The 112,928-nt window shown below is 69.9% G+C and carries 108 protein-coding genes and 2 tRNA genes (1 of these 110 cut by a window edge); 42 read left to right on the top strand and 68 right to left on the bottom strand.

The features are described from left to right. Positions 1–917 carry the 5' portion of an AMP-binding protein gene (locus tag BM339_RS28795; protein WP_075022867.1) on the bottom strand. The gene continues 604 nt to the left of window position 1, outside the view, so only the first 917 of its 1,521 coding nucleotides appear in the window; the start codon lies at positions 915–917; the stop codon falls past the left edge of the window. 58 nt (positions 918–975) lie between these two features. Between BM339_RS28795 and BM339_RS28790 the strand changes: the two genes are divergently transcribed. Continuing rightward, on the top strand, positions 976–1,560 hold the full coding sequence (locus tag BM339_RS28790; protein ID WP_075022866.1) for a TetR/AcrR family transcriptional regulator: 585 nt from the start codon (positions 976–978) through the stop codon (positions 1,558–1,560). A 20-nt stretch (positions 1,561–1,580) separates the two neighbouring features. Here BM339_RS28790 and BM339_RS28785 read toward each other — a convergent pair whose 3' ends face one another. The 12 genes from BM339_RS28785 to BM339_RS28730 all read right to left on the bottom strand — a co-directional run bounded on the left by BM339_RS28785 (position 1,581) and on the right by BM339_RS28730 (position 12,338). Beyond that, positions 1,581–2,762, bottom strand: coding sequence for a GNAT family N-acetyltransferase (locus tag BM339_RS28785; RefSeq protein ID WP_075022865.1), 1,182 nt, complete (start codon positions 2,760–2,762; stop codon positions 1,581–1,583). Then, entirely contained in the window at positions 2,755–3,684 is a 930-nt protein-coding gene (locus tag BM339_RS28780) for an SDR family NAD(P)-dependent oxidoreductase (protein WP_021591808.1), read from the bottom strand. Before BM339_RS28780 ends, BM339_RS28785 begins: the two co-directional genes overlap by 8 nt. After that, positions 3,681–4,079, bottom strand: coding sequence for a Zn-ribbon domain-containing OB-fold protein (locus BM339_RS28775; protein WP_075022864.1), 399 nt, complete (start codon positions 4,077–4,079; stop codon positions 3,681–3,683). The genes BM339_RS28780 and BM339_RS28775 overlap by 4 nt, the downstream gene beginning before the upstream one ends. Further along, entirely contained in the window at positions 4,072–5,223 is a 1,152-nt protein-coding gene (locus BM339_RS28770; RefSeq protein ID WP_075022863.1) for a thiolase C-terminal domain-containing protein, read from the bottom strand. Before BM339_RS28770 ends, BM339_RS28775 begins: the two co-directional genes overlap by 8 nt. Before the next feature lie 182 nt (positions 5,224–5,405). After that, entirely contained in the window at positions 5,406–6,014 is a 609-nt protein-coding gene (locus BM339_RS28765; RefSeq protein ID WP_161790998.1) for a TetR/AcrR family transcriptional regulator, read from the bottom strand. A gap of 227 nt (positions 6,015–6,241) precedes the next feature. Beyond that, positions 6,242–6,646, bottom strand: coding sequence for a hypothetical protein (locus BM339_RS28760; protein ID WP_075022862.1), 405 nt, complete (start codon positions 6,644–6,646; stop codon positions 6,242–6,244). Between the two features lie 26 nt (positions 6,647–6,672). Next, complete coding sequence (locus tag BM339_RS48950; protein WP_143118636.1) at positions 6,673–7,086, bottom strand: hypothetical protein; 414 nt, start codon at positions 7,084–7,086, stop codon at positions 6,673–6,675. Between the two features lie 23 nt (positions 7,087–7,109). Beyond that, positions 7,110–7,580: a hypothetical protein gene (locus BM339_RS28750; protein ID WP_143118635.1), complete on the bottom strand. Its 471-nt coding sequence runs from the start codon at positions 7,578–7,580 to the stop codon at positions 7,110–7,112. A 257-nt stretch (positions 7,581–7,837) separates the two neighbouring features. Next, positions 7,838–8,572: an aspartate/glutamate racemase family protein gene (locus BM339_RS28745; protein ID WP_075022860.1), complete on the bottom strand. Its 735-nt coding sequence runs from the start codon at positions 8,570–8,572 to the stop codon at positions 7,838–7,840. 38 nt (positions 8,573–8,610) lie between these two features. Beyond that, complete coding sequence (locus BM339_RS28740) at positions 8,611–9,936, bottom strand: MFS transporter (protein WP_075022859.1); 1,326 nt, start codon at positions 9,934–9,936, stop codon at positions 8,611–8,613. Positions 9,937–9,954: 18 nt separating this feature from the next. Further along, complete coding sequence (locus tag BM339_RS28735) at positions 9,955–11,493, bottom strand: acetate--CoA ligase (protein ID WP_021591797.1); 1,539 nt, start codon at positions 11,491–11,493, stop codon at positions 9,955–9,957. Then, positions 11,493–12,338: an enoyl-CoA hydratase/isomerase family protein gene (locus BM339_RS28730; RefSeq protein WP_256255493.1), complete on the bottom strand. Its 846-nt coding sequence runs from the start codon at positions 12,336–12,338 to the stop codon at positions 11,493–11,495. Before BM339_RS28730 ends, BM339_RS28735 begins: the two co-directional genes overlap by 1 nt. 114 nt (positions 12,339–12,452) lie before the next feature. Between BM339_RS28730 and BM339_RS50115 the strand changes: the two genes are divergently transcribed. Continuing rightward, complete coding sequence (locus BM339_RS50115; RefSeq protein ID WP_075022858.1) at positions 12,453–13,379, top strand: LysR family transcriptional regulator; 927 nt, start codon at positions 12,453–12,455, stop codon at positions 13,377–13,379. Between the two features lie 107 nt (positions 13,380–13,486). On the opposite strand, the gene BM339_RS28720 is transcribed toward BM339_RS50115, so the two are convergent. From BM339_RS28720 to BM339_RS28690, 6 genes are all read right to left on the bottom strand, one after another. Continuing rightward, positions 13,487–15,058 (bottom strand): alpha/beta hydrolase, encoded by a 1,572-nt coding sequence (locus BM339_RS28720; RefSeq protein ID WP_256255492.1) that lies wholly within the window; start codon positions 15,056–15,058, stop codon positions 13,487–13,489. 122 nt (positions 15,059–15,180) lie between these two features. Beyond that, a complete protein-coding gene (locus BM339_RS28715; protein ID WP_075022857.1) occupies positions 15,181–15,930 on the bottom strand; it encodes a MerR family transcriptional regulator in 750 nt (249 codons plus the stop codon). A 108-nt stretch (positions 15,931–16,038) separates the two neighbouring features. Then, on the bottom strand, positions 16,039–17,565 hold the full coding sequence (locus BM339_RS47960; protein WP_256255505.1) for an SAM-dependent methyltransferase: 1,527 nt from the start codon (positions 17,563–17,565) through the stop codon (positions 16,039–16,041). A gap of 95 nt (positions 17,566–17,660) precedes the next feature. Further along, positions 17,661–18,074, bottom strand: a complete 414-nt coding sequence (locus tag BM339_RS28700; RefSeq protein WP_143118634.1) for a hypothetical protein — start codon at positions 18,072–18,074, stop codon at positions 17,661–17,663. Positions 18,075–18,227: 153 nt separating this feature from the next. Then, positions 18,228–19,787: a phytoene desaturase family protein gene (locus BM339_RS28695; RefSeq protein ID WP_075022856.1), complete on the bottom strand. Its 1,560-nt coding sequence runs from the start codon at positions 19,785–19,787 to the stop codon at positions 18,228–18,230. 62 nt (positions 19,788–19,849) lie between these two features. Then, positions 19,850–20,473 (bottom strand): TetR/AcrR family transcriptional regulator, encoded by a 624-nt coding sequence (locus BM339_RS28690; protein ID WP_021591789.1) that lies wholly within the window; start codon positions 20,471–20,473, stop codon positions 19,850–19,852. A 63-nt stretch (positions 20,474–20,536) separates the two neighbouring features. On the opposite strand from BM339_RS28690, the gene BM339_RS28685 reads away from it, so the two are divergent. Beyond that, positions 20,537–21,019 (top strand): DUF2834 domain-containing protein, encoded by a 483-nt coding sequence (locus tag BM339_RS28685; protein ID WP_021591788.1) that lies wholly within the window; start codon positions 20,537–20,539, stop codon positions 21,017–21,019. A 15-nt stretch (positions 21,020–21,034) separates the two neighbouring features. Here BM339_RS28685 and BM339_RS28680 read toward each other — a convergent pair whose 3' ends face one another. Beyond that, positions 21,035–21,988 carry a LysR family transcriptional regulator gene (locus tag BM339_RS28680; protein WP_021591787.1) on the bottom strand — a complete coding sequence of 318 codons (954 nt, stop codon included), beginning with the start codon at positions 21,986–21,988 and terminating at the stop codon, positions 21,035–21,037. 79 nt (positions 21,989–22,067) lie between these two features. On the opposite strand from BM339_RS28680, the gene dnaE reads away from it, so the two are divergent. Then, a complete protein-coding gene (gene dnaE / locus BM339_RS28675) occupies positions 22,068–25,643 on the top strand; it encodes a DNA polymerase III subunit alpha (protein WP_075022855.1) in 3,576 nt (1,191 codons plus the stop codon). Here the strand turns inward: dnaE and BM339_RS28670 are convergent. Then, positions 25,640–26,653 carry an NADP-dependent oxidoreductase gene (locus tag BM339_RS28670; protein ID WP_075022854.1) on the bottom strand — a complete coding sequence of 338 codons (1,014 nt, stop codon included), beginning with the start codon at positions 26,651–26,653 and terminating at the stop codon, positions 25,640–25,642. The two genes, dnaE and BM339_RS28670, sit on opposite strands and share 4 nt — an antisense overlap. A gap of 142 nt (positions 26,654–26,795) precedes the next feature. On the opposite strand from BM339_RS28670, the gene BM339_RS28665 reads away from it, so the two are divergent. Then, complete coding sequence (locus tag BM339_RS28665) at positions 26,796–27,506, top strand: IclR family transcriptional regulator (protein WP_075022853.1); 711 nt, start codon at positions 26,796–26,798, stop codon at positions 27,504–27,506. A gap of 13 nt (positions 27,507–27,519) precedes the next feature. On the opposite strand, the gene BM339_RS28660 is transcribed toward BM339_RS28665, so the two are convergent. The 3 genes from BM339_RS28660 to BM339_RS28650 form a co-directional block, all read right to left on the bottom strand. Beyond that, positions 27,520–29,097, bottom strand: coding sequence for a class I adenylate-forming enzyme family protein (locus tag BM339_RS28660; protein ID WP_075022852.1), 1,578 nt, complete (start codon positions 29,095–29,097; stop codon positions 27,520–27,522). A 69-nt stretch (positions 29,098–29,166) separates the two neighbouring features. After that, entirely contained in the window at positions 29,167–29,748 is a 582-nt protein-coding gene (locus tag BM339_RS28655; protein WP_075022851.1) for a nuclear transport factor 2 family protein, read from the bottom strand. Between the two features lies 1 nt (position 29,749). Then, the gene (locus tag BM339_RS28650) at positions 29,750–30,907 is read right to left on the bottom strand and encodes an alpha/beta hydrolase (RefSeq protein ID WP_218163786.1); all 1,158 of its coding nucleotides are present in this window, start codon (positions 30,905–30,907) and stop codon (positions 29,750–29,752) included. A 203-nt stretch (positions 30,908–31,110) separates the two neighbouring features. Here BM339_RS28650 and BM339_RS28645 point away from each other — a divergent pair, with 203 nt between their 5' ends. From BM339_RS28645 to BM339_RS28615, 7 genes are all read left to right on the top strand, one after another. Beyond that, positions 31,111–31,974: an SDR family oxidoreductase gene (locus BM339_RS28645; RefSeq protein ID WP_021591780.1), complete on the top strand. Its 864-nt coding sequence runs from the start codon at positions 31,111–31,113 to the stop codon at positions 31,972–31,974. After that, complete coding sequence (locus tag BM339_RS28640) at positions 31,971–33,179, top strand: homogentisate 1,2-dioxygenase (RefSeq protein WP_021591779.1); 1,209 nt, start codon at positions 31,971–31,973, stop codon at positions 33,177–33,179. Before BM339_RS28645 ends, BM339_RS28640 begins: the two co-directional genes overlap by 4 nt. Positions 33,180–33,261: 82 nt before the next feature. Further along, positions 33,262–34,182: an SDR family NAD(P)-dependent oxidoreductase gene (locus tag BM339_RS28635; RefSeq protein WP_075022850.1), complete on the top strand. Its 921-nt coding sequence runs from the start codon at positions 33,262–33,264 to the stop codon at positions 34,180–34,182. After that, complete coding sequence (locus BM339_RS28630; RefSeq protein WP_075022849.1) at positions 34,179–35,243, top strand: FAS1-like dehydratase domain-containing protein; 1,065 nt, start codon at positions 34,179–34,181, stop codon at positions 35,241–35,243. The genes BM339_RS28635 and BM339_RS28630 overlap by 4 nt, the downstream gene beginning before the upstream one ends. Beyond that, a complete protein-coding gene (locus BM339_RS28625; RefSeq protein WP_218163785.1) occupies positions 35,236–36,372 on the top strand; it encodes a thiolase family protein in 1,137 nt (378 codons plus the stop codon). The genes BM339_RS28630 and BM339_RS28625 overlap by 8 nt, the downstream gene beginning before the upstream one ends. Then, the gene (locus tag BM339_RS28620) at positions 36,369–37,547 is read left to right on the top strand and encodes an acyl-CoA dehydrogenase family protein (RefSeq protein WP_075022847.1); all 1,179 of its coding nucleotides are present in this window, start codon (positions 36,369–36,371) and stop codon (positions 37,545–37,547) included. The genes BM339_RS28625 and BM339_RS28620 overlap by 4 nt, the downstream gene beginning before the upstream one ends. Beyond that, complete coding sequence (locus tag BM339_RS28615) at positions 37,528–38,565, top strand: acyl-CoA dehydrogenase family protein (RefSeq protein WP_177287799.1); 1,038 nt, start codon at positions 37,528–37,530, stop codon at positions 38,563–38,565. Before BM339_RS28620 ends, BM339_RS28615 begins: the two co-directional genes overlap by 20 nt. A gap of 9 nt (positions 38,566–38,574) precedes the next feature. Here BM339_RS28615 and BM339_RS28610 read toward each other — a convergent pair whose 3' ends face one another. Then, positions 38,575–39,123 (bottom strand): nuclear transport factor 2 family protein, encoded by a 549-nt coding sequence (locus BM339_RS28610; RefSeq protein ID WP_075022845.1) that lies wholly within the window; start codon positions 39,121–39,123, stop codon positions 38,575–38,577. A 92-nt stretch (positions 39,124–39,215) separates the two neighbouring features. On the opposite strand from BM339_RS28610, the gene BM339_RS28605 reads away from it, so the two are divergent. After that, positions 39,216–39,653: a nuclear transport factor 2 family protein gene (locus BM339_RS28605; RefSeq protein ID WP_161790996.1), complete on the top strand. Its 438-nt coding sequence runs from the start codon at positions 39,216–39,218 to the stop codon at positions 39,651–39,653. Positions 39,654–39,675: 22 nt separating this feature from the next. On the opposite strand, the gene BM339_RS28600 is transcribed toward BM339_RS28605, so the two are convergent. Beyond that, positions 39,676–40,458, bottom strand: a complete 783-nt coding sequence (locus BM339_RS28600; RefSeq protein ID WP_177287798.1) for an SDR family NAD(P)-dependent oxidoreductase — start codon at positions 40,456–40,458, stop codon at positions 39,676–39,678. A gap of 286 nt (positions 40,459–40,744) precedes the next feature. Between BM339_RS28600 and BM339_RS28595 the strand changes: the two genes are divergently transcribed. From BM339_RS28595 to BM339_RS28570, 6 genes are read left to right on the top strand one after another with little or no spacing between them, the layout of a single operon-like run. Next, the gene (locus tag BM339_RS28595; protein WP_021591770.1) at positions 40,745–41,950 is read left to right on the top strand and encodes a substrate-binding domain-containing protein; all 1,206 of its coding nucleotides are present in this window, start codon (positions 40,745–40,747) and stop codon (positions 41,948–41,950) included. Continuing rightward, positions 41,950–42,735: an ABC transporter ATP-binding protein gene (locus tag BM339_RS28590; RefSeq protein ID WP_021591769.1), complete on the top strand. Its 786-nt coding sequence runs from the start codon at positions 41,950–41,952 to the stop codon at positions 42,733–42,735. The genes BM339_RS28595 and BM339_RS28590 overlap by 1 nt, the downstream gene beginning before the upstream one ends. After that, entirely contained in the window at positions 42,732–43,481 is a 750-nt protein-coding gene (locus BM339_RS28585; protein WP_024934776.1) for an ABC transporter ATP-binding protein, read from the top strand. Before BM339_RS28590 ends, BM339_RS28585 begins: the two co-directional genes overlap by 4 nt. A 13-nt stretch (positions 43,482–43,494) precedes the next feature. After that, a complete protein-coding gene (locus BM339_RS28580) occupies positions 43,495–44,382 on the top strand; it encodes a branched-chain amino acid ABC transporter permease (RefSeq protein ID WP_021591767.1) in 888 nt (295 codons plus the stop codon). Between the two features lie 2 nt (positions 44,383–44,384). Further along, positions 44,385–45,452, top strand: a complete 1,068-nt coding sequence (locus BM339_RS28575; protein ID WP_075022843.1) for a branched-chain amino acid ABC transporter permease — start codon at positions 44,385–44,387, stop codon at positions 45,450–45,452. 32 nt (positions 45,453–45,484) lie between these two features. Further along, the gene (locus BM339_RS28570; protein ID WP_256255490.1) at positions 45,485–46,534 is read left to right on the top strand and encodes an LLM class flavin-dependent oxidoreductase; all 1,050 of its coding nucleotides are present in this window, start codon (positions 45,485–45,487) and stop codon (positions 46,532–46,534) included. A 25-nt stretch (positions 46,535–46,559) separates the two neighbouring features. Here BM339_RS28570 and BM339_RS28565 read toward each other — a convergent pair whose 3' ends face one another. From BM339_RS28565 to BM339_RS28550, 4 genes are all read right to left on the bottom strand, one after another. After that, positions 46,560–46,925, bottom strand: coding sequence for a GntR family transcriptional regulator (locus BM339_RS28565; RefSeq protein WP_021591764.1), 366 nt, complete (start codon positions 46,923–46,925; stop codon positions 46,560–46,562). After that, the gene (locus BM339_RS28560) at positions 46,922–47,470 is read right to left on the bottom strand and encodes a hypothetical protein (RefSeq protein ID WP_075022842.1); all 549 of its coding nucleotides are present in this window, start codon (positions 47,468–47,470) and stop codon (positions 46,922–46,924) included. Before BM339_RS28560 ends, BM339_RS28565 begins: the two co-directional genes overlap by 4 nt. A 300-nt stretch (positions 47,471–47,770) precedes the next feature. Further along, the gene (locus tag BM339_RS28555) at positions 47,771–48,418 is read right to left on the bottom strand and encodes a class I SAM-dependent methyltransferase (RefSeq protein ID WP_075022841.1); all 648 of its coding nucleotides are present in this window, start codon (positions 48,416–48,418) and stop codon (positions 47,771–47,773) included. Positions 48,419–48,485: 67 nt separating this feature from the next. Beyond that, positions 48,486–49,406, bottom strand: coding sequence for a LysR substrate-binding domain-containing protein (locus tag BM339_RS28550; protein WP_075022840.1), 921 nt, complete (start codon positions 49,404–49,406; stop codon positions 48,486–48,488). A 70-nt stretch (positions 49,407–49,476) separates the two neighbouring features. On the opposite strand from BM339_RS28550, the gene BM339_RS28545 reads away from it, so the two are divergent. Next, positions 49,477–50,226, top strand: coding sequence for an SDR family NAD(P)-dependent oxidoreductase (locus BM339_RS28545; RefSeq protein WP_075022839.1), 750 nt, complete (start codon positions 49,477–49,479; stop codon positions 50,224–50,226). Then, entirely contained in the window at positions 50,223–51,659 is a 1,437-nt protein-coding gene (locus BM339_RS28540) for an MFS transporter (protein ID WP_075022838.1), read from the top strand. Before BM339_RS28545 ends, BM339_RS28540 begins: the two co-directional genes overlap by 4 nt. 251 nt (positions 51,660–51,910) lie before the next feature. Here BM339_RS28540 and BM339_RS28535 read toward each other — a convergent pair whose 3' ends face one another. After that, on the bottom strand, positions 51,911–53,026 hold the full coding sequence (locus BM339_RS28535; RefSeq protein WP_083598060.1) for a methyltransferase domain-containing protein: 1,116 nt from the start codon (positions 53,024–53,026) through the stop codon (positions 51,911–51,913). Between the two features lie 253 nt (positions 53,027–53,279). Here BM339_RS28535 and BM339_RS28530 point away from each other — a divergent pair, with 253 nt between their 5' ends. Beyond that, on the top strand, positions 53,280–54,776 hold the full coding sequence (locus BM339_RS28530; protein ID WP_075022836.1) for a peptide deformylase: 1,497 nt from the start codon (positions 53,280–53,282) through the stop codon (positions 54,774–54,776). Positions 54,777–55,064: 288 nt separating this feature from the next. Here BM339_RS28530 and BM339_RS28525 read toward each other — a convergent pair whose 3' ends face one another. Both BM339_RS28525 and BM339_RS28520 read right to left on the bottom strand, forming a co-directional pair. Further along, positions 55,065–55,265 (bottom strand): DUF397 domain-containing protein, encoded by a 201-nt coding sequence (locus BM339_RS28525; RefSeq protein WP_075022835.1) that lies wholly within the window; start codon positions 55,263–55,265, stop codon positions 55,065–55,067. After that, complete coding sequence (locus tag BM339_RS28520; protein ID WP_075022834.1) at positions 55,256–56,065, bottom strand: helix-turn-helix domain-containing protein; 810 nt, start codon at positions 56,063–56,065, stop codon at positions 55,256–55,258. The genes BM339_RS28525 and BM339_RS28520 overlap by 10 nt, the downstream gene beginning before the upstream one ends. 138 nt (positions 56,066–56,203) lie before the next feature. On the opposite strand from BM339_RS28520, the gene BM339_RS28515 reads away from it, so the two are divergent. Next, the gene (locus BM339_RS28515; RefSeq protein ID WP_083598013.1) at positions 56,204–56,602 is read left to right on the top strand and encodes an ATP-binding protein; all 399 of its coding nucleotides are present in this window, start codon (positions 56,204–56,206) and stop codon (positions 56,600–56,602) included. 105 nt (positions 56,603–56,707) lie between these two features. Here BM339_RS28515 and BM339_RS28510 read toward each other — a convergent pair whose 3' ends face one another. The 9 genes from BM339_RS28510 to BM339_RS28470 all read right to left on the bottom strand — a co-directional run bounded on the left by BM339_RS28510 (position 56,708) and on the right by BM339_RS28470 (position 65,941). Next, a complete protein-coding gene (locus BM339_RS28510; protein WP_075022833.1) occupies positions 56,708–57,400 on the bottom strand; it encodes a hypothetical protein in 693 nt (230 codons plus the stop codon). Positions 57,401–57,470: 70 nt separating this feature from the next. Further along, positions 57,471–58,010: a peptidase associated/transthyretin-like domain-containing protein gene (locus tag BM339_RS28505; RefSeq protein ID WP_075022832.1), complete on the bottom strand. Its 540-nt coding sequence runs from the start codon at positions 58,008–58,010 to the stop codon at positions 57,471–57,473. Between the two features lies 1 nt (position 58,011). Beyond that, entirely contained in the window at positions 58,012–58,710 is a 699-nt protein-coding gene (locus BM339_RS28500; protein ID WP_021591753.1) for a dioxygenase family protein, read from the bottom strand. A gap of 39 nt (positions 58,711–58,749) precedes the next feature. Continuing rightward, a complete protein-coding gene (locus BM339_RS28495; RefSeq protein WP_075022831.1) occupies positions 58,750–59,691 on the bottom strand; it encodes an LLM class flavin-dependent oxidoreductase in 942 nt (313 codons plus the stop codon). Continuing rightward, positions 59,688–62,294 carry a CaiB/BaiF CoA transferase family protein gene (locus BM339_RS28490; RefSeq protein ID WP_075022830.1) on the bottom strand — a complete coding sequence of 869 codons (2,607 nt, stop codon included), beginning with the start codon at positions 62,292–62,294 and terminating at the stop codon, positions 59,688–59,690. Before BM339_RS28490 ends, BM339_RS28495 begins: the two co-directional genes overlap by 4 nt. Positions 62,295–62,313: 19 nt before the next feature. Continuing rightward, positions 62,314–63,573 carry a thiolase C-terminal domain-containing protein gene (locus BM339_RS28485; protein WP_075022829.1) on the bottom strand — a complete coding sequence of 420 codons (1,260 nt, stop codon included), beginning with the start codon at positions 63,571–63,573 and terminating at the stop codon, positions 62,314–62,316. Continuing rightward, positions 63,570–64,004: a Zn-ribbon domain-containing OB-fold protein gene (locus tag BM339_RS28480; protein ID WP_021591749.1), complete on the bottom strand. Its 435-nt coding sequence runs from the start codon at positions 64,002–64,004 to the stop codon at positions 63,570–63,572. Before BM339_RS28480 ends, BM339_RS28485 begins: the two co-directional genes overlap by 4 nt. A 44-nt stretch (positions 64,005–64,048) precedes the next feature. After that, positions 64,049–64,492, bottom strand: a complete 444-nt coding sequence (locus BM339_RS28475; RefSeq protein ID WP_075022828.1) for an SRPBCC family protein — start codon at positions 64,490–64,492, stop codon at positions 64,049–64,051. A gap of 57 nt (positions 64,493–64,549) precedes the next feature. Continuing rightward, the gene (locus tag BM339_RS28470; RefSeq protein ID WP_075022827.1) at positions 64,550–65,941 is read right to left on the bottom strand and encodes an MFS transporter; all 1,392 of its coding nucleotides are present in this window, start codon (positions 65,939–65,941) and stop codon (positions 64,550–64,552) included. An 825-nt stretch (positions 65,942–66,766) separates the two neighbouring features. On the opposite strand from BM339_RS28470, the gene BM339_RS28465 reads away from it, so the two are divergent. From BM339_RS28465 to BM339_RS28435, 7 genes are all read left to right on the top strand, one after another. Next, positions 66,767–67,387, top strand: a complete 621-nt coding sequence (locus BM339_RS28465) for a TetR/AcrR family transcriptional regulator (RefSeq protein WP_021591746.1) — start codon at positions 66,767–66,769, stop codon at positions 67,385–67,387. 376 nt (positions 67,388–67,763) lie between these two features. Continuing rightward, complete coding sequence (locus BM339_RS28460; protein WP_024934772.1) at positions 67,764–68,360, top strand: NADPH-dependent FMN reductase; 597 nt, start codon at positions 67,764–67,766, stop codon at positions 68,358–68,360. A gap of 157 nt (positions 68,361–68,517) precedes the next feature. Beyond that, entirely contained in the window at positions 68,518–69,684 is a 1,167-nt protein-coding gene (locus BM339_RS28455) for an LLM class flavin-dependent oxidoreductase (RefSeq protein ID WP_021591744.1), read from the top strand. A 2-nt stretch (positions 69,685–69,686) separates the two neighbouring features. Continuing rightward, positions 69,687–70,577 (top strand): enoyl-CoA hydratase/isomerase family protein, encoded by an 891-nt coding sequence (locus BM339_RS28450; protein ID WP_075022826.1) that lies wholly within the window; start codon positions 69,687–69,689, stop codon positions 70,575–70,577. Positions 70,578–70,587: 10 nt separating this feature from the next. Further along, the gene (locus BM339_RS28445) at positions 70,588–72,681 is read left to right on the top strand and encodes an acetate--CoA ligase family protein (protein ID WP_075022825.1); all 2,094 of its coding nucleotides are present in this window, start codon (positions 70,588–70,590) and stop codon (positions 72,679–72,681) included. A 75-nt stretch (positions 72,682–72,756) separates the two neighbouring features. After that, positions 72,757–73,839 (top strand): LLM class flavin-dependent oxidoreductase, encoded by a 1,083-nt coding sequence (locus BM339_RS28440; protein ID WP_075022824.1) that lies wholly within the window; start codon positions 72,757–72,759, stop codon positions 73,837–73,839. 2 nt (positions 73,840–73,841) lie between these two features. Beyond that, a complete protein-coding gene (locus tag BM339_RS28435) occupies positions 73,842–74,783 on the top strand; it encodes a cyclase family protein (protein WP_075022823.1) in 942 nt (313 codons plus the stop codon). A 42-nt stretch (positions 74,784–74,825) separates the two neighbouring features. Here the strand turns inward: BM339_RS28435 and BM339_RS28430 are convergent, their stop codons facing one another. Continuing rightward, complete coding sequence (locus BM339_RS28430; protein ID WP_075022822.1) at positions 74,826–75,929, bottom strand: mandelate racemase/muconate lactonizing enzyme family protein; 1,104 nt, start codon at positions 75,927–75,929, stop codon at positions 74,826–74,828. Between the two features lie 179 nt (positions 75,930–76,108). On the opposite strand from BM339_RS28430, the gene BM339_RS47955 reads away from it, so the two are divergent. From BM339_RS47955 to BM339_RS28400, 6 genes are read left to right on the top strand one after another with little or no spacing between them, the layout of a single operon-like run. Continuing rightward, on the top strand, positions 76,109–77,101 hold the full coding sequence (locus BM339_RS47955; RefSeq protein WP_024934771.1) for a helix-turn-helix domain-containing protein: 993 nt from the start codon (positions 76,109–76,111) through the stop codon (positions 77,099–77,101). A gap of 48 nt (positions 77,102–77,149) precedes the next feature. After that, positions 77,150–78,571: a dihydrolipoamide acetyltransferase family protein gene (locus tag BM339_RS28420; RefSeq protein ID WP_075022821.1), complete on the top strand. Its 1,422-nt coding sequence runs from the start codon at positions 77,150–77,152 to the stop codon at positions 78,569–78,571. A gap of 45 nt (positions 78,572–78,616) precedes the next feature. Continuing rightward, on the top strand, positions 78,617–79,636 hold the full coding sequence (locus BM339_RS28415) for a thiamine pyrophosphate-dependent dehydrogenase E1 component subunit alpha (RefSeq protein WP_075022820.1): 1,020 nt from the start codon (positions 78,617–78,619) through the stop codon (positions 79,634–79,636). 54 nt (positions 79,637–79,690) lie between these two features. Then, entirely contained in the window at positions 79,691–80,671 is a 981-nt protein-coding gene (locus BM339_RS28410; RefSeq protein WP_075022819.1) for an alpha-ketoacid dehydrogenase subunit beta, read from the top strand. Beyond that, a complete protein-coding gene (locus tag BM339_RS28405; RefSeq protein ID WP_218163784.1) occupies positions 80,668–81,624 on the top strand; it encodes a thiamine pyrophosphate-dependent dehydrogenase E1 component subunit alpha in 957 nt (318 codons plus the stop codon). Before BM339_RS28410 ends, BM339_RS28405 begins: the two co-directional genes overlap by 4 nt. Next, positions 81,621–82,610 carry an alpha-ketoacid dehydrogenase subunit beta gene (locus BM339_RS28400; protein ID WP_075022818.1) on the top strand — a complete coding sequence of 330 codons (990 nt, stop codon included), beginning with the start codon at positions 81,621–81,623 and terminating at the stop codon, positions 82,608–82,610. Before BM339_RS28405 ends, BM339_RS28400 begins: the two co-directional genes overlap by 4 nt. Here the strand turns inward: BM339_RS28400 and BM339_RS28395 are convergent. Continuing rightward, positions 82,576–83,268 carry a S1 family peptidase gene (locus tag BM339_RS28395; RefSeq protein ID WP_083598009.1) on the bottom strand — a complete coding sequence of 231 codons (693 nt, stop codon included), beginning with the start codon at positions 83,266–83,268 and terminating at the stop codon, positions 82,576–82,578. The two genes, BM339_RS28400 and BM339_RS28395, sit on opposite strands and share 35 nt — an antisense overlap. A 488-nt stretch (positions 83,269–83,756) precedes the next feature. On the opposite strand from BM339_RS28395, the gene BM339_RS28390 reads away from it, so the two are divergent. Beyond that, positions 83,757–85,022, top strand: a complete 1,266-nt coding sequence (locus tag BM339_RS28390) for an ankyrin repeat domain-containing protein (protein WP_075022816.1) — start codon at positions 83,757–83,759, stop codon at positions 85,020–85,022. 42 nt (positions 85,023–85,064) lie between these two features. On the opposite strand, the gene BM339_RS48945 is transcribed toward BM339_RS28390, so the two are convergent. From BM339_RS48945 to BM339_RS28360, 4 genes are all read right to left on the bottom strand, one after another. After that, positions 85,065–87,665 carry a hypothetical protein gene (locus BM339_RS48945; RefSeq protein ID WP_143118628.1) on the bottom strand — a complete coding sequence of 867 codons (2,601 nt, stop codon included), beginning with the start codon at positions 87,663–87,665 and terminating at the stop codon, positions 85,065–85,067. 643 nt (positions 87,666–88,308) lie between these two features. Next, positions 88,309–89,388 carry a DUF3500 domain-containing protein gene (locus tag BM339_RS28370; protein WP_177287796.1) on the bottom strand — a complete coding sequence of 360 codons (1,080 nt, stop codon included), beginning with the start codon at positions 89,386–89,388 and terminating at the stop codon, positions 88,309–88,311. A 510-nt stretch (positions 89,389–89,898) separates the two neighbouring features. Then, positions 89,899–90,723 carry an oxidoreductase gene (locus BM339_RS28365; protein ID WP_075022812.1) on the bottom strand — a complete coding sequence of 275 codons (825 nt, stop codon included), beginning with the start codon at positions 90,721–90,723 and terminating at the stop codon, positions 89,899–89,901. Continuing rightward, positions 90,723–91,580, bottom strand: coding sequence for an NAD-dependent epimerase/dehydratase family protein (locus tag BM339_RS28360; protein ID WP_075022811.1), 858 nt, complete (start codon positions 91,578–91,580; stop codon positions 90,723–90,725). The genes BM339_RS28365 and BM339_RS28360 overlap by 1 nt, the downstream gene beginning before the upstream one ends. 93 nt (positions 91,581–91,673) lie before the next feature. Here BM339_RS28360 and BM339_RS28355 point away from each other — a divergent pair, with 93 nt between their 5' ends. Further along, positions 91,674–92,267 (top strand): TetR/AcrR family transcriptional regulator, encoded by a 594-nt coding sequence (locus BM339_RS28355; RefSeq protein WP_024934766.1) that lies wholly within the window; start codon positions 91,674–91,676, stop codon positions 92,265–92,267. 338 nt (positions 92,268–92,605) lie between these two features. Here BM339_RS28355 and BM339_RS28350 read toward each other — a convergent pair. Both BM339_RS28350 and BM339_RS28345 read right to left on the bottom strand, forming a co-directional pair. Then, a tRNA-Ser gene (locus BM339_RS28350) sits at positions 92,606–92,697 on the bottom strand. 136 nt (positions 92,698–92,833) lie between these two features. Next, positions 92,834–93,262 (bottom strand): hypothetical protein, encoded by a 429-nt coding sequence (locus BM339_RS28345; protein WP_021593853.1) that lies wholly within the window; start codon positions 93,260–93,262, stop codon positions 92,834–92,836. Positions 93,263–93,452: 190 nt separating this feature from the next. Between BM339_RS28345 and BM339_RS28340 the strand changes: the two genes are divergently transcribed. Then, a tRNA-Arg gene (locus tag BM339_RS28340) sits at positions 93,453–93,525 on the top strand. Positions 93,526–93,594: 69 nt separating this feature from the next. On the opposite strand, the gene BM339_RS28335 is transcribed toward BM339_RS28340, so the two are convergent. From BM339_RS28335 to BM339_RS28305, 7 genes are read right to left on the bottom strand one after another with little or no spacing between them, the layout of a single operon-like run. Beyond that, a complete protein-coding gene (locus tag BM339_RS28335; RefSeq protein ID WP_075022810.1) occupies positions 93,595–94,857 on the bottom strand; it encodes a tyrosine-type recombinase/integrase in 1,263 nt (420 codons plus the stop codon). Beyond that, positions 94,857–95,366: a helix-turn-helix domain-containing protein gene (locus BM339_RS28330; protein ID WP_075022809.1), complete on the bottom strand. Its 510-nt coding sequence runs from the start codon at positions 95,364–95,366 to the stop codon at positions 94,857–94,859. The genes BM339_RS28335 and BM339_RS28330 overlap by 1 nt, the downstream gene beginning before the upstream one ends. Then, a complete protein-coding gene (locus tag BM339_RS28325; protein ID WP_256255487.1) occupies positions 95,363–95,590 on the bottom strand; it encodes a helix-turn-helix domain-containing protein in 228 nt (75 codons plus the stop codon). Before BM339_RS28325 ends, BM339_RS28330 begins: the two co-directional genes overlap by 4 nt. Beyond that, entirely contained in the window at positions 95,587–95,796 is a 210-nt protein-coding gene (locus tag BM339_RS28320) for a hypothetical protein (RefSeq protein WP_075022808.1), read from the bottom strand. The genes BM339_RS28325 and BM339_RS28320 overlap by 4 nt, the downstream gene beginning before the upstream one ends. Next, positions 95,793–96,416, bottom strand: a complete 624-nt coding sequence (locus BM339_RS48935; RefSeq protein WP_075022807.1) for an HNH endonuclease — start codon at positions 96,414–96,416, stop codon at positions 95,793–95,795. The genes BM339_RS28320 and BM339_RS48935 overlap by 4 nt, the downstream gene beginning before the upstream one ends. Next, entirely contained in the window at positions 96,413–96,775 is a 363-nt protein-coding gene (locus BM339_RS28310; RefSeq protein WP_075022806.1) for a hypothetical protein, read from the bottom strand. Before BM339_RS28310 ends, BM339_RS48935 begins: the two co-directional genes overlap by 4 nt. Next, the gene (locus BM339_RS28305; RefSeq protein ID WP_075022805.1) at positions 96,772–97,251 is read right to left on the bottom strand and encodes a hypothetical protein; all 480 of its coding nucleotides are present in this window, start codon (positions 97,249–97,251) and stop codon (positions 96,772–96,774) included. Before BM339_RS28305 ends, BM339_RS28310 begins: the two co-directional genes overlap by 4 nt. Before the next feature lie 203 nt (positions 97,252–97,454). Between BM339_RS28305 and BM339_RS28300 the strand changes: the two genes are divergently transcribed. Beyond that, complete coding sequence (locus BM339_RS28300) at positions 97,455–98,297, top strand: GntR family transcriptional regulator (RefSeq protein ID WP_075022804.1); 843 nt, start codon at positions 97,455–97,457, stop codon at positions 98,295–98,297. Positions 98,298–99,076: 779 nt separating this feature from the next. Continuing rightward, positions 99,077–100,318 (top strand): IS256 family transposase, encoded by a 1,242-nt coding sequence (locus BM339_RS28295; RefSeq protein ID WP_075022803.1) that lies wholly within the window; start codon positions 99,077–99,079, stop codon positions 100,316–100,318. Between the two features lie 1,577 nt (positions 100,319–101,895). Here the strand turns inward: BM339_RS28295 and BM339_RS28290 are convergent. The 11 genes from BM339_RS28290 to BM339_RS28250 all read right to left on the bottom strand — a co-directional run bounded on the left by BM339_RS28290 (position 101,896) and on the right by BM339_RS28250 (position 111,492). Continuing rightward, complete coding sequence (locus tag BM339_RS28290) at positions 101,896–102,321, bottom strand: HIT family protein (protein WP_075022802.1); 426 nt, start codon at positions 102,319–102,321, stop codon at positions 101,896–101,898. A gap of 213 nt (positions 102,322–102,534) precedes the next feature. Further along, a complete protein-coding gene (locus tag BM339_RS51765) occupies positions 102,535–102,657 on the bottom strand; it encodes a hypothetical protein (RefSeq protein ID WP_256255484.1) in 123 nt (40 codons plus the stop codon). 70 nt (positions 102,658–102,727) lie between these two features. Further along, the gene (locus BM339_RS48930) at positions 102,728–102,991 is read right to left on the bottom strand and encodes a DUF4265 domain-containing protein (RefSeq protein WP_143118627.1); all 264 of its coding nucleotides are present in this window, start codon (positions 102,989–102,991) and stop codon (positions 102,728–102,730) included. A gap of 1,631 nt (positions 102,992–104,622) precedes the next feature. Then, entirely contained in the window at positions 104,623–105,444 is an 822-nt protein-coding gene (locus tag BM339_RS28285) for an alpha/beta fold hydrolase (RefSeq protein ID WP_075022801.1), read from the bottom strand. Between the two features lie 17 nt (positions 105,445–105,461). Then, positions 105,462–106,097, bottom strand: a complete 636-nt coding sequence (locus tag BM339_RS28280; protein ID WP_075022800.1) for an acetate uptake transporter — start codon at positions 106,095–106,097, stop codon at positions 105,462–105,464. Between the two features lie 256 nt (positions 106,098–106,353). Next, a complete protein-coding gene (locus tag BM339_RS28275) occupies positions 106,354–107,205 on the bottom strand; it encodes an SDR family NAD(P)-dependent oxidoreductase (protein WP_177287795.1) in 852 nt (283 codons plus the stop codon). Next, on the bottom strand, positions 107,202–108,170 hold the full coding sequence (locus tag BM339_RS28270; RefSeq protein WP_075022798.1) for an alpha/beta hydrolase: 969 nt from the start codon (positions 108,168–108,170) through the stop codon (positions 107,202–107,204). Before BM339_RS28270 ends, BM339_RS28275 begins: the two co-directional genes overlap by 4 nt. 88 nt (positions 108,171–108,258) lie before the next feature. Further along, on the bottom strand, positions 108,259–109,602 hold the full coding sequence (locus tag BM339_RS28265) for a sensor histidine kinase (RefSeq protein ID WP_021593846.1): 1,344 nt from the start codon (positions 109,600–109,602) through the stop codon (positions 108,259–108,261). Further along, positions 109,599–110,285 carry a response regulator transcription factor gene (locus BM339_RS28260; protein WP_021593845.1) on the bottom strand — a complete coding sequence of 229 codons (687 nt, stop codon included), beginning with the start codon at positions 110,283–110,285 and terminating at the stop codon, positions 109,599–109,601. Before BM339_RS28260 ends, BM339_RS28265 begins: the two co-directional genes overlap by 4 nt. Before the next feature lie 62 nt (positions 110,286–110,347). Next, a complete protein-coding gene (locus tag BM339_RS28255) occupies positions 110,348–110,836 on the bottom strand; it encodes a DUF5666 domain-containing protein (protein WP_143118626.1) in 489 nt (162 codons plus the stop codon). A gap of 65 nt (positions 110,837–110,901) precedes the next feature. Continuing rightward, a complete protein-coding gene (locus BM339_RS28250) occupies positions 110,902–111,492 on the bottom strand; it encodes a TetR/AcrR family transcriptional regulator (protein WP_075022796.1) in 591 nt (196 codons plus the stop codon). Positions 111,493–111,549: 57 nt separating this feature from the next. On the opposite strand from BM339_RS28250, the gene BM339_RS28245 reads away from it, so the two are divergent. Continuing rightward, positions 111,550–112,884 carry a flavin monoamine oxidase family protein gene (locus BM339_RS28245; protein WP_021593842.1) on the top strand — a complete coding sequence of 445 codons (1,335 nt, stop codon included), beginning with the start codon at positions 111,550–111,552 and terminating at the stop codon, positions 112,882–112,884. Positions 112,885–112,928 lie beyond the last annotated feature (44 nt).

Genomic DNA, 112,928 nt, shown 5'->3' with positions numbered 1-112,928 from the left:
TACAGCTCGTTGACCCGGGTCGGTCCGAGCAGGTCGATCCACTGCTTCTTCAGCCACCGGGGGCAGGACGCGGCGCCGTGGAAGAGTGACTCGACGCTGGACCAGTCACGATCGGTGACACCGTCCAACCGCATCATCCGCATCATCATCGTCGGGACGGCGAACATGAAGTTCACGCCGTACCGTTCGACGCAGTCGACCGCCACTTCTGCCGTGAACCTTTCCAGGACCACGAGGTGATGGCCGAAGAACAAGCCCCAGTACCCCCACCCGAACGGCGCGTTGTGGTAGAGCGGGCCGGAGACCAGCTGGGTCTGGTCGTGCCTGAACCCGAGGGCCTGCGCGAGCGGCTCCAGCGCGTGGCCCTCGGCGGTTCCGACCACGGCTCCAGGGTTTCCCCAGGGCAACGGGTCGACGATGAGCTTGGGCACCCCGGTCGAGCCTCCGGAGCACACGGCTTTGCCCGGCTGTGCGTCGGCGAGGCGCCAGCCTGGGTCCTGCATCGTCTCGATCTGCGCGGGGGTGACGCACTGGTGGCCGGGCACAGGATCGAGCGAGATGACCAGGGCAGGACGGGCAAGGGCGAGGATCGGGTCGCGTTCCCGGGCCGGCATGTCCGACCTGAGCGGCACCACGCATGCTCCCAGCTTCCATACGGCCAGGGTGGACAGCAGGTGCTCGACCGAGTTGCGCAGCTTCACCACGACGACGCTGTCGGGGCCGACGCCGCGCGCGGCGAGCCCGGAGGCGAAGGTGTCGCTGCGCGCGTCCAGCTCCGACCATGTGAGACGGGTCGTGGTGGCGTCCGGGTGGGTGACGAAGGTCAGGGCCACTTCGTCGGGACGTGTCGTGCCAAGATGGCGGATGCGTTCGCCGTACCCGACGTAGTGGTCGAACGCGAGTCGCTGCTGGGGCAACGCCTTTCCTCCTCGTAAGTTAGCGAACGCTTGCTGAACTCGCTGATACGATTGCCACGTGCCCCGTCCCACCCGCGTCCAGGAGATAGTCGCCGCGGCCACGAAGCTCTTCAACGAGCGGGGATTCCAGGGGACGTCGGTGCGCGCGATCGCCGAAGGCGCCGGAATGCACTCGGGGGGCCTCTACTCGCATTTCCCCTCCAAAGAGGCTCTGCTGCACCACATCGTCAGCGAGGCGAACCAGCACACCCAGGTCGCCGTGGAAGCGATCCGCGACGGTTCACTCGATCCGGAGGCGAAGTTCCGTGCCGCGCTGCTCGCGCACGTGAGGGCGAACATCGAGGTCGAAGCGGCGGCGATGTCGCGCATTCTGCTGACCGAGTGGCGGCACCTCACCGGCCGGGAGTTCGACGAGGTGCTCGGCCAGCGCCGGGCGTACGAGCAGCTCTGGGACGACATCATCGTGGAGGCGATCGAGGCCGGCGTCTTCCGCAAGGACGTGGACCCGCACATGGTGCGCCTCATCACTCTGTCGGTCGGAAACTGGGCTGGCATGTGGTTCAACCCCAAGGGTGAGCAGACGGTCGATGAGGTCTTCGGAAGGGCGGCCGACGAGATGCTGCGGGGATTCCTCGCGCGCTGAACTTCATTGATCCGGCGGTTTCAGAAGTGCTCGAAGAACCATGGGCTGGTGGCGGCGAACATGGCGTCCATCCGGTCGACCGCCGCGCTGGTATGTGCCTTGAGATGCCCCAGTGCCAGCGCCTCTCGGGCGCTCGACCGTCCGGTGAAGAGGGACGCGAATGCCGTCGCCTCCACTGTCACGTCCGGCTCCGCGTCGGTTTCCTCGACCTGGCAGCGGCCGTCCCGCACCGCGAGCCTCAGCGTGCTCGCCTCGGTGTCCGGTGCGCTCTGGATCCCCAGCACCAGCGTCAGGTCCAGGCCGGCGTTGTAGCCCCGCGAGGTGAGCGCGGCCGGACAGTCCAGGATCTTGGTCATCCAGGGGTGGACCCAGTCCATGAGAACGGGGGCGTCGAAGAAGCCGGCCAGCCCGTCGGACGGGCCGCCGAACCACGAGATCTCCTCCCCGGGCGAGCCGGCCTGCGCCAAGGCGTGCAGCAGCGCGCGGGCCGCCGGGGCGCTCGTCCACACGATCTCGCGGGCTCGGACGCGGTGCCAGAACGCGAACTCGCCGCGCGGCGCGGGGACCTGGTCCCACAGCGCGTACCCGGTCGCGGTGCCGTCGCGTTCGGCGACGACGGCGAACGTCTCGCCTGACCGGACCCGCGGCAGGATGTGACCGTGCCACCAGCTCCGGTCGCGGTCGATCGGCCCGTTGCCGCGCCGGGCGACCGTGTCGTACACCTCGGCGAGCCGGTCGGCGTCGGCCGCCTCGAACCAGCGGACGCCGTCCTTCTCCTGGCCGCGCCGCAGAGCCTGCGGCGACACGTGATGCCGGTACCGGAACCCGGCGATCTCGAACCCGGCCCGGCGGTAGGGCGCCACGCTGGACGGGGTGAGGGTGGCGATGGCCGCCCCCGCCTCGGCGTACCGATCGAGGACGGGGCCGAGCAGGTCCGCCATGACCCCGCCCCCGCGGCGGGTGAGGTCGACCATGACCGACGAGACCGTCACGCACGGAACGGGCCTGCCGCCGAACCACTGCCCGCAACGCCGGGCCAGGAGGGCGGCCACAGGTGCCCCGTCGCGTTCGAGGACGTGGCCGTTCTCCAGCCACGTATCCACGTCCAGCGGCGCGGAGAAGCACTGGTTCCGCAGTCGCGCCACGAACCGCTCGTCGCCGGCGTCGAAGGGCCGGCATATCGGCGTTGTCGGGTCATCCATCGGCGGGCTCCTTCTCGCCGAGCGCGGCCAGGAATTCCGTCACGTCCGGCCACGTGCTGAGTTCCGGACCGACCTGCCGTTCCAGCTCTTCCAGGGTCCAGCGCCCGCTCGTGGTGAACCGGTCGACGATGGGGGGCGGCGCGAAGAGCCGCACCTCGTTGCCGACGGCGTGCAGGACCTGGCCGGTGGCCCGGCAGGTCGGGGACGCCAGCCAGCCCACCACGGGGGAGACGTTCCCCGGGTCCCAGTAGTCGAAGCCGGTTTCGTCCGCCGGTTCGATGAGCTCCCCGGCCGACGCCATGCTGTCCAGGACCGTCTGTGTGCGCGCCGAGGGAACGACCACGTTCGACCGGACGCCCACCGTCTCGCCCTCCAGAGCCAGCACCGAGGAGAGTGCGACGATGCCCAGCTTGGCGGAGGCGTAGTTGCCTTGCCCGAAGTTGGGCATGAGGCCGGCGATGGAACTGGTATGCACGATCGCGCCCTGAACAGGGGATCCGTGCGCCTTCGCCAGCTTCCTCCAGTGAGCCATGGCGTGGATGGACGGGGCCGCGTGACCCTTCAGGTCGACACGGACGACGTCGTCCCACTCGGCCTCGGTCATGCGCGCCAGCGTCCGGTCCCGCAGGATCCCGGCGTTGTTCACCAGGATGTCGAACCGCCCGAACGCTTCGACGCAGGCGTCGATCATCTCGCGGGCGTCCGTCCAGTCCGAGACATCGCCGTGGTCGCTCACCGCGCGGGAGCCGTTCGCGGTGATCTCCTCGGCGACGCCGTCGGCCGGCCGGCGTGACCCGGGGCCTCGGGCGACGTCGTTGACCAGCACGGCCGCGCCGAGGCTCGCCAGATGCAGGGCGTGGCTTCGGCCCAGGCCGCCGCCCGCGCCCGTCACGATCGCGGCCATCCCGGCGAGCGGGCTCACAGCGCCACCTCCCCGACCTCGTCGAAGAACAGGACCGGACGTGTCCCGGCGTCCGGTCGCCTCCAGCGGGCGGCGACGCGGTCCCCGATGGCGGCGGTGTCCGGCATCCGCGCGAGCAGCCGCGGGCCTTCATCGATCTCCACCAGCCCGACCGTGTACGGCGGCGGGATGTCGTCCCGCACCGGAAGGTGGACCGTCACGCACGAGTACACCGTGCCGAGGCCGGATGCCTCGATCCACGTCAGGTCGGTCAAGTCGCAGGCCATGCAGAAGGGCCTTGGATACAGCTGGTGGTGCCCGCACACCGTGCACCGCTGCACCAGCAGCCTCCCCTCGGCCGCCGCGGACCAGAACGTCGTCGTGGGCGGATCGAGGATTTCCGCGCTATCAGTCATTGGTGAGCACCACCGTCGAGCTGTAGGAGCACAGGCCGCCGATCGCGTTGACCAGCGCACATCTGGGCCCCGGATCCACCTGGCGGTCGCCGGCCTCGCCGCGCAGCTGCCGGACGGCCTCGATGACGAGGAAAATGCCGAAAGCGCCGGGGTGCGTGTAGGACAGGCCGCCCCCCGACGTCATGGCCGGCAGTTTCCCGCCGGGTCTGAAATGGCCTTGCGCGAACATCTCGCCGCCCGCCCCCTTCTCACAGAAACCCAGGTCTTCGAGCTGCAGGATCGGGGTGATGGTGAAGGCGTCGTAGGGCTGGAAGATGTCGACGTCCTCCGGACCGATGCCGGCCATGTCGTAGGCACGGCGGCCCGAGCCGGCCGCGGCGGTCGTCGTGATGTCGCGGCGCTGGTGAGGATGCCAGTGGGTGTGGCTTTCCCCCCACCCGCGGATCGCGACCGGCGGGCGTTTCGCGGCCCGGGCCCGGTCGGCCGTCGTCACCACGACGGCGCCGCCGCCGTCGGTGATCGGGCAGCAGTCCAGCTTCTTGAGCGGACCGCAGATCCTGTCCGAGGCGAGGACGTCCTCGATCGTGAGCGGGCCCCGCCGCCATGCCTTGGGGTTCAGGCGCGCCCATTCCCGTCCGGTGACCGCGACCGAGGCGAGCTGCTCCTCGGTCGTCCCGTACTCGTGCATGTGGCGCGCCGTGATGAGGGCGAAATGGCCGATGGGCGTCGGGATTCCGATCGGCAGGTCGAACTGCGCGGCGATCGACTCCGGCGCCGGCGGCGCCACGGGGTACTCCCGGGACCGCTTCCGCAGGGCCCGCTGCCGGGACGCGTACACGAGCAGGGCGACCTCGCACTGACCGGCCGCGATCGCCGCCATGGCATGCCCGATGAAGCCGACCCACGAGCCGCCGCCCAGGTCCGAGGAATCCGCATGGCTGGGCTCGATGCCCAGGTACTCGCCGACCTGGACCGAGCCCTCCTCGCCCATGTAGTTGACGAACAGCCCATCGACGTCGGCGCGCGTCAGCCCCGCCTCGTCGAGCGCCTCCATCGCCGCCAGCGCGGCCATCGACGACTCGGACTGGTCGATGACGTGCCCGAGCGGACTCTCGGCGACACCCGTGATGTAGAACTCCGGCATCTGCTTCCTCTCTACGGCAGGACCGTCGTCGGGGCGTCCCATGACCCGCCGCGCCTCAGTAGCAAAGTGAACGCTCGCTTTGTAAAATGCCACGACACCGCGACGCCTGTCAACGGCACCCCTGGCCTCAAGACGCCCAGGTCGGACGTGTCATAGAGCCGCTACGCCGAGCGCTACGCCCGTCAGCGGGCTGCCGCTCGCCGGGCCATCTGGTGCATGAAGAGTTTGAAGCGACGCAGGGCGTCCGGGTCGTCGGCATGCCGGCGGACGCCGTCCGCGCCGACGAAGCCGCCCCTGACGAATCCACTGATGAGCCAGGCCACATGCCATGTGAACAATTCCGGATCCACGTCACCGTCGACGGCCTGGGCCACCATGTCGTTGATCATCCGGAATGGAGGCAGGCCATACCGCTCCTCCAGATCGGGGAAGTCTGTGGCGTCGGCCATCCACCGGTGCACCCATATCGACGGAAGCTCCTCATGTTCCAGGGCGTAGTCCAGGTTCCGGTCGATCAGCCGGATCAGCCCCTCAGCATCAGGGGTGAAAGCGGCGCGGACGGGGGCCAGGTGTTCCATCCGCTCCTGGGTCAACTGCTCCATGACGGCCAGGTACGCGCCGCGCTTGCCCCCGTAGGCGTCGCGGACCACGGAGGCGTCGATGCCGCACGCATCGGCGATGAGCTGCGTCGTGGTCTCGTCATATCCCACTTCAGAGAAAAGCCGCGCGGCCGTGAGCAGCACATGCCGGGGAATTCGGCCACCGGCTTCCTCCGGCGATTGCTCGCCCACGTCAACCATCCCCCGCTACGGACGAATTCGGTGGTAACCGGGCATCCCCCGCATCTCAGCTGCTCAAACGCTACCCGCCGGTGCTAGCGAGCCCCTGCCTCGCACGGATCAGACGTGCAGGCGTGCCCCGATCCACCGCTCAACGACGGCCAGCACGGTCGTCGCCGGAACTGGACCGGACGTCGCCGTCGATGAAGCACCCGAGGGACGACATGGCCATCTGGCGGTCACGACACCCCGGTGCCGCCGTTGCAGGTCTTCGAGAGGACGACGCCATCGTCGGTGAGGCACACGACGAATTCGACCTTGAGGCCTTCCGGCCACGAGGAGTTGAAGTCGATCGTGGTACCCGCGCCCTTCGTGTTCTTCTTGTTGGGGGTGAGGACCACGCCATCGACTGTGATCTGCAGAAATACCCCGGCGCCATCGGCCGCGTTGTCGGTCAGGAAGAAGTGCTCACCCTTGGCCTGGAATTTCGCGCTCCCGGCGCACTTGGCGTGCGAGCCGGACGCCCTGGTGCAAGCGCCGGCGTTCTGCCCCGCCTGAGCCACACCCGGGAAGAACGACGACATGACGACGGCGGCGGCAGCGGTGGCGGTGAGGATGGTGCGGACGCGACTCAAGATGACCATTACTCCTCTTTCGCGGTGACGGCTCGTCAGCCGCCGGCCTCGATGTACTCGTGGTTGCAGAACTGGTCGGCGCCGGGGTCGTCGTCCAGGCAGATCTCGAACCGGTAGGTCTTGTTCTCGTTGAGGTTGTACGGCTGCCCCTCGGAGGCCCGGTGAGTCGTGCACTTGCCGTCGTTGTTCCGGTCGAAGAGCTTGTAACGCCTGGTGCCATCGGGATTGCGCACATAGCCGACGGCGCGCTTACCGTCCGACTGCACGTCGCACACCGTGATGACGTCCCCGCGAGGGGAGAACCCGAGACCGCCGCCGGACCGGCCATCGGTCGTATAGATGCTGACATTGGCTACAGATGTGGTCGCGGATGCCGTAGCGGCCGACCCGGCGACCAGCAGCGAACAGGCGATGACGACCGTAAGAACCCGCTTCACTGTCTCGACCATCCTTCCGCTGGACGATGATGCGGTCATCCGGTGCTGACCTCGCGCACCCACCCCGATGTGATCCACTTATCGCCATCGAAAAGCTGTGGTATCAGAGTGATATTCTTGTTCTCCGGGATTTTATCGTGAAATCCCGTGCACACTTTCCAGCCAGATCCCGCCCCTTTGTAGTTGTGGCACCAGAACTTTCTGTCCGGCCCGCCACGGAAGTACCCGTAGAGCGCCGGGTGGTAGCCGTCCGCCGAAGTGTCCCGTATCCAGAACTTGTCGCCACCGCGCTCGAAACACGCTTGCATCCTGACCTGGTCACCTGTTTGGGTGGGCAGGTCCGAGGCGTCGACGGCCACGAAGCTGTAGTCGATGCAGGGAACCTTCCCGCCCGGGTTGTGCGCGTTCTCGGTATATATCGTCTCGGCACTGGCCGGTGTGCTGAACACGGTGACCAGTGCAAAAGCGGAAACACCGACGGCCTTGAGCGATGCTGGCAGTTGCACGATTACCTCCAGACTGAAGTAGAGACCGATTCGCGGGCGAACCACCGACGATCCCCCATTAATGCAGCCACGCATGTTTCCTCAGCGTTTCCTGTTGCTCGAGCGCCCCCAGCGTCAGCCTCGAGACCGGTCGCCTGGCCGCCCTGCCTGATGAGGACGCACCCGCAGGTCACCGGGCACTCGCTCCGGGTGCTCTATGTAGTGCCCGGCCCAGCCGAACGCGGGGCCGAGCGGCCGCGGCGGCGGTGGGGGCGGCCTTATGGGTGGAGGCCGAGTTGGAGCCAGCGCAGCAGGGTCGTCACGTCCCATACCGGGAGTCCAGTGGTTGCTCGGATGGCCTCCGCGTAAGGAGGAAGGTTGGTGCATTCCAGGACGATCGCCTTGATGGCGGGGTCTTCGGCGAGGCCGTCGCGGACGGCGGTCAGTACCTCCTGCTCGGCGATGTCGAGGTTGAGCGGGCCGTGGCCGCCGACCATGACGGGATAGAAGTGCTCCGTGTCCTCCAGGCCGATCATCGTGAGCCGCTTGGACACGGTCTCGTCGATGCCGACGGCTTTCAGATGGTCTCCGGACAGCGTCCGGGCGTTCGCGGTGACGACGCCGAGGCGGTCGTCGGGGGCGAGCATCTGCAGCACCAGGGGGATCTGCAGCAAGGCGGAGGTGGCGACCAAGGCCTCTGACCGCGCTGCCATCTGTGCCTGGTGGATGGCGACGAATCCGCAGGAGGTGCCGATGGCCCGTGCGCCTTGTGAGACGAGTTCGTCCCCGGCGGCGAGGAAGGTGTCCAGGAGGCCGGCGGCGTTGTGTTCGACGACGCGCTCGGTATCTGCTCCTCCGGCGGTGGTGTACCCGACGGGGAAGTCGAAGGTGCGGGCGTTGCCGACGTCGCCGACCGCGCGGGGCGCGTCGGTGTCCATCAAGATCACTCCGATGTCGACGCCGTGGCTGCCGCGGTGTCGTGGTACCACCGATGGCCGGGGTTCGAGTGTCATGGTCTGCCCTTCTCTGGACGGATCGGCTGGGGTCCCGGTCAGGATCTGGGGGTCTGCGGCGCCGCCGTCGTGGGCGCGGGGCCGGACAGCGGCCGGACGGAACGAGCGGGCAGCACACGGGACAGCCCGCCCACGGCCGTGACCGTGCTGATCACGGCGACCGTCGCGAGGTAGATCGCAGGGGAGAGCTGTGCGCCGGTGGTGGACACGAGCCAGGTCGCGACGTAGGCGGCGGTGCCGCCGAAGGCGGTGTAGCACAGGTTGAACGACAGGGCGCTCGCGCTGTAGCGGATGCGAGGGGCGAACAGCTCCACGGTGAGCAGGCACGTGGTGCACGAGATGGGGCCCAGGCACAGGCCGATCAGTGCCTGTCCGAGCAGGACGCCCGCGAGATGGTCTCCGCGGACGAGGTCGAAGGCCGGCACCGCGACGACGGCGAGCGCGACGGCGGCGGTCGCGGCGACGGGCACGCGGCCGTGGCGATCGGACAGCCGGCCGCCGATGCCCGCCGATACGGCGAACGCGACGAGGGCGAGGCTGGAGGAGATCAGAGCCGTGGCGTCGGAGCGTCCGAGTTCGGAGGTGATGTAGCTGGTGGTGTAGCCGGCCATCAGGTAGAAGCCGACCGCGTTGGTGATGGCCCATCCGAAGAGCAGCAGCATGCGCAGCTTGGAGGTGCGCAGCGCCTCCAGCAGGGGGGCCTGTTCGATCTCGCCGGCCTCCTCGACGGCGCGGAACTCGGGACTGTCCTCGATTCTCAGCCGCAGATACAGGCCGATCAGGCCGAGCGGTGCGGCGAGCAGGAAGGGGACGCGCCAGCCCCACGCCTCGGGCAGCGCCTGCCCGGCGGCGAAGGCGAACACGGCCGCGGTGATGGTGCCGGCGGCGACCCAGATCGGGATGGTCGCGGCGTAGCGGCCGCGCTGACCGTCGGGGGCGTACTCGATGATGAAGGTGTTGGCGCCGACCTGCTCGCCTCCCGCGGAGAAGCCCTGGGCCAGGCGGCAGACCAGGAGGAGGGCGGGCGCGAGGAGCCCGACGGTCGCGTAGCCGGGCAGCAGGCCGATGCCCAGGGTGGCGACGCTCATCAGCACCACCGCGAGGGTGAGCGCGGTGCGGCGGCCGAGCCGGTCGCCGAGGTGGCCGAACACGACGCCGCCGACGGGGCGGATGGCGAAGCCGACGGCGAAGACCGCGAAGGTGGACAGCAGCCGGGCGGTCGGGTCGTGGCCGGGGAAGAACTGGGTGGCGATGGTGGTCGCGAAGTAGCCGTACAGGGCGAAGTCGTACCACTCGACAAAGTTGCCGATGCCGGCGGCGCGTACCGCCGAGCGACGGGTGGCGGGGGTCACGTACGTGGTCATGACCGGGCCTTTCGTCCGTCAGCGTCCGGCGCGAAGCGCGGCGCGCTGGATCTTGTGGGTGGTGGAGCGCGGCAGCGCGTCGACGTAGTCGACGCGGCGCGGGTAGGCGAAGCGCGAATGCACGGTCCGGACGTGCTCCTGGATGCTCGCCGTGAGCCGCGGCGAGGGACGGTGCCCGTCGGCGAGCACGATGAAGGCGTGCACGATCTGCCCGCGGTCGGGGTCGGGGTCGCCCACGACGGCGGACTCGGCGACGGCGGGGTGGGTGTCGAGGACGGCCTCCAGGTCGTAGGGGCCGATCCGGTAGCCCGACGAGATGATCACGTCGTCGCTGCGGCCGAGGAAGTAGAAGTTGCCCCGGTCGTCCTGGGTGGCGGTATCACCGGTGCGGAACCACTCGCCCTCGAAGACGGCACGGGTGTCCGCCGGACGGTTCCAGTAGCCCAGCGGGTATTGCGGGTTGGTCCGTGCTCGAAGGCATATCTGGCCGGGGGTTCCGGGCGGGACCGGGCGGTCCCGGTCGTCCAGCACCGCGACCTGCCAGCCCGGCAGGGCCCGTCCCATCGAGCCGCTCGGCGCCGTGGTGCCGGGCAGCACGCCGATCATCGGGTAGGACTCGGTGAGCCCGTAGTAGTCGTACAGCGGGACATGGAACTGTTCGGTGAACCAGCGGGCCAGGTCGGCGGGCAGCGGCTCGGACGAGCTGTAGGCCCGGCGCGGGCGCAGCGGGATCTGCTTCCCGGCCTCCGGTAGAACCGCGCGCAGGCGGCGCAGCATCGTGGGGTTGAGCAGCATGTTGCCGACGCCTTCGGCGGCCATGGCCTCGAACAGCGCCACCGGGTCGAAGCGGCCCGGCTGGTGGAAGACGAACGGCACGGCCCCGTGCCGCCAGGGACCCAGCAGCTTCGCCAGGGACCAGGCCCAGTCTCCCGCCCCGTGGAAGAGCTCGCCCGGCCTGAGCTGGTGGCAGACGGTGAACTCGTTGTGGCCCGGCAGCCAGCGGTGCGCGTGGACGACGCCTTTCGGCGGCCCGGACGTGCCGGAGGTGTAGTAGATCACGGCGGGGTCGTCCGCCCGGGTGACCTCCGGCTCGCACTCCTCCGGCACACCGTCGAGCAGCCGCGGCGTCAATGCGATCAGGTGGCCCGTCCCGGACGCCTCGAACGCGGCGAGCCGCTCGGGCGTGGTGAGCGTCAGGGCCGGCGCGCTGTCGTCGAGCCGGAAGGCCAGTGCCTCCTCTCCCCACAGCGTGCCGGCCATCACCACGACCGCGCCGATGCGCAGCGCGCCGAGCACGGCGGCGGCGGTGTCCGGCGACGCCGGCAGGACCAGCGCGACGCGGTCTCCCGGTCGCACGCCGCGGTCGCGGAAGAAGGTGCCGAACCGTGCGGCGCGCGCTCGCATCCAGCGCCACGTGACGCGGCGGGTCGCGCCGGCGTCGTCGCGCCAGATCATCGAAAGCGCTTCGGGCGAGTGCCGCGTGCTGACGTCGAGGGCGATGTTGTACTTCTCCGGCACCTCGTCCCAGTGGGCCGTCCCGGTGGTGGGGTGCGGCATCAGCGTCCCTCCGTGACGTCGGCGGCCGGTGCCGTGGCCCGTGTTTCGAGGAACCGGCTCATTTCCCTCTGCGGTTCGCCGGAGGCGTAGGCGTCGCGGTGGGCGTGGAGCGCGTGGGTGAAGGCGTCCCGGTAGGAGCGCTCCGTCATCGCGCGCAGCCACGCCTTGGTCCGGGCCACGGCACCGGCCGGCTGCCGGGCCAGCCGCTGCGCGCGCAGGATCGCCACGTCCACGACGTCGCCCGTGGTCACGACGTCGTGGACGACGCCGGCGGCGTGCGCCTCGTCCGCGCTCATCAGCCGCCCGGACAGCACCAGTTCCGTCGTGCGGGACAACCCGAGCGCCTGCGCCATCAGGTAGGTGCCGGTGATGCTGGGGATGCCGGAGCTGACCTCGGGCTGGCCCAGCATCGCGGTCGCGTGCGCCACGCGGACGTCCATCAGGAGCGTCACCTGGAAGCCCGACCCCGCGGCGACGCCGTTGATCGCGGCCACGGTCGGTTTGTCCGTCTCGCGGATCACGTCGTAGAACGCCGCGATCCGCCTCAGCCATGCCTCCGCCCGCGCCGGGTCGGCGGCCGCGAAGGTCCGGGTCTCGGCGAGATCCTGTCCCGCGCAGAATCCGCGCCCGGAGCCGGTCAGCACGATGGCGCCGACCGAGTCGTCGTCCCGTGCCCGCACCAGGATCTCGGCGAGATCGTCGCGCATCGCCTCGGTCCAGGCGTTGAGCTTCTCAGGCCGGTTCATCACCACGATCTCGACGTCGTCGTGGCGGTGGCTGTAGGCGAAGCCCGCCTTCGGGCGACCACCGACCGCGTCGGTCCGATCCGGTTCACTTGTCAGCACGTGACCTCCGCCGTGTTCGCCCGATGTTCGGTTCCTGTATGGAATCCCGGCGCGTTATCGCAGGTCCAACACCGTTTTCGCGACGCGGCGATACCAAACTGGTATCGTGAGCGGGTGGAGATCCGGCACTTGCGCTACTTCCTCGCCGTTGCCGACGAGCTTCACTTCGGTCGTGCCGCCCGCGCGCTGCACATGAGCCAGCCACCGCTCTCAGCGCGGATCAAGGACCTCGAACGGGAGATCGGAACCCCGCTGTTCACGCGCTCGCCACGCGGCGTCGCGCTCACCCCGGCCGGCCGGGCCCTGCTGCCCAGCGCCCGCAAGGCCGTGGAGGCGTTCGGCGAGGCCCAGCGCGTCGCCCGCAAGCTCCGAGCCCGCCCCGCCGCCCCGCTCCGAGTCGCGATCACCCCGGACACCACCGCCGCCGCGGTGCGGGGGTTCACCACCGCCGTGCGCCGCGCGAACCTGGCCAGGGTCGAGATCGTCGAGGCCTCCACCGGCGAACAGCTCGACGCGTTGGACCAGGGCAAGCTCGATATCGGACTGCTCCGGCATCCCTTTCCCGAGTCCGGTCTGCACGTCGAGCCGCCGCTGCGGACCCCGGCGGGAGCGTTCATGGGCCGCGACCATCCGCTGGCCCGGCGGGACGCGCTGCGCGCCGCCGATCTCGCCGACTACCCGATCGTCCTCTTCCCCCGCCCGATGGCGCCCGGACTCCACGACGAAACGCTCGCCGCCCTCGCCGCGCACGGCCTGCGTCCAAGCACCGAGATGCCGGTCACGCGCCTGCTCAGCGCGCTGCTCACCACCGAGAACTCCATCGCCATCAGGCAGCCGGGCATGGACCTCTCCGGCGATCTCGTCTGGCTGCCGATCGACGACCTCCAGCTGGCATGGCGAACCTCGGTCGTCTGGCCGCTCCCAGCGACAAGCCTCTCCCTCCCGACCTACGCCGCCGCCCTGTCCGAGGCACTGCTCAGCCACGACCAATGGCGCCCGGAGGCGGGCCCCAGTGATCCAGCCCACCCACTCACGCCTTGATCGCCAAGGCCCCGCGCGCAGTCAGGGTGCCTTCCGTCCGAAGGCACCCTGACGTGAGCATCCACCCGCGGTCATTTGAAGGCGTGCCCGGCGTGCCGGTACCCGGGTCAGAGCTTGCACCGGGCGCCTTCGGCCGGGGATTCGAGGTCGATGAGGTATGCGGCCACGGCCTTGTCGACACAGGCGCTACCGGCCAGGAGGGCGCCGTGCTGCTCGCCCTCGACGGTGAGCAGGCTGCCGCCGAGCGTCTTGGCCAGGTTGATGCCGCCCTTGTGCGGTGTTATGGCGTCGCCCGTGACGGAGAGCGTGAGCGTGTCGGCCAGGCCCTCGATGCCCGTCGCGTACGGATAGCCGAGCGTCGGCTTGATGGGCCAGTGCTCGCAGCCGTCGCGCGCCTCCTTGATCGGGCGGCCGTGGTCGGTGAACGGTGCCGCCTCGAACGCCGCCCGGTTCAGTGCGGTCTCTTGCTTCGGCGTGTGGCGTTCCTCGTCCAGGCAGTTGATCGCCAGGGTCGCCTCAAGCGAGTTGGAGTAGATACCGGCGGGCGTTCGCTCGTGGTAGCCGTCGCGCAGCTTCAGCAGGGTGTCGCCCTTTCCGGCCTTCAGCTCCGCCATGCCCGCGATCGCCGTGGGCCAGACCGTCTTGCTGTACAGCGCGGCCGTTACCCCCTCGACCGCCTGCTCGAACGTCAGCCCGCGTCCGTCGGAGGTCCGCGCGGGCTTGTCGATCAGTGGCCGGACGAGCTTCTGGAACTCCTGGGTGGCGCGCCTGGAGTCGGTGCCGAGCGAGCAGTCCTGCCGGGTGGCGCACGACGCGGCCATGCGCTCGAACGAGGCCTGCAGCCCGGTGAACTGCTGGACGCGCCGCTCGTGGGTGCCCGCCAGCGGGTCGAACGCCCCGTCGAGCACCATCGCGCGGACCTTCTTCGGGAACATCTCCGCATATACGGCACCGAGCCGGGTGCCGTAGCTTGTGCCCGCGAACGAGAGCTTCTCATCACCCAGGGCATGGCGCAGCACGTCCATGTCCCGAGCGACATCGCGGGTGCCCACGTGCGCGAGCACCTGCTTGCCGCCGGAGCGCGCGGCGCACCGCTCGACGAGCCGGCGGGTCTCCTGCCGGGTCCAGTCATCGATCCCGGCGGGGATCGAGGAGAGCTTCGCGCCGCGGTCGCGCTCGGCGTCGGTGTAGCAGTCGAGCACCGGCTTGGAGGCGCCGACGCCGCGCGGGTCGAACCCGACCAGGTCGAAGCGCTCGGTGATCGGCGAGTTCGCCCACGCGGCGGCGGTCAGGGCCGCGTGTCCCGTACCGGGGAAGCCGGGACCGCCCGGGTTCAGCACGAGCGACCCGATCGGCTTCTCGCCGCGCGCGGGCACGCGCAGCAGCGCGATCTCCGCCCGCTCGCCGTTCGGGTTCCGGTAGTCGAGCGGCACCTTGAGTCGCGCGCACTCGGCCGTGACGGCCGGCACGCCCGGCGGCAGTCCCGGATCGCACGGCTCGAACGCCGGCTTCTGCCCGTAGAAGTGCTCCAGGCCGGCGACGGAGCGGGCCGGCTCCGAAGCGTCCCGGCCGGCGCCGGCCAGTCCTGCCTGCCCGCCGACCTGCCCGGCGCAGGCACCGAGCGGCAGCGTCAGCGCCGCGGCCCCCATGGCGACGGCCGAGCTCTTGCGAAAGCGCACGTGCTTTCTCCCATCGTCGGGGTGACGACACCCGCGGACAGCATGGGTTGACAGCCAAAACCATGACGTCGCGTCGGGGTCAACCGAGCCCGCCGTGGCTCGCGGCGACATGGAGTGCCCCGCTACGTTCCCGCTCGCCGTCCGTCGATCACCCGCTCTGCGAACATCTGGTTCGCGCGGTGCTGCTGGTCGTTGAGGATGTGCTCGCCATAGGCGGCGAGCGCCGAGGTGACATCGGCGCCGAACTCGATCTCGGGCCAGTTCTCCAGGAGGGGCCGGTAGTGCGCCGCCATGTCGTCGGCGAGCCGCTCGACGGCCTCGTGCGGGGTGTCCGGACCGAGCTCGGCGAAGCGCCGCACCAGGTCCGCGGTGGCCGGGGTGAAGATGTCGTGCTCGGCCAGGGCACCGGCCAGTGCGGACATGTCGGCCTCGCCGAGCAGGTGGGACAGCAGGACGATCTGCTCGCGCTCGCGGTGCGCCAGCTCGGCGTCGACGTCGGCGATGGCGCTGATGACGGGCCCGAAGGCCGCCAGGTCCGGCGGCAGGTCGGGCATCCCGCCGTGGCCGCGGAGCCCGGCGATCGTCGCCCGCCGGTCGGTGAGCCGCTCGATCTCGGCGGCCGTGCGCCGGTCCAGCTCGCCGAGCAGCGCCCCGGCGGCCCGGGGGTCGTCGAGCACCTCCGGGAGCGATGCGAGCGGGAGGCCGAGCTCGGTCAGGCGGGTGATCCGCAGGAGCCGGACCAGGTGGTGGACGTCGTAGTCGCGATAGCCGTTGGCCGAGCGCTCAGGTTCGTCGAGGATCCCGATCTGGTGGTAGTGCCGCAGGGTGCGGATGGTGACGCCCGCGAGGGCGGCCAGCTCACTGCTGCGCAATGCTCTACTCCTTCGCAAAGAGCGGGAGGGCAGTGTCCCTGCGGGCAGATGAAGGTGACAGATCGAGGACGCGGCGGTCACTTGAAGAGCTGTCGCCATGTGCGGCGATCAATTCTTGCGGGCTATACCACCGTAGAGGAGTTTCTGGCCGATGCTGAGGGCATCGGGGTCGGGGGCCGGCCGGTCGGGGCGCCATAGCGGGATCGGGACGATTCCTGGCTCCAGCAGGTCAAGGCCGTTGAAGTAGGCGTTGATCTCTTCGAGGGTGCGGAACCGGCCGGTGCCCAGCAGCGAGAGGAATTTCTGCTCGGCGTCTACGGCGTCTTGGCTGGAGGCGCAGAAATGGGTGATGAACAGGTAGCTTCCTGCGGGGACGGCTTTCATGAGAATCTCTGTGATGTTCTGGGGGCCTTCATCGTCGTGGAGGTGGTGCAGAATGCCGGTCAGCAGGATCGCGACGGGTTGATCGAAGTCGATGAAGCCGCGGACCTCGGCGTCCATCAAGATGGATTCCGGCTCGCGGATATCGGCTTGCACCACGGTGGTGTAGTCGTTTTCGGCGAGCAGTGCTCGTCCATGGCTGAGGACGATCGGGTCGCAGTCGACGTAAACGACCCTTGAATCTGGCGCCGCGGCCTGGGCGACGTGATGGGTGTTCTGCGCGGTCGGCAGTCCAGAGCCCAGGTCGAGGAACTGCCTGATGCCCTGCCCGACCATGTGCCGGACGCCGCGGCCGAGGATCTGCCGGTTGTAGGTGGCCACGTCGTAGATCTCGGGGATGATCTTGGAGATCTCGGCGACGAAGGCCCGGTCGACTTCGAAGTTGTCCTTGCCGTTGAGCACTACGTCGTAGGTGCGGGCGATGCTGGGCTTGGTGGTGTCGATGTCGTGAGGGAGCGGTATCGCCCCGGGGACGCTGGCCAGGACCGGAGGTGGCGGAGGGTCTTCCTCGCCAAGGAGGCGCGCGAGAACCTGGGGCGCGGTCGGCCGGGCGGCGGGGTCCTTGCACAGGCAGGAGGCGATCAGTTCGCGTAGCGGCCCTTCAAGTCGGCCCAGGTCCGGTGGTTCGTTCAGGATCCGATTGATGACCGCGGGGATGTAGTCGCTGCCGAAGGGCGTTTCGCCGGTGGCGGCGTAGGTGATGGTGCAGGCCCAGCCGAACACGTCGGCAGGTCGGCTCGCTTTGTGGCCGCGGAACTGCTCGGGTGCCATGTAAGCGGGTGTGCCCACCATCTGGCTGGTGGACGAAGGGCCGTTGTCCAGCAGCCGGGCGATTCCAAAGTCGATCACTCGGGGGCCGTCCGGGCCCATGATGACGTTGGTGGGTTTGAAATCGCGATGGACCACCGCTGCCCGGTGAATGGCGACCAGTGCGGTGGCCGTGCCGATCGCGAGCCGTTCCAACTGCCCTCCGGCCATCGGGCCGTGTTCGCTGATCGTCTCTCGCAGGGAAGGGCCGTCGATGTATTCGGTGACGACGTAGGAGACGTCGCCCTCCAGGTCGGTGTCCAGGACCTGCGCGGTGCAGAACCGGTCGACGCTGCGGGCGGCCTGTATCTCCTTGATGAAACGTCGTCGGGCTTGCGGGTTCTCGCTCAGCGACACGTGCGTGTGGGCGTGCAGATGCACGTGCATCTTCACGTGAAGGGCACGCTAGCACCCGTAGCGCGCCTGCCTGACGTACTTAGACAAAGCCCTGATGCGCGTAGAGCGCGGCAAGGGGTCGGCGGTTATCGGGCCAGGAGGGTGGCGATCACGATGACGAGCGCCAGGGCTGTCAGGGGAGCGAGAGTGATGATGGCGAGTTGGAGGAGGCAGCCTCGTTGCTTCACAGTGCCGGGAGCCCCGATGGTGCCTGCGAGGTACAGGGCCGCAGGGCCGCGGTACTCCAGCTCAGATGGCTGCTCAGGGGTGAGGACCGTGGTGGCGACGCCGATCTGGCCGCTTCCCTGTGACACGGCCACGTGCACCGGTTTGTCCGCCGGGATCTCGAACGCCGCCCTGCCCCAACGCTGGTGGTAGTGGGCACCGTCGATACCGACGGTGACGTTCGCCTTGGCGATCACCCCGCGGCGCGTGTGGAGTTGCAGGACCCGCGTCGGGCCGTTGTGATCGCCGGCGTAAGGGACGGGCATCTCGGTCATGCTCGCCATCGCTACCACACGCACCTGCTCCCGAACCACCCCGCGCGCGCTTGCGCGTCAGTGGCTTGGTGGGACCGTCGGCCACCGCACGCCCCTGACACACCAAGATCGCCGTTCGACTGGCTTGGCCCGATTTCACTCCGGCGGCGCCGGTCAGCTATTCGTGAGGGCTGCTCGGGCGGCGTTGTAGCCGGGGATGAAGGTGATCCCCGGGCCGCCGTGGCAGCCTGCGCTGCCCAGGTAGAGGCCGTCGATGCCGAGCGGCTGGTCTGCGTAGCCGTTCGGGCCTGGACGGTTGGGGCCGATCTGCTCGGGGTGGAGCAGGCCGTGGCAGTAGTCGCCGCCCGGCGCCGCGAACATGGTGCCCATGTGGCGTGGCGTGAACGTGGTGTGCTTGGTGATGCGGTCGGCGAAGTCGGGCGCCAGGCGGCTGATCTTGTCGATCACGCGCCGGCCCATCTCGGTCTTCAGCCGGGCGTAGTCGGCGTGGTCGGTCTCGATCGGGAACCACAGGGAGAACGCCGACGCCGCGTGCTTGCCCGGCGGCGCCAGGTCGGGGTCGTGCGCCGAGGGGATCTGGAACGCGATGGCCGGGTCGTCCGGCACGATCCCGCGACGGCAGTCCTCCCACTGCCGCTGGAGTTCCTCCGGCGTGCTGAACAGGCCGATGGCCGCCTGCATCGCAGGGTCGTTGAGCAGCTCGTAGGGTGCCGCGAACTCTGGCGCGCCGTCCAACGCGAAGTGCATCTGGACGTAGCTGCCGCGGTGGTCGACGTGTGAGAACCGCTGGCGTACGTCGGCGGACACGGCGCCGGGCGAGACCAGGCGGGTGATCGTCAAGTCGGGGGCGACGCAGGAGACGACGATCGGGGCGTCGAGCGTGGATCCGTCCTGGGTTCGGACACCCACCACGCGGCCATCGGCGATGCGGATCTCCGTCACCTCGGTACGGAGCCGCAGCTCTCCTCCGGCGGAGGTGAAGAGGTCCTGGAGATGCTCGGTGAGCGCTCCGATGCCGCCCCGCGGCTTCTTCATCAAGACCGCGTTCTGGTCGGGGACGGCCAGACCGAACGCCAGGGCCGCGGCGCTGCCCGGCGTCGCCGGGCCGCGGTACGTGGTGTTGACCGCGAGGAAGGCGAGCATCCCCCGCAGCGCGCCGTGCTTGTCCTTGTCGGGGAGGTAGCGGTCGAGGACGTCGGTGACCGATCCGAACAGAAGGTCGGTGATGCTGGACCGCTCTAGCTCATCGGTCGCGCAGGCGTACATCTCGTCCAGCGTCTTCGGTGGCAGCCCGGCGTCGAAGCGGCCCAGTGCCCGGGCCGGTGCCTGGCTCCAGGCCACCAGCTCGGCCATACCGTTGACGACCTCGGTGCCGTGCACCTCGTTCAGGTGGGTCATCAGCCGCATCGGGTCGGCGTAGTAGACGACCGGGTCGTCACCGACGCCCCGCATCGACACCGACATGACGTCCAGGTCGATGGTGGGCACCGCGTCCAGGTCGAGCGCGCGGCTGACCGTCGCGGACGTCGGGAACTGCAGCGAGCCCGCGATCTCGAACTTGTAGCCGTCGAACAGTTCCACGGTGGAGGCCATTCCGCCGGCGTACCGCTTGGACTCCAGGCAGACGGTGTTCAGGCCTGCCTGCTGCAACAGGGCGGCCGCCGCCAGCCCGTTGTGCCCCGCGCCGATGACGATCGCGTCGCGGTCTCGCATTGCGCCGCCTCCCGGGTTCCGTTGGCTTCCTCTCAGGAGGCTGGCACGCGCCCTATGTTTCGTCAATAGTGACGAAACATGCCGTCGACCATCCCGCCCTCGATCGAGGAGAGCGCGGAGTGGCACAGCTCGGCCAGCTCGGCCAAGGACCGCTCGTCGCGCAGCATCCAGACCTCCATGGCCCCGAAGACCGCGGCGGCGATGCACCGTGCGGTCACCGTGACGGCGAGGCGCTCGCCGAGCGGCGCATCGCCTTCGGTGGCCGTTCCGCGGGACAGCCGCTCGGCGACGGCCTCGGCGAAGTCCGACTCGACCTGGCGGATGTGCCGGACGATCTGCCCAGGGTCGAGGGCCTCGGCCCGCAGCGCGGCGATCTGCGTGACGGCGTCCACGTCGTACGGGAAGGCGAAGATGGCCGCCCGCACCGACTCGATGATGGGCTCGCCGTCCGGACGCGCGGCCAGAGCGCCGCGGAACCAGTGCAGGCCGGCGTCGTAGTCGGCGAAGAGCAGATCGTGCTTGGACGTGAAGTGGCGGTAGAAGGTCCGCAACGACACCCCGGCATCGGCGGCGATCTGCTCGGCCGAGGTGTCCTCGACGCCCTGGGCGAGGAACCGGACCAGAGCGGCGCGCCGGAGCGCCTCTCGGGTGCGTTCGCTGCGCGCCGTCTGCGCCGACCTGGCCATGATTCAGAACCTACCTGTTTCGACAATATTGACAAAACTGCGGGGCGGGGTGACGCTGGCGAAATGGTGTCGCTCATCGTCCACGCCGTCCTGGGCGTCGCGGTCGTCTGGTTCCTCGTCGCCTCCAACCCGCAGATCTTCCGCCGTCCGGCGACAGGTCCCGCGGTCTCGCCACTGGAGTGCGTCTACTACGTCATAGGCATCGCGTCCATCGCGGTGGGCTGGTACTTCAACATCCGGTTCGTGAACGAGTACGCCGACGGCAACGTCAATCCGATCTGGGGCGACGGCAGTTGGGCACAGTACGTCGAGCTGATGTTCACCAACCCCGCCGCGAGCTCCGCCGGCCAGGACTACACGATAGGCAACGTGATCCTGCTGCCGCTCATGACGATCATCGACGGCCGCCGGCGCGGCATCGGCCGCCCGTGGCTGTTCTTCGTCTCCAGCCTGTTCACCAGCTTCGCGTTCGCCTGGGCCTTCTACCTGGCCACCCTCGAACGGCAACGCCGCCTCGCGCGATCACCCGCACCCGCCAACGCATGACCTGACTCGCGGGGCCTAGCGGGGCGCGGTGAAGCGCGGGTGGTCGGTGGCGGGGAGCCATTGGTGGGGCGGGTCGTAAGGCTCGTAGTTGGCTCGGATGTGGCGGGTCAGCTGGTCCAGGGCCGGGTGCCGGTAGGTGCGCGGGTGGAGTAGGGACCAGGGGTAGACCGGGGTGGGGTTGACCAGCGGCATGCGGACCGTGTCCGGGTGCCATTGGATCCGCGACCGTTCTCCGACGATGCTCGCGAGGCCGCCCGAGGCGACGTTTCCCACGAAGTGTTCGTAGCCGAAGTCCGGTCCGGTGGTGTCGATCTGGATGCCGAACGCGGCACCGAGGAAGCGGTGGTATTCGGCCCACTCGCTTCCTTCGGCATTGCCGGGCATCCACACGGTGGCGCCGGAGAGCTGGGCCATTTCCACCTGGCGCAGGCCGGCCAACGGGTGGTCGCGGCCGACCAGGAGGTGCGCCGGTTCCAGGTAGGCCGGCAGGGACACCAGTTCGTCGTCCAGAGCGCCCGTGACCCGGCAGAACGCCGCGTCCACGGTGCCGCGGGCGAGTGCGCCCGGCGCCGACCTGAGCCCGTTGGACGTGATGATCTCGATGTCCACGTCCGGGCAGGCGTCGTAGAACCCGCGGACGAGGTCGATGGCGGCGGTGCGGGTGTCCAGCACGTCGACGCGGAGCGCGCGGCGCCGGTCTCGGAGCACCGCCAGCGCCTGGTCGGCGGTCCCGACCAGGGCGCGCGCGTGCGGGAGGAAGATCCGGCCGTCCTCGGTCAGCTCGGCGCCGGTGCGCCGCCGGGCGAGCAGTCGCACCCCGAGGGCCGCCTCGAGGGTGGCGATCCGCTTGGAGACGGCCTGCTGGCTGATGCCCAGGCTGATCGCGGCCTCGCTGAAGTAGCGGTCCTCGGTGATGGCGACGAACGCCCGGACCGCGGCCAGATCCAGATCCGCCGCACCTGCATGCACAACCGACGATTGTGATGAGGTGGCGTGTCGATTGTTGGACACTGCTGTTCGCTCTCCGGTCGAATGCACGGGCTCGCGGATGAACCTACAACCGGAGGGCGTGGTCGTCGTGGGGTCGTTCGTGCATCTCCACGTGCACACCGAGTACAGCATGCTCGACGGCGCCGCCAAGATCGGCCCGCTGCTGGACGAGGTCGTGCGGCAGAAGATGCCCGCGGTGGCGATGAGCGACCACGGCAACGTGCACGGGGCGTACGAGTTCTTCCACGCGGCGGCCAAGGCCGGGGTGAAGCCGATCATCGGTATCGAGGCGTACGTCGCGCCGGCGTCGCGGTTCCACAGGCAGGCGGTGTACTGGAGCGAGGATCTCGCGCTGCGCCGGTCCGATGACGAGACCGGCGCGGGCGGTGACGTGTCGGGACGCGGCCTCTACACGCACATGACGATGTGGGCCACCGGCGCCGAGGGGCTGCGGAACCTGTTCCGGCTCCAGTCGCGGGCGTGGCTGGAGGGCCACGTCCAGAAGTATCCGCGGATGGACGATGAACTGCTCGCCGAACACGCCGCGGGCATCGTCGCCACGACCGGCTGCCCCTCCGGCGCCGTGCAGACCCGGCTCCGGCTCGGCCAGTACGACCAGGCCGTCGAGGCCGCCGCGCGCTACCGCGACATCTTCGGCAAGGACGACTACTTCCTCGAACTGATGGACCACGGCCTAGCCATCGAACGGCGCGTCCGCGACGACCTGCTGAGACTCGGCAGGTATCTGGACCTGCCGCCCCTCGCCACCAACGACTCGCACTATGTAACCGAGGACCAGGCCGCCGCGCACGACGCCCTGCTGTGCATCGGCACCGGCAAGCAACTCGCCGACCAGAACCGGTTCCGGTTCTCAGGGTCGGGCTACTTCGTCAAGAGCGCCGACGAGATGCGAGCCCTGTGGGATCGGGAGGTGCCCGGGGCGTGTGACACCACGCTGATGATCGCCGAACGCGTCGGCGACTACGGGGAGGTGTTCGCCCCGCGCGACCTCATGCCCAAGTTCCCCGTCCCCGACGGGGAGAGCGAATCGTCGTGGCTGCGCAAGGAGGCCCTGGCCGGAGCCCGGCGCCGCTACGACGGCGACCCGCCGCGGGACGTCCTGGACCGCATCGACTACGAGCTGTCGGTGATCGACGGCATGGGCTTCCCAGGGTACTTCCTCGTGGTCGCCGACATCTGCCGGCATGCCCGCGCGAGCGGGATCGGCCTCGGCCCGGGACGCGGGTCGGCGACCGGGTCGATGGTCGCGTACTGCACGGGGATAACCGAGCTGGACCCGATCGAGCACGGGCTGATCTTCGAGCGGTTCCTCAACCCCGAGCGGGTCACGATGCCCGACGTCGACCTCGACATGGACGACCGCCGCCGCGACGAGATGATCGACTACGTCACCGCGAAGTACGGCGCCGACCGGGTCTGCCAGATCGTCACCTTCGGCACGATCAAGGCCAAGGCTGCGGTGAAGGACGCCGGCCGAGTGCTCGGCTACCCCTACGCGCTCGGCGACCGGATCACCAAGGCGTTCCCGGCCGCGGCCGGCGGCAAGGAGATCCCGCTGGCGGCCGTCCACGACCCAGGCGATCCCCGCCACGGGGAGGCCACCGAGCTGCGGACGATGTACGCCGAGGACCCCGACGTCAAACGGGTCATCGACACCGCCATGGGCGTCGAGGGCCTGACCCGCGGCACCGGCGTCCACGCCGCCGGCGTGATCCTGTCGTCCGAGCCGCTGATCGACGTGCTCCCCCTGGTCAAGCCCAAGCAGGACGGTCCGGTCATCACCGGGTTCCCGTTCACCCAGGCCGAGGAGATGGGCCTGCTGAAGATGGACTTCCTCGGGCTGCGCAACCTCACCGTCATCAACGACGCGATCGCGGGCGTCAAGGCCAACAAGGGCGTCGACATCGACATCCTCAAGGTCCCGCTGGACGACACCAAGACCTATGAACTGCTCGCCCGCGGCGACACCCTCGGCGTCTTCCAGCTCGACGGCAACGGGATGCGGACCCTGCTGCGGCTGATGCGTCCCACCGAGTTCACCGACATCGCGGCGGTGTCCGCTCTGTACCGGCCGGGACCGATGGAGATGAACGCCCACACCAACTACGCGCTCCGCAAGACCGGCAGGCAGAAGGTCGAACCGATCCACCCCGAGCTCAAGGACGCGCTGGAGCCCATCCTGGGCGACACCTACCACCTGGTGGTCTTCCAGGAGCAGGTCATGGCGATCGCCCAGCAGCTCGCCGGATACTCGCTCGGCGGCGCCGACATGCTGCGCCGCGCCATGGGCAAGAAGAAGAAGGACGTCCTGGACGCCGAATGGGGCAGGTTCTCCGCCGGCATGCGGGACAGCGGCTTCTCCGACGAGGCGATCAAAGCCGTCTGGGACGTGCTCGTCCCCTTCTCCGGATACGGCTTCAACAAGTCCCACACCGCCGGTTACGGCCTCGTCTCGTACTGGACGGCCTACCTCAAGGCCAACCACCCCGCCGAATACCTCGCCGCGCTGCTCACCTCGGTCGGCGACGACAAGGACAAGATGGCGGTCTACCTGGCCGACTGCCGCCGCCTGGGCATCAAGGTGCTGCCCCCGGACGTCAACCAGAGCGAGCTGGACTTCACCGCCGTCGGGCACGACATCCGCTTCGGCCTGGGCGCGATCCGCAACGTCGGCGCGGGCGTCGTCGACGCCATCGTCCGCACCCGCCGGCGGGACGGCGCCTACACCGGCTTCAACGACTTCCTGGCCAAGGTCCCGCAGAGCGTCTGCAACAAGCGCGTCATCGAGTCACTGGCCAAGGCCGGCGCGTTCGACGCCCTCGGCCACCGCCGCAAGGGCCTGGTCATGGTCCACGAGCGGGCCGTCGACGCGGTCGTCGACCTCAAGCGCAACGCCGCCCACGGCCAGGACTCCCTCTTCGGCGCGTCCACCGAGGCCGCGGAGATCCTCACGGTCGAGGTCCCCGAGCAGGAGTGGGAGACCGGCACCCTGCTGGCCTTCGAACGCGAGATGCTCGGCCTGTACGTCTCGTCCCATCCCCTGGACGGCGCCGAACCCGTCCTCGAAGCCCACCGCGACACCACGATCGCCGACCTGCTGGCCTCCCCGCGTGCCGACGCACCGGTGCGGGTGGCCGGGATCATCTCCAGCGTGCAGCGCAAGGTCACCAAGCAGGGCAACCCCTGGGCGATCATCACCGTGGAAGACCACGACGCCGCCGTCGAGTGCCTCGTCTTCCCCAAGACCTACACGCTCTACGGGCAGACGCTGGCCGAAGACCGCGTGATCTCCGTCCGAGGGCGCACCAATATCCGCGACGAGACCCTCAGCGTGTACGGCGAGGACATCACCACCCTCGACCTTTCCCGGACGGCCACCGAACCGCCCGTCGTCCTCCACGTCCACGAGGATCGGCTGACCCTTCAGCTCGTCCGAGACCTCAGACAGATCCTCACCGCCCATCCCGGACGGGCTCCCGTTCACCTGCACCTGCACCGCCACGGCCCCAAGAGCGTCCTCTTCGACCTCAGCCCCTACCAGGTGAACCCGGGCCCCGCCTTCCACAGCGAGATCAAGGCCCTGCTCGGCGCCAAGGCCCACCCCCAGGGTTAGGCCGGATCATCGGAGAGGCGGACCAGCATCTTGCCGCGGTGGCCTCCCTTCAACATCAGCTGGAACGCCTCCACGGCGTGACTCAGCCCCTCGATCACCGTGACTCTGCTGAGCAGCCTGCCCTCGTGCATCCATTTCACTGCTTCGGCCACGAACCCTTCGTAGTGCGCCAGGTGTTCGCGCACGGTGAAGCCCTCCATCCGCAGCCGCTTGGTCAGGACGTAGATCAGATTCCCGGGGCCTTTCGCGTCATCGGGGGCGCCGTACGCGCTGCTCGCGCCGCACACGGCGATGCGGCCGTGCGGGCTGATGACGTTCAGGGCCGCCTCAAGGTGATCGCCGCCGACGTTGTCGAAGTAGACGTCGAATCCGCCGGGGGCGACGGCGTCGAGAGCCGAGGACAGGTCCTCGGTGTGGTAGTCGAACGCCGCGTCGTACCCCAGCTCGCCGGTGAGGTAGGCGAGCTTCTCCGCGGACCCCGCGGATCCGGTCACGCGGGCGGCGCCGAGGATGCGCGCGATCTGGCCGGCGGCGGTGCCCACGGCGCCCGCGGCCCCCGAGATGTAGACGGACTCACCGGCGCGCAGCCCGGCGATGTGCCGGAGGCCGACGTAGGCCGTGAGCCCGGTCATGCCGAGCACGTCCAGGTGGGCGGTGAGCGGGATGCCCGGGGACGAGGGCAGCACGCGGAGCTTGTCCGAGGAGATCAGCGCGTGGTCCCGCCACCCGTAGCGGTGGGAGACGACGGTACCGGGGGACAGGGCGGGGTCGGCCGAGGAGACGATGACGCCGATGGCGCTCCCGTCCAGCGCGTCCCCGATCTCCCAGGCCGGGTACGTCGGCAGCTTCGCCATGCGCACGCGCATGTAGGGGTCGACCGACATCAGGACGTTGCGGACCAGCACCTGGCCGGGCGCGGGATCGGGAAGCCGGACCTCGACCTCGCGGAAGTCCTCGGCGACGGGGTCCCCCTGCGGACGCCGGGCCAGGTGGATCTGGACGGCCTTCATCGACCCTGCTCCTATGTCCGTTAATCGGGTTGTAGAATCCGAATAGTAGTGTGCTGTTCCCCGAGGCATCGGCCGGACGCGACGTGGGCCGGGAGCCGGGGCGACCTACGAATGTCGGACACGCACGGGTGAGGACGGCCGGATGCCTGAAGTCTCCAAGACGACGGACGGGGCGCTGAACATCTTGGAGTACCTCGGCGACCGCGGCGGCACGACCATCGCCGAGGTGGCGCGCGACCTCGGCCTCTCGCGGACGGTGGCGTACCGGCTGCTCAGCACCCTGGAGGTGCGCGGCTTCATCCGCCGGACCGCGGGCGTCTACCGCCTCGGGCCCAAGCTCTTCGCGCTGGCGCAGCACGTGGAGTGGGCCGTCCGGGACGCCGCGCACTCCCACATGGCGACGCTCGTCGACAGCCTGCGCGAGACCGTCGTGCTGGTGGTCCGCGACCGCTGGGAGTCCCTCTCCGTTCACCGGATCGTCAGCCGGGACCACATCGTCCAGGTCAGCTACCCGCCGGGGCTGCGGCACCACATCCTCGCGACCGGGTCCGGGAAGGTGATGGCGGCCTTCGGCGACGAGGACGAGCTGCATCACCTCGTCGGGGACGACCGGGCCCTGGCTTCTGAGCTGGCGCGGATCCGCAGGCGGGGCTACACCTCGGGTAACGAGGAGAACCAGAGCGGGCTGTGGGCGCTCGCGGCCCCGATCAGCTCGATCGACGGTGTCGCCGCGAGCGTGGCCGTCTACACGCCCACGGACAAGGACCGGATGGCGGCCGTCAGCAAGGCGACCGACCAGGTGGTGGCCGCCGCCGAGGCGATCAGCACGCAGCTGACCTCCGCGGAGGCGTGACGGCCGCCTCGGCTCAGCCCTGCCCGGCCGCACGGTCCGCCGCTCCCTCCGGCCCGGACGGCGGGAGCCCGGCGAGCTTCGCGGCCCGGTCGCGCAGGTCCGCCTTGGCCACCTTTCCGGACATCGTGCGCGGCAGGGGATCGGTCGTGAAGGAGAAGTACTTCGGGATCTTGTAGTCGGCCAGCTCGTCCCGGCACAGGGCCAGCAGCGGATCGGGGCCGAGCCCGGCGTCGTCGGTGACGACGATCGCGGCCGGGACCTCTCCCCACCGGTCGTCGGGCACGGCGACGACCGCCGCCTCGCGCACCCGCTCGTCCAGCAGCAGGACGCGCTCGATCTCGCTCGGATACACGTTGAGACCGCCCGACAGGACCATGTCCTTCTCCCGGCCCATGATCGTCAGGTAGCCGTCGCCGTCGAGCAGCCCGAGGTCGCCGGTGTGCAGCCATCCGCCGGCGAGCGTCTCGGCGGTCGCGTCCGGGTCGCCCCAGTAACCCGACATGATGCTGGGGCCGCGCAGGCAGATCTCCCCGACCTCGCCGGGCGGGAGCGGAGCGCCCTCGGCGTCCCGGATCGACAGGTCGGTCCCGAAGTTCACCACCCCCGCCGAGCCGGCCTTGCGCTCGAAGTCCTCCTGGGGAAGCGAGGTGCCGACCCCGGAGCTCTCGGTCATGCCATAGCCCTGGCCGATGGGGATCCCGCGGTCCTCGTACCTGCGCAGGGTCGCGGCGGACGGCGGCGCCCCGCCGGCCTTGGCCACCCGCACCGTGGACAGGTCGGCGCCGTCGAACCGGTCCAGTGCCGCCAGCTGCTCGAACACCACCGGCACCGCCGGGAAGACCGTCACGCCGCCGTGCTCCAGCTCGGCCAGCGTGCGGGACGCGTCGAAGCGGCGGTGCATGACGAAGCGCGCACCGCTGTAGTACGTCGGCGCCCACGTCGCCATGATGCTGCCGGTGAAGGCCAGCGGCAGGACCAGCAGGCAGGTGTCGAACCGGGTCATGGTCTCGGTGATCGAGAACGAGGTCGCCGCGGCGATGGCGTTGCCGTGGGTCAGCACCGCTCCCTTGGGCCGGCCGGTCGTGCCCGAGGTGTAGCAGATGAACACCGGGAGGTCTTCGGTGGAGGTGACCCGGGACAGCAGCTCACGCGAGTCCGTGCCTTCCCGGGTCAGCGGCGCGGCCCAGTCCGGGGCCGCCTCCTCCCGCCAGTAGACCCGCAGGTCGTGCCGCTGGGCGAGTTCCTCGGACCGGTCGGCGAACGCCTGGTCGGTCAGCAGCGCCGACAGCCCGGCGTCCTCGACGATCCAGCTCAGCTCGGGCGTGGTGAGCCGCACGTTGAGGGGGACGACGATCGCGTCCAGGGCCGCCGCGGCGAGGATGGTCTGGATGACGCCCGCGCCGTTCTCGCACAGGTACCCGATCCGGTCGCCGGCCGCCAGCCCGCCGTCGCGCAGCTGGTGCGCGACCGCCTCGACCGAGTCGGCGAGCCCGCGCCAGGTCAGCGTCGTCCCCTCGCATTCCAGGGCGACGGAATCGGGCGTGCGGGAGCTCCAGTAGGCGAGGCTGGCGGTGAGCCGGGGCCGCGACATGGTCGTCCTTCCAGTCGGGTGCGGACGGTCGGGTGTGGGCAGTCGGGTATGGACAGGGCGCGCCCGGCGTCACCCTGACCGGGCGGCGCGAAAACGCTCGATGGTGGGCGTGGACAGGTCGGTGTCGTTGTACTTCCCCCGCGCTTGGAGGGGGACCGAGGCGAGGATGCCGTCGGACGCGGGCTGGAGGTGCCGCCATTCGGAGGCCACCCGGCGCCGCGCGATCTTCCAGGCGCCGTCGCGAAGCTCCCAGCGGTCCAGGTAGCGCCCGCCGGCGAACAGATCGTAGGGGCTTCCGGTGCCGCCGAACATGCCGCCGAGCGGCGCGTCGGCCCGGACCCGGTGGTAGGCCGTGATCAGCGCCTCGGTGTCGGCCGCGGCGCCGTCGAGGGAGATCAGGATGTTGCCGACCTGGTGATGCGTCGCGTCCAGGGCGACCGCGAAGAGCTCCCGGCTGCTCTCCATCGCGTCCCGCCAGTGGTTGTCGGTGCCGATGGACGACACCCACCAGGTCGCGTCGGGGTGGAAGACCTGGTCAAGGAGGTCCCACCGGCGCCGGTCGACGCAGTGGGCGTAGAGGTGGAAGCGGTCGGTGATCTCCGCACGGGCCTGGAGCGCCTCGGTGGTGTACTGCTCGGCCTGGCTGGTCATGTCATGCCTCCGAAGTCCGGGGATGGGCGTCGATCCAGTCGTCCAGCGCGGTGACCAGCCGGCCGATCTGCTCCGGCTGGCCGTGCAGGTAGTGGCGTCCCCCGGCGATGGGGACGAGCTTCTTGTCGTCGTGCGCGACGGCGTCGTGCAGCTCCCGGGCATGGGAGGGGAAGCAGCTCTGGTCGGCGGTCCCGTAGACGACGAGGACGGGCGCGCGCACGGTGGCCAGCAGGTCGGGGCCGTGGCCGTTGCTGCGCAGGCGCGACCACTGGGAGAGCCAGGCGCGCACCGTGGTGAAGTGCCCGAGCGTCGCGGGCTGGAAGTTCGCGTTCCAGGGGTCGCCCCAGAGGGTGCCCGGGACGCGGTCGTTGGGGTCGAGTGCGAGGTCCAGGTGGCGGGGGTCGGCGCAGACGCCGTGGACGGCGAAGGGCAGGTCGTGCACTCCGCGGTCGGCGAGCTCGGCCAGCCGCGCCTCCGCCCAGGCGGTGATCCGATCGTTGCGCCGGCGCTGCTCCAAGCGGTAGCGCGCCAGCCATGCGGCGTCGTACGGCGGTCCGTGACGGTCGTCGAACATGTCGAGATCGGGGTCGCGGTCGAAGGGCGCGCGCTCGTCGTGGACGGCCGGGTCGAGCGTCTCGGTGAGCAGCTGCGAGCGGCCGGGGTGCGCCATCGCCAGGACGAGCAGGTCGGCCGGAGGCAGGTCGGCCCGGGTGAGGTCGGGCCCGCCCCCGCACGGCGACGCGGTGATCGTGGGCCGCTCGGCCTGGTTCTGGTACATCGCGGCGAGGGCGCCGCCGCCCGAGTTGCCGAAGAGCACGATCCTCTCGTAGCCCTCGTCCCGGAGACGGCGGACGACGGCGCCGACGTCCACCGCGCAGTTCTCCAGCAGCAGCGCGGTGTCGTTGCCGATGTAGCGGGTCGACATGCCCACGGCGTCGTGCCCCGACTCCGCGATCGCCGCGAGCGCGTAGTGCCCCATGAAGTTCGAGGACGGGTGCAGGACGACGACCGCGGTGCCCGACCGGCGGCCGGGGACGGCGCGGTGCCGGACGCACCAGAGCGTCCCGGCCAGCCGGGCGACGCCCGAGTACACCTCGTTGGCCGAGGCCGTACCGGACATCGGAACGGCCAGCAGTTCCCGTTCCGCCGGCACCGCCACCCCCTGAAACTCCGTTTTTCGGAGCGTAGTATCCGAATATGAGGTCAGCATGGGCGGGGCCGGCCGCGGGTGTCAACCCCCGCCGGCCGTCCGGTCGGGCCGGGTGTTGACAGCCGGCCGGGTTGCGGCCGATGGTAGATCTGCAACCGATTAACGGAGCTAAATCTCCGTTCTTCGGATGATACTGCTCGGGAAGGAGCCGGATGAGCCGACCGACCGCGCTGGTCACCGGGGCCGCACGCGGCCAGGGACGCAGCCACGCGCTGGCCTTCGCCGAACGCGGGATGCAGGTCGCCCTGCTCGACGTGGCCGCCCCCGTCTCCCCCCTGCAGTACAAGCCCAGTACGGCCGGCGACCTCGACGAGACGGCCCGCCTGGTCGAGGTCGCCGGCGCTCCCGTCCTGCGCGTGCACTGCGACGTGCGGGACGGCGAGCAGGTCGGCGCCGCCGTGGACGCCGTGCTGAAGGAGTTCGGGTCCATCGACGTCGCGGTGCTCAACCAGGGCATCTGGAGCACCGGGCCGTTCTGGGAGATCACGGAGGAGCGGTGGACGGCGACGTACGACGTCAACGTCCACGGCACCTGGCGCCTGATGAAGGCCATGGCCCCGGCCCTCATGGAGCAGCGCGGCGGCAGCGTCGTCCTCATCGGCTCGACCTCGGCCACCGTGCCGACGTCCGGCTACGCCCACTACGCCTCGTCCAAGGCCGCCCTGGTGCAGCTGGCGAAGATCTTCGCGCTGGAACTGGGCGGGTACGGCGTGCGGGTCAACTCGGTGAGCCCCGGCCTGGTGAACACGCCGATGATCCACTTCCAGGACGTCTACGACCGCGTGCGGCCCGGAGCCTCGCGCGAGGACTTCCAGCGCGCCGCCTACGCGACGACCGCCCTCGCCGGACGGGGCCACCTCGACCCCGCCTCGGTCACGGCCGCCGTCCTGTGGCTCTGCTCGGACGCCGCCCGCGACATCACCGGCACCGACCTGATCGTCGATGCGGGCAACCGGCTGCTCCCCCGGCGGAACCCGAACCCGACGATCCCCGGCGAGGCGGAGGAGCCCCGATGACCTACTACATGTCCGTCGGTGATGTTCCGCGCAAACGGCACGTCGCCTACCGGGGCGACGACGGGCGCCTGCTGTACGAGGAGATGATCGGCGAGGAGGGCTTCTCGTCGACCTCGTCGCTGCTCTACCGCCGGAACATCCCGTCCGCGATCGCCCGCTCGGCGACCTGGGACCTGACCGGGACCGCGCTGCGCGAGAACCGGCCGCTGATCCCGCGGCACTTCGACCTGCACGCCCTGTTCCCGGGCGGCGCCGGGCGGGACGTCGTCCGGCACCGGCGGCTCGTGCTCGGCAACGACGACGTGCGGATCTCCTACGTCGTGGCCGGCGAGACCTCCCCGTTCTACCGGAACGCGCTCGGCGACGAATGCGTGTTCATCGAGGACGGGACGGCCCGGCTGGAGTCGGTGTTCGGTTCCCTGGACGCCGGTCCGGGCGACTACCTGGTCGTGCCCCGGGCGACGACCCACCGGTGGGTGGTCCCACCGGACGCCGGACCCGTCCGCGCCTTCTGCATCGAGGCGACCTCGCACATCACCCCGCCGGCCCGGTACCTGTCGAAGTTCGGCCAGTTCCTGGAGAGCGCGCCGTACTGCGAGAGGGACCTCCGGGTCCCCCGCGCACGCCTGCTGGCCGAAGACGTGGGCGAGGACCCCGACGCCGAGGTCGACATCTACATCAAGCACCGCGGCGCCGGCGGCATCGGCGGCAGCGTCCACACCTCACCGCGTCACCCGCTCGACGCGGTGGGCTGGGCCGGCGGCCTGTACCCCTACGCCTTCAACCTGCGGGACTTCGAGCCGATCAACGGCCGGGTGATCGAACCCCCGCCCGCGCACCAGGTCTTCGAGGGCCGCGCCTTCGTCGTCTGCAACTTCGTGCCGCGCAGGGTCGGCTACCGCGAGGGCGCCGTGACGGCGCCCTACTACCACGCCAACGTGGACAGCGACGAAGTGATGTTCTACGTGGCCGGACGGTACGAGGCGCGCGGCGGATCCGGCGTGCGCAACGGCTCGGTCACCCTCCACACGTCGGGCCATTCCCACGGCCCCCAGCCGGGTGCCTACGAGGCGTCGATCGGGGTCGAGGAGGTCGACGAGACCGCCGTCATGATCGACACCTTCCGCCCGCTGCTGCTCGGCGAGGGGGCGCTGGAGTCGGACGACGGCGTGTACCTCACCTCCTGGCTCGACCGGGCGGACTGAGACCGCCGGACCGAGACCGCCGGATCGAGACCCCCGGGACGCGGGGCCTCCCAACCGACAACGCTGCGAACAGGGAGCACAGATGCAACAGCTGCAAGGCAGGGTCGCGATCGTGACGGGGGCGGGTCGCGGCCTCGGCCGCGAGTACGCCCTCGAACTCGCGCGGGAAGGGGCCAGGGTCGTCGTCAACGACCTCGGCGGCGGCCTCCATGGAGAAGGAGGGCGGGGCGAGGCCGGGAACGAGACGCCCGCCGAAGAGGTGGTGCGGGAGATCCTGGCCTCCGGCGGGGAGGCGGTCGCCGACGCGTCGGACGTGGCCGACTGGGACGGCGCCCACCAGCTCTTGGAGACCGCGCTGAGCACCTTCGGTGGGGTGGACATCCTGGTCAACAACGCGGGAATCCTGCGCGACCGGATGCTGGTGAACATGTCGGCCGAGGAATGGGACGACGTGATCCGGGTGCACCTGCGCGGCCACTTCTGCCCGACCCGCGCCGTGGCGGGACACTGGCGCGCACGCGCCAAGGCCGATCCGTCGGCCGTGGACCGCGACTCCGTGCTGATCCACACCACCAGCATCTCCGGCCTGTTCGGCAGCGTGGGGCAGGCGAACTACGCGGCGGCGAAGTCGGGCATCGCGACCTTCGCCTACGAGTGCCACCTCGAACTCCACGAGCGCCTGAAGGTGCGCTCGTACGCGATCGGGCCGAGCGCCCGCACCCGGTTGACCGAGAGCTCGCCCGCGGCCGTCGACGCCGTCGCCAAGCCGGAGACGGGATTCGACTTCTTCGACCCCGGCAACGTGGCCCCGTTCGTCGCGTGGCTCGCCGACCCGTCGTGCCCCCTTCCGTCCGGGACCGTCTACACGGTCGAGGGGGACGAGATCACCCTGGTTCAGCCGTGGACGGCCACGTCGAAGATCAAGGCGGGCGACCGCAGGTGGACGCCGGAGCTCCTGGACGAGGCGGCGGGCGGCCTCTTCCCGCTGGGCGCCCCGGCGTGACCGCCTCGCTCGGGACGATCGGCCTGCCCGACATCGTCCGCTATTCGGGCGCGAGCGGTGATCGCAACCCCATCCACTACGACCCCGAGTTCAACCGCGCGTCGGGGTACGACGGGCTGTTCGCCATGGGGGCGCTGCACGGCGGCTGGCTGATCTCGCACGCGGTGGCGCAGGGCTCCGTCCTGCCGGAGTCGGGCCCGTTCGCGGTGCGGCTGCGGTTCCAGCGCATCGTCCCGCTGGGCGTGCCGCTCACGGCCGACGTCCGGAAGACGGACACCGGGTACGAGGCGGAGTTGGCCGTCGAGGGGAAGCTCTCCGCCACCGTCCGGATCGAGGTGCCGTGCGAACCCGCGACCACCGGCGAAGGGGTCGATGAGCAGCGCATCGAATTCCCCGTCGAGCTGGGTGCCGCGCGGGAGTTCGCGGCGAGCGTGCGCTGGCCGCGGCCGGTGGAGACCGGGTCCCCGGTCCCGCCGACGTACCCCACGGTGCTGAGCTTCTGGCTGCCCGAACCGGATCCGATCGCCCGGGTCGGCTTCGCGAGGGCACGGACGCTGATGGGCGAGACGTCGATCGAGTTCGTCGACGGCCCGCTCCGCGTCGGCGAGGTCTTCGGCGTGCGCGAGTACATCGCGAACGAGCGCGTCCGGACCGGCTCGGCCGGAGAGCTGCGCTTCGTCGACCTGATCGCCGAGATGTCCGACGCCTCCGGGCTCAGGGCCAGGTATCGCAACACCTTCATCCTGGCCCCCGACCCCGCTCCCGCCGCGTCTGGCGAGGGCAGGCTGCGCGGCAGCCTGGATCCCCTCACCGGCGAGTTCTACTTCCCGGAGCGCGCGCTCTCCGTGGACGGCGGCCAGCGCGAGCTGGAACCCGTCGACCTCCCTCGCGAAGGGTCCCTCTACTCCTGGACGTCCTTCGGGGGCCGGGACTACGGGCAGGTCGACCTCGCCAACGGCGTGCGCGTGCAGGCGCGCCTCGGACCCGGTCCCCACGAGATCGGGGCCGCCTATCGACTGGAGGGTGATGTGGACGGGGACTGGTGGTTCGCCCGTGCGTGAGGTGTACGTCGCCGGAACCGGCATGATGCCCTTCGGCCGGCATCCCGCGGGCAGCGCACGGGCCCTCGCGCGCGGCGCGAGCCTGGCGGCGCTGGCCGACGCGGGCTGCGTGTTCGCCGACCTGGACGGCTTCGTGGCGGGCTCGGCGCACCCGCTCACCCCGCGCGGCGTGTACCTCGCGAAGGAGCTGGGCGTGACGGGGCTGCCGGTGCTGCACGCCGAGCACGCGTCGGCCTCCGGGCTGGCGGCCGTGCACCTCGCCTGGACCCTCGTCGGCTCGGGTGAGAACGAGGCGGTGCTCGTCCTCGGCATCGACTGCCCGGAGCGCGAGGTGTCCGCCCTGTCGATCATCGAGGCGGAGGGCAACCTCCCGGCGCCCGCCCTGTTCGCCATGTGGGCGGCCCGCCGCATGCACGACCGCGGCACGACGTCCCGGCACCTGGCAGCGGTCGCCGCCAAGAACTGGAACTACGCCCGCGCGAACCCCTTCGCGGCCCGCCGGGCCGCCGAGGAGGTGACGCCCGAGAAGGTGCTCGGCAGCCGGATGGTCGCACCGCCCCTGACGAGCATGATGTGCACCCCGTGGGGCGAGGGAGCCGCGGCGGCGGTCGTCTGCTCGCGGGAGTTCCTCGGGCGCCTCGGCTCCGACGCGCCCGCCGTGCGCCTGGCGGCATCGCATGTGGAAAGCGAGACCTACGCCCCCGGGCACGTCTTCGAGGGGGCCATCGTCGGACCGCCCGCGATGACCCGGGCGGCGGCCGAGGCGGCCTACGGCAAGGCGGGCGCCGACCCGCGCGACATCGAGGTCGTCCAGGTCCACGACGCCTTCGCCGTCGAGGAGCTCTTCTACTACGAGCTGCTCGGCTTCTGCGCCGACGGGGAGGCGGAGGGCCTGGTCGAGCGCGGCGCCTTCGGGCCCGGCTCGCGCGAGCGCTTCGGCCTCCCGGAGTTCTCCACCCATGGCGGCCTGATCGCCGGAGGGCATCCCGGCGGTCCCACCGGAGTGGCGCAGGTGCACGAGACCGTGCGGCAGCTCCGCGCCGGAAGGCGGCTGGCCCTGTGCCACATGCTGGGGGCGGGATCGGTCGCGATCACCCAGGTCTACCAGCGCGCCGAGGCCGCCGGATGAGCACTATGGAAGAGGTCGCCTCGGCGGCGGCGGAGTGGCTCGCGCGGCACGCCCCGGCACACGAACCGCCAGGTCCGCCGCCGCTCACGCCGTTCGAACCGATGAGCGCGGAGGCGGAGCGGGAGCTCGTGGAGAGGGGGAGGCACTGGCAGGCCCACAAGGCCGCCCACGGGTGGGGGGCGCCGTCGCTGCCCGCGAAATACGGCGGGCGGGGCGGGGGCAGGGCCGCCGACGTGGCGTTCTGGGACGCCGAGTCCCGCTACCACCTCCCCACGCACCTGTTCGAGGTCACCACCCGGATGGTGCTCCCGACACTGGTGCACTGGGCACCCGAGAAGGTCGAGGACATCACCCGGCTGGTGCGCGGCGAGGACCTCTGGTGCCAGCTGTTCTCCGAGCCCGGCTGCGGCTCGGACCTCGCCGCGATCCGGACGCGGGCCGTCCGGCGCGACGACGGGAGCTGGGTCGTCGACGGACAGAAGGTGTGGACGTCGTGGGCGCATCTCGCCGATCGGGGCTACCTGCTGGCCCGGACCGGTGACGGCGGCGGGCACGCGGGCCTGACGGCGTTCGCGATCGACATGTCCGCGCCGGGCGTCGAGGTGCGTCCGATCGTCCAGGCGACGGGGGCGGTGACCTTCAACGAGGTCTTCCTCGACGGTGTCGTGCTGCCGCCGGAGGCCGCCATCGGGCCGCCGGGCGCCGGCTGGAGCGTCGCGCTGACGACGCTGATGAACGAGCGGCTCGCGGTCGGACCCGACCAGATCCCGTTCGCCGCGCTGCGCGACGAGGCGAGCGCCCGGGGGAGCCTGGCGGACCCGGACGTCGCCGCGGCGCTCGGGGCCGTCCGGGCCCGGCGGCGCATCGTCGAGCAGCTCCGCCACGGGATGCTGCGAGCGGTGAGCGAGGGCGCCGACCCCGGCCCCGAGGGTTCGGTCGCCAAGCTCTGCCTGGCCGACGGCGTCCGCGCGGCGGCCGAGGCGGCGCGCGCGATCCTCGGTGAGGACCTGGCGACCGAGAGCCCGCTGAGCCGGTTCGCGCTGTCCTGGCCCGGCATCAAGAACGCCGGCGGCACCGATGAGATCCAGAAGTCCATCGTGGCCGACCGGGTGCTCGGCCTGCCGCGCGAAAGGGATCGGCGCGAGGAGGACCACCGTGCACGACAGCGCAGTTGAGGCCGAACTGAGGCGGGGGGTGCGCAGGGCCCGCGCCGAGGGGACGATCGCGTCCCGCGTCGCGATGGCGGGCGGCCCGCGCCTCGAAGACCGGTGGCGGCGGCTCGGGCTGCTGCACGCGGGGCTGCCGGAGCCCCTGGGAGGCGCCGGCGGCGATCCGGCGCTCGCCTTCGTCGTGGCGGAGGAGTGCGCCCGCGACCTGCTCACGCCGGGCTCACAGCTGAGCGGGCTGTGGGCCGTCCGGACGCTGGCGGCGCTGGCCGGGGGTTCCGAGGCCGCGCGCACCGAGCTGGCGCGCGTGCTCGACGGGGACGTCCCGGCGGTGTGCTGGCCGGACGGCGTGGGCAGAGGGGCGGAGGCTCACTGGCGGTCCGGCCGGGTCTCGGGCCGGCTCAGCACGCTGATGCCCGCACCTCGGCTGCTGCTGGTGGCCTCCGGCGAGGACGGCGGGGTGCGTGTCGGCCTGGTCGAGCTCGACGGAACCGAGCGCCTCGACGTGACGGGCATCGACCCGACCCGTCCGGCGGCCGTCCTCGCGTTGTCCGAAGCGCCAGTGCGTGAGTTGGGCACCCTGCCACCCGGGGAGGCGCGCCGGTTGCGGGCGTTCTGGCTGCTCGTGGGCGCGGCCGACTGCCTCGGCTCGATGCAGGGCAACCTGGAGCTCGCGACGGCCCACGTGCGCGCACGCGAGGCGTTCGGGCGGCCGATCGGGGCCTTCCAGGCCGTCCGGCATCGCTGTGTCGACCTCTACGTGGACGTGGAGATGACGCGTGCCGCCGTCGCCGGGGCGGGTGCCGCCTGGGCGCGCGGCGACGAGGACGCGCTCGCCGACGTGCTCGTCGCGGTGTCGCATGCCGTCGACGCGCAGGTGCGGGTGGCGGAGTCGGCCGTCCTGCTCCACGGCGCGCTCGGGTTCGCCTACGAGTGCGACGCGCAGTTCTACCTCCGGCGCGCGTACGCCGTGCAGGCCTCGCTCCCGTCCGTGCGGCATCTGAGGATCGAGCTCGCGACCGCGTGAGGACGCTGCTCAGAGCTTGGGCAGCACCGTGTAGGAGGGGTCGGTCCCGGCACCGCCCGTGTCGAGGCCGTGCCGCATCTCGGCGAACAGCGGGCTGCCGGGAAGGTCGTCCCGCGACCAGTCCACCAGCATGACCCGCCGGGCGATGCGCCATTCGCCGTCGCGGCGCTCGAACCGGTCGAGGGCCCGGCCGCCCATGACGCGCAGGTGCGCCCCGCCGTCCTCGGTGGCCAGGACGAGCGAGGTCTCCGGGCCGACCGGGTGCATCACGAGGTTGTAGGACTCGACGCGGGCGGCGTCGTCGGCCAGGTCGAGGTCGATGAACACGTTGGTGACGTGGTGCTGGCTGTAGGCGGGCAGCTCGCCGAAGCCGTCGATCACCCGGTCGGCGAACTCGGCGGGCGAGGCGTCCGGGGGGCCGTAGGAGCGCCGGTCCACCGCGTCGGGCCAGTACGCGCTGCGCAGGAGCTCCTTGTCACGGCGGTCGATGCCGCGGCAGTAGCGGTACAGGACGTCCTGGATCTCCAGGCGTGCGCTGATCTCTTCCCAGGTGTACAAACCGCCCCCGCCCCTCGCGTCGGACCCTCGATCAGAAACCGATATTCGGATACTATGCTCCGAAATCTTTGGTGACAAGGGGGTGCATGGTCATGCCGGACGACGGACAGGGCTCGCGGCTGGACGCGTTCTACGCGGCCGAGGCGGCGTACCTGGCGGGCGGGATGGACGACGCGGCGGCGCGCGAGGCGTTCCGGAACTGCTTCACCCCCGACGTCGTCGTGCGCGAGCCCGAGTCGCTGCCGTACGGCGGCGAGTGGCACGGGCGCGAGGGCGTGGAGCGGCTGATGCACCGCCTGCGCGAGGTGTTCGACGAGGCGGACTTCAGCGACCGCCGGACCTTCGAGTGCGGCGACACGGTGTTCATGGCGATGCGCAGCCGCATCCGTTCCCGCGCGACGGGGCGGACCATGATGAACTCGGTGCTGCACCGCATCGAGTTGCGGGACGGGCTCATCGCGAGCATGGAGATCTTCCACTGGGATCCGGCGGCCATCCGGGAGCTCTGCGACCCGGACCGGGATTCCTGACGGGGGCACCCTTCCCGCCCGGTCAGGCGGGCGGGGTGGGCAGGACGCCGGTGCTCTCGGCGATCCGTTTCGCCAGCCCGCCCGACGCGAAGCCGCCGTCGACCGGGATGTCGGCGCCGGTGACGAACCCCGCCGCGTCGCTGAGCAGGAACAGCACGACCTCCGCGATCTCGCCGGCGTCCGCCGCGCGTCCCCAGGGGGTGGCCTGGACCATGGCGTCGAACCGCGCGGTGTCGGACGCGGTCATGGGCGTCTCGACGAGCCCCGGATGCACCGCGTTCACCCGCACGCCGCGGTGGGCGAACTCCAGGGCGGCCGAGTGGGTGAGGCTCCGGACGCCCCACTTGCTGGCGGCGTAGGCGGCGGTGTGGTAGCCGACGAGCGCGACGCCGCTGCCGATGTTGACGACCGCGCCGCCACCGCTGTCGGCGATGAGCGGGCAGCAGTGCTTCAGGCCGAGGAACACCCCGTCGAGGTTGACCCGCATGACGTCGCGCCACGTCTCGTAGGAGGTGCCGGACACCGTGCCGGGGGCGGCCACCCCGGCGTTGTTGACCAGGCCGTCCAGCCGTCCGAACCGGGCCTGGATCTCCCCGGCGGCCTGCCGCCAGGAGTCCTCGGCGGCGACGTCGAGCGTGATCGCGGCGGCCGTGCCGGGCCCCGGGACCGAGCCGGCCAGCGCGGCGGCCTCCTCGGCGCGCAGGTCGCCGACGATCGCGTGGGCCCCGCGGGCGGCGAGCCGCCGGACCTCCTCCGCGCCCTGGCCGCGCGCCCCGCCGGTGACCAGCACCACCTTGCCTGCCATGCCCGACATCTCGCCACCCCTCTTCTCATACCGATTATCGGAGCATAACCTCCGGAATATTGGAGGTGGAGACCACGAGGAAAAGTTGCCCTTCGTGTCCACTCCGTCACCGAAGGCGAGGAGCGGGGGATTTTGGCCGAGTGTGCTTGACGTCACGCTCGCCCGGGTGGTTGAGTGCCGAATTACGGATGTCATAGTCCGGAAAACGGATGGTTGTGCACGAAGCCAGAGGTCAGGGCCGACCGGCGAAGCGACTCGGTGGAGTCTTCTACCCAGGGACAGAGACATGGCAACCAAGACACTCACGGCGGCCGGGCTCGCCGCCGCCCTCCTGACCGCGGTGGGCGCGTGTTCCTCCGGAACCGGCGCCGGCGGAGACTCCACGACGGTGAAGGTGGGCCTCGTCAACTCCTACACCGGGGCCCTGGCCAGCTTCGGCCCCGCCTGGGAGGAGGGGTACCGCGCCGGGCTCAAGGTCTCGACCAGCGGCACGATGACGGTCGGCGGCGTCAAGATCGAGATTGAGAAGAAGAACGACAACAGCAACCCGGCCACCGGCCTCAGCGCCGCCAAGCAGCTCCTCGGCGACGGCGCCAAGGTGATCGTCGGCCCGGCGAGCTCCGCCGTCGTCGTGCCGGTCGCCCAGCTGGCGATGCAGAACAAGGCCGTCTTCATCGCCGGCCAGACCGGCACCGCCGACATCGACGGCATGGGCCCGGGCGTCTTCCGCAGCTCCCCGACGACGCCGCAGCTCAACACCGCCGTCCTGGAGTCCGCCGCGAAGGCCGGCGACAAGTCGCTGCTGTACCTCGGCCAGGACTACGCCTACGGCCAGGGTGCGGTGACCTCGCTGAAGAAGCTCGCCCCGGCCAAGGGCGTGAGCATCGGATCGGTGCTGCTGCCCGTCGACACGCAGGACTTCACGGCGGGCGTGGCGAAGGCGCTGGCCCAGAAGCCCGACGCGATCTTCGTGGGCTGGGCCGGCGAAGGGCTGTCCCAGCTGTTCAAGGCGCTCGCCGACCAGGGCGCGTTCAACGGCACCCACGTCATCGCCATCGGCCCGCCGCGGCCCCAGTTCGCCCAGTTCGCCGCCGCCCTCGGACCGAACCTCCCGAAGCTCGAACTGATCACCTACTACGGCGAGGGCACCACCCGCACCAAGGCCGAGACCGCGATGCTCGACGCGCTCAAGGGCTCCAAGACCCCGATCGACATCCACCAGGTGGGCGGCTACCTCGCGGCGCAGATGACCGTGAAGGCCGTCGAGAAGGCCGGGGCGGGCCTGGAGGTCGGCGCCGTGAACAAGGCGCTCTCGGGCGCGACGTTCGAGACCCCGGTGGGGACGGTCACCATCCGGGCCGAGGATCACGTCCCGCTCCAGCCCATCTTCGGCTACACGATGGTGAAGGACGGCGCCACCTGGCGGCTCGACCTGAACAAGACGTACTCGGCGAAGGACGTCGAGTCCCCGGTCGCCAAAAAGATCTCGTGATGCGGCTCCGCGGCGACACGGCACCCCCGGCCGGGACGGCGGCGATCGCGGGCCGCGACATCCACCTCGTGATCGACGGCCACCACATCCTCGACTCGGTCGGCATCGAGGTCGGCCGCGGCGAGTTCATGGCCGTGATCGGACCCAACGGCGCCGGCAAGACGAGCCTGATCAACGTCCTCAGCGGGGCGACCCGGGCCACGTCCGGAACCGTGCACCTGCTGGGCAGGGACGTGACCGGCCGGCCGCCGCACCGCCGGGCGCGCGCCGGCCTCGGCCGCACGTTCCAGACGTCGAACCTGCTCCTCGGGCGGAGCGTCCGGGAGAACGCCAGGCTCGCGGCCCGGGCGCGCAGGTCCGGCTTCCTCGGCAACGCCGCCCTCGTCTCGGGGGGCGGCGAGGCCTGGGACCGCGCGGACGAGGCCCTCGCGCTCGTGGGCCTGGACCGGCTCGCCGGGCGTCCGGCCTCGACCCTCTCCCACGGCGACCGCAGGAAGCTGGAGCTGGCGACGGTCCTCGCCCAGGGAAGCGAGGTCATCCTCCTGGACGAGCCCATGGCCGGCGTCAACATCGACGACGTGCGCGGCCTGGTGGACCTGGTCCAGCGGGTCCACCGGACGCAGGCCAAGACGATCGTGATGATCGAGCACCACATGAACGTGGTGCTCGACCTCGCCGACCGGATCGCGGTGATGCACCACGGAGCGCTGGTCGCGTGCGGCTCTCCGGAGGAGATCATCGCCAGCGAGATCGTGCAGACCGTCTACATGGGGGAGCCGCTGTGAACGCGTCCCGAGTGCTGTCCGAAGCCGAGGGCACGTCCGCGGACAGCCGTGCCCTGATGACGCTCACCGACGTCCACGCCTACATCGGCCGTTCGCACATCCTGAACGGCGTCAGCTTCGACGTCCCCGCGGGGCAGGTCACGACCATCCTGGGCCGCAACGGCGTCGGGAAGACCTCCACACTCCGCTCGATCCTCGGCCTGATGCGGCGCACCGGCACCATCCGGCTGGACGGCCGCGACCTCGGCGGCCTGGAGACCCATGAGATCGCCCGGCTCGGGGTGAGCTACGTCCCCGAGGACCGCGACGTCTTCCACGGGCTCACCATCGCGGAGAACCTGCGCCTCGCCGAGCGGCGCGGCACGACGCCGGACTACGACCGCGTCTTCGAGCTCTTCCCGGAGCTGAGGAAGCGGGCGGGACAGCGGGCCGGCACCCTGTCCGGAGGCCAGCAGCAGATGCTCTCCCTCGGGCGCGCCCTGCTGAACGACAGCCTGCTCCTCCTCATCGACGAACCGACGAAGGGGCTGGCGCCGCGCCTGGTCCGCGAGGTCGTGGACACCCTGGCGCGCGTGGCGTCCTCCGCGAGCATCCTCCTGGTCGAGCAGAGCCTCGCCGCGGCCCGCCGCCTCTCGGACACGGTCGTCGTGCTGTCCGAGGGCAGGGTCGCCACCCAGGGACCCGCCGCCGAGATCCTGGCGGACGAAGCATCCATGCGCCGCTACCTCGGCGTCGGCGAGTCCTGAAGGGATCCGGACCGTGGACACCTTCACCCTCATCGCGCTCTCCGGCCTCGGGCTGGGCGCCCTGTACTTCCTGCTGGCCAGCGGCCTCTCCCTCATCTTCGGACTCATGCGGGTCCTGAGCTTCGCGCACGGCGCCTTCCTCACCGTCGCGGCCTTCGCCTCCTGGACGGTGCTCCGGAACGCGGAGACCCCGTCCCTCTGGCGCCTGCTCGTCGCGGTCCTGGTGTCCAGCGTGGCCGCCGGCGTCCTCGCCCTGGTCACCGAGCTCACCATCATCCGCCCGCTGAAGGGCAAGGTGCTCGAACAGCTCCTGGCGACCGCCGGCCTCGGGCTCGCCCTGGTCGCCCTGCTCGCCGCGATCTGGGGCCCGGACGAGCACATGATCCCGCAGCCGGGCTGGGTCGCCTCGACGACGAACGTCGCGGGCGCGCCGATCCCCAACACCCGGTTCCTGCTCATCGGGGCCGCCGCCGTCACCATGGTCGTCATCCAGGCGTGCCTGTCGCGCACCCGCTACGGCCTCATCATCCGGGCCGGTGTCGAGAACGCGGAGATGGTGTCGGCGCTCGGCATCGACGTCAAGCGGTCGTTCACGGCGGTCTTCACCGCCGGCGGGATGCTCGCCGGACTCGGCGGGGCGCTGGCCGGCTCCTACTACGGCGGCGTCTCGCCGTTCCTCGGCGACCAGATGCTCATCTTCGCCTTCATCGTGCTGATCATCGGCGGGCTCGGCTCCGTCCAGGGCGCGCTGATCGCGGCGGTGGTCCTCGGCCTCGCCCAGTCGCTGGCCAACTACTACGTCCAGAACGGTGTGGGCGACATCCTCGTCGTGGCGCTGCTGGTACTGACCCTGTTGGTGCGGCCCCAGGGACTCCTGGGCCAGAAGGATCGGCTGGTGTGACGATGGTTCGTGCACTCGTACTGGTGGCGGTCGTCGTACTGCTGGCCCTCGCGCCGTACTCCGCCCTGAGCTTCGGCGGGCTCCTGCCGGGCGCGGTCAACAGCACCGGCAGCCTGCAACTTCTCGCGCTGATGTTCGTGGCCGCCGCGACCGCGATCACGCTCGACCTGATGTTCGGCTACACCGGCCTGCTGTCCTTCGGGCACGCGCTGTACTTCGGGTTCGGCTGCTACTCCACGGTGATCCTCAGCAACATCAGCGGCCTCGGGTTCACGCTGGGCCTGCCGCTGGCCATGCTGCTCACCTTCATGGTCGCCCTCGTCGGCAACGCCGCATCCCTGCGGCTCACCGGCATCGGTTTCAGCATGGCGACGCTCGCCCTGGCCCAGGCGCTCGCGATCGCGGTCGAGCGCGGCTTCCTCCGCAGCGGCGGGGAGGTCGGCGTCACCTACGGCCTGGACGTCCTGCCCGCCCCCTTCGTCGGCATCGCGAACACGCGCAACGCCTACTGGCTCGCGCTGGCCCTGCTCGTCGCGGTGTACGCGGTGGTGGCGTTCGCCGTCCGCACCGAGGCGGGCCACATCTGGCAGGCGATACGCGAGAACCCCCTGCGGACCGGCGTACTCGGCTACAACGTCTACGCCTGCCAGCTGGCCTCGGGCACCATCGCCTGCACCCTCGCGGGCGTCTGTGGGGCCGTCTACTCCATCGTCATGGGCGGCGCCAATCCGAGCATCGTGGTCCTGGGGTACTCCCTGTCGCTCGTCCTGATGGTCGTGCTGGGGGGCCGCGGAGTGATCTGGGGCGCCGTGGTGGGCGGCCTCGTCTACACCTACCTGAACGAGAGACTCACCGCGGTCGCCGACTCGGATGCGGTGAGCGCGCTCCCGAAGGTCATCCAGGCACCCATGAGCCAGCCGGACTTCATCCTCGGCACCGTCTTCGTCCTGGTGATCCTCTTCCTCCCGGGCGGCCTGGCGTCGCTGTTCCGTCCCAAGAACGACGACCCGGTCGACGCCCCCCAACCCCGAAAGGGCGTCCTGGTAGGAAACACGGACCCAGGTGTCTGAACCGGGCTCAGGACCGTCCAGGCTGGAATCTCATGGACGCCGAGATGGTTGGTGTCGGTGTGAAGAAGATCGGCTTTCTCTCGTTCGGCCACTGGAGTGACGGCGCCGGCTCCCGAACCCGGTCGGCGGCGGACGCGCTGCTCCAGTCGATCGATCTCGCCGTGGCCGCGGAGGAACTGGGCGCCGACGGCGCCTACTTCCGCGTCCACCATTTCGCCAGGCAGCTGGCCTCTCCCTTCCCGCTGCTCTCCGCGATCGGCGCGAAGACCTCGCGCATCGAGATCGGCACCGGCGTCATCGACATGCGTTACGAGAACCCGATGTACTTCGCCGAGACCGCCGGGGCCGCCGACCTGATCTCCGGCGGACGGCTGCAACTGGGCATCAGCCGGGGATCACCGGAACAGGTCATCGACGGGTGGCGGTACTTCGGGTACGAGCCGTCCGAGGGCGACACCGATGCCGACATGGCGCGCAAGCACACCGAGGTGCTGCTCACGGTGCTGCGGGGCAAAGGCTTCGCCCAGCCGAATCCGCGGCCGATGTTCCCCAATCCCCCGGGGCTGCTGCGCCCCGAGCCGCATTCCGAGGGCCTGCGCGACCGCATCTGGTGGGGCTCCGGCTCCAACGCCACCGGCGTGTGGGCGGCCGAGCTCGGCATGAACCTGCAAAGCTCCACGCTCAAGAACGACGAGACCGGCGAGCCGCTGCACGTTCAGCAGCGCAAGCAGATCGAGGCCTACCGGCAGGCCTGGAAGGACGCCGGACACCAGCGCGAGCCGCGCGTGTCGGTCAGCCGCAGCGTCTTCGCCCTGACCACCGACCTGGACCGCGCCTACTTCGGCCGGAACGCCGACTCGGACGACCAGATCGGAATGATCGACGAGAACACCAGGGCGATCTTCGGCCGCTCATACGCGGCAGAGCCGGACGTCCTGGTGAAGCAGCTGGCAGGCGACGAGGCCATCCAGGCCGCGGACACGCTACTGCTCACCGTCCCCAACCAGCTGGGCGTCGACTACAACGCGCACGTCCTGGAAGACATCCTCACCCACGTGGCCCCCGAACTCGGCTGGCGCTGACGATGGCGCGGTGCGGGAGCGGCCGTCATGGACGTGCGGCCTGGCCCAGCGCCGCCTCGACGATCCGGATCGCCTCGGCGGGGTCGATGCCGACCCTGGCGATGATCGCCGCGTAGTCCCGGGCGGCGCGCTGAGCCTGTTCGCGGGCCTGCTCCCCGGCGGCGGAGACGAACGAGCCGGCCCGCCCGCGGGTCTCGATCAGCCCGGCCTCCTCCAGCTCCCGGTAGGCCCGGCCGACGGTGTTCACGGCGAGGCCGAGATCGGCCGCCAGCCGGCGGATCGTCGGCAGCCTCGCCCCGACGGCGAGGGTGCGATCCTGGATCTGCCCCGCGAGCTGGGCCCGGAGCTGCTCGTACGGCGGCACCGGCGAGGCCCCGTCGATGACGATCATCGAGTGTCCATGGCGCGCCGTGCCGCCGCCGCGACACCGGTGGTCCGGTGATGGATCAGGGCGAGCGCGACGACGCCCACCACCACGAGCCCCACCGCGACCGCGTTCCACCAGCCCAGCGATTCCCCGTACAGGAATATGGCCGGCAGCGACCACACCAGGCTGGGTGTGACGAGGGCGCGGGCGTCCTCGACCCGCATGATGACATCGGCCGTGAGCGACGCCTCGTCCTCCGCCACGGCCGGGCTCGCCAGCACATGGCGCAGCTGCGCGAGGAGGCCGGCGCCGACGCCGGCGAGGCTGATCAGCACGATGATCGCACCGTACCGCAAGGTGGGGTCCGAGACCGGCAGCACGCTGACCGCGAGCAGCAGCGCGCCCGCGAAGGTGGCGGCCGTGAAGACGGCATACGGCCGGCCCAGCACCTCCGGCCAGCTGAGCGCGACCGGGTGGGCCACCCGCCGGGACAGCCGCGCGCCGTCCCGCCGGTCGGCGCGCCGCACCCAGCGTCCGAGCTGCCACTGCGCCATGAGCAGAGCGGCCACCAGCGCCGTCAGCGCCAGCAGCGGCAGCCAGGAGGGCAGGACGTCCGGGCAGCGCCAACACGTGCGTGAGCGCCGCGCCGAGCAGGAACGCGGCCAGCAGGATGCTGTCGATGGCCCTGGCGCGCCGCCGCACCGCCAGCCGCGTCACGAGGAGTGGGGAGGGTTCGGCGTCGGCCAGGCCGTGCCGGGCCAGCCACTGCACGGCCTCCGTGTCATCCGCCTGGCGCATGCCGCACCTCTCAATGTCGCAAGCTTTGTCTTAATAAGATGAGTCATAGCATGCGACAAAGTCAAGCTCGGTCAGTGCGGGGCCGCCGAAGGCCTGCGTGCGAAGAGGATCGCGCCCGGCTTCGGATTGTCCGGGCTGAGTAGGTGCTGGGCCTCCACGGTGAAGCCCGCCTCGCGGACCCAGTCGGCCACGCGGGACGGTCGGCGATGGTGGACGTACGTCTGTACGGACTGGTCGCCGTCTCCGGTCGTCTCAAGCTTCGACTCGTTACCGACGTGGAATCCCAGGGCAAGCACCCCGTCCGGCCGGAGGACCCGGTGGAACTGTCCGAGGACGCCCGGCACCGCATCGTCCGGGATGTAGATCAGCGACCACCACGCGATCACACCCGCCAGAGAGCCGTCGGCGACGTCGAGGTCGGTCATCGACCCGACCTCGAACCGCGCGCCGGGGTGCTCGCGGCGGGCGATCTCGATCATCGCGGGTGACAGGTCGATGCCGAACGCGTCCGCGTCCATCTCCCGCAGCAGGGCGGTGGTGTGCCCCGGCCCGCAGCCCACGTCGGCGACGGGCCCGCCACCGATCGCGCGGACCAGGTCGGAGAACAGCACCACCCCCGCCCGCACGTGCAGCAGCCTGTCGAGCAGGTCGCGGGTCTCGTCGGCATAGCCGGCCGCCAGGGCGTCGTAGGACTTCTGGGTATCCGACAACCAGGTCATCCCAGGACCGTAGCCCCTCCGACGGAGCCTCTACAGGTGCCTATGCCCCCGTATGCGGCAGATTGTCTCAACGAGTGTGGTCGGGCTGTCCTGGAGTGACTTCAGGGAGCAGGTCCAGGAAGCGGGCAAGCGCAGGCGACGTATCGTTGGCCCGCCATATCGCCGCGGAGATCACCGGTTGGTTCGCGTCTCGGACGGGGACGTAGTCGATGCCGTCGGTGCGCACCATCCTGCTGGTCTCCTGCACCAGGGCCACTCCGAGTCCGGCCGCCACCAGCGTGAGCTGCGTGCCGAGCTCGCCGGCATACCGGACCGACTCAGGGGTGTAGCCGCCCCTTCCGCACATCGCCAGCAGGTCGTCGTGCCAGAAGGCGCAGACGTCACGGCCCAGCATGACGAGCGTCTCGCCTACGACGTCGCGCAGCGCGACGTCGTCCTGCGTCGCCAACGCGTGCCCCGTTGGCGCGGCGAGGAGGAAACACTCTCTCGCCAGGATCCGCATCCGCAGCTCTCCCCGTTCGCAATCGATCGCGCCGAAGGTGCTGAGAAACGCGACGTCGACCGTGTCGTCGTGGAGCGGCTCGCCCAAGACGCCCATGGGCAGCTCCCGCAGGCTCAGCTCCACGTCCGGGACGGCCCGCTCGAAGGCGGACAGCGCGGTGAGGAACAGCTGGGACGAGGCGGTCGGGTGATACCCGACGCGAAGCCGGCCCACCTCCCCGCGCCGCGCGCGCTCAGCCACCGATTCCGCCACTCTCGCCTGTTCCAGCGTGCGCCGCGCCTCCACCAAGAAGAGCCGGCCGACGTCGCTGAGCGCCGTGCGCCGTCGCTCGCGCACCAGCAGATCGACCCCGAGGGCCGCCTCAAGGCGCAGAATCTGCTGAGAGAGCGCCGGCTGGGCCAGGTGCAGACGGGCCGCAGCACGACCGAAGTGCAACTCTTCGGCGACCGCGACGAACGACTCCAGGTGCCGCAGGTCGAACTTCATGCATTCACATTATCAAGTCATCCCGAACTCGTCTTTGATCTTATGAACTCTCCTTCCTACGGTCGATCGCATGGACTCCACACCTCACCTGGACGGCAAGGTCGCGATCGTCACCGGCGCGACCGGAGGTATCGGCGCCGTCATCGCCCGTACCCTCGCCGCAGCCGGGGCAGCGGTCACCGTCGTCGGCCGCCGAGCCGAAGCCGGCGAGGCCGTCGCCAAGGACCTGCCTCGCGCAATGTCCCTTGCCGCGGACCTGACCGACCACGGCACGCACCACCGCATCGTCGACGCCACCATGGAACGCTTCGGGCGCCTCGACATCCTGGTCAACAACGCCGCCACGTACGCCAACGGCCCGGCGATCCAGGGCACCGAGGAGGCTTTCGACCGCATCGTCGCCCTCAACTACAAGGCCGCGTTCTTCCTGACCCAGGCCGCGCTACCAGGGCTCATCGCCTCTGGAGCCGGGCGAGTCGTCAACGTCAGCACGATCGGCACGATCAAGACCTACTGGGGCGCGGCGATCTACAACAGCTCGAAAGCCGCACTGGACAACCTGACCCGCACCTGGGCGCTGGAGCACGGCTCGGACGGCGTACGGGTCAACGCGGTCAACCCCGGCATCGTCGTCGACGGCCCGATGTCCGCACCGGCGCAGGCAGCCCTCGACATCGAGCGCGACGTCCTGCCGACGATCCCGGCCAACCGGCTGGCCACCGCAGCGGACGTCGCCGCCGTAGTGACCTTCCTGGCCGGCCCCGCCGCCGACTACCTGAACGGAGTAATCGTCCCCCTCGACGGCGGCTTGACGGCGTGACCGCCACCGCCGCCGGGCGCCGGGCCGCGGTCGCGGTGCTGTGCGTCGTCCAGTTCATGGTCGTGCTCGACAGCACAATCACGACAGTGGCGTTGGACGCCATCCGTGTCGACCTGGCCACCGACGAACACACCTTGCAGTACGTGCTCTCCCTGTACGCGGCGGCCTTCGGCGGTCTGCTGCTGTTCGCCGGCCGAGCCACCGACCTCGCCGGGGGACGCCGGATCTTCGTCGCGGGCGCGACGACGTTCACCGCCGCCTCGCTGCTGTGCGCGGTGGCCGGCACGATGCCGGTGCTGCTCGCCGGCCGGTCCGTGCAGGGAGCCGGAGCGGCGTTCGCTTCCGCCGCGGCGTTCGCCCTGCTGCTGGACCTCTATCCGGAGGGACCCGGGCGCAACCGGGTCCTGGGCGTCTGGGCCGCCCTCGGCGCCTCCGGTGCGGCGGCGGGCCTGATCCTCGGCGGGCTGCTCACCGATCTCGCCGGCTGGCACCTCATATTCGCGATCAACGTCCCACCGGGAACCGCCGCGGCCGCGCTCGCCCTCCGTCTACTGCCGACCACGCCGTCCAGGCCTGCCGGCCGTCTGGACGTCCCCGGCGCGGCCACCGCGACCTTGGGAACATCGACGCTGCTGTTCGCCCTGACCCGAGGCCAGACCGGCGGCTGGACCGAGCCCGGCACGATGGCCCTGCTCACGTGCGCCGCAGTGCTCCTCCTGACGTTCTGCGTCGTCGAGGCACGCTCACCTGACCCGCTCGTCCCGCTGCCGACGCTCACCCGCGGCCCCTTGCCGGTCGCCGCCATCGCGATCGCCTCGCTCATGGCGGTCGTCGGCAGCCAGGGCTTCTTCCTCGTCCTGTACCTGCAGCGGATCATGGGCCTCGGACCGACGGCGACCGGCCTCGCGATCGCACCGAGCGCATTCCTCGCCCTCGCCGGAACCGTGCTCGCGGCCCGGCTCGCGGCCCGGATCCCAGCCCGAGCCCTCGTCGTGACCGGCCTACTCCTGGTCGCCGCAGCCCAGGCGCTCCTCGGAAACCTGCCGGTCAACGGCTCCTACGTCCGGGACGTGCTTCCGGCCCTGCTGCTGTTCGGACTCGGGCTCGGCACCGCGTTCGTCGGCGCCACGATCGCCGGCACCACCGGCCTCGCCCCCGCGGAAGAGGGCCGCGCGTCCGGCCTGCTGAACGCCTCTCAACAACTCGGAATCGCCGTAGGCGTCGCCACGCTAGTCAGCGCCACCGCCGTCACTTCAACCCTGCCGCAAGCACTGGCCTCAAGCTACGCAAACGGCCTACGCCTAGGCGCACTAGTAGCAGTAGCAGCCGCAATAACCACCGCGGCCACAACCCGCCTCACCGCTCCAACCGTCCACCAACAGAAGACTCCAAGCTCCGCCAGACCCGACCACCATCCGACCACGCCGAAGTAGCGGCCTACCGCCGACAGCCACCACCCGCGAGACCCACCCGAACAACAAGGGCCCGCGGGATGCCGTCACCGGTGTAGTGGAGCAACCTGCGGGGCCGCCGCTTGATCAGCCCCGAGCGGCTCTTCCTTGAACTGGCGGCGTCGCTGCCCCGCATCGACCTCATCGTCGCGGGCGACCACATGCTGAGGCGGCAGCACAGCACGCGGGAGCGGCTCAACGGTTTCCTCCCCCCGTCGCCGACCGCGACGTCTTCAACGACCAGGTTGACGTTCCACGCTCACCGGATGGTCCAGCCAGACGCGGTCGCCAGCGGGTGACACGGTCAGGCCGAAGCGGTCGCGGCCGGGGCTGCGATGGACGATCCAGTCGAAGTAGGCCGACACCGCCAGATCCCACAGGGGCCGGTCACCGCCCTGTTCGACATCGAAAGAGTCGCGGCCCGGTTCGTAGTGAGCTTCGGCCCACGCGTCCGCGCTCCACAGGCGCAGCGTGTAGGCGGCGCCGTCGTGTGCGCCCCTGACGCATACACCCGGTAGCGCGGCTCCCATCGCCAGGTCGGCGCCCGCCGGGGCATAGCCGATGGTCCGGGGGTCGATATCGGTCGTGGACCGGTCTCCATGCCGGTCGGAGGCGTCCCATTCGGGGTGACGCTGCGCCCGGAGCATCATGTAGGAGGCGTAGCCGGTGAACCGGCCCACGGCAGTACCGTCCGGCATCACCACGAGCCGTAGTTCGTGGCTGGACCCGAACCCTGGGGCGTAGGGCGTCACGATCACCCCGCCGGGGCGGGTCTGCTCCACCCACGCATACGGCACGCGGGCGACCGCGCACGTGACGTGCACTCGGTCGTAGGGTGCTCCCTCCGCCCAACCGTGAGCGCCGTCCCCCACGACGAGCCGAGGCGCATGGCCCGTGCTCTTGAGATTGGCGGACGCCTGCGCCGACACCGCGGGATCGACCTCCACGCTGGTGACGTTCGCCGAGCCGACCAGACGCGACAGAAGCGCCGCCGTCCAGCCGGTACCGGTGCCCACGTCCAGCACGCGGTGCCCCGGCTCGACGTCCAGCGACTCCAGAAGGGACACGACGGTGCTCGACGCGGACAGTGACGAGGTGAAGCGGCCCGCGCCGGTCGTGAGATCGGTCGTGCCGTCGTCGAGTTGGGTGATGATCGCGTCGTCGCCGTAGACCAGTTCAAGCCAACCTTCGGGGTCGGCCTCCTCGCTCACCCGGTCGCCGTCGCCGGTCCAGGCGACCGGTGGCGCGAACACGTGCCGAGGGACGTCATGCAGCGCTGTCCTGACGCGGTTCTGCGTCAGCCACCCGGCGGCGGTCAGCCGCTCGATCAGCGCCTCGACGTGCTGCATGACGCCTCCCATCAGTCGATCACTTCCCCCGCTTGCCGTCGCCCTTGTCGTCCTTGTTCGGCGGCGGAATGGGCTTGTCCGGTTTATGGCCGTTTTTCTCGGCGGGGTCCTCGTGCTTACCCATGGTGCTGCATCTCCTCGAAGTTGTTCTCACAGATGAGGAGACCCCGATACAGTCGGTGAGGCCGCGCTGACGGGACCTCATTCACGGTTCATTCACACCCTCATCCCGGAATCGAGAGAGGATCGGGACATGGCCTCCCAGCAGCCCGCCGACAGGCCGGAGTCCTCGTCCGCCAAAGGAATTTCGTTCGGCGCGGCCCTGACCCGGTGGCGCGAACAGCGGACGATGTCGAAGAAGAGGCTGGCCGCCGAGATGGGCTTCGACCCCTCTTACGTCAGCCACGTGGAGGCGGGACGTCACCCGGCCAGCGAGGACTTCGCCCGGAAGGCCGACAGCGTGCTCAGTGCCGGCGGTGCACTGTGGCAGGCGTGGCGGACAGACGGGCCGCTCCGAGCCGCCGGCGCCGGTGCGAGCGATGCCGACGGCCTCGTGGTGGAGGAGGACCATGCCCGTCTGGAGTACGACGGGACGGTGTACCGGCCGGTGCAGCGGCGCCGTCTGTTCAACGGCGGCACCGAACCGGTCACTCGCTACTTGATCCGCATCAGCGTCGACCGCTACCCCGGCCGCCCTGACCGGTCCAACGCGCTGTACCGGGCCAGGCCGCTCACCTGGGACGAACTCGCGCTGACCGCGTCCTGCGACGGCGAACCCATGCGCTGGCGTTCCAAGCAAGACCGCGACTCCTTCAAAGAGGCATGGCTGTGCCTGGAGAACGACCGCGGACGCTTCCCCCTCTACCCGGGTCAGCACTCGACCATCGAGTACGGCTACCAGGTCGAAGACGGGCGGTGGGGCCCGTGGTTCCAGCGCGCGGTCCGCCTGCCGACTCGGCGCCTGTCGGTCGAGCTGGTGTTCCCTGCCGGGCTGGATCCGGTGGTGTGGGGAACTGAGACCTCCACCACCGCAGAGGCCGTCCCGCTGCGCACTCCCATCACCCGCACCGAGGGTGGGGACCGGCTGGTGTTCTCCTGGGCCACCCAGGATCCGCCGATGGGCGCCCGCTACCGGCTGGAATGGCGGTTCCGGACTCGCGACGACGACATCGAGCAACACCGTCCCCAATTGCGCACGGCCAGCGACCGGATGAGGGCCGCCGGCATCGTCCAGCGCGGCGAACCGATCCTGGCCACCACCGCGCGCCCGTTCGATCTGCCCGCCGAGTCCGGTGAGGCCAACGACGTCATCGACCAGTTGTTCGCCGCGATGCAGCGGGTCCGCGAACACCACGTGTTCGGCAAGGGCATGGGCTTGGCCGCCCCCCAGATCGGCATCGACCGCGCCGCCGCCGTCATCGCCCCGCCCGACCCGGACGCCGAACCGCTTGTGCTGCTCAACCCCCGCGTAATCAGCGCATCAGCCGAAACCGACGAGCAGTATGAAGGCTGCCTGAGCTTCTTCGACGTCCGCGGCCTGGTGCCCCGTCCGCTCAGGTTGGAAGTCGCCCACATTCGGCTGGACGGACGGCAGGTGGTTGCCGTCCTGAATGCCGCACTCGCGCGTCTGGCCGGGCACGAGATCGACCACCTGTACGGACAGCTCTACATTGACCGGATGCGTGAGGGCGTCCACCCGATCCCCGTCGAGGACTACCGAGGTACCGGTCAAGCCTGGACCTACCGCTGACTCGCCTGGATCGGTATGGAAGTCGGCGGCCAGTCCGACGCACTTACCGCCGCTGTGGGGGCTGTGGGCGCTACGGCGACGGGGTGCGGTTTCTAGAGCATGAGACCGGTTTCGGGGCGGTTGGTCTTGCCAGCGGGCGCGCCCACTTGGCCGAGGTTGCCCTCTGGGACAGGTAGACGGGCTTGGCCTCTTGCTTGGGGAGGGTGAGGCGGCGGTCGTCAGGGCTTGGGGGAGGACGGAACGACTCGCCGCCCGCTCGAGGGAGGCGGGCTGACTGGTCCTAGACGGTCAGTGCGTGTCGGTGGCGGACTGGACGGCCGTGCGCAGGGCCGCGCGGGTCAGCAGGAGGACGGGACCGTCGGGGTCCTTGCTGTCCCTCACTGCCACCGCGTCCGCCGCCGTCCCGGTCGCGTCCGCCAGTTCGACGCAGTTGCCGCCGTTGGGGCCACTGTGGCTGCTTTTGCGCCACTTGGCGTTCTTCAGGTCCATTTCTCCTGGATGACCTTTCGGATCAGTTCACGAGACATCGCTTGTGTGAGCGCCCGTGAACGGAGTTCGACCAGGGTTCGCGCCAGGATGGACAGATCTGTCGGGTTGTCCGTGGTGATGCCTCGAACCGCTGCCTCGATGTATGCGACCTCGCTTCGATCTTCCATCGTCGCGACCACGAACGAGCCCAGGACACCCTCGTGTTCACCACTCCCCAACACTACTTGAATCGTGATGTTCGGCAACAAACCCACTTCGAGAAGATGTTCGAGCTGCTCCTCCATCGTTTGCGCCGTCCCGACGAGGTTGTAGAGCACGTGCTCGTCGAGCAGAAACAAGACGGTTGGTGAGGTTAAGCCATCGTCCCTGGTGAGAACGGCCTGACGGCCGATACGAGCGTCAACGGCTTCCTGATTGCCGCGCAGCATTGCCAAGGCATAGGCAGGTGTTTGGGCCAGCCCGGGGACCACCGAGTTCTCCCAGTCCACCAGCATCACCGCATCCGACTCGACTTGAGGCCAGTCGAACCAGATCGGGACGGGGTGACCGTCCTTGTTGAGGTCCTCCCACAGGCTGATGAGCGAGCCGCCCGCTTCCAGGTAGTCGTCTACGGCGATCACGAATGAGCGCGTGGCTCGCTTCTTCCCGTTCTCGATGCGGCTGACCTGGGGGCCGCTCACCTTCGTGAGATGAGCGATGGTCTCCTGCTTGACGTCCTTGGCCTCCCTCATCCGACGCATCTGACGTCCGAAGGCGACGAGGGCGGGCGACTCTCGGGGGCGTTGGCGTCGCGGGGGCATGGCATCTGCCTTTCGGTGAAAATTGCCGAGCTCGGCGAGGGGATTACCGGTGTCTGCCACCTCACAGCGGTAGGCACATCGTAGCCGCGATGGTGGCTCACTGTGTGTCAAAGAACACACACAGTGAGGAGATGGATCGTGGGCGAGGCGGCGGGGTGTGAGGACGAGATGGTGGTGAAGCAGGACCTTCGAGTGGTCGCGGAGGTGCGGCGGTTCGTGCGGCTGGTGATCGGGCGGTGGGGCATGGACGACTTCGTCCCGTGCCTGGTGGCCAGCGAGCTGGTCACCAACGCCCTGCGCTACGCGTCCGCGTCGGACGACGACGTGACGTTCCGGATCGGACGCACCGAGGACGGCGCGCTCTGGATGGAGGTCCAGGACGCCACCTGCGACCTGCCGCACATGCAGGAGAGCGACACGATCAGCGAGGTGGGCCGGGGCCTGTTCATCGTCGACCAGTTCACCCGCTGCTGGGGCGTCCGTCCGCTCGCCGGAAACCTAGGCAAGGTCGTCTTCGCCGTCCTCAACCCCACATGAAGACCAGCGGAGGGGCGCTCCCTCCCGTCCGCCCCTCCGCTACCTGCAAGCCGGACCTACGCCTGCGCCGGACGTGGGGGCTTGGGCCCCTCGACGCGACTGCGCCTACTCGTCGGCAGATCCGCACGGCGACGTGGGTCGCCGATGTCGCCAGGCCTCAGCGCATACCTCTATCCAGGTCGCGAGGTCGGGCACATTGTCGAGCGTGAGCAGCGAGTATGGCGGGCAACCGTCTAGGGGAGTGACATCTTCGAGCGCGTGGTCTGGTGCGAAGAGAAGGAGTCGACCGTTTTCGCGATGCGCCAGCGTGAGATTCCCGTTCGCCTCTACGGCCACGGCGTAGTACTCGTCCGGGTTGATGGGAATCGTCAGGCCGTCGCCTTCCCATAGCCACAGGTAGTCGGCCAGGACATCTGAGATTCGCACCTGTGTCGCCTGGACCGTGAGCACCTCGTCCTGATCGCACCACCAGGTGTCGGGTTCACCGAACCTCTCGACGATTCCACCGCACAGGTTCCAGAAGCTCTGGTGCGCCTTCGGAAAAGACGCGCTGTCCGCAACCTTGGGCGGATGGCAGAGCCACCCCCGTCGACCGTCCGGTGGTCCCCACGCCAGCAACTCGTACGCAGTGTCTCCGACGAAGATCGGGGTGAGAGTCGTCGAGTCAAGCAGTGTGGACAGTTCGGGCAGGTCTTCGACCGATCCGCGCGTCCACGCCTGCGCCTCGCCCACTACGACGCTCTGGCCGGGTTGGAGGAACCAAGAAACCTCCTGGAGGAACTGCTCCCAGTCGCTCATGCTTTGATGATCGCAGGCCCGCTCTTACACGACGTGACCGAGAACGACCATGGTTCCTGTCTCCCGGGGATCAGAATTCGAAGAAGGGGACTGCGTCGTCTCCTTGTAGGTGGATGTCGAATCGCAGGACGTCGTTCTCGCGCTGTGCCACGAGGCGGTGGCGGTCCTGGGGTGGCAGGCGTTTCAACACCGGGTCCTGCTCGTTCGCCTGTCGTTCATCGGGGAAGTACAGCCGCGTCATCGCCTGTTTGAGCAGGCCGGCCGCGAAGACGGCGACGTTCAGGTGGGGGGCGTGAAGACGGCCGTCGCCCGTTCGCAGCGGTTGCGGCTTGCGGACGGTGAAGCGGAACATGCCGTCCTGGTCGGTCCGCGCGCGCACCCACTGTCGGCCCTGCCATGCCTCGATCATGGCGTCCGGGTAGGTGAGGGCCCGTCCTTCGCCGTCGAGGACGGAGCCCTCCACGTGGATCATCTCCGCGTCTTCCGGGCCGGCGCTGATGTGGCTGTCCTGGAACATCAGGGCGAAGCCGTAGAGGGGGCCGATCGTCTGCGAGGGGGTGAGTGCCGTGGGGGTTGCCGGGGCGGCGTGCTGGGACGGGCCGGAACTCATGTCAGTGCTCCCAAGGGGTCATCATGCGACCGCGCAGGACGATGTCCCAGTCGTAGGCGAGGGCGGAGCCGACCCCGCCCGGTTCGGTCGCGTCCCAGTTCAGCTTGGCGGTGAGCCGGTCGATGCCGCGCGGGTCCGGGATCGCCCGGACGACCGGGTCGTTGCGAAGCAACGGATCGCCCTCGAAGTAGCACTGCGTGACGAGGCGGCTGCTCAGGTCCGGACCGCAGACCGAGAAGTGGATGTGCGCGGGCCGGTACATGCCCCGATACCTGGCCGGATAGGGCGCGGGCTTGATCGTCCGGAAGCCGTACCGCCCCGTGGAGTCGGTGATCGTGCGTCCCGCGCCGGTGAAGTTCGGATCGAGTGGCATCAGCCCCGGGTCGGCGTGGTCCACGTACCGCCCGGCGCCGTTGGCCTGCCATATCTCGATCAGTGCGCCGGGCACACCGCGGCCGTCGCTGTCCAGCAGACGCCCGGACAGGACGATGACGTGGCCGATGGGCGTGCCCGAGTGCTGCGCCGTCAGGTCGTTGTCGCCCGGCGCCACTGGAACGCGGCCGAAGACCGGGCCTGGCGAGTGGTGGAACCATTCGCGCGGCAGCCGCACCAGGCGTCTGTCCGGTGCGCGCAGCACGGTGTTCTTGTACTCGGGGTGAAGGTAGGGCGGGTCGGCGTCGATGAAGTGCTCGGTGTCCACGAGGCTCCTCTGCTCGCTGAGGTGGATGCGGGGCCCGGGTCAGGCGAACGCGGGGAGCACCTCGGCGCTCAGCAGCGCCCGCATGTCCGCGAAGTCGCGCTCCTCACCGACGGGCACGAGGATGACCGTTTCCGCACCCGCCTCGACGAACCGGGAGATCTTCGCCGCGCAGTCGTCGGGGTTCCCGGCCAGCACGTACTTCTCAGTCAGCCGGGAGAAGTCCTGGTCGTACTGCGCGCTCAGTCGCCGGACCGCCTGGTCGACGGCGCGGTCCCGGTCGGCGTGGCAGGAGACGAAGGCGAAGAGCGCGGGGCGCACGGCATCGGGTCCGCGCCCGGCGGCCGTGCTCAGCGAGCGCAGGTCTGTGAGGCTCGCCGCGAACCTCTCGGGCGTGTACATGTAGGGCATCCACCACTGCGCGAACCGTGCCGCGCGCCGGATGGCCGGTGTCTTTCGCCCGGACACCCAGATCGGCGGATGCGGCCGTCGTACGGGGGCGGGGTCGAGCGTGACATCCCGCAGCGTTCCGTACGGCCCTTCGCGGGAAACCGACTTCTGAGTCCACAGCCGGGTCACGACGTCCAGGGCATCGTCCGAGCGCGCACCACGGGAGTTCACCGGTATGCCGCACGCCTCGAACTCGCGCGGTTCCTCGCCGGCGACACCGACCCCCAGGTTGAACCTGCCGTTGGACAGCACGTCGATGACAGCGCCCATCTTCGCCAGGAGTGGCGCCGGATAGAGCGGCAACTGGAGGACGCCGGAGAGCAGTTCGATCCGGCTTGTGAGGACCGCGGCCGCTGACAGGGCGGTCAGTGCGTTGGGTGTGGGCACGTGGAAGAACAGGTGCTCGCCGACGGCCAGATAGTCGTAGCCGAGATCCTCGATGGACCGGGCGGTCTCCGGCAGGGTCGCGACGTCGGTGGCCGCCATCCCGAACCGGACCCGGCGGGGCGCCGGGGCGTTCTCCGGCCGCGTCACAGGGCACCGCTTTCACGGAGTTCCCGCACGCGATCGTCGTCCATGCCGAGAATCGTGGTCAGCACCTGGTAGGTGTCCTGCCCGTAGCTCGGCCCCGAGTGGTCGAAAGGACCGCCTATATAGGAAGGCGTCTCGCTCATCGAAACGGGATTCTCCTTGACCGGCCAGGTGCCGATGTCGCGCTGGTCCAGCTCCACCATCCATTTCCGATGGCGTAGCTGAGGGTCGCTCTCGTAGCGGTCCTGGGCCGTCTGGCACACCCCGGCGGGCACCGACCGCGCCTGGAGCGCGGCCATCAGTTCGAACCCGTCCCTGCCGCTGGTCGCCGATTCGAGCAGCCTGTCCAGGTCATCCTGGTGGCGAAGCCGGTCCTGGAGCGTGGCGAACCTCGGCTCCCGCGCCCAGCCGGGGCTGCCCAGCTCGGCGATGAGCTGCGTCCAGTGCTCCTCGGTGAAGGCCGCGACGGCGATCCACCGGTCGTCGCCTCGCGTGCGGTACGCACCGTGCGGGGCGGCCGGCTTGTACGGGGAGCGGTTGCCGTACCTGGACCAGGCCCGTCCGTTCACCGAGTGGTCGAGGACGGCGGTGCCGGTCAGGTAAATCCCCGCCTCCGTCTGCGATGCGTCGATGTAGCACCCCTGACCGGTGGCCGTGCGGCGGTACAGGGCGGCGAGCATCGCGTTGGCCATGTTGTAGGCGCCGAACCAGTCGAGGTAGGAGTAGCCGATCCCGGCCGGGGGGAACGGAGACGGCAGCCCGGACATCTCGGTGAGGCCCGAGTAGCCCTGGGCGGTGGGGCCGAACGCGCGCGCCGCGCCGTAGGTGCCGTGCTGCCCGAAACCGGACTGCTGGACGTAGACGATCGAGGGGTTGAGCTCCTTGAGCCGTTCGTAGCCGAGGCCCATCCGCTCCATCGTGCCCGGCGAGAAGCCCTCGACGATCATGTCCGCTTCGCGGATGAGCTCTTCGAGCACCTCCTTGCCCCGCGGATGCTTGAGGTTGAGGGAGATGCCGCGCTTGCCGGCGTTGACGTCCATGAAGTGCCCGCAGCGATCGGGGTCGGTGACCTCGGGGGCGGTGATGGGGCCGGTCGCCGCGTCGCGCTCGGCGCGGCCTCCCGGCGGGCACATGCCGTACCCGAATCGCATGCTGTCCCAGCGCGACGCGTGCTCGACCTTGATGACGTCGGCGCCCATCGCGGCGAGGAACCGGCCGGCGCCGGCGCTCGCGAGCATCCAGCTCAGGTCGATGACCCGGACACCGGACAGCGCGAACGGTTTGCCGTGCCTGCTCACCGAGGATGGTGCGGCGTCCCGGGATCGGCTTTCGCGCGGTGGCCGCACGGCTCGCCGGCGCTCGGGCCGCGCGGCGCGCCACTCGGCCGGCACTGTCGCGGTGTGCTCGCCGAGCAGCGGAGGTCGCGGGCCGCGGTGCCAGGGCACCTCGGGACAGAACCATTTGGCCCCGACGTAGGTGAAGGTTTCGCCGAGCTCCGGGTGGTGGACGGCGAAGAAGGTGTCCCTGGCCTGCCAGTGGTCGTCGTCGACGTTCTCCTCCGGGCGGCGGATCGGCGCCCACGGCAGGCCCTCCGCCTGGGCGTCGCGCCAGATCTCCCGGTCGTATCTCAGGCGCCCGACCAGCGTGTCGGTGACGTCGTTGATGTGCATCGCCGTCATCGGCTGCAGACGGAAGTCCTCGTCGCGGTACTCGGGGTCGTCGAGGTCGGCCTGCATGCCGTACTTGCGCAGGACCCGGAGGTTGGCGTCCCAGTCGGTACCGAAGCTCTTGAGATAGGTCCGGTACGGCATCACATAGCGGCCGTCCTTGGTGATCGCCAGGGAGGGCACGGTCGAGTCGGGCATCGAGTGGCGGCCGGTCAGGCGGTGGTGCTCCATGCGCAACAGCACCCAGTCCGGTGTGTCCAGTTCGGTGTTGGCGCTCACGGCCTGGTGGACACTGGTGTCGAGGGTCTGGCCCCTGCCGGTGCGCAGCCGGTAAGTGAGCGCCCCGAGCACCGACATGACGGCCATCTCACCGGCTATCTGGTACGACTGCCACATCTGGGGTGCGACCGGCGGTGTGTCGTAGCAACCGGACGGATCGGGATCGTATCCGCAGTTCATCATGACCCCGCCAAGGGCGAGGTGGACCAGATCGCTGCCCACATGGCCGGCCCAGGGCCCGGTGTCCCCGAAGGGGCTGATACGGACGTGGATCAGCGCCGGATTGGACTCGCGCAGCCGCTCGTATCCGATGCCCCGCTCGTCCAGGTAGCCGCGGGGACGGCTGTCGATGATCACATCCGCGGTCTCCGCCAACCCGGCGAACTCCGCCCTTCCCTGCGCGCTGTCGAGGTCGAGCACGATCGACCGCTTGCCGAGGTTGAAGTGCCAGAAGCAGAGGCTGCGGTCGGGGTCCGGCACGTCGTGGTGGAACGGGCCGTACCGGCGGGTCTCCTCACCCTCTGGCGGCTCGACCTTGACCACGTCGGCGCCCAGCCCCGCGAGCAGCTTCCCGCAGTATTCGCCGAGTTCGTTCGCCAGTTCCAGGACGCGGATCCCGTCCAGGAACGGCCGGGCGGCGACCTGGTTGGTGGTGCTCATCAGACCGGTGTCCTTTCGGTCAGGAAATGGTGCGGACTGTCGCCGGGGCATGCCGGCCCGCGTCGGGCATGGCGTTCTTGTCGGGCATGGCGTCTTCGTCGGCGACGAGGACCGCGGCCTGGGAGTTGTAGAAGAACCCGCCAATGGCCAGCAGGGCGGTGCGGGCACCGGGGATCTGGCGGTCGCCGGCCGTGGCGCGCAGCTGGTGCACCGCGTCGCGGACGTACCCGGTTCCCTGGGATCCGCCCTCCGACAACATGCCGCCCTGGGGGTTGACCCGGACACGGCCGTCGATGAGGAGCCGGTCGCGTTCGGTGTCCCAATGCTCCTCGACGAACTTCCCGGCCTCGCCGGGATCGCACCAGCCCAGCTTCTCGAACCAGGAAAGGGTGATGAAGGTGAAGCCGTCGTAGATGTAGGCGACGTCGACGTCCGCGAGAGTGCGTTCGCTGCGGGCCCGGAGCTGGCCGACCACGACGTCCTGGCCGTGGCGATGCAGGGAGGCCAGTTGCTCCTCGTCGCTCGCGGTCTCGACCAGACCCTCGCTCGCCGTGTGGATCAGCACGGGGGCGTGCGGCAGGTCGCGGGCCCGCTCGGCGCTGGTCAGCACGAACGCCTCGGCGCCGTCGACCGGGAGGTCCATGTCGAGCATTCCCAGGGGCTCGCGGATCATGGGCGCCGCGAGGTAGTCGTCGAGGGTCAGCCTGGTGCGCATGGCCGCCAGCGGATTGTCGGCCGCGTTGGTCCGGCTGTTCACGGCGATGCGGCCGAGATGCCGCCTGGTGACCTGGTTCTCGTGGAGGTACCTGCTCGCCCAGGCGGCGTACGCGGCGGCGTTGCGGGCGTTCTCCGGAGGCGGGTTGTCGTAGCCGCGCACCCATCGCCGGAACGGGTCCTCCGCGGCCTTCCGCGAGTTGTACGGGGAGCGGAAGTTGTAGTGGTACACCAGCACGGTGTCGCACACACCCGCGTAGATCGCGTTCATCGCGTCCAGCAGCGGGCCGACGATGACCGGGTTGCCGTCCCCGAAGTAGGTGACCTCCGGCAGCCGGAGCATCGCCACCATCTCGGTGGCGCCCGGGGGGACGATCGTCCAACTGCCCATGCCGGCCGAGGAGACGACCCCGTCGATGTCATCGCGGGTCAGGCCCGCGTCCCTGATCGCGGCGACCGCGGCCTCGGCGGCGAGTGTGCGCGCGCTGCGGCCGGTCCGCCGGGTGTAGCCGGTCGAACCGACGCCGACGATGGCGATCCGGTCCTGGATGCCGTTGTGGGTCATCGCCGGGCTCCGTCCTGGGTGGTGACGGTGCGGAAGACCGGGTACGGCGCTCCGGCCCGTTCGGTCCAGGCGAGCTCCACCGCGGTCCCGATCGGGGCGGGCAGCGCCGGGCTGCCGATGATGGTGCTGGTGAACCGCAGACCCGCCTGTTCGGCCAGTTCCACCGTCACCACCGGGTGGGGATAGCTGACGCCCTCTGCCTGCGGCCCCTGATGCAGGAGCATCGACAGATGGACGACCCCCCGCCCGCTGACCTTGGTGGGCACGACGTCGAAGGACCAGCACCACGGGCAGATGGCCCGGGGCGGGGCGTGCCAGGCCCCGCAGTCGGCGCACCGCGGAAGGCGCAACTCCCGCTCCAGCCAGCCCTCGTAGAGGTGGCGGGAGTCGTCGTCCAGGGCGGCGTCCGGGTAGCGTTCCCAGACCGGCACGGGCTCCTGCCGTCGCCGACCCCGCTCGGACCGCTGCGCCCCGGTCACGATGTGCGTCCCGCGCGGTCGAACCACTTCGCCAGCGCGTCAAGGCCCACCTGGAACGCCCCGGTGCCCATCTGCTCGTCCACGGCCTCGACCACACCGTCGTCCGCCTCGAACCGCGCCGACCAGGAGACGGTGCAGCCGCCTCCCGGATCGGCCGTGACCGCCAGGGTCGCCTGGTGGCCCGCGATGGGAAACGGCGGGTCCGGCATGCTGTAGACCATGCGCATCGCCGCGTCGTCCACGGCCACGAGCCGTTCGACGAACTCCATTCCGCCGCTGTGCACGACGCGCTCGACCTCGGGAGTGCCGGGTGGGCCTCCGCGTAGTTCCAGCCGGTCGATCCCCGGCATCCAGCGGTCGACCGCGGCGAAGTCGCCGATCAGATCCCATGCGCGCGCCGCGGGTACGGGAAGGCTGATGGTCCTGACTACCAAGGGCATGGGTCGTCTCCCAAGTCGTGAGTCGTCGTGAGCGTGCGTGGCGGTCGTAGAGGGGGGTTACTCCCTGGCGACGGCAGGGTCGGGATCGTCCCCACCGACCACCTGCGCTCCTCCGGCGGAGAGGGCGTGCGCCTGCCTGCGCTGACCGCGCTCCACGAGCAGGCCGGTCACGCCGGCGGCGACGAGCAGGACCGAGATCAGGATGATTCCCGCGTCCTGGTTTCCGGTGAGGTCGCGCAGCCAGCCGGTGATGTAGGGGCCGAAGAAGCCGGACGAGACGCCGACGGTGTTGACCAGGCCGAGCGCGGCGGCGGCGCCGACCCCCCGGTAGAGGTTGGACGTCATCACGGAGACCAGCGGCGCCGCGCCGACGATGCCGACGGCCATCACGCACAGCCAGGCGATGAGGGCCAGGGGGCTTTCGGCCAGGGTCGCGCCGATGCCGCCGGTCACACCGATCACGGACGAGACGGCGATGTGCGCACCCGGCTTGCCCTTGCGGTCGCAGTGCCGGCCGTACAGGAGTTGGGCCAGACCGCCGCAGGCGAACGGTACCGAGGTGAGCAGCGCCGCCTGGACGGGTGAGTAATGGGTGTTGAAGCGCTCCTGGAACCCCAGGACGAGCGTGGGCAGGAAGAAGGTGAGTGCGTACGATCCGTAGTTGAAGACGAAGAAGCAGAATCCGAGCAGCCAGGCCCGGCCGTTGCGCAGGACGTCGCGGACTCGCCCGGCCCTGGTCGCGTACTGCTCCGCATCGGCGTTCAGCCTGGCCTGGATGTCGGCCTTCTCCGCCGACGACAGCCAGGATGCGGTCTGTGGACGGTCGTCGAGGTAGAACAGCGCGATCATGCCCATCACCACGGCGGGAACGCCGGTCGTCAGGATGAGGAAGCGCCAGCCGGTCAGGCCCAGTGGCTGCGCGGAGTCGCCGACACCGATCAGCCACATCGACAGCGGAGCCCCGATCACGGTGGTGACCATGACGGAGAACAGGAACCTGGTGATGGCCCGTCCGCGGTACTCGCTGGAGAACCAGTAGGTGAGGTAGAGCAGGACGCCCGGGGTGAAGCCCGCTTCCGCGAGGCCGAGCAGGAAGCGCATGACGTACAGCGTCTCCGCGTTGGGCACGAACGCGGTGAGCATCTGGACGACGCCCCAGGTGATGATGATGCGCCCCAGCCAGAGACGCGCACCGAACCGGTGCAGGGCGACATTGCTGGGCACCTCGATGGCGATGTAGCCGATGAAGAAGATCCCGGCGGCGAATCCGAACGCCGTCGCGGACAGCCCCAGGTCCTCGTTCATCCCGGCGGGCCCCGCGTAGGCCAGGCTGATCCGGTCGATGTACGCGACGAACATCAGCAGGCAGAGGAACGGGATGATGCGCAGCGAGACCTTGCGGTTGATCTGCGCGGAGCTGAGCGGCGCGGCGCCGGCACCGGTGGTCACCGGCTCGCCCTTCTCTTGGCCGCGGCCGGGTCGGCGCACAACGAAAGAGGGGCGCCGGTGAAGTCGGAGGTCCGATCGCCGGCGCCGGGTACCCGGGGGGATCCGCCGGCCTGGGGCGTAGTGCCAAGGGCTCGAATGACCATGGAACTGTCCTTTCCCGACTCCATGCTTCGGCCGGACGGCGAAGCGAAGGACGTGGCTGAGTGCTGCGGGACGCTTCCCGGAGCACGGGTCGATTCGGTGTGGCTTCGTCGGGACGAAGCGACACCGCGCGGAAATACCGAATCGAGCCTCTGCCGTACGAGGACAGGGGTTGGCGATCGGAATCCCGCCGCCGCAGGTGACACGAAACCGGGTGACGAATCACCGAGGGAAACGTGCGGTCCTGTTAATCGGATATGGGGTGGTGGTGGAAACCATGACGGCTTCATGGATGCGGAACAGTCCAGGCCATCCTGGCCTTGTGGCCCCGCGATGGCCGCGTTTCCGGAGTGCGCTGTAGCGCCACGATCCGGAAACCGAGCGCGATGATCGAGTATGCAGGTGACGCGGTTCCTATAGGCAATAGGGAAGTTACTACCGGAACCGCGAAGCCGTCAACCACCTGGAGCGGAGTCTTCGAAGGCCGGGGCGGCTCGCGGGTTCCGGTCGCGGGGGGAGAGGGCGGCGAGAGCCCGTTCGGGGAAGGGGAAGTCGAACGCCTGTGATCTTGTATGGATTTCTCCCGCCCTCCCCGGTGCGGGCAGGGTGGGATCGGTAGGGTTGGGCTCGGTGACGCGGTACCCGGATGACGGGCGCCGCCCGTCGGTGGGAAAGGGGCGATCCATGGCTTCGGGGGCGGCGACGCCGGGCGCTGACGCTTCCAAGCCGGTCGGCAGGCCCGGGCGCAAGGGCGGAGTTTCGGTCGAGCGCATCGTCGACGTCGCCGTGGACGTGCTGGCCGACCGTGGCGTGGACGGCCTGACGACGGCTGAGATCGCTCGCCGCCTGAAGGTCTCCCAGCCCACGCTGTACAGCCACGTCAGCAACCTCAACGAGATCCGCTCCCGGACCGCGATCCGCGGAATGATCGAGCTCAGCGGGAGGGTGCGCGGCGCGGTGCGCGGCCTGGAGGGTGACGAGGCGCTGCGCGCGATGGCCTACGCGTACCGCGGGTTCGTGCGCGATCACCCCGCGCTGTACATGCTGCAGCAGCGTGCGCCGTCGACGCCCGAGTTCTGGGAGGCGGCGAACGAGGCGGCGAGCGCCGTCCGTGACGTGTTGCGGGCTCAGGGGCTGTCCGAGGAGCTCATATCGCATGTGCACCTGGTCTTCCGTACGTCGATTCACGGATTCGTCGACCAGGAGATCAATGACGCCATCCCCGACGTCTCGGATGTGGACGCCAGCTTCGAGCTCTTCCTCCGATTCTTCATCGATGGTGTGAGCCGGCTCGTCACCGACTGATCCGGACGGGGTGTCTGTCCCCGTTATCAGGCGATCTCCCAGCGTGCCGGAAGGGCGCTCGGGCATTCGAGGGGTTGACGGCGGTTTCAGCCGCGGCTATCTTCCCTATTGCTTATAGGAAAAAGGCCGCTCGCGTGGACGATCGCCATGCCCGGTCTCCTGGTTCGTAGCGCGACCGCGCCGCCCGAACACATATCTCTGACGACCGACACCCGCACCCCGGCCAGTCCTGGTCGGTGTCTCGGACCACCTCTGCTTCTCGTGCTTCCCGGTCACGCCGCGCACGGGTGCGTCATGCACCCCGGCGCGCTGTGCCTTGCGCGCATACCGAGCGGCGCGCACGTCGCCGCCCACACCAGGACAGGAGTTCCGCGAGATGACGCAACGAAATAGAGGCGACCGCGCTGCGGTACGACTGCTCGCTCTCGGCGGATCGACCAGGGCGGGATCCAGCTCCGAGGAGGCCCTGCGCGTGGCCGCGTCCTGCGCTGAGAAGAGCGGCGCGGTGGTCGAGGTGCTCGCCGGGCCGGCGCTGGTCCTGCCGATCTACCAGCCCGAGTCGCCCGTCCGCTGTGACGAGGCCAGGGCCCTCACCGCCGCCGTGCGCCGCGCCGACGGGCTGCTGATCGCCTCGCCCGGCTACCACGGGACCGTGTCCGGAATGATCAAGAACGCCCTGGACTACATCGCGGATCTGCACGACGAGGAGCGGGTCTATCTCGACGGCCTTCCCGTCGGGTGCATAGCGGTCGCGCACGGCTGGCAGGCCGCGGTGTCGACCCTGCACAACCTGAGGGTCGCCGTCCACGCGTTGCGCGGCTGGCCGACGCCGCTCGGAGCCGCGCTCAACACGGCGCAGCCGGCGATCGGCGCGACGGACTCCCGCATCGACGAGTCCTCGCGCCGGCAACTCGAAACGATAGCCGGGCAGGTCATGGACTTCGCCACTGCCCGGCTCCCCGTCCACAGCTGAGCGGGTCCGCCGCCTTCCGGGCCCCCACCGTTCTCGACGCGTGGTGCGGCGACCCGGCCCGGGCACCGCGCCGACCTTCGCAACCTCCGCCGGCCCGCTCCAGCCCGTTCGCCACCGATCCGCGCAATCGCGCATGAGTCCAAGGAGACGATGCCCCATGACCAGCACAGCCGGGCAGCAAGACGCCGCCGTCGGCGATGTCGTCGACCCTGTCGTGTCGCCGAAGGACACCCCGATCCTCAACGACGACAACAAGTTCAAGCTGGTGCTGCTGTCCCTCAACACCGGGCGCGGCACGACCCTCTCCCATGGTGCGGGCACGCTGCGGATCACCTGGGACGAGACCGTGCGCATCGCCCAGGCCGCGGAGAGGGCCGGCATCGACGCGATCCTGCCCATCGCGCACTGGAAGAACTGGACGCGGTCGCGGCCGCAGTATGACCGCAACTGGGACGCCCTCACCTTCGCGGCGGGGCTCGCCGCCGTGACCGAGCGGATCCAGTTCTTCTCGACGGTGCACATACCGCTCTTCCATCCTGTGATGGTCGCCAAGATGGCGGCCACGGTCGACCACATCGCTTCGGGGCGCCTGGCGCTGAACGTGGTCGCGGGCTGGAACCAGGCCGAGTTCGGCATGTTCGGGCTCGACCCGGTGGAGCACGACGAGCGCTACGAGTACGCCGCGGAGTGGATGGATCTGCTGCAGCGGATCTTCCGCGAGGACGCGTGGTTCGACTTCGAGGGCCGCTACCTGCGCGGTCGCGACATCGCCTCCCAGCCGAAACCGCTCCAGCGTCCGAGTCCAGTGATCATGAGCGCCGGCTCCAGCCCGGTCGGGCTGGCCTTCGCGGCCAGGTACGCCGACGTCAACTTCGGTATCTATCCCAACCTCGACGACTTCCCGGAGGCGGTGCGGAGGAATCGCCAGATCGCGGCCGAGGCGGGCAATCCCGGGCTCAAGTTCTGCGGCCACGCCTACGTCGTGTGCGCGGACACGGAGAAGGAGGCGAGGCGGCGCTACGAGTACCTGCTGGACGACGAGCTCGACCGGGCGTCGACCGAGGCCCTGATGACCATGTCCACCGGCAAGATGCAGAGCATCGACGTGGTCGCCCAGACGGCCATGATGCGGAGAACCGCCGGAGGCAACTGGGGTTTCCCGCTGATCGGCACCGCAGAACAGGTCGCCGAGGACCTCATGGCCATGGCGAAGGGCGGGCTGGAGGGCACGGCCCTGTCCTTCCCGGACTACGACGAGGGCGTCGCCCGGTACGACGAGTCGATCCGGCCGCTACTGGTCGAGGCCGGCTTGAGGAAGGCGTGAACATGGCCGCCGAATCCGCCGACCGGGGCGGCGCTGTAAGCGCGTCGCCACTCGTGCTGCTGAACCGGCCGCTGCCGTATGTGCTGGAGATCCGGTTGAACCGGCCGGAGAAGCTCAACGCGCTCAACGTCGCACTGCGCGCGCGACTGCGCGATGCCCTGCGCGATGTGCGGGACGACGAGGACGTGCGGGTCGTGGTGCTCTCCGGGGCGGGCCGCGCCTTCTGCAGCGGCGCCGACGTCGCTGCCTCGTCGGAGTACGGGTCCCTGACCCCCGAGGACGAGCGCCGCCGCATCCTCGACGGCTCCATCGAACTGTTCCTGGACGTCTGGCGCCTGCCGGTCCCCGTGATCGCCGCGATCCACGGGCACTGCGTCGGACTGGCCACGATCCTCGCCAACTGCTGCGACATCGTCCTGTGCGACGAGGCCGCCACCATCTCATGGCCGGCGCTTCCCTTGGGCGGGGGCCTGATCAGCCCCACCTGGGTATGGCATGTGGGCTTGCACAAGGCCAAGGAGATGAGCTACCGCGTCGGTTCCAGGATGACCGGAGCAGAGGCCGCGGCCTGCGGGTTCGCCAACCACGCCGTCCCCGGGACGGAGCTTCACGCGACGGCCCGGGCGATGGCCGCCGACATCGCCCGGGTCGGCCGGGACCTGCTGACGCTCAAGAAGCACGCCCTCAACCAGGTGCACGGTCGACTCGGCTTCGAGGACGCCGTCCGGGCCGGCGCGGCGTGGGACGCGCTGGCGCACAGCACCCGGGCCGTCACCGAGATACACGACCAGCGTGAACGGGACGGCCTGAAGGCGACGATCAGCGCATGGAGGTCGTCGCCGCCGTCCAGCCCCTTCCCGCCCGCCACCGGTGAGCCGGCGGCGGACCAGTGAAAGCGGTCCGATGAAACCCTCCTCCGACTATTTCAGCGCCACGCGCGCCGTCGCCGTGGTCGGCGCCTCCGAGCGGAACTTCTACGCGACGATGGCCATCAGGAACCTCGACGCCTACGGGTTCGACGGAGAGATCCTGCCGGTGCACCGCGAGGGCGGAACGCTGCTCGGGCACAAGGTCCATCCGGACGTGGCCGGTCTTCCCGTCGACCCCGACCTGGCGGTCCTGGGCGTCTCCGCTGCGCGGGCCCCCGAAGCCATCGGGCAGCTCGCCGAGCGCGGCTGCCGCCGGGTGGTCCTGATCGCCGACGGCTACATCGAGCGGGCGGACGAACTCGGCGCCGCCCGGACGGCCGAGCTGCGGGCCGCGTGCGAGCGGCTGGGCATCGAACTCGTGGGGCCCAACGGCATCGGCGTCGCCTGCTTCACCGACGGCCTGGTCCCGATCTGCGAGCCCGTGCCCGCGGGCATCAGGGCCGGGCGCGTATCGGTCGTGAGCCACAGCGGAGCGCTGATCTCCGGGATCCTCGACGGCTTCGTCACCGAGGACGTGGGCGTCAACGCCGTCGTATCCGTCGGCAACGGGACCGTCACCGGTCTCCTGGACTGGATCGACTGGATGGTCGACGACCCCGGCACCGGCACCGTGGCCTGCTACGCCGAGAACATCGACGATCTGGGCCGCTTCCGCGACATCGCCGGACGCGCCGCCTCGACCGGCACGCTGATCGTGCTGCTGGCGGTGGGCCGGAGCGCGCTCGCCCGCGACATAGCGCTCTCGCACACCGCCTCCATCGCCGGCGACCACGACCTGCTGGAAGCCGTGTGCGCGGACACTGGAGTCGTGCTTGTACCGGACGTCGAGACCATGGTGACCGTCTGCCACCTCCACGAACGGCGCCTGGCAGGGGACCTGGCCGACGGCAGCGGTCCCGTCGTGATCACCTCGTCCGGAGGTGCGGCGACCCTCACCGCGGACCTCGCCGGGGACGGCGGGCTCCGGCTGCCCGAACTCGGCGAGGCGTCCCGCTCCCTGCTGGGCGGGCTGGTCTCCGCCTCCGGCTACGTCGGCAACCCCATGGACCTCACCGCGTCGGGCGGCCTGGACGGTCCGGCTCGGCTCCGGCTGTACGAGTCGCTGCTGAGCGACGAAGGGACGACAGGCGGTATGTACGTCCTGGGGGTCAACTTTCCCGGGGACGAGGATTTCCGTGCCATGCACCGGGAGATGCTCGGGGCGCTCGCCACGTCCACCACGACGACGGGACGGCACGTCGTCGTCGCGGGCGTCGCCGACCAGCAGGTCACGGACTGGGTCGGCCGCCTCGTCCGGGACACTCCGGGACTCGGGCTGGTCCGCAGCCTGCGACGTGCCACCGCCGCGCTCGGCGTCCTGCAGCGGCGCACCCGGCACCGCCGTCCGGCGCCGTGGGAGCCGCGCATGCCCGCCGCGCCGGCGAGTGCGTCGTCGTGGGTGAGCGAACCGCAGGCCAAGGAACTGCTGGCCGCCCGAGGGCTGCCGGTGGTCCGCGGTCTGCGGCTGGGCGGTGTCGACGGCATCGGCACCGCCCGGCTGCCCGGACCGGGACCCTACGCGGTGAAGGCCGTGGTACGGGATGTCGGCCACAAGGCCCGCCTGGGGCTGGTCCGGCTCGGTGCCCGGGACCGGGACGAGGTGCGCTCGGCGGCCGAGGCCATCGAGCGCAGCGTCGACGAGCACGCACTCGCCGAACGCTTCGAGGGCCTGCTGGTCGAGGAGATGGTGAACGGCTTCGAGGTCATGGTCTCCACCCGCTGGGCCAAGGGGCTGCCGTTCCTGACCCTCGCCCTCGGCGGCACGCTCGTGGAGGCGCTGCGCACCGGCGCGAGTGTGCCGCTCCCCTGGCACCCGAAGTCCTGGGACTCCCTGACGGAACGCTCCGGACTGCGCCGGGTCCTGGACGCCCTGCCCGCCGGCGGTGGTGCGACCGTGCGCCGGATCTGCGAGGAGATCGCGGACGAGGCCGTGCACGGCGGCCTGGCGCGGTTCGGCACGGTCGAACTGAACCCGGTGATCGTCAGCCCGGACGGTGGCGCGCACATCGTCGACGCCCTTCTGCTGTGACCGGCCTCCGTCCGGGTTGCGCGCCAACCGCCGCGGCCCCACCGTCCACCCGTCAGGCCAGCGAAAGGCAGCGCCATGAACGACACGCGGACCCCGGCCGCCCCGGCGATGACCATCGGCGGCATCGACATCGCCATCGGAGGACGCGAACGTCCGCGGGATGACATCGTCGCCATCGCACGTGCGGCCGACGACGCCGGAGCGGGCGCGGTCTGGGTCACCGAGGGCATCGGCCGGGACGCCTTCTCCGTGCTGACCGAGCTGGCGCTGCGGACCCGGCGGATCGGTCTGGGCACCGGCATCGTGAACGTCTTCAGCCGCACCCCCACCGCGCTCGCCCAGGCCGCCTCCGGACTGATGGAGGTCATGGGCGGCCGGCCGCTGAACCTCGGCCTCGGCACCAGCGGGCGGGCCCTGGTGGAGCAGTACCACGGGGTTCCCTTCGACCGTCCGGTCAGCCGGCTTCGAGAGGCGGTCCGGGCACTGGACGGCGGGTTCACGACCGGAGCCCTGCCCGAGCGGGGGGAGATCTTCTCCCACACCGGCCTGTCGCTCGGCATCACGACCGATCGGGCGCGCCTGCGCCTCTACGTCGCCGGGCTCACGCCGAAGACCATCGAGGTGACCGCGGCGCACGCCGACGGATGGCTGCCGATCTGGCCGTCGAGGACGGGTCGCGGCGGGCAGCTGGCGGACCTGGGGAAAGCGGCCGTCACCGCGGGGAGGCCGATGCCCGCCGTGGCCGGCTACATCTACGGGGTCGTCGGAGCGGAGCGCGAACTCAGCCGTCATCTGCGGGCGACCCTCGCCTGGTACGTGGCGGCCAACGGCACCGCCTACCGGCGCCTGTTCGAGCGGTATGGCTTCGCCGACGAGGTGGCGCGCATCCGTGAGCTGTGGGCCGCCGGGAAACGGGACTTGGCGCGCGCCGCCGTCTCCGACGAGATGCTCGCCGATACGACGCTGCGCGGGACACCCGCCGCGGTTCTGCGGCAGGCCGCGGAGTTCCGGCGGGCGGGCATCGATCGGCCGGTCCTGCGCCTGCCCGGGCAGGTTCCCACCGCCGACTGCGTCGGGATGATCCACGCGCTCGCCGGGGAATCGGGAGGGTCCGGCAGCCGGGGCGGTAGTCCGAGACGAGCCGGAGAGAACCTCTGATCATGCGCGACGATCTGCCCGGATACCGCGAGTTGCCCCTGCTGCACACGGACGGGGACTACCGGCATGCCTGGGACGTGTACCCGCCGGGCGAGAACCTGGGATGCCTGCGCAATCTGACCTCGCGGGCCCGGCGGCGCGGCTTCGCGACGGTCCGTGAGAACACGGTGGTGAACATCTCGCTCCCCATGAACCACCCCGACCCGCCGCTCTTCGGCAGGCAGCCGCTTCAGCACACGGTGTTCTCGCCTTCGCGCAATGTCATGGACGACCGTCTGGATCGCTTCTTCACCCAGGCATCGACCCAGTGGGACGGCTTCCGGCACGTCAGAGCGCGCGAGTTCGGATTCTTCACCGGCCATCCGGGAGGCTTCGAGGCGGATGACGACCGTCTCGGCGTCAACCACTGGGCCGAGACCGGCATCATCGGCCGTGGTCTCCTCGTCGATGTGTCCGCGCGGTGCCCCGCCACACCCGGCGAATGGGCCGCCGGGGGCCATGTGATCGACGCCGATGCCCTGGCGCGTGCCGTGGACGACGCCGGTGCCGAGGTGCTTCCGGGCGACGTGCTGTGCGTGCGCACCGGCTGGATGCGGTGCTACTGGGAGAGCGACACCGCCGGCCGGGACTGCCTCGCCCGCAGCCGGCGCTGGCCGGGACTCGCCGGGTCCGCCTCAATGGCCGAACTGCTGTGGGACTGGCGGGTCAGTGCCGTCACCGCCGACAACCCCGCCGTGGAGGCCGCGCCCGGCCGGCCCGGGGACGGATCCCTGCACAGGCGGTTGCTCCCGCTGCTCGGCATGCCCATGGGTGAGCTGTTCACCTTCGAAGAGCTGGCCCGGGTCTGCGCTGACCTGGGCCGCCACGAGTTCCTGTTCGTGTCCGTGCCCCTGAACCTTCCGGGGGGCGTGGGGTCGCCGGGAAACGCCGTAGCGGTCCTGTGAGCCGGGATGAGCCGTCCTTGGCGACCACGAGGCGCCCGGCCGCTAGGCGGGGTGGCGCACGCCGAACCTCTCCAGCGCGCGGAGGTCCAGTTCGGCGCCCAGACCAGGACTGTCCGGCAGGAGGGCCTTCCCGCCGCGGATCTCGAGCGCCGTGGTGACCACGTCGTGCGGAAGCATGGTGAAGAAGCTCTCCTCCGCCGGGATGTCCGCGCATTGCCGGTAGGCGGCGCACATCTGCAGGGACGCCAGCGCGCCCACGGCCGACTCCCCGCTGAGCCCGGCCACGCACGGTACGCAGGCGTCCTCGCAGATCTCGACGATCCGGCGCGCGTTGGCGTAGCCGAGGCGATTGGCCTTCACCGAGACCGCCCGCGCACCTTCGTCGATGACCTGGCGCGCGGCGGCGGGGGAATCCACCACACGGTCGACCAGGACGTCGACGCGGGACCTGCGGAACAGCTCCCGGCGGTGGGCGGGCGGCTCCAGCGGGCAGGGATCCTCGAAATGCGCCACGCCGAGCTCGGCCAGGGCGTCCCCGACCAGCAGGGCCTCGCGCCGCGAGTATGCGGAGTTGGCGTCGACCCGAACGGACAGGGAGTCGCCGAACGCGTTCCTGATGTCCTGGATCCTGGCGATGTCCTCGCGCGCGTCGCCACCGACCTTGACCTTCACGGCGGTGAAGCCGTGCCGGTCCACGGCCTTCGCCAGCTCGTCGACACATCCCTCGCGCGGCCCTCGGGTCAGCAGGGCCGAAACGGTCACCTCGTCCGTCCAGCCGCCCAGATAGGTCCGCAGCGGCAGGCCCGCGTGCCGGGCCCGGACGTCGGCGAGCGCGATGTCCAGCAGCGCCTTGGCGGGGGACCATCCGCGGACCCGGTCCACGGCGGCCTTCGTCCGCTCGGCGGAGAGGGGATCGACGCCGCGCAGCAGCGGTCCGTACAGCCGGCCGAGGGCCTGCGCCGTCAGCCGCGGCGAGGTGCCGGACCATGCCGGGTGCAGCCTCGCCTGCGCGAGACCGGCGACGTCCGAGTCGGTGCTCACCCTGAGCAGGACGGACTCCCAGTGCGTCTCGACGACGCCCGCCCAGGTGACCGGCCGCGGATGCGGGATGGAGACGATCCACGTGTCAAGGCCAACGATCCGCATCCAAATCCCGCCTTCGCCGGTGCCCGATGCCGTCGGCCACGTTAAGCGCCGAGCCCGGGCCCGTTCCGCCGGGCGCACGGATACCCAAGGAACCGGGCGCGCGGATCCAACTGAGCCGCCCCGGCATTCCCGGGCGGACCTCCACGGCCGTCCCGCCACATAGAGAGGAGAGCGGAACGATGACGATGAACCCGGGCCCTGTGAGCGGACCGGAGCGCTGGGACGTGCGACCGGGGCGCGGCGCGCGCACGGCGCGGGCATGGGGCGACGCCCTCACCGAAACCCATGGCGCCTTCGAGGTCAGGCTGCCCGATGACGACGCCTTCACCGGCTCGGTGGTACGCCACCGGCTCGGCACGATGGACGTGGTCGAGTGCCGCAGCACTCCGTTCGCCGGCTTCCGCGCCGCGGACCCGGCGGACGAACCGGGCGAGCAACGCATCGGTGTTCAGATGCTGCTGCGTGGAGTCGAGCGGATCACGGGGCCGCATGCCGGGAACCACGTGCTGACGGAGGGCGGCCTCGACCTGTGGGACGGGACGCGCCCGGCCAGGCTGGAGGTCGTGGAGCCGTTCGCCAAACGGACGCTCATCTTCTCCCGGCGCGTCGTGCTCGGCGCCTGCCCTCGTCTCGCGGACGTCGCCGCGGTGCCGGATCTGGGCCGCCTCCCCGGCGCGCGCCTGCTGGCCCGTTACGCGGACGCGGTGGTGACCGAGCTGCCCGGCATGGACGCGCGTATGCGGGCGACGGCTTGCGACGTCGCGCTGGAGCTGCTGCGCTCCCTGGTGGAACCCGCGCTTCCCGACACCAGGGCCGCGCGCAGGGAGGCCCTCCGTGCACGCGCCCGGCGCTACATCCGGATCCACCTGGCCGATCCGCGGCTCGGTCCCGACGCCGTCGCGCGGGCATTGTCGGTCTCGCTGCGCACCCTCCACTCCGCGTTCGAAGGGAGCGGTGAGACCGTCGCGTCGCTGGTGCGCAGGGGCAGGCTGGCGCGCTGCCGTGAGGACTTGGCCGACCCGGAGAGCGGCTCGATAACCGAGATCGCTTTTCGTTGGGGCTTCACCGACGCCACCCATTTCTCCCAAGCGTTCAAGCGCGAGTACGGCATGCCGCCCCGGGAGGCGCGTGCGCTGAGCACCAGGCAACCCCGCGCTGAACCGATGGTCTGAGCAGGCCGGACGCTCCTAGCGTCGATGCGGGAAGACCTGGGAGGGCGCATGGGCCTTGCTGTCGAGATACGGATGCCGCGGCTGTCGGAGTCGATGACCGAGGGCACCATCGAACGTTGGCTGCACGAGAACGGCGCCGAGGTCGACGCCGGTGAAGAACTGGCCGAGATCGACACCGACAAGGCCGTTGTCGGCGTGGAGGCGGAGGCCTCCGGGGTGCTGGAGATCGTTCTGCCCGAAGGCGAGTCCGCCCCTGTGGGGGCCGTCATCGCTCGGCTGGGGACGAGCTCGACCGCCGCCGCTGAGAGCCCGGACGCGGCCCCAGGCGACGACCGCTCGACCGCTGCCGCCACGGCCGACTCGTCGGCGGCTCCGCCCGATCCCGTCCGGCCGCCGTCCCCCGCGCGCGACAGGGACCGGCCGATCGCCTCTCCGCTCGCCCGGCGTCGTGCCCGCGAACTGGGGGTCGACCTGTCCGCGGTGACCGGGACCGGCCTGGGCGGAAGGATCATCCGCGCCGACGTGGAGGCCGCCGGGCAGGCCGCAAGGGACGCAGGCGCCGCCGGGCGCGCCGCGACGGACGGGCAGGCCGCCGGGCGCGCCGCGGCGGACGGGCAGGCCGCCGGGCGCGCCGCGGCGGACGGGCAGGCCGCCGGGCGCGCCGCGGCGGACGGGGAGGCGGCCTCCGGGCGTGCCCAGGGCCGGTCGTCGGCAACGCGGCCCGGCGGCAAGGTCCAGGCGGTGTCGGCCGGCGGTGACTCCACACGGGCGCCGCTGACCAGGATCCAGCAGGCGACGGTGCGCAGGCTCGCCGACGGCGCGTCCGTCCCGGTGTTCGCGCTGACCGCCGAGGTGGACATGAACGCCGCGATGGCGCTCCGCTCCGCCCTTGCCGAGGTCAGTGATCCGGCGCCGACCGTCACCGACCTCGTCGTCGGGGCCGTGGCCCGGGCGCTCCGCGAGTTCCCCCGGCTGAACGCGTCCGCGGACGACGGCGCCGTCCTGCTGCACCCGCGGGTGAACGTGGGGATCGCCACGGAGACCCGGGACGGTCTCATCCTCCCCGTGGTGAAGGACGCCGACCGGCTGCCCGCGCCGGCACTGGCCGCTGTGACGAAGCCGCTCATCGCTCGGGTCCGGGACGGTGCGGCCACCCCGGCGGACCTGGACGGCGCCACGTTCACGGTCTCCAACCTCGGGATGTTCGGCATCGTCTCCTTCGAGGCCGCCATCGTTCCGCCGCAGGCCGCGATCCTGGCCGTGGGTGCGGTCAGGACGCTTCCGCGCTGGCGTGACGCCCTCCCGGGCACGAGCGAGAAGGACGGTGTCGTCGCCGTTCCCGTGATGGAGCTGACCCTCACCTGCGACCACCGCGTCGTCGATGGCGCGGACGCCGCCCGCTTCCTCACCCGCGTGGTCGCCCTGCTGCACCGCCCGCTGGCGCTGACGGTCCCCGAAGCGACCGCCTGACTCCAGCCCCCTGACCCGACACCGCCCTGCGAGAGGAGAACGAACGTGAGGCTGGACAAGAGCCGGCAGATCGGACTGTACCGCCAGATGGTCCGCATCCGAGAGTTCGAGGAACGTGTGAAAGGAACGTTCGCCGAGCATCCGGGCGTGATCCGCGGGCACACCCATCTGGCCGACGGCGCCGAGGCGTCCGTCGTCGGGTCGGTCGCCGCGATGCGTCCCGGCGACCAGGCCATGGCGACGTACCGCTGCCATGGCTATCCGATCGCGCTCGGCAGCGACACCGGGGCGATGATGGCCGAGATCTACGGCCGCGCCACGGGCCTGTGCGGGGGTTACGGCGGCTCCATGCATCTCACGGACGTCCCCCGTGGCTTTCTCGGCACCTCCGCCATCGTCGGGCAGAACATCCCGCAGGGCGTGGGGGCCGCGTATGCGGCTCAGCTACGCGGGCGCGGTGACGTCGTCCTGACGTTCTTCGGTGACGGCGCGACCAAGCAGGGCGCCTTCCACGAGTCGCTCAACGTCGCGGCGCTGTGGAAGCTGCCGGTCGTCTTCATCATGGAGAACAACAGTTTCAGCGTCTCCGTGCGCACGGAGGAGGAGGACGCGAACGCCGCCGCGGGCGAGCCGCTGGCCGTCAAGGCCAAGGCCTACAGCATCCCCGGCCTCACCATCGACGGTGGTGACCCCCTCGCGGTGTACGAGACGGTGTCCCAGGCCGTCGAGCGTGCCCGTGCCGGTGAGGGCCCGACGCTGATCGAGTCGCTCGTCTACCGTCTGTCGGCGCACGGGAACTCGATCGCGCCACCCGGGGTACCGCTGCACTACCCGGAGCACGAGGCGATCGCGGTCTATGGCGCCGTCGAGGAGTACGAGGCCGCCAAGCGGGGCGACCCGGTACCGCGCTTCCGGGCCCGGCTCGGAGCCGACGGACTACTCACCGCGGCCGAGGCCGAATCGATCGCGGAAGAGGCACGGGCCGAGATGCAGGCGGCGGTCGACTTCGCGCTGAACAGCCCGCTGCCAATGCCCGAAGCGGCGCTCTCCCATGTCTATGCGTGAGCGTCGACCCCCCGTCTCCGGCAGGAGCAAACAGGAGAGCCAGGAGAGCAGAGCATGAGCCACGAGATTCCGTTCGTCGCCGCGATCGCCGAAGCCGTACATGGGGAGATGTCGCGCGACGAAGACGTCGTGTTGTTCGGGCAGACCATAGGTGAGGACCACTACGAGAGCTTCCGGAAGGCGTTCCCGGGCGAACGCGTCAGGGTGACCCCCATCTCCGAGACAGCCGAGATCGGTATGGCCGCCGGGGCCGCCCTGGCGGGGAAGCGTCCCGTCGTCGACTGCACGATGGCGGAGTTCCTCCTCGTCGCCATGGACCAGGTCGTCAACGAGGCGAACCGTTTCCACTACATGAGCGGTGGCCGTGTGACGGCGCCGATGGTGCTGAAGGCCGGTTACGGATTCGCCGCCGGGTGGGGCGCCCAGCACAGCAATTCCATCTACGGCATGTTCCTGGGCGTACCGGGCCTGAAGGTGGCGCTGCCCTCGACGCCCGCCGACGCCAAGGGCCTCATGACGAGCGCCATCCGCGACGACAACCCCGTCCTGTACCTGCACAGCTTCCTCCAGTTGCTGGAGACAGGGCCGGTGCCCGAGGGCGAGCACGTCGTCCCCTTCGGCGTCGCCGACGTCAAGCGGCCCGGGACCGATGTGACGGTGGTGGCCACCGGCTGGACCGTGTCCCTCGCCCTGGCCGCCGCCGAGCGCCTGGCCGCGGAGGGCACCGAGGCCGAGGTGATCGATCCGAGGACCATCGCCCCCCTGGACACCGAGACCGTGCTGGCGTCCGTGGCGCGCACCGGGCGGCTGGTGCTGGTGGACCAGGCGCCCCGGCACGGGTCGGTCGCCACGGTGATCGCGGGGGAGGTCGCCGAGCACGGCTGGTCGTATCTGCGAGCGCCGATCATGCAGGTCACCGCACTCGACGCGCCGATCGCCTATGCCCGGCCGATGGAGGAGTACGTACTGCCGAACGAGGAACGCATCGTCGAAGCCGCACGGAAGGTCGTCGGCGCGCCGGCTGGCAGGGCGTGAACGGCGACCAGGCACGCGCGGCGCTGCGGACGATGTGGCGCATCCGCGTGTTCGAGGAGAGGGTCGGCAGGCTCAAGCGCGCCGACCAGGTGCCCGGGCTGATTCACCTCAGCATCGGCGGTGAGGGCGTCGCCGCCGCCGTGTGCGGGCAGTTGAGCGACGACGACGTCGTCTACAGCGGCCACCGGGCCCACGGCCATGTGATCGCCAAAGGCGCCCCGCTTCGCGAGACGATGGCCGAGTTGATGGGACGGGCTCGCGGTCTGTGCCGGGGGATGGGCGGCTCGATGCACCTGGTGGACGCCGCGCACGGGATGCTCGGGGCCACAGGAGTGGTGGGAGGCAGCGTCCCCCTGGCGCTCGGCAGCGCCCTCGCCGCCCGGATGCTCGGCAAGGACGCTGTCGCGGTCGTGTTCTTCGGGGACGGGGCGGTCCAGTCGGGGGTGTTCGCCGAGTCGGTGAACCTCGCCGCGCTGTGGCGGCTTCCGGTGGTGCTGGTATGCGAGAACAACGGGTTCGCCGAGTTCACCCCGCGTTCCGCGCACACCCCGGTCGAGCGGGTGAGCGACCTCGTCGCCACGTGGGGCGTGACCTCCGCGACGGTCGACGGCAGTGAGGCCACCGCCGTGTGGGACGCGTTCGGCGAGCTGCTGGACGGGGCCAGGGCGGGACGAGGCCCGGCACTGCTCGAAGCCCTGACGCACCGCCTTCGCGGACACTACGAAGGCGACCCCGACCGCTATCGCGACGCGGTCTCAAGCGAGGAGTGGAGGCGGCTCGATCCCATCGTGCGGCTGGAGGAGACGGGCGTCGAGCGTGGCTGGTTCGACGCCGGAGAGGCGAAGTCGGCGCGGGAGGACGCCGTCGCCGCCGTGGACGACGCCGTCGAGTGGGCCGGGCAGAGCCCGTATCCGACGCAGGCACTCGCCGCGGCCTCGGTGTACGCGTCATGACCCGCACGACCTACGCCAAGGCCGTCGGCGGCGCTCTCGCCGATGCGATGCGCGCGGACCCGCGGGTGTTCGTCATCGGAGAGGACGTCTCCGCGGGCGGCCCGTTCACGATCACACGAGGGCTTGTGGACGAGTTCGGCCCTGAGCGTGTGCGGGACACCCCCATCAGCGAAGCCGCGATCTGCGGTATCGCCATCGGCGCGGCGCAGTCCGGGCTCCGCCCGGTTCTGGAGATCATGTACATCGACTTCCTGACGCTCGCCCTCGACCAGCTCGCGAACACCGCGGCCAAGGCGCGGTTCATGTCCGGTGGGCAGCTCTCGGTGCCGATGGTGCTGCGCACCCAGGGCGGGGCCGGCCAGCGAGCGGGCGCGCAGCACTCGCAGAGCCTGGAGAGCTGGCTGTGCCATGTGCCGGGACTGAAGGTCATCATGCCCAGCCGCGCCGCCGACGCGGCGGGGTTGCTCGCCTCAGCGATCGAGGACCCCGACCCGGTGGTGGTCGTGGAGAACAAGACGCTGTACTTCCGTGCCGAAGAGGTCCAGGAGCCCATCGAGCCCGTGCCGATCGGTGAAGCGGCGGTGTTGCGCCCGGGCCGTGACGTCACCGTCGTGGCGCTGTCACGCATGGTGCACGAGGCGCTGGCCGCGGCCGAGGACCTGGCCGCGGACGGCACAGAGGTCGAGGTGATCGATCCACGGACACTGGTGCCGCTCGACCTCGCCACCATCGTCGCCTCAGTGCGCCGGACGAACCGGCTGGTGGTGGCGCACGAGGCGGTCGGCGCCTCGGGATTCGGCGCCGAGATCGCGGCTGCGGTGGGCCGCGCGGCGTTCGACCACCTCGACGCGCCCATCGAGCGGGTCGCCGCGCCGTTCCAGCCGATTCCGGTAAGCCCACCCCTGGAGGACGCCTACCTGCCCGGACGCGAGGAGGTACGGCGGGCCGTACTCACCGTCCTAGACCGCCCGCCCCTGCAGACGTGACCAGGCGCGATCGGATAGGCGGCGCGATCACGATGGTCGCTGCGGGCAGGCAGTACGCGCTGGGCGCGGTTCCCGCTCCGATCGCCGCCCGGCTGGTGATGCCGACGACCGCCTCCAGCCGGCCGTCCCATACCGGGGACCCGCTGAATCCCGGGCTGACCCGCAGGCCGCTCTGCGCCTCACCGACCAGGTGCAGGCTCCCGACGATGTCGGAACCGCGCAGCTCTCCGGTCACCCACACACCCGTCTCATGGCCGTCCAGAAAGCCGAAGACCTGGAACGGATGACCGAAAAGGTCGTCGACGGCCGTCATTGACGAGGGAATGGCCGCCTCCGGCGGAGGGCCGTGCAATCTGAGCCCCGCGACGTCCCCGCGGCCGTCCTCGGCGAGCGGTGCCCAAGCGACCACCTCGGCCGTGAACCTGCGTCCCGACGTGGCGAAAGGAAAGTCGAGATGTATGGGAACAGCCGGTACTCCATCGGCCATGGTGTCGCGGTCCAGCGAATAATTCACCACATGCGCGCAGGTGACGATCTCGCGCTCACCGACGAGCAGCCCTAGGCCGACCCCGTCGCCCTCCGCACTCAGCACACGAACGAGTCCCGGAGTGAAACGGGCCGCGCGTACACGGCCCGCATCAGCCGTTCGCTCGTCCATCCCCGGGGAGCCCCTCAAAGCGGTCGGATGCGATCAGAGACGTCATTGTCCATCTAATCGCAGACCCGTGCGGCAGGTGTGCCGGTGATCGCTCTGGCCAGCCATGGCAAGCCTCGCCTCCCCATGCACTCACCCGCGATTCCAGGACACGATTCGAAACAGATAAGCTCATTCACTCATAGCAATTATCTAGAGAACGGTCTGGTAACAAACGGAAAGCTTGCCGGAGCGAGTGGCCACTACACGTCGCCGCCCAAGCCGCTCGCTACCGCATTCAACAGCGGCGGACCGCCCAGAAACGAGAAAGACCCGTAGGTGTAGACGGACCCCCGGACGGGTCTCCACCCACGAGGACGGACCACGCCAGCGTCCCCCAGATAGGGACTCGTCCAGGACAAGCACTCCAGCGAGGGCTGGCCGATCGACAGGATCGCCCGCCACCACCGAATCGTGGATTGGGGGCATGCCCGGCCTCTAGGCTTCGCGGGGTGATGGCCCTATCGGACGACGCGCTGCCGGACCCGCTCTCTGACCGGGAACATCGCGTTCTCAGCGAAGCCGGCCTGGCGCTGTTCGCCGGACGCCTGATCCTGGACGCGCAGCCGCCGATCGATGACGCGGTCCTCGATGCGGTGGCCGAGCGCTGCGCCGGGCCGCTGCCCGATCCGCTCATCGCGCTGTGGCGCACCGCCTTTGGCGGACGGCTCGACTACGACCTGCGCGCTGATCTCGACGGCCAGGACGTCCCGCTGTCGTTGGTGGAGCTGTTCTATCCCGACAGCGACGGCTACCACGACCTGTGGGGCTGGATCGATCACGAATGCGGACTGGCCGAGGAGTACCAGCCGGACTGGTCTGGCGGCCTCGTCCACTTGCCGATCGGTGGTTTCGAGTATCTCGAGCGCGTCTACGTGCACACCGCCGCCGGCCCGGACCACGGCGCCATCGTCTGCTGGCGGCAGGGACTGCCACCCGGATGGGAGCTGTCCACCGGCGACCGCACCGGGCGGCTCGCGGACGACCTGCATGCGCTGTTCGGCCGACTCGTCCTGGATCGGGATCCCTGGGAGAGCCAAGGCGACACGGGCGCAGAGATACGTGACGCCATCGAGGAACTGGGAACCCGTGGCGACCCGGACGCCCGGTCGGCCGCAGCGAAGCTGCGCCGGCTCGTCCGGGCGACCGTGCTCGACTGGCGGGGCGCGCTGGACGAGGGCACGCTCGCCGGGCAGCGTCGGCTCCGGCGGCTGGCCCTGGAACGGGCGGCGGCCGATGACGATGTGGCGCTGCTCGCGCGCCTCGTGGCGATGGGCTGTGATCCGGCGGAGGAGATTGACAGCGGGCTGAGTCCGCTCGAGGTGGCCCTTCGCCATCGGGCCTTCGAGGCCATCGCGTGGCTGCTCGAACAAGGTGTCCCGGTCGAGAACTCCTTGCGGGTCGGCGCGCACGCTGTCGATGTGGACCTTGCCCGGACTCTCCTTGACCGTGGCGCGCCGGTCGACGCGAGCACGGTGACGCGGGCGTTGGAGAACGAGGACCCGGAGGTCGTGCACCTGCTGTCCCGCGCCGTGCGGCCGGACGAGGAGCTCGCCCGGCTCGGGCCGCGGCTTCGGATGCTGGCCGCCCAGGCCGCGCTCGCCGGTGACCGGCTATCGACCCGATCCGACGCAACGCTTGCCGAGCGTGAGCAGCGCCGGTCTTCGATACTGACAGAACTCGCGGACCGACTCGACCCCGGCCACCGCCGCACCTGACCCCCAACCGGTGCCAGTTCGGGTGATCGACCCGGGGCTGAATCAACCGTCGTGTGTTGTCGGGGCAGGATACGTCCACGCACGCGCCGTGGCACCGGATGGATCGAGGCCCCACATACGAACGGATGCGGCTTCGTCGGCGCGCCCTTCGGCCTCAAGGTGGGCGGTCAGTATGTCCAGAATATTCGGATCGGACAATGAAGGTGTGGAAGCGTAAGTGCGGCCACTGATGATGCTGGAACGTAGCAGATCTTCGGCCTGGATGGCACGTCCGCAGCGCCTGAGAATGTGATCGACCTCCCTCAGCGCCGCAGGATTTCCGGTCTCCGCCATGAGCCGCCAGACGGCCACGGCCTCCTCGGATCTTCCTCGTCCTTCTAACAATGCGCTGAGTTTCTGGAGTAGTGGCCAGTGCTGTACCGGTAGTGCGGCTGAAAGTATATCGATGGCCGCGTCGAGGTCCCCGGCCGCCTCAAGTTCGGCAGCACGGTCCAAGGCCGGAAATCGCTGTCCGAATACGTACGTGGAACCATGGCCGGCCATCTCTTGTGGGTCCGGACGGTTTCCAGGCCGGTCTGTTTCGCACTCGGTTTGGTTCTCGTCCCATCCGGCTACGGTGCTCAACCATTCTTGGGCGTCGTCATCGCCGTTGTCCGCCAGCTGCCCGAACAAAGCCGAGATCCGATCGCGTCGGCCTGCCTTGTAGAGAAGATCGATCAAGTCACGGCGGCACCGGCGGAGGTTGTCGCGGGCGGCGGGCCACAAGAGCTCTTCGGCCTCGGTGATCCGCCCGGTCTCAGCGAGTTGAGCAGCGAGGAAACGAATTGCCGTGATGTCGCCCTGGTCGGCGAGCGGACGAATCCAGGCTTCGGCCTCGTCGAACCGCTCGTGATTCGCCAGTAGCCAATACACATGGAAGAACGCTCGATCGTTGCCCGCGGCGCTGGCTCGCTTTGCCCAGTGAAGTGCCCCGTCGATGTCGCCGCGATCTTCGGCGGCCAGCGACAGCGTCACCATGCCGTTCAGGCTGCCTATGCGGGCACTGGCCTCAGAATACTGACTGGCCAAGACGTGCAGACCTCGATATGCGAGGAACTCCCCCAGGAGTGCATATATTTCAGCGCGATCCTCCCTGGGTGCTTGCTGAGCTGCGGAACCCAACAAGAGCGCGGCCTGTTCGAATTGGCATCGGACAGTGGCTTGTTCAGCCAGAAGGCGCAGCGTTGCCGCTGGAAGCTGATGCGCAAGGACGGCGTCCCAGAATTCACCGGGAATAGGTTGACCGCCACGATCCAAATGCTCCCAGAGTGGATCGGCCAGCCGGTAGAACGGCCCACCGGAAGGGATGCCCCGGCGAGGACGTACACGGCTGAGCGGACCCGGAACACCGTGACTGCGGAGAGTGAGTCGCGCGAGAGCTTTCTCAAGCCAATCGTCGGAGAGCTCGTTGAGCTCCAGATCGGTGAGGTAGCCGAACGCGGCATCCGCGAGTACCGGCAACGGCACGTCTGACCCGCAGTCCAACCGCCGGGCGTCGTAGGCGGCATGGATGAGGGCGCGATCTGCTGGAGTGGCTGATTGATAGCGGTCGAGCAGAACCGGAACGCCGGCCAGATACTGCGTGACGAGACCGTCGACCGAGTGAGCGGCTGCCTCCGCCAACCGGGGGTCTTCCTCGCCAACGTTCTGAAGCACGGTCAGATCCGCGGCGGTGAACGAATCCGGAATGTGGATCTGATGGCCGACCAGCAACTCCCGGGCTTGGGCGAATCTATCGATGCCTTCTTCAGGACGGGCGCTGATACGGGCCCACTGCTCGCGCGGAAGCGTGGCCAACAACAGAATCGGTGCACGGTCACGTGCGCGCAGCAACTCTCGCAGACCGGACGCGACACGTTCCCCGAGCGTGGGATGAGCCAGGTACTCCTGCGCCTCGTTCAGCCACACCACGGTCTGCTGACCGACACGGTCCATCCCCGCCAGTACCGCCTCCGCCCGAGTCGGATCGATTGGATGCCACAATCGCCAACTGCGGGGCAGAGCCTGTATCCCTTCCCAGCATGCGCGGGTCTTGCCGGTCGAGGAAGAGCCGACCAGGACCGCGATCGCGCTTCGTCCCTCACTGGCCTCCGCTACGACTTGTGTCAGTCGCGCATCATGGGCGCGTGTGATGTACCGCGGCAGAACGGGCAGGGGCCCGGAATCGGCTGCGGCGCTGATCGCGCGGCGCACTTCTAGCGCGAACGGATCCAGAGTGCCGATTGGCATGCCGACCGGCACGGTCATCTGCGCCTGGACCCACAACTCCCTCACACGGCCGACGGCGTCCGAGACGTCCCAACGCGCAAGACGGGCCAGTACCTTTGCGACCGCCATCGTGTCGCCCTGTGAGGGCGGCAAACCTGCGTCACCGATGATCCGATGAATGGTGTCCCGACCCGGCCATCCAGCCACCGCCTCGGTGCCCGCCAACTCGGCTTGGTGGTGGATGTCGTCCAAGGACGGTGCGCCGGCCTCGACATACAGGCGATACAGCAGATTTTTGAGATCCTGCAGCGGTCCCGGCGGTAGCCGAGGTTGCGCAATCCGCCGGGGCCGACGTACGGGGCGGCTCTTCCCATCGCCACTCATCGCACGCATCATCTCGCAGATCCGTCCTCAGCATGTCTGAACAGCACTGAAGCCGGTCCTTGCCAGAACTGATCGCGACTGAAACGTCCACTTCCCGAAGCGCCGAGAGTGGTGCTTACGTCGGCCGACGCTCCGATCACCTGCAACGGGCAAGGAGCCACATGACTACCGAAGAGCACCCCAAGACCAAGCGCTGGATCCTGATACGCGCCGCTATCAGCGGCGCTATCGCGGGTGGGGTAAGGGCCATCGTCGACCATCTTCTCGGCGCCTAGCACAGCCGGGGGCGCTGGAGCCCGCTGCTCCAGCGCCCCCGGTTTGGTGTGCGACGCGTCGCCCCACAGGCATGGGCTGGGGCAGCAGGATGCCAGGCGCCACGGCGTTTTCAATCGAGGGTCTGCGACATCCGCACATCGGCACGGGGTGGAGCTCGCCCACCAAATGGGCTTCAAGACCGCTGTCGAGCATCCTCTCAGCGGCAGAAGAGTGCGTTGACGCTTCGACTCTGACGGGACTCAGCCGGATCGTTGGCCACGTGGTCGCGATCCGGCTCTTCCGTCCTCAGCGCTCCCACCGGCACGCTGACCTGCATGACAGCGATGCCCACACCCCCACGGAGAGGGACTTGCCTGGGACGGTCGGCGTCTGAACGGTATTACCGGTTCTTAGGGGTCATGTGGTGCTGACGGTAGTGCTCGGCCAAGATGTCGTCGCCGAAGTCGTCGGCGGGGTTGCGCCAGACCGAGTGGATATGGGCACCGTTGTCTTGAGAGTTGTCGTGTTCGATCAGCAGGACCGGTCCCTGGATACGGAAGTAGTGCCGGTCTCCGGGTGATGTGCCGCCGGCCCAGGCGAACACCAGGTTCTGCAGGCCGGCGTGCTCGATGTTGCGGAGTTGCGCTGCCGCGACGTCCGATGGCAGCCGCCCGGCGAACGCTTCGACGACGGCGAACAGGGCGCTGAGTTGGTGCTCGCGCAGCGCGCTCCCGGGTAGTCCCCTGGGGTCGTCGCGCACGTAGCTGAGGATGTCGCGCTCGGCCTCGCTGAGCACGTAGTCGGGTTCGGGCGCGAACATCGGGTCCGGCCGCTCGAGGTGGCCGATCTTGGGTGTGATGCGGGTCGCCAGATCCGGCGGCGGTCGATGGTGGATGATCGCGGAGGCACGTTGCGCGGGGTCGAGGGAATTGACGAAGCGGTAGCCGGCTTCTTCGTCATCGGCGAGCGGAGCGAGTGTGCCGAAGGCGGCCGGCTGCGAGCCGAGCAAGCAGGGGGTGGGAGACACATAACGTCCGTCCACCACAGTGAAGTTGAGCGAAACATGGTGCCCGGCGAGTTGCCAGCCCCACGCGCCGGTGTCACCGGGGCGGCCGAACACCTTGAAGCAGTACCGCCCCGGGTCGAACAGGTCTGCGCTGGCCGGACGTTTCACAGCGGTCAGCGCACGGAGCACATGCTCCATGGCGATCACAGAGACGACCTTGGCGTAGCCCGGCATGCTGGTACCGGACACGATCAACTCGTGCGCCAGCTTGCGTTGCGCCTCGTCGAGCGCGCCGATCGGCAAGCCGTCGCGTTGCCTGGCGGGCAGAAACGACCAATCACGCCGCTGAGCCTCATCGGCGAAGTCGAATCCGACCCTGTCCCGCTGCACCTCGGTCAGCGCCGCAAGGAAGGCGGCTGCGGCTTCGGCCATCGCACGCGCGGTCTCAGGAGCAGTCCGCGGCAGTTCGTCCACTGCGTCCATCTCCGATCTCAAGGCCTGCGCACCCCCGGTTCAGCGCTTTGCGTCGGCCCGGGACGGGTAAATGTGTGCAACGAATGCCAGACTCGAACATCATTGCATGCGGACCATCCTGGCGGCGCAGGCCTGAACCTTTCCTGTTGCCGCGGTGCAAACGTGCCCGAACCGCCCTACAGCCGCCCATCCGCTCATCGGCAGACCAGCGCGTTCCGGTCTGCTGCCCTCGTTTCAAGTGCCGGACGCCATGTAGGCGGCGAGGATGTAGTTGGGTGGCGGTCGAGGTTGTTGCGGGCCCGGTCGTAGCGCATGGTGGTGCTCGGGTCTGCATGGCGTGCGGCGATCTGTAGGTCGCGCAGATCGGGCCGCCTGGAGGATGAGCCGCCAATTCTCGGTCATACGGCCTCGTTGTCTCCCAACATCCAAGATGCCGACCGGGCAGTCGGGCAACTGCTCCGGATCATCGCGGTCGGATTGAGCCCGCGGTCGGCGGCATGAGCGGATGTGTCAGTTTGCGGAGTCGGCTCTGCGGGAGGTCGTCTCCCATTCGGCCCAAGTAGTCAAGCGGCGGCGGTACGTCGCCGTGGCGACGTCGTAGGCTTGGACGCCGAACAGCACTCGCAGCGGCGGTTCCGGTGAGTCCACGATGGAAAGTAGTGCGGTCGCTGCCCGTTGGGGGTCGCCGGCCGGTTCGCCGGTGATCGCGTGCAGGTCATCTCGGGCGCGGTCGTAGGCGGGGTTTGAAGTGGCCTTGTTCATCGAGTCGCCCCACCAGTCGGTTCGGAACGCTGAAGGCTCGACGATGGTCACTTTGACCCCGAACGGAGCGACTTCCTGGGCGAGCGATTCGGTGAAGCCTTCCAGTCCCCATTTGGAGGCGTGGTAGAGCCCGAGCAGAGGCAGTGCGGCCACCCCGCCGAGGCTGGAGATCTGCACGAGGTGACCGGTGCGCTGCGAACGCAGGATCGGGACCGCCGCCTGGGTGACCCACAGAGCACCGAAGAGGTTGGTATCCAGTTGGGCGCGGGCCTCGGTTTCGGTGACCTCCTCGACAGCGCCGGACAGGCCGTAGCCGGCGTTGTTGACCACGACGTCGAGGCGCCCGAATATTTCGTGCGCGTGCCGTACCGCGGCGAAGCAGTCCGCGCGGTCGGTCACGTCCAGCCGAATCGGCAGGACCGCATCGCCGAACCGCGCCGCCAGGTCGGACAGGCTGTCGGTTCGGCGTGCGGTTGCGGCGACCCGATCCCCGCGGCTGAGCGCCGCCTCAGCGAACGCGCGGCCCAGGCCACGGGAAGCCCCGGTGAGGAACCAGATCTTGGGCGTCGGCATCAGGCGCCGAGTTCGTCGATGAGGCCGGCCCGGTGCGGTTTCCAGCCGAGCTCGCCGCTGGCTTTGGCGTTGCTGGCGGCCTGGTCGAGCATGAAGGCGTCGACCATGACGCCCCAATGCCGCCGGGCGTCGTCCGGGTCCCATGGGGCGACCGTGGCGCCGACGCGCTCGGCGACGGCCCTGGCGGCATCGGCGACAGTGACGGAATCCCCAGCGGTGCCAAGGTAGACGGACCCAGGCGGCGCGGACTCGACCGCTAGCGCGTACAGGTCGCCGAGATCGTCGGCGTGCACGGTGGCCCATCGGTTACCGCCGTCACCGAGATGGCGAACGACGCTGGTGCCGTCCTGCTGCTGCGGGGTGAGCAGGACCGGGACATAGCCGCGCGCGTCGCCGTAGACCAGAGCCGGCCGAATGCGGACCGTGCGCACTCGCGGTGCGGCCTCGGCGAGTATCCGTTCTACGTCGGGGCGCCACGACACGACCATTGGCGGGTTGAACGGTGAGTCCTCGGTGGCGGGCTCGGTCCCGGTGTTGCCGTGCAGCCACAGCCCGCTGGTGTACAGCAGAGGTTTGTCGGTGCCGGCGAAGGCCCGCAGGGTGGTCTCGACCACGCCGTGGTCGAGACCACCGGCACGTTCATCGTTGCTCGAGGCGGCGTGCACGAACGCGTCCACCCGTGGCAGCACATCGGCCAGCGCTTCGGGCTCGAACAGATCGGCCGTGATGGAGGCGACCCCGTCCGGCAGTCCCGTGTTCGCTCGGACGACGCCGATGACATCGTGCCCGCGCCGCCGCAGTGCCCGCACGACCGCACTGCCGATGGTGCCCGTGGCTCCCGTGACTAAGACCAGCATGAAGCCCCCTTGATTTCTAACGTTGTTAGAAATCGACCGTAGCCGTGCTCGGCTAGGCTTGTCTACCGTTGTTAGAAAACCGAGGGATGCTCAGTGCCAGGGTCGGATGGACGAATCAAGGGGCCCAGCGACGAGCGCGCACAGGCACGCGAGCGCCTCCGGCGCCGCTTGCTGGACGCCGCCCGGGCGCTGGCAACCGAACACGGCGGCTATGACGCCGTCACGGTGCGGGCGGTCGCGAGCCGGGTCGGCTACGCCGCTCCGGTGGTCTACCAGTACTTCTCGAACAAGCACGACCTGCTGGTCGCCGTTGTGGACACCGGTTTCGCCGAACTGGCCGAACGACTCGGCCGGGCCCAGTGTCGGAACAAGACGGACATGCTGCTGGCGACCGCCGAGGAGTATTGGGCGTTCGCGATGGCCGAGCCGTATCTGTACCGGCTGATGCACGGACTGGGCGGCGTCCCCTTCGGAGAACCGAACACGCCCAAGAGCGCGCTCGACTGCTTCCACCTGCTCGCCGCTGCCGCCGGCACCCGCGCACCGGGCAGGGATCAGGACACGGTCACCGACCTGTTCTGGGCCCAACTCCACGGCCTGGTCACCCTCACACTCGACGGTCGAATCAAAGGGGGCCCCACCCGCGCCCAGCGGCTACTCCCCGATCTTGTCGCCGCCTACACCTGACGCCCGACTCCCTCCTGCCCTGCCGGTCGAGTGATCAACAGACCGACATCCGCACATCCGCCCTGGACGTGCCCAGTGTCGAGGGCCGCTGCTGAGGCGTCGCGGTCGTCCCACGCACGTCGGCCGACGACGTGCCAGCCGAGTCGGCCGCCCGGCGGACCGGCGCAAGAGCCGAACCGAACACGCGGCGTAGGCATTCCGATGATCCACTTCGGGGCTCTGACCTGGCTCGGTAGCGCCTCCACGACATCTCGTGCTCACCAGGTGCCATCCAAAGCCAACAAAAGCAACAGGGACCTCGTCCAGATTGAGATCTTGGACGAAGTCCCTGCTCAGAGTGGCGGAGGATCGGGGATTTGAACCCCGGATGGGCTTGCACCCAAACCGCATTAGCAGTGCGGCGCCATAGACCGGACTAGGCGAATCCTCCAGCAGCCATCAGGCTCAGGACAGGCTACCGGTTCGGCGAGCCAACCGGCAAAGCGTGACCTGCGTGCTCGTCAGGATAGTCGGAAACGCCTTCGAGCGCGTGCGCTCCCGGGGCCGCGGGAGCGGTGCGCCGAACGTCAGCCCAGGCGGAAGCCGGTGAACCCGCAGGCCTCGGCCAGGTCGTTCCCGTGCTGCCGCATGCTCGAGAGGTCGGGCTGGCGCGGGCTCGTCGAGCCGGACTGCAGGCTCCGCAGAAGCGACGCGGTCTCGTCGAGGTCGCCGGCGAACGCGGTCGCGGCCGTCTCGACGTCCCCGCCCGCGCTCTGCCCCTCAGACCGCACCTTGGAGGCCGTGTCAGAGAACTTCTGCGCGGTCGCCGAAGCGCCGCTGGGGGACGACATCGACATGCCGCTGGTCGAGAAGCTGCGCAGCTCCGTCTCGATGTTCTTGCAGGCGGTCTTCTTCTTCCCGCCGGCGATGGTGTCGATCGCGCCACAGCCCGTCGAACCGAGCATCAGGCCGCCGACGGCGAGGACGCCGACCAGCTTGGTGGCGGAAATGCGCATGGGGTTTCTCCTTCAGGGGGTTGGGCTTGAACGGGATCAAGACTCCCAGGTCACACCCGTCTCAATCACACCTTTGGCGTACCTTCGCCACAAAGGGTTCCGTGACTCAAGTCACACCTGTGCCGGGCCCTCGCGTCCGACAACCGATTCGCCCACAGGTCCAGGGAGCCGGTACAGTTAGCTCCGGCAGGCACCCGTAGCTCAACGGATAGAGCATCTGACTACGGATCAGAAGGTTAGGGGTTCGAATCCCTTCGGGTGCGCCCAGCTCAGAGGCACTTTGCGATCATGCAAGGTGCCTCGTTGCTAACGGGTACAGCAGCGAAGTACAGCTACGCGGCCGGTGATGTCCCTTCCCCGCCCTGGTCATCCGGGCGCCGGAGGTGGTCTCCGAGCCTCTTGAGCGCGGCTCTGGTGTCCTCTGAGGGAACCTCCGTGTAGATCTCCATGGTGATGCTGATCCGGCTGTGCCGGAGGATCTGCATTGCCACGCGCGGGTGGACGTCGAGCGCGGCCAGCAGCTTGCCGCACGTGTGCCGCGTGTCGTGTACCCGGATCGCTCGGACGCCGGCAGCGGCGCAGCGGGACTCAAACGCGCGGTTGACGTTGCGGGGTTCGATCGGACGGCCGGTCCGGGTGGTAAAGACGAGTCCGCTTGCCTGCCAGTCGTCGCCAGCGGCCTTGCGCGCCTCTGCCAGCTGGCGTTCCCGGATGCGGAGTGCCGACGTGCACGGGGACGGGAGGGGAAGCACGTCGGTAGAGCCGTCCGTCTTGGTGCGCTCCTTGTGGATCAGACGGGCGCCGACGCGCTGTAGCTGCCACCCGATGGACAGCTCTTCCGCGGTGAAGTCGATGTCTGCCCAGCGCAGGCCGAACACCTCGCCCTTGCGCATCCCCATGACGAGGATGAGAACCCACGCGGCATACAGCGGGTCATCGGTTTCCCTGGCGTATTCGAGGAACCGGCGCGCCTCCTCTACGGTCCAGGTGGACGCCTTGCGTGTCCGCTTCCGCGCGGTTGGGACCTTGGCCAGCGCTGCGACGTTGCGGGAGAGAATCTCCTCTGTGCGCGCGTGGTTGAGCGCGGCCCGGAGCGTGTTACGCGCTGCGGTGATGGTTCGGCGACTCGGGTAGTCCTGGCAGCACTGCCCGACCGCGCAGCACCGTTGCCGCTTGCTCGGCCGCCGCGCGTCCTTGCCCTGTGCGCAGCACTGGCAGGCGCTCGGAACGCCGTTCAGCCACTTCTGAACGTCCCGGACGGTAAGCCGGTCGAGCCGCTTTCTCCCCAGTCCGGGGATGATGTGGAGCCGGGACATCAGCTCATAGTGTGAATAGGTGTTCGGTTCCCGATTCGGTTCAATCACGTCTTTGAGCCAGTATGTGAGGTACTGCTCAACGGTCGGCATGCTGGTAGCGATAGGTCGCTGCTTGGCTTCGTTGAGAAGCTTGATGTACTTCTCATGCACGATTTCGCGGGTCTTCCCGTAGACCCATTTCTTACGGCGTTCCCCGCTGGGCGTGGTGACCCATGCGTAAGCGGCGTAGCCGTTCCGGTAGGGGAATATCGACCCTTCCCCGTTCGCGCGTCTGGCCATTAACTCCCCTCCCCTTCGTCCGGGTCGATGACGTCGAAGAGACTGGCCGTAGGGAGAGCGTCTAGCCACGCGTCGAGGTCACCACGGCGAACCCGCGCGGTGCCGTCGAGTACGGCGTGAGGAGGGGTGTTCCCCAGAATCCGCCATGCCTGCCACTCCTCCGGGGTGGCGTCGATCTCGGCGCAGATGTCCGGGACGGTGAGCCACTCGTCAGGGTTGGCGGGCGCGATGTTCGGTCGGGTGCGGGTGCGGATCAGTTCGCGGGCCTCCTCGATGGTGAGCCACTGCGAGCCGCTGAGCGTCCGCTTGCGGTCGAGCCATGCGGCCAGGTCGGCGCGGTGTACACGGGTGACCCCGTCTGGGCCAGCGGTGTGGGCGGGCGCGGTTCCGGCGGTCTGCCAGCTCTCCCACAGGGCGGGTGCGACGCTCAGCAGTTCGCAGAGGTCGGCGAGGGTGAGCCACCATTCGCGCGGGAACTCCTGCGATTCGGTCGGGTTGTCGGCGGTCATGCGAGGTTGCTCGCTTCCGTCTCCAGGTGGGCGATGTAGTCGGCGATGGCGGTTCCGGGGATGCGGCGGGCGCGGCCCACGGTCACCGATCGCAGGGCGCCGGAGTCCATGAGTGCGTAGAGCGTGGTGCGCGATACCGACAGGAGCGCCATGGCCTCATGGACGCGGTAGAGCCGCATTGCCGGCGGCGCGTCGGCGAGCGTGGTGGCGTCCGGGTGCGTCATGGCGCCACCGTCCCTACCGCGGTGGCCAGCGGGGGACGTTGGACCGTCACTAGCCACCACCGGCCGCGCAACTCCCGGACGGCGCGGCGTCCAGCGGCCAGCATGACCAGCGCGGCACAGGTGCCAGACACGGTCAGCATCGGGACGGGGAACGCGGCCAGCAGCGCCAGTAGGCACAGCAGCGCCACGCGTGCGAGCGTGCTCACGGCGATACCTCCAACAGCAGTTCATCGGCGATGGCCGCTGCGCATCGCCAGCAGTAGGCGGCGCGGACCGGCGGGCGGGCGATCAGCCATCGGGCGGGCTGGTGTGCGAGCCGGTCACGGCGGCAGGTCCGGCGGCACCGTCCGCACTCGATAACCTCGGGCACGGCGGGGGCGACGTGCGGGGCGGCGGGGACGGTCCGGCGGTAGCCCTCGGGCAGAGTCGCCGGACCGTCCGACAGCGACAGCGCCAGCACGGACGACACGGTCCACGAGACGGACCATGACGCGGTGTCGGCCACGGTCCGGACGGTCCAGCGGACCGCGCGGCGGACGGTCCACTTCGTGGCGGCGGGGACGAGTCCGGGACCGTAGCCGGACGGGCGCATGAGGGTCTGCGGCAGACGGCACCCCTTGGCGTGGTTGCAGGGCTCGCAGGCCAGCACGAGCGCGGCGGCGTTCCACGTCGGCAGAATCGAGAACGGGATCAGGTGGTCAAGGGTGGCTTCGGCGAGGTCGCCGAACGGGTGCGCGCAGTAGAAGCACTGCGCGCCGTCCCGCTTGGCAAGCCTGCGCTTGAGCGTGCGACGCTTGGTGGAGTTCGGCCGGTTCGGGGTGCTCATCGGACACTCCCGTCCGAGGTGACCTCGGCGACGCGGCGGCGGCAGAACGCCAACCAGTCCGGGTTTTCGATCCGGCCGCACTCGATGTCTTCGGCGACCCGTTCGATCGTGACCATCCCGTCGTTGGTCAGCGTGACTGCGATCTGGCCGCACACGTCCTCGGCGGTGGCCAGGTCGTCTGGACTGACGCAGCCGCCTTCCCGGTACAGGGCGGCGACCATCAGCGCGGACGAGACGGGAACCTGCATCGGCAGCACGAACGGGCGGCCGGTCGTCTCGAACCAGACCGGCCCGGCGACAGCGGGAAGGCTGGACAGCGCGTTCGCAGGCTCCATAAGCGACGTGCCGAGCGCGGTCATCGGGTGACCTCCGTGCCCTGGGTGGTGGCCGGGGTCCAGCCGAGGTCACCACATACGGTGCAGTCCGGCTGCCACGGCAGGGCCGCACGCAGCGCGGGCAGTTCGCGATGCGGCAGCCACGGCGGCGGGGCGAACTGGTCGATGGTGCACGCGTCGCACAGTCGCCAGACCTCCACCGGCCGCCCGCCGGGGGCGAACGTGGCCAGCATCGCGCCGACGTTCGGCCGACTGCGGCGGGGCAGGTCGAACCCCGGGTGGGTGTCGGCGAGGTACATGCACGACCGGCACAGCACCAGCTGGCCGCCGATCGGCTCGAAACCCTTCCCCCCACAGCCCTTGCACGGCTCGGGGGTGGTCAGGACCTCCGGCAGTACCGGCAGGGCGGCCCAGTCGCCAGCGGCGACCGCGGCGCGGGCGGATTCGAGGTAAGCGGCCCGGGACGGCTTTACCAGGCTCGGGGTACCGTTGAGCTGCATCGTTGAGCCTCCAAGCACTCGATGCTCCGGCCCTGGCAGGTGGCAGCCTGTCAGGGCTTTTTCTTGTGTTCGCTGACGTCCGGTGACGTTCGCCAGCAACCTTGTATGTGAACATACGAGGTTGAGACTTCGTATGTCAACATGCGAGGTTGTTACACTGACAAGTGACCGCGTCCGCCCAGCTCAGGGAAGGTGAGCTAGCTATGCGGAGTGACTCATCGCCGTACGAACCGGCGTACGTCGCCATCGCCGACCACTACCGGCAGCAGATCAAGGCGGGGGATCTCGCCGCCGGCGACAAGCTCCCCAGTGAGCGCGTGATCTGTGAGCGGTGGGGGGTCTCCACCATCACGGCACGGGCCGCGCTGACCGCCCTCCGGAATGAGGGTCTGGTCTACGGGGTCAAGGGCAAGGGGACGTTCGTCCGGGAGGTCAAGCCTCTGGTTCGAATCGCCCCACATCGGTACTTCCGGCCTCACGACCGTCCCACTTACGTCATCGAGGCGGAACGTGCCGGGCGTGACCTCGATGTGCAGCACAAAACGCGCAAGGTACCCGCTTCTGTGGAAGTCGCCGAGCGTCTCAGCATCGATGAGGGGGACCTGGTCACCGAAACCGCCTACCTCATCAAAATGGGCGGACAGCCTGTTTCCAGCTCGTTCGCATGGGAACCGATCCGCATCACGGGCGGTACCCCTATCGAACTTCCCCACAAGGGGCCTTACGCGAATCGTGGAATCGTTCCACGATTCGATGCAATCGGCTTCACAGTCACCCGTGTAGATGAGATTCTCAACATCCGCATGCCGGAGCCGCAGGAAGCGGCCACGCTTCAAGTTCCGCAAGGCGTGCCGGTCGTGCGCATCAAGCAAACGTTCTGGGCGGGAGACATTCCCGTGGAAACGGCGGACATCGTATTCCCTGGTGACCGCTACGAACTCCATTACCTGATGGACATTCCGGAGCAGCCGGACGCACCGTCAACGGGGGAGAAATCAGAAGGGAAGGCGCCGACCATGGATAGCGGGTGGGAACACATCGACTGACCCGCACTCCGCGACGCTGTGTGAGGCCGGACGTCTCTGCGGGGACGTCCGGCCTCACGCTGTCTAGCGGTCGGCGACGGGGGGCCGGAGAGCCCCGTTCCGGGCGGTATCAGCGTGTGTGCAGGTAGAGCCTGCTAGGCGCTAGTCCGCTGGTGATGTCCGACATAGGGCGCTAGCCGGGCCGCTAGGTCTAGCGGAGCGGGGCGCTAGACCTAGCGGCCGGTCCGCGCGTCGGTCGGCCTCCAACTCGGTGGCGCGGGGCGGCTGTGCGTCACACACAGTGACAGCTTTGAGGGTTGCAGGCAGTGACCGCAATGCCCTCGAATTCCAGGGCAGGGACACAGGGACAGGGGGACAGAAGCCGACAGAAAGACTTGTGTCGGCTTCTGTCACCGTGTCCTCTGTCCCCAGCGGCCGGATTGGCAGGGGAACCGGTCACGGTACGTGTCGACCGCCCGCAAAGGCGAGTGTGACTCTCTGTGGCGTGGACCGGGTGGGGCGAGGGGTAGCCGTCCCAGCCGTCCCAGCATCATTGTCGCAGGTCAGCGCGGGACGGCTTGAAGATGCGGGACGGCTTGAGCCGTCCCAGCCAGGCAGTTGGGACGGCTCAAGCCGTCCCAGTGGTTCAAGCCGTCCCGGGGATGACCTGCACGGGGACGGGGTTGCGTCCACGGAGGTGGTGTACGAGTTTCCGCAGGTGAAGAGCGTGGCGTCGTGACGTGAGACGGCCACCGCGTAGATCCTTCGAGATGGATGATCAAGAAGAAGGAGACAACGCGATGGCCGCGGACAACAGTGTGGACCCTGCCGAGTGGATTGCCGAGCAGATCGGGGCGTGTGAGCCGGATCTGCTGCGGTCGATGGTCAAGACGATGGCCGAGGCGCTCATGAGCGCGGAGGCCGACGCGGTCTGCGGCGCCGACTACGGGGCTCGCTCGGACGGGCGGGTCAACCGCCGCAACGGCTACCGGTCCCGGGACTGGGACACCCGCGCCGGCACCGTGGAGTTGGCGATCCCGAAACTGCGCAGCGGGTCCTACTTCCCTGAGTGGCTGCTGGAGCGGCGGCGCCGGGCCGAGCAGGCCCTGGTCAGCGTGGTGGCCACGTCCTATCTGCTGGGTGTGTCGACGCGGCGGGTGGACAAGCTGGTGGAGCAGATGGGGATCAAGGGCATCTCCAAGAGCCAGGTGTCGCAGATGTCGAAGGTGCTGGACGCCCAGGTGGCCGCGTTCCGCAACCGGCCGTTGGAGGGCGGACCGTATGCGTTCGTGTGGGTCGATGCCCTGACCCAGAAGGTGCGTGAGGGCGGCCGGATCGTGAACGTGCACGTGCTGGTGGCCACCGGCGTCAACGCCGACGGGCACCGCGAGATCCTCGGGGTCGAGGTCACCTCGGCCGAGGACGGCGCCGGGTGGCTGGCGTTCCTGCGCGGCCTGGTCGCCCGCGGCCTGACCGGCGTCCAGCTGGTGACCTCCGACGCCCACGCCGGCCTGGTCGAGGCGATCGGATCCACTTTGCCCGGGGCGGGCTGGCAGCGGTGCCGGACGCATTACCTGCGCAACTTGCTGACCAGGGTACCCAAGTCGGCGCAGCCGTGGGTGGCGACGCTGGTACGCACCATCTTCGACCAGCCCGCCGCCGAAGAAGTCCACGCCCAGCACGCCCGCGTCGTCGCATCGCTGGAGGCCAAGCATCCCGATGCCGCCGAGCACCTGGACCAGGCCGAACCCGATCTGCTGGCCTTCACCGCGTTCCCTCGACAGATCTGGCGGCAGATCTGGTCGAACAATCCCCAGGAACGGCTGAACAAGGAGATCCGCCGGCGCACCGACGTGGTCGGGATCTTCCCCGACCGGGCCGCGATCGTCCGCCTGGTCGGCGCCGTCCTGATGGAGCAAACCGACGAATGGACCGAGGCCCGCCGCTACATGGGCCTGGAATTCCTCGCCAAAGCCCGCCTGCGCGTCATCGACGGAACCACACCCGACCCCAAGATCGACAACCAGGAACTCACCGCTTAACCTGCAGAAACAGGATCACGCGGAGGCCAACTCATACACCACTCCGCTGGACGTGACCGGGGACGGCTGGGACGGCTCCCCCTCCCCCTCTTGGGTGCTGCCTGTCCCTAGCCGTCACCAACCGTGCCGCCACTGGCCTAAGTACGGCACTCAAGAGGGGAGCGTGCGGGACCGCCCGGTCGTCGTCCCCCGGGAGGGGTAGCCGTACCAGCCGTACCAGCCTCATTTATGCAGGTAGATAGCGGTACGGCTTGAACGCTGGTACGGCTCAAGCCGTACCAGAGGGGTGCCGGGTGGTACGGCTTGACCCGTACCAGCCGCCCAAGCCGTACCATGGTTGACCACGGAAAACGAGGCTGGTACGGCTGGTACGGCTACCCCTCCGGATCCTATGCAGGCCCGTTTGGTGTCCCGCACGTCCACAGCGTCGCCAGAGTCGCCGAGCGGGGGCTCTAGAGCGGTTAGAGCACGGCGCCACACGGCAACGTACGGACGGCCGGACGTGGGCGCGGCTACCAGCCTCTAGCCGCTAGAGCGCCGGTCAGTCCCTGAGCAAGCCTCTAGTGGCGCCTCTAGGTCTAGAGGCCACCACGTCTAGACCTAGAGGCTGGGACGCGCCTCACGGCTCCAGGCGTAGCGGTAGCGGCCCAGGGGGCATCCGATGGCGTACTCAGTGCGTTCCGGGCGGAGACGGAAGATTGCCGCTACCCGCTACATGGGCTTATCTGCCCAGGTAGATCGGGTAGCGGCTCGGGTAGCGGAGCCGCTACCCGTAGCGGGCCGTCCGCTACCCGTAGCGGCTCGGGTAGGGGGCGACACTCGCAGGCGCGTTTGTGGAGTAGTACAGCCGAGAAGTACAGCAACGGCCACGGAGGCAGGGGGACGTCGGCGGACGTCAGCGGACACGTGACCTGCCAACGCCGATGGTCGGATTATGCCTGCCAGTTGCTACGGATCAGAAGGTTAGGGGTTCGAATCCCTTCGGGTGCGCCCAGCTCAAAGCCCCCTTGCGATCTCCGCGAGGGGGCTTTTGCGTGCGCCTTGGGAGCCATAGGGACAGGTCAAGCTCCGAAGCGGGCGCTGCTCATGGCCTCAGCCGCCGCGCGCTGACGTACGTCCAGCCTGCCCCGGCTGTTACGACTACTGGATGCCACGTGACCCGACTACGTCGGCAGGCACAGCTGACCTGGAGACCTCGGCCATCCTGTCCGTGAGCTGCATGGGCGTCGTTGCCTCAACGAGCATCCACCACGTAGAACCCGGCACCCATGGCCCACCACCGGAAGGTGTGTTGCCCGAACCAGACCGAGGCCCCCAGCGAACCGGCGTTGCAGCGTGATGACGGCTGCTGTTACGTCATCAGGGGCAGTTGCGGTCCACGACCTCATGGCCGAGCACTCGGCTGGTCGGGGGCGCCGACTCGGCCATGAACGTGGTGCGGAGGGCGGCGGGCGTCCGCCGCGCCGTCCAGTTTCCGTGACCCCGTGCAGGTTGTCCAGCCGCCATGAGGAGATCTCGCCCTTGCGGCGGTCCACCACGACGCAGCCGATGACGTCCTTTGTCGTCCCCGTCGCGCCTCAGGTCAGCGCCTGCCGTAGGCGTGACGCGAGCTGGACCCTCAGCTCTCGGGATGCTGGAGCCTTGTCCGGGTTAGGGATCACCAGGTTGTCGCCGTCGAAGCGCGGGATCACGTGCACGTGTAGGTGGGAGATCACCTGGTCTGGGGCGTCGTTGTTGTTGAGCACGGTGGTGCCTACGGCGCCGAAGGCCAACGGTGCCGCACGTGTGATCCGGGCGACCGCGCTGAACACTGCCGCAAGTAGGGACGGCTCAACCGTGTACAGAGCGGTCACGTGCTCGACTGGGCAGACCAGAACATGTCCAGGGTTGGTGCGTCGCTGCTTTCTGGCTAGTGAGACGAAGACTTGCTCAGTTCGCAGTGCGATCAAATCGCGATCCATCTCACCCGAGCCCATTGCGCAAAAGGGGCATTCGTCAGTCATTCAGGCAGAGTTGCATGCGGGCGTCCCCGGCGGAAGTACCCTGGCTCAGGGACATTGCGACCCGGTCTGGAAGGGTGCGGGGCTCCCCGATCCGATGTGTTGAGGGTGGCGGCGGACGGTTCCTGTCCAGGGTGGCCTTCGGGCGTTACTACGTCGTGGCTTCGCCACCCTTGGCAGAATCCGTCCGTTGCTGGACCGGGTGCCACGCGGCGGCTACCACCAGTTCAACAGCGCACCATTGTCGTTCCTGTACCACCACTCGGCGTTGGCTGTGGCGGCCCATTCGTTCATGATCGACTCGATGCGCGAGAAGCCCGTAGCCGCAGGAACGGTCACAACGACGAACTGTAGATCGGCAGGAGCTTCTGCCAGCCCACTCGGCGGAGTCATCGCCTCGCGCAGCCGATCAACATCCGTGGGGACGAATTCTTAACCGGAGCCGCTTGAACTGCCAGGTGCCGCCACGGTGTAGCAATTGAGCGCGCATCACCTCGTTGAAGGTCACGATGTCGCCTGCGGCGCACCCGAGCACGAGGGCTGGTGTAACGAGGATCTTGTATCGCCCGTCCGGCAGTCGCTCTGCAGCCACCAATTCATAGACCGGTTCCCCATTGGACTTGGCGCAAGCCCAGAGCTTGACGTGCTCACGAGCGTCCCGGTCAGCGGTCATCCCAATGTTCCCACGGCGCTGGCCCGTGCCCGTTGCATGCCCGAGCCGCGCGGCCACCACATGCGCGGGCGCCCGCCGGGAGCCACCTTTTCAGGACGAGCTGAGATTGTCGGGGATCTGGCGCTTGTGGTGAGCCTTAAGGACGTCGAGCGTCCCGGCATCGGGCTCGGAAGTCGTCCGAGACGCTTGCGGAAGTGCGGCCCTTGCGGAGCCGATGGCGCGGATTGGGGAGGTAGGTCATGACCTGCCACAGGCGGAAACCTCCGCCATCCCAGCGGACCTGGGCGAAGCCGAAGCCCCGGCGGGCGCCTGCGGATACGACGATCTCGGTGAGGGATCGCGCGGTGCGCCGGTGTCCCTGGGCGCGGCCCTGGCGGCGACGTGCGCGGCCGTCACTGCGGTGCTGCTTCGGCTCGTCTGGGGTGCGCTCGGACGGATGCCGCCCGTTCCCTGCTAGACGCCTCCACCCGAACCGGTCACGTCGCCGCCGCGTGGGCCGTCCTGGTCCCCGGCGCCTCGCCGAGGATCACCATTGGCGGGGGCGCCTGCTGCGTTCCCGTTCCTGGCCCGCGTGGCGGACGGCTCCGGCAGGGGTGGTTTGGGCCGACTGGCGCAGGTTGGTACGCCGCCCGCGCCGGATCGGCGTCCTGCAGGTCTCCACCGTGCTGCCCGCCCTCGCCGCGGCGGCGGGCATGGGACGGTACCGGTCGCGGCGGTGGCCGCCGGGGGCTGCGGATGGCGCGGCGGCGTCCGGTCGATCACTCGATGCCGGTGATCCCCCACCGATTCGTTGCCGACCGGCCCGTTCCTGTGGGCTCTTGCCAGACGTCGCTCTGTTCGGCTGCGCGCCCGCACTACTGGCGCTGGACGCCCCGCTGTCCGCAGCCGCCGTGTTCCTCATCGCGCAGGCCCTCGCCAAAACCTTCGCCCTGATCGCACTTCCTCGCCACCGCCCGCCGCTGACGCGGCCCAAGCGTCCGGGCGTGCGTACGTCTGGCGAGCAGGCGTCTCGACCACCGATTCGGTGACGCTGCACCACGGGCATTGCAGTCGATGTCCGGGAGGGGCACTCGTAGTCACCTGGACGCCGGTGGACGAGGACAGCGGCCCTCCGTCGACATCGTCCTGAACCCCTCGGTGCTCCCCGGGTGCTGCCGACGCCCGTTCCCGAGCAGAGCCCGCAGGCCGCCGAGACGTGCGGGATCCGGCCGGGCGCGCCCGTCCATGGCAATGGTCCCAACGGTCCGCCCTCCGCCCGGGAACCAACCCGCCCCGACCCAGCGAGCTGGGCACGCTATGCCGGGTGACCGCGTCCACCACGGAACTCAACGCACCCGGACGGATCCACCGGCCCCGGCTCACCGTGGTGGACGGACCGATCTGCCGCGCCGTCGTATGCCGCAGTCCATGCGGCGTCACACTCCGCCGCCGTCCCGGCTCTACCCGCCCCAGAAATCCGCGCAGCGCGGCAAGCCTGGTGCGGCCGCCGGTGTCGTGGGGCCTGGGCCGCTGTGCCCGAGGGGCCAGCTCCCCGGCGGCGGGACGAGCCCGGACGTCACCCCGGCGAGCACGACACGCCGGTCCGGGACCTCCCGCCGGCAGGTGAGGCGGCAGCGGTGCGAGCAAGTTCGCTAGGACTTGATGAAGCCGAGCAGGTCGGTGGTGAAGTCGTCCTTGTAGGTGCCGGTGAGGCCGTGCGGGGCGCCGGGATAGACCTTCAGGGTGGCGTCCCTGACGATCTGCGCGGTCTTCAGGCCCGCGGCGGCGATGGGGACGATCTGGTCGTCCTCGCCGTGGGCGACGAAGGTGGGGACGTCGATGCGCTGGAGGTCGGCGGTGAAGTCGGTTTCGGAGAACTGCTTGACGCAGTCGTAGGCGCCCTTGAGACCCACCTGCATGCTCATCAGCCAGAACGCGTCCACGACTCCCTGCGAGCGGGACGCGCCGGGACGGTTGAAGCCGTAGAAGCTCTCCGCCAGGTCCTTGTAGAACTGGGATCGGTCGGCGGCCACCCCTGCCCGGATCTGGTCGAACACCTCGATCGGCGTGCCCTCCGGGTTGGAGTCGCTCTTCAGCATGACCGGCGGGACGGCACCCAGCAGGACGGCCTTGGCGACCCGTCCGGTGCCGTGCCGGCCGATGTAGCGGGTGACCTCGCCGCCGCCGGTGGAGTGGCCGACGAGGACGGCGTCCCGTACGTCGAGCTCGTCCAGGAGCCGGGCGAGGTCGTCGGCGTAGGTGTCCATGTCGTTGCCGTTCCACGGCTGGTCGGAGCGGCCGTGGCCCCGCCGGTCGTGGGCGATCGCTCGGAAGCCGTTCTCGGCGACCAGCCTCAGCTGGTCGTCCCAGGCGTCGGCGTTGAGCGGCCAGCCGTGGCTGAAGACGACGGGACGTCCGGTGCCCCAGTCCTTGTAGAAGATTCTCGTCCCGTCGTCAGTGGTGATGAAGCCCATCTCTTCCCTCCTTTGGGTCAGCGGGGGCGGGAGCCGGTGGTGGGCATGATCTCTTTGAGCAGGGGCTTGCCGACGCTGAGGTACGTGCGGCCGGTCATGCCGTTGATGACGCCGGCGGCGGACGCGTACCAGGCGCAGAGGGCGGTCAGGATCCCGATGTAGCCGCCGATCTTGATCGTGGCGTCGCTGCCGGCGAAGTACCCGATGAACAGGATGATCAGCGTGGCCTCCAGGGTGACGAACACGGCGAGGACGGCCTGGTTGACCTGGGTCGCCCAGATCGTCATGTAGGTGTTGAAGATCGCGAACGCGAGCAGGATCCAGGCGAGGTCGTTGGTCTCCTGCGCGGCGTTGGTCTGCCCGGCGAGGAGCACGACGTACAGGCCGAGGCCGATCCAGAAGGCGCCGTAGGACGAGAAGGCCGTGGCCCAGAACACGCTGCGGTCGCGGAACCCCCACATGCCGGCCAGGAGCTGGACGATGCCGCCGTAGGCGAAGGCGTAGCCGAGCCAGGCGTCGGTGCCGTCGGTCCAGCCGGCGTTCTTGGCGGACAGGAGGAACAGGGTCAGGGCGAGGGCCGCCAGCCCCAGCGGGGCGGGGTCGGCCACTGCGGGCTGTGTCCGGGGGGTGGACTCTTGCTCGACGCGGGTCATGGTCCCTCCTTTGCTGGAGTCCCGTCGTCTTGTCTCGCTCGGTCCAGGGCAGCCGGGATGGACGAAGGAATGCGGACGACGGCGTCCGGACGTCCCACGGGTATTCCCGAACCGCCGTCCCTAACCGGCGCGCGGGGGATCGAACGCGGCGGCTTGGCAAGGGAATGGGGATATGCGGAAGCCCATTGCCCGATGCTTTGTCCGGCACTGACGGCGTCGTGGAGGTATCGACGCCGCCGAGCAGGAGACGTTGCCGTTACTTCACCACGGCCGGGTTGAAGGTGGGCGGGTCGCCCAGGTTTTCGCGGTGGGACGAGGGGGTGCCGCCGTCGACGTCCACCACCCCGAGTTCCGCGCCGATCTCGGCGCCGATGAGGACCTGCCCGGTCCGCTCCATCAGCCGGGGGTCGCGCGCGAGGGCGTCGATGACCCGGCCGCTGAATTCGGGGGACTCGGCGCCCGCGGCGAACGCCTTGTACTGGTCGGGGACGCCTTCGAAGAGGGCCCTGTTCCGTTCCGTCTTCAGAAGCCCCATCCAGAGGGAGATGGCGGCGACGCCGTAGGGCTGGAAATCGACGGCCATGTCGTGGGCCATCTTGTCGACGGCGGCCTTCCCCGCGCCATAGGCGGGGCCGTGCATATAGCAGCGGCCTCCGAAGGACGACGTGTTGACGACGAGGCCCCCGTCGCCGCGGATCAGGAGCGGGGCGGCGTAGTAGCTCGCCACGTAGGCCGAGCGCATGCCCACGTCGAACATGTCCTGGAGCGCCAGCGGCTTCTCCCAGAACGGGCCCCTCCGGGCGAGGCCGTCCGGGATCGTGAACGCGTTGTTGACGAGGATATCGATCCGGCCGTGGTCGCGTCCGACCTGCGCGAACAGCGCCTCCACCTGCGCGTCGTCGGAGTGGTCGCAGATCACCGGGACGCCCGTGCCGCCGCGGCGGCCGATCTCCTCGGCGGTGGCGAACACCGTGCCGGGGAGGCCGGCGTCGCCCTCGGCGCGGGTCCGCCCGGTGACGTAGACGGTCGCGCCGGTCTCGCCGAGCGCCAGCGCGATTCCCTTTCCGGCGCCGCGGCTGGCGCCGGTGACAACGACGACGCGGCTCACCGGCCGCCTCCCGTGAGGAATTCGAGCATGGCCGCCGTCGTCTCGGCGTGCTTCTCCATCTGCATCATGTGGCCGGCCTCTTTGATCATCCGGACACCGCGGACGTCGGCATGGTGGTCCTCCAGCCGGCTCAGCGGATCGGGGCCGTGCCAGCCCTCAAGGTCGGTGTCCTGTTCGCTGCCGATGAAGTAGAACGGGACGGGATTCTTCCGGTCCCCGTACGACTTGCGGTATTCCCAGGACAGATCCATGGCCCGGTACCAGTTGAGCCCACCGGTGAAGCCACTGCGGCTGTAAGCGTCGACGTAGAACTCCAGTTCCGTTTCGGTCAGCCACGTCCATGGGAGCGGCGGTGTTTCTGGCAGCGCGTCGATATAGGACGTCCCCGGCGGCTGCCGCCAGACGTCGAGATAGTGGTAGTCGCTGGAGAGCGCGTAGAACAGCTTCCGCAGGAACTCGCGGGGTGCGGCGGCCAGCTCCCGGTCGGCGACTCCGGGAGCGTTGAAGTAATGGATGTGGTTGAAATGCCTTGTGGCCTGCCGCGCCGCCAGCGTCAGCGGTGACTCCTTGCTCGGAGTGAAGAACGGGTTCTCCAGGCCGATGATCGCGGCGACGCGCTCCGGGTGGTGGTGGGCGAGGTCGTAGGCGGCGAACAGCCCGAAGTCCAGGCCGCTGAACACCGCCTTTGTCTCGCCGAGGTGGTCGAGGAGCCCGGTGAGGTCGCCGACGATCCGGTCCACGTCGTACTCGCGGTGGTCCTCCGGGCCGCCGGTGCCTCCCATTCCGCGCATGTCGGGCACCACGACGCGGTACCCGGCGCCGGCGATCGGCCCGATCTGGTGGCGCCAGCTGAACCACAGGTGCGGGAACCCGTGGAGGAGGACGACGAGCGGCCCTTCCCCCTGCTCCACGTAGTGGACGTCCAGGCCGTTGATGCGCGCGTACCGGTGACTCCAGCCCGCCATGCGGATCCTTCGGTTCGGGGTGAGGTTCGGGGTGCCGACCCCTCGGACTGTGCAGGACGCCGCGGGTCCCGGCACCGTCCCGTCCCGCTCAGCGGGAGCCGAGGGTGACGCGGACGATCGTCCCCTTGGATCGCGCGGACAGCAGTTCGGCGTGTCCCCCGTGGGCGGCGGCGATGGCGGCGACGATGGGCAGCCCGAGCCCGGTCCCGCCGAGCCCGGAGCCGCCCTTCTCGGCGCGGTGGAAGCGCTCGAAGGCGCGGGCGGTGTCCTCGGGGGTCATGCCCGGTCCCTCGTCCGAGACCTCGATCAGGTTCGGCGCGAGGCGGATGGTCGCGGACGTTCCAGGGGGTGTGTGGGCACGCACGTTGGCCAGCAGGTTCGCGAAGACCTGGCGGATGCGGGCCTCGTCGACGGTCGCGACGAGAGTGTCGGGGGCGTCCAGCACGATGGGACGGTCGGGGTCCGCGGCGGTCGCGTCGGCCATGGCGTCCCGGGCAAGGGCGACCAGGTCCGTCGGGACCGGGTTCAGCGACGCGCCGCGGTCGAGCCGGGCGAGTTCGAGGAGGTCGGTGACCAGGCTGCTCATGCGGCTCGCCTCCTCCTCGATGCGGCGCATCGCGTCGGGCAGCTCGTCGGGCCCGAGGGCGCCGTGCCGGTACAGCTCCGCGTAACCCTGGATGGCGGTCAGCGGGGTGCGCAGCTCGTGGGACGCGTCGGCGGCGAACTCGCGGACGCGCGCCTCGGACCGGCTGCGCGCCCAGAACGCCTGCTCGATCCGCTCCAGCATGACGTTGATGGCGGCGGCGAGCCGGGCGGTCTCGGTGCGCTGCCCCGGGTCCGGCATGCGGGCGCGCAGGTCGCCGCCGGCGGTGATCGCGTTCGCGGTGGCGGCCATCCGGCTCAGCGGCAGCAGGCCGCGGCGGATCAGCCACCGGCCGAGCACGACCAGGGCCGCGAGCAGGAGGGCGGCCGTGGCGATCTCGGACAGGACGAGGTTGCGCACGGCCGCGTGGATGTCGTCGAGGGGGGACGCCACGACGACGAAGCCGCCCCGCCACGGGCGCGCCACCGCCCGCAGCCCGGGCAGCGAGAACGGCTTCCCGCTCTCCGCGCGGGCGGCGAGGCCGCCCGTCCCGAGCCGCTGCACCTCCGCGACGGCCCTTTCGGGGGACGGCTCGTCGCCGCTGAGCACGCGGACGGACCCCTGCGTCCCCACGGCCAGCACCACGAACTGGGCCGGGGCCACTCCCTGCTGGTGAAAGCCGGGCCGAAGCAACCGTGCCACGGCGTACTCGCGAGAGGCCAGGAGCTCCCCGTCCACGCGGTGCATCAGGTACCCGTTCAGCACCAGCGCGCTGACCAGGCCCATGATGGCCAGCCCGGCCGTGGTGACCGCGAGCAGGCCGGTGAGCAGCCGGGCGTTGAGCGTCATGGCCGCAGCGCGTAGCCCACCCCGCGCTGGGTGTGGATGAGCGGGGTGCCGAGCGGGTCCAGCTTGCGGCGCAGGTAGCTGACGTAGGTCTCGACGACCTGCGGGTTGCCGTGGTCCCACCCCCACACGCCCTCCAGGAGCTGGGACCGCGAGAGCACCATGCCCGCGTTCCGCATCAGGAAGGCCAGCAGCCGGAACTCGGTCGGCGACAGGTCAACGGCGACGCCGCCGCGGCGCACCGTCCAGTGCGCCTCGTCCAGTTCGAGGTCGCCGACGCGCAGGACGGCGTCCTCGGGGGACGCCGCGGGCTGGGCCGCCCGGCGCAGCACCGCCCGCACCCGGGCGATGAGCGCCTCGATCGAGAACGGCTTGGTGACGTAGTCGTCGCCGCCGAGCGTGAGGCCCGTGACGGTGTCGGACGGGGTGTCCCGCGCGGTCAGGAAGATCACCGGCACCTGGTCGCCGTCCGCGCGGAGGCGCCGGCACACTTCGAAACCGTCCAGGTCGGGCAGCATCACGTCCAGCAGGACGAGGTCGGGCCGATCCCTGCGGGCCGCCGCGAACGCCTCCTCGCCCGTGCCCGCCGTGACGGTGGCGAAGCCGTGGAAACGCAGCGCGACCTCGATGAGGTCGCGGATGTTGGCCTCGTCGTCCACGACGAGCACGCGCCGGCTCTCGCTCATCGGCTCCCGCAGGTCATCTCGTCCCGTCCCTTCTGCCCGAAGGTACCGCCCGGGGGCAGGGCCTAGCGGGGTTTGGGGACGCGGATGAAGCGGGCGGTCCGGGTGTCGCCGGAGCGCTCGCCCGCGACGAGGACCTGGTCGCCGTTCTTCAGGTCCGTCATGGCGGACTTGTCGCCGTCCTTCCGGACGCGGGTCTCGTCGTCGGCCTTCCACGTCCACGAGACGCCGTCCTCGCTGCGGACGGTCACCGCGGTGGCGGACACGGACGTGATGTCACCGCGCTGCCAGGTCGCCAGATGGAAGCCGCCGTCGCGCTTCACGGTGGCCTCGCCGTGGACGCCGCGCATGCCCCCGGCCCGCCAGAACGGGTGTCCTCCCATACCCGGGTGCCCCCAGCCGGGGCGTCCCTCGCCCCGGTGGCCCCATTCCGTGGTCGCCTTCGGCGAGGGAGAGGGGTCGTCGGCGGCGGCCGGGACGGCGAGGTAGAGGCCGAGCCCGAGGAGCCCGGCGGCACCGGCCGTGGCGGCGATCGTCTTCCGGTTGGTTCTCATGTTGACCATGGAAGCGGCGGCGTCTGGCAGAAGTCCCCGCCCGTTCCTGGGAGAACCCTGAGAGTTCACCGAACGCCGTCCAGCATGGCGCCGACGAGGCGCAGGGCCTGCTCCCGGGCCGGCGCCTGGTCCTGCGCGCTCGCCACGGCGAGGGCCAGTTCGGTCAGCGCGCCGTAGAACGCGGCGGCGGTCAGGCCGAGGGGATGCGGGCCGGAGTCTCCGAGGAGCGCGGCCAGGACGCCGGTGAGGATCGTCCCGAGGTACCGCTGGTCGAGCTCGCGCCATCGCTCCCAGCCGAGCGCGATGGGGCCCTGGAGCAGGACGATCTCCCGGTAGGCGGGGTCGGAGCAGATCTCCAGGAAGGCGCGGGTGCCGGCGGTCGCCCGCGCACGCGGGGCGTCCTCGCGGGCCATGGCGGCGGTGACGCGGTCCGCCGCCTCGGCCTCCAGATCCTCGAAGACGGCCTCGAACAGCCCCTGCTTGCCGGCGAAGTGGTGGTAGAGGGCCCCGCGGGTCAGGCCGGCGGCACGGACCAGCTCCTCCGCCGACACGCCGCTGAAGCCCCGTTCGGCGAAGAATCGGCGCCCGGTGTCGAGGAGCGCCGTGCGGGTGCTCTCGGCGTACTGCTCCCGCCGGCTCTTGACCCGCTCCTCCATGCGCCATGTATAACACATACATGGCGTATGTCAGATGCGCCGCGTATGGGAGGGATCATGGCGGACATCGCGATCGTCGGAGCCGGGGTCGCCGGGCTGGTCGCCGCCCGTGACCTCCGGCGGGCCGGCCACGACGTGGTCGTCCTGGAGGCCCGCGACCGGGTCGGCGGGCGGATCCTGAACGCCGAGCTGCCCGGCGGCGAACCCATCGAGATCGGCGGCCAGTGGGTCGGCCCAGGCCAGGACCGGGTGCTCGCGCTGATCGACGAGCTCGGCCTGTCGACGTACCCGACCTACGACGACGGGCGGCACATCGCCGAGCTCGGGCGCGTCCGGCGCGAGTACGCGGGCCGCATCCCGCGCCTGTCGCCCGCGGCGCTCGCCGACATCGCGCAGGGCCAGCTGCGCATCGCCCGCATGGTGCGCGGCATCCCGCCGGACGCGCCGTGGACCGCCCGGCACGCCGCCCGGCTGGACGACGAGACGTTCGAGACGTGGCTCCGCCGCAACCTGCACACGAGCAACGGCCGCGGATTCATGCGGCTGATCACCCAGGCGGTCTTCTCCGCCGAGGCGGCGGACATGTCGGCGCTGTGGGCGGGCTTCTACATGGCGTCCGCCGGCGGCCTGGACCCGCTGATCGAGACGGCCGGGGGCGCGCAGCAGGACCGCGTCTCCGGCGGCTCGCAGCGGATCGCCCTGGCCCTCGCCGAAGAGCTGGGCGACCGGGTCGTGCTGGACTCGCCGGTCACCGGCATCGAGTGGACGGACGACGCCGTCACGCTCCGCACGCCCTCGCGGGAGGTCCGGGCGCGCCGCGCGATCATCGCCGTCCCGCCGCCGCTCGCCGCCCGGATCCGCTACACCCCGGGCCTGCCCGGCGACCGCGACCAGCTCGTCCAGCGCATGCCGATGGGCCGCGTCATCAAGATCAACGTCGTCTACGACGAGCCGTTCTGGCGCGCGGACGGCCTCAGCGGCCAGGTCACCAGCGACCGGCGCCCGTTCGGCATCACCTTCGACAACACGCCCGAGAGCGGGTCGCCGGGCGTGATCGTCGGCTTCCTGGAGGGACGGCACGCCGACATCGCCGCCCGCCTGACCGCCAGCGAACGCCGCGCCCAGGTCATCGCCGACCTGACCGGCTACTTCGGCCCGCGGGCGAAGGAGCCGGCCGCCTACATCGAGCAGGACTGGGCCGAGGAGGAGTACTCGCGCGGCTGCTACGGCGCCTTCGCCACACCCGGAACCCTGACCCGCTTCGGCCCCGCACTCCGCCGTCCCGTGGGCCCACTCCACTGGGCGGGCACCGAAACCGCGACCCGCTGGGCCGGCTACATAGACGGCGCCGCCGAATCAGGCCACCGCGCCGCCAACGAGATCACTCTGTGAACCGTCTCCCAGCGTCGGCGGGTGTGTTGCTGCGGGCCGCCGTT

It is taken from the genome of Actinomadura madurae, from assembly GCF_900115095.1.
Classification (GTDB): Bacteria; Actinomycetota; Actinomycetes; order Streptosporangiales; family Streptosporangiaceae; genus Spirillospora; species Spirillospora madurae.
This window is presented reverse-complemented; position numbering and strand designations above follow the sequence as displayed.

Bases quoted from the DNA above. Each gene is read 5' to 3' on its own strand.
- BM339_RS28530 (WP_075022836.1), top strand. From the start codon at position 53,280: ATGGCCTCCCAGCAGCCCGCCGACAGGCCGGAGTCCTCGTCCGCCAAA.
- BM339_RS28335 (WP_075022810.1), bottom strand. From the start codon at position 94,857: ATGGCCAGACGCGCGAACGGGGAAGGGTCGATATTCCCCTACCGGAAC.
- BM339_RS28665 (WP_075022853.1), top strand. From the start codon at position 26,796: ATGCCTGAAGTCTCCAAGACGACGGACGGGGCGCTGAACATCTTGGAG.
- BM339_RS28485 (WP_075022829.1), bottom strand. From the start codon at position 63,573: ATGACCCACAACGGCATCCAGGACCGGATCGCCATCGTCGGCGTCGGT.
- BM339_RS28245 (WP_021593842.1), top strand. From the start codon at position 111,550: ATGGCGGACATCGCGATCGTCGGAGCCGGGGTCGCCGGGCTGGTCGCC.
- BM339_RS28670 (WP_075022854.1), bottom strand. From the start codon at position 26,653: ATGAAGGCCGTCCAGATCCACCTGGCCCGGCGTCCGCAGGGGGACCCC.
- BM339_RS28620 (WP_075022847.1), top strand. From the start codon at position 36,369: ATGAGCACTATGGAAGAGGTCGCCTCGGCGGCGGCGGAGTGGCTCGCG.
- BM339_RS47955 (WP_024934771.1), top strand. From the start codon at position 76,109: ATGACGATGAACCCGGGCCCTGTGAGCGGACCGGAGCGCTGGGACGTG.
- BM339_RS28590 (WP_021591769.1), top strand. From the start codon at position 41,950: ATGCGGCTCCGCGGCGACACGGCACCCCCGGCCGGGACGGCGGCGATC.
- BM339_RS28700 (WP_143118634.1), bottom strand. From the start codon at position 18,074: ATGACCGAGATGCCCGTCCCTTACGCCGGCGATCACAACGGCCCGACG.
- BM339_RS48930 (WP_143118627.1), bottom strand. From the start codon at position 102,991: ATGACCGCTGACCGGGACGCTCGTGAGCACGTCAAGCTCTGGGCTTGC.
- BM339_RS28365 (WP_075022812.1), bottom strand. From the start codon at position 90,723: ATGCCGACGCCCAAGATCTGGTTCCTCACCGGGGCTTCCCGTGGCCTG.
- BM339_RS28770 (WP_075022863.1), bottom strand. From the start codon at position 5,223: ATGCCGGAGTTCTACATCACGGGTGTCGCCGAGAGTCCGCTCGGGCAC.
- BM339_RS28785 (WP_075022865.1), bottom strand. From the start codon at position 2,762: ATGGATGACCCGACAACGCCGATATGCCGGCCCTTCGACGCCGGCGAC.
- BM339_RS28505 (WP_075022832.1), bottom strand. From the start codon at position 58,010: ATGAGTTCCGGCCCGTCCCAGCACGCCGCCCCGGCAACCCCCACGGCA.
- BM339_RS28435 (WP_075022823.1), top strand. From the start codon at position 73,842: ATGCGCGACGATCTGCCCGGATACCGCGAGTTGCCCCTGCTGCACACG.
- BM339_RS47960 (WP_256255505.1), bottom strand. From the start codon at position 17,565: ATGCACGTGCATCTGCACGCCCACACGCACGTGTCGCTGAGCGAGAAC.
- BM339_RS28565 (WP_021591764.1), bottom strand. From the start codon at position 46,925: ATGATCGTCATCGACGGGGCCTCGCCGGTGCCGCCGTACGAGCAGCTC.
- BM339_RS28460 (WP_024934772.1), top strand. From the start codon at position 67,764: ATGACGCAACGAAATAGAGGCGACCGCGCTGCGGTACGACTGCTCGCT.
- BM339_RS28525 (WP_075022835.1), bottom strand. From the start codon at position 55,265: ATGGACCTGAAGAACGCCAAGTGGCGCAAAAGCAGCCACAGTGGCCCC.
- BM339_RS28410 (WP_075022819.1), top strand. From the start codon at position 79,691: ATGAGCCACGAGATTCCGTTCGTCGCCGCGATCGCCGAAGCCGTACAT.
- BM339_RS28535 (WP_083598060.1), bottom strand. From the start codon at position 53,026: ATGCAGCACGTCGAGGCGCTGATCGAGCGGCTGACCGCCGCCGGGTGG.
- BM339_RS28290 (WP_075022802.1), bottom strand. From the start codon at position 102,321: ATGACTGACGAATGCCCCTTTTGCGCAATGGGCTCGGGTGAGATGGAT.
- BM339_RS28605 (WP_161790996.1), top strand. From the start codon at position 39,216: ATGCCGGACGACGGACAGGGCTCGCGGCTGGACGCGTTCTACGCGGCC.
- BM339_RS28545 (WP_075022839.1), top strand. From the start codon at position 49,477: ATGGACTCCACACCTCACCTGGACGGCAAGGTCGCGATCGTCACCGGC.
- BM339_RS28250 (WP_075022796.1), bottom strand. From the start codon at position 111,492: ATGGAGGAGCGGGTCAAGAGCCGGCGGGAGCAGTACGCCGAGAGCACC.
- BM339_RS28285 (WP_075022801.1), bottom strand. From the start codon at position 105,444: ATGGGCTTCATCACCACTGACGACGGGACGAGAATCTTCTACAAGGAC.
- BM339_RS28445 (WP_075022825.1), top strand. From the start codon at position 70,588: ATGAAACCCTCCTCCGACTATTTCAGCGCCACGCGCGCCGTCGCCGTG.
- BM339_RS28760 (WP_075022862.1), bottom strand. From the start codon at position 6,646: ATGGTCATCTTGAGTCGCGTCCGCACCATCCTCACCGCCACCGCTGCC.
- BM339_RS28420 (WP_075022821.1), top strand. From the start codon at position 77,150: ATGGGCCTTGCTGTCGAGATACGGATGCCGCGGCTGTCGGAGTCGATG.
- BM339_RS28280 (WP_075022800.1), bottom strand. From the start codon at position 106,097: ATGACCCGCGTCGAGCAAGAGTCCACCCCCCGGACACAGCCCGCAGTG.
- BM339_RS28490 (WP_075022830.1), bottom strand. From the start codon at position 62,294: ATGAGCACCACCAACCAGGTCGCCGCCCGGCCGTTCCTGGACGGGATC.
- BM339_RS48935 (WP_075022807.1), bottom strand. From the start codon at position 96,416: ATGAGCACCCCGAACCGGCCGAACTCCACCAAGCGTCGCACGCTCAAG.
- BM339_RS28360 (WP_075022811.1), bottom strand. From the start codon at position 91,580: ATGCTGGTCTTAGTCACGGGAGCCACGGGCACCATCGGCAGTGCGGTC.
- BM339_RS28775 (WP_075022864.1), bottom strand. From the start codon at position 4,079: ATGACTGATAGCGCGGAAATCCTCGATCCGCCCACGACGACGTTCTGG.
- BM339_RS28655 (WP_075022851.1), bottom strand. From the start codon at position 29,748: ATGACCAGCCAGGCCGAGCAGTACACCACCGAGGCGCTCCAGGCCCGT.
- BM339_RS28595 (WP_021591770.1), top strand. From the start codon at position 40,745: ATGGCAACCAAGACACTCACGGCGGCCGGGCTCGCCGCCGCCCTCCTG.
- BM339_RS28735 (WP_021591797.1), bottom strand. From the start codon at position 11,493: ATGCCGCACCCCACCACCGGGACGGCCCACTGGGACGAGGTGCCGGAG.
- BM339_RS28740 (WP_075022859.1), bottom strand. From the start codon at position 9,936: ATGACCACGTACGTGACCCCCGCCACCCGTCGCTCGGCGGTACGCGCC.
- BM339_RS28450 (WP_075022826.1), top strand. From the start codon at position 69,687: ATGGCCGCCGAATCCGCCGACCGGGGCGGCGCTGTAAGCGCGTCGCCA.
- BM339_RS28465 (WP_021591746.1), top strand. From the start codon at position 66,767: ATGGCTTCGGGGGCGGCGACGCCGGGCGCTGACGCTTCCAAGCCGGTC.
- BM339_RS28695 (WP_075022856.1), bottom strand. From the start codon at position 19,787: ATGCGAGACCGCGACGCGATCGTCATCGGCGCGGGGCACAACGGGCTG.
- BM339_RS28555 (WP_075022841.1), bottom strand. From the start codon at position 48,418: ATGACCTGGTTGTCGGATACCCAGAAGTCCTACGACGCCCTGGCGGCC.
- BM339_RS28330 (WP_075022809.1), bottom strand. From the start codon at position 95,366: ATGACCGCCGACAACCCGACCGAATCGCAGGAGTTCCCGCGCGAATGG.
- BM339_RS28455 (WP_021591744.1), top strand. From the start codon at position 68,518: ATGACCAGCACAGCCGGGCAGCAAGACGCCGCCGTCGGCGATGTCGTC.
- BM339_RS28550 (WP_075022840.1), bottom strand. From the start codon at position 49,406: ATGAAGTTCGACCTGCGGCACCTGGAGTCGTTCGTCGCGGTCGCCGAA.
- BM339_RS28660 (WP_075022852.1), bottom strand. From the start codon at position 29,097: ATGTCGCGGCCCCGGCTCACCGCCAGCCTCGCCTACTGGAGCTCCCGC.
- BM339_RS28745 (WP_075022860.1), bottom strand. From the start codon at position 8,572: ATGACACTCGAACCCCGGCCATCGGTGGTACCACGACACCGCGGCAGC.
- BM339_RS28395 (WP_083598009.1), bottom strand. From the start codon at position 83,268: ATGGACGAGCGAACGGCTGATGCGGGCCGTGTACGCGCGGCCCGTTTC.
- BM339_RS28640 (WP_021591779.1), top strand. From the start codon at position 31,971: ATGACCTACTACATGTCCGTCGGTGATGTTCCGCGCAAACGGCACGTC.
- BM339_RS28265 (WP_021593846.1), bottom strand. From the start codon at position 109,602: ATGACGCTCAACGCCCGGCTGCTCACCGGCCTGCTCGCGGTCACCACG.
- BM339_RS28520 (WP_075022834.1), bottom strand. From the start codon at position 56,065: ATGCCCCCGCGACGCCAACGCCCCCGAGAGTCGCCCGCCCTCGTCGCC.
- BM339_RS28575 (WP_075022843.1), top strand. From the start codon at position 44,385: ATGGTTCGTGCACTCGTACTGGTGGCGGTCGTCGTACTGCTGGCCCTC.
- BM339_RS28430 (WP_075022822.1), bottom strand. From the start codon at position 75,929: ATGCGGATCGTTGGCCTTGACACGTGGATCGTCTCCATCCCGCATCCG.
- BM339_RS48945 (WP_143118628.1), bottom strand. From the start codon at position 87,665: ATGATGCGTGCGATGAGTGGCGATGGGAAGAGCCGCCCCGTACGTCGG.
- BM339_RS28305 (WP_075022805.1), bottom strand. From the start codon at position 97,251: ATGCAGCTCAACGGTACCCCGAGCCTGGTAAAGCCGTCCCGGGCCGCT.
- BM339_RS28570 (WP_256255490.1), top strand. From the start codon at position 45,485: ATGGACGCCGAGATGGTTGGTGTCGGTGTGAAGAAGATCGGCTTTCTC.
- BM339_RS28325 (WP_256255487.1), bottom strand. From the start codon at position 95,590: ATGACGCACCCGGACGCCACCACGCTCGCCGACGCGCCGCCGGCAATG.
- BM339_RS28270 (WP_075022798.1), bottom strand. From the start codon at position 108,170: ATGGCGGGCTGGAGTCACCGGTACGCGCGCATCAACGGCCTGGACGTC.
- BM339_RS28645 (WP_021591780.1), top strand. From the start codon at position 31,111: ATGAGCCGACCGACCGCGCTGGTCACCGGGGCCGCACGCGGCCAGGGA.
- BM339_RS28510 (WP_075022833.1), bottom strand. From the start codon at position 57,400: ATGAGCGACTGGGAGCAGTTCCTCCAGGAGGTTTCTTGGTTCCTCCAA.
- BM339_RS28440 (WP_075022824.1), top strand. From the start codon at position 72,757: ATGAACGACACGCGGACCCCGGCCGCCCCGGCGATGACCATCGGCGGC.
- BM339_RS28345 (WP_021593853.1), bottom strand. From the start codon at position 93,262: ATGCGCATTTCCGCCACCAAGCTGGTCGGCGTCCTCGCCGTCGGCGGC.
- BM339_RS28600 (WP_177287798.1), bottom strand. From the start codon at position 40,458: ATGGCAGGCAAGGTGGTGCTGGTCACCGGCGGGGCGCGCGGCCAGGGC.
- BM339_RS28260 (WP_021593845.1), bottom strand. From the start codon at position 110,285: ATGAGCGAGAGCCGGCGCGTGCTCGTCGTGGACGACGAGGCCAACATC.
- BM339_RS28300 (WP_075022804.1), top strand. From the start codon at position 97,455: ATGCGGAGTGACTCATCGCCGTACGAACCGGCGTACGTCGCCATCGCC.
- BM339_RS28685 (WP_021591788.1), top strand. From the start codon at position 20,537: ATGGTGTCGCTCATCGTCCACGCCGTCCTGGGCGTCGCGGTCGTCTGG.
- BM339_RS28295 (WP_075022803.1), top strand. From the start codon at position 99,077: ATGGCCGCGGACAACAGTGTGGACCCTGCCGAGTGGATTGCCGAGCAG.
- BM339_RS28400 (WP_075022818.1), top strand. From the start codon at position 81,621: ATGACCCGCACGACCTACGCCAAGGCCGTCGGCGGCGCTCTCGCCGAT.
- BM339_RS28635 (WP_075022850.1), top strand. From the start codon at position 33,262: ATGCAACAGCTGCAAGGCAGGGTCGCGATCGTGACGGGGGCGGGTCGC.
- BM339_RS48950 (WP_143118636.1), bottom strand. From the start codon at position 7,086: ATGGTCGAGACAGTGAAGCGGGTTCTTACGGTCGTCATCGCCTGTTCG.
- BM339_RS28310 (WP_075022806.1), bottom strand. From the start codon at position 96,775: ATGACCGCGCTCGGCACGTCGCTTATGGAGCCTGCGAACGCGCTGTCC.
- BM339_RS28475 (WP_075022828.1), bottom strand. From the start codon at position 64,492: ATGCCCTTGGTAGTCAGGACCATCAGCCTTCCCGTACCCGCGGCGCGC.
- BM339_RS28690 (WP_021591789.1), bottom strand. From the start codon at position 20,473: ATGGCCAGGTCGGCGCAGACGGCGCGCAGCGAACGCACCCGAGAGGCG.
- dnaE (WP_075022855.1), top strand. From the start codon at position 22,068: ATGAACCTACAACCGGAGGGCGTGGTCGTCGTGGGGTCGTTCGTGCAT.
- BM339_RS28255 (WP_143118626.1), bottom strand. From the start codon at position 110,836: ATGAGAACCAACCGGAAGACGATCGCCGCCACGGCCGGTGCCGCCGGG.